This is a genomic window from Saccharomonospora cyanea NA-134 (assembly GCF_000244975.1).
GTDB classification, from domain to species: Bacteria; Actinomycetota; Actinomycetes; order Mycobacteriales; family Pseudonocardiaceae; genus Saccharomonospora; species Saccharomonospora cyanea.
This window is the reverse complement of record NZ_CM001440.1, coordinates 4,458,520-4,569,520: the sequence shown is the minus strand read 5'-3', so window position 1 is coordinate 4,569,520 and position 111,001 is coordinate 4,458,520. Positions and strand designations below refer to the sequence as shown.

Sequence of the window (111,001 nt, the reverse complement as noted above, 5' to 3'; positions counted from 1 at the left end):
GTCACGGGGCAGGCTGGGCGGACTCGGCGGGTGCGCAAGCTCGGCAAACGCATCTCCGAAGCTCGGCGGCTGCGCGGTCTGGTCCGTGATCCCGACTTGCAGGCGGTCGAGCTGGAACGGCGGGGCCGCAAGACGCTGGCGGGGTTGTGGTTCTTCCTCGCCCTCGGACTCGTCTACACCACCGAAGGCGTCCACGCCTTCCTCTCCGAGGGCACTACCCCGGCTGATCCGTTGTGGTGGGCGGCGTGGACGGTGGAGCCGATGTTCGCCGGGCTGCTGATCACCCTGCTGAACTTTGAGTCGGTCATCCTGTCCCACGGCGTCGCCCCGGACCACCGGTGGTGGTCGAGGCTGAAGCACGTGCTGCTGGCCTCCACGCTGGCGATGAACGTCATCCCGCAGGTTGCGCCGCTGCTGCGTGGTGAGTGGGAGCGGTTCAATCTCGGCTCGTTGGCGGTGCACGCGATCATCCCGGTCATCGTCTACGGCATCGCCGAGGTCATCCCGGTCATCCAGGCTCGGCAACGCGAGATCGTCCTCGCCGTCTATGACCAGGCCGACCGGCACGAGACTCGCCACGCTGCGCCAGAGGAGCCGGAACGAGCTCAGCCCGAACCGACTGCACCGTCTGCCCCGGTTGAACCGGCCACGGAACCGGTGCTGTCGCCTGCGCCTCGGCCGGAGTCGGCACCGCCTCGCAAGGCCCCGTCTGTGCTGGGCAAGCTCCCCGGCTCGTTGCGGGAGACCGTGACCGCACTGGCGGCCTCGACACACCAACAGGGTCGCCCGGTGACCGCTGAGGACATCACACAACGGGTGGCGCTGCCGGAGGTGATGGTGACCGCGCTCGTGGAAGAGCTGAACACCACGGTCAACCACCACCCGGTTCCCGCCTGACCTGACTCTCTGTCCGCTCTCAGGGCGGGGCACACATCGAGTTCACGGCCGGTGTGCTGCCCCGCCCTTTCTCATGCCCATGGGGAGGGTTTGCGTCGTGCTGACGCTGGAAGACCGTCTTGCCGCTCGACTACGGGCGGCCGACTACAAAACCTGGCGCGACAAAGTCACCGCCGTGAACGGCTGCGCCCGGCCGATCCGGCTGCTCGGCTCCCACCAGCTCCGCGACGCCGACACCGGGGCGGTGGTGCACCACTACGGGGGCAGCATCTTCGCCCCGTGCGGCAACCGGCGTGAAACCGTGTGCCCGGCCTGCTCCGACCGCTACGCCGCCGACGCCTTCCACCTCATCCGTGCGGGCCTGTGCGGCGGCGACAAAGGCGTTCCCGAGGCCGTGACCGAGCATCCTCGGGTGTTCGTCACCCTCACCGCCCCCTCCTTCGGCAAGGTCCATACCCGGCGGGTGTCGCGTCGGGGTCGGGTGATGCCCTGCGGCTGCGGCCAGTCCCACCACCGCGAGGACGACCCCCGCCTCGGCACCCCCCTCGACCCCGGCGCTTACGACTACGAAGCCGCGGTGCTCTGGCAAGCCCACGCCGGAAAGCTCTGGCACCGCTTCACCGTGCGTTTGCGGCGTGAGCTCGCCGCCCGCGCCGGGCTACGGGTCCGGGACTTCGCCGACCATGCCCGGCTCTCGTACAGCAAGGTCGCCGAGTACCAACGGCGCGGGCTCGTGCACTTCCACGCCCTGGTCCGCGTCGACGGGTCGGACGGTCCCACCGACCGGGCTCCGTCCTGGGCCACCACGAGCATGCTTGCCGACGCCATCACCGCCGCGGCCGGGGGCGTGGTCGTGACCACCATCCGTCCAGACGGTTCCCGGCTGCCGCTGATGTGGGGTGATCAGCTCGACATCCGCCCCGTCGAACACAACGACGCCGAAGACAGTGAGGGGATCGGGGAACGGGCGTTGGCGGGCTATATCGCCAAGTACGCCACCAAAGGCACCGGCACCGTCGACGGCGCCGACCGCCCCCTCCGCTCCGAGCTCGACATCGACCACCTGCGCATCTCCGAGCACCACCGGCGCATGATCCGCACCTGCTGGGAGCTCGGCGGCCTGAAGGTCTACGCGGAGCTGAACCTACGCAGGTGGGCGCACATGCTCGGCTTCCGCGGCCACTTCCTCACCAAGAGTCGCGCCTACTCCACCACCTTCAAGCAGATTCGCGCCGACCGACGCGCCTTCCGCCTGGCCGAAGCCCTCGATCGGCTCGGCCTCGACCCCGAGGGCGTGCTGGTGGTCAACGACTGGGCGTTCACCGGCTCCGGCTACCGCAACGACGCCGAACGCGAACTCGCCCTCGGCATCGCCGAACGACTCCGCACCCAACGCCAACACAAATACCGAAAGGAGCACACCCGATGAGCACGAAACTCTGGACCATCCACGACCTCGCCGACTACCTCGGCGTCCCCATCAACACCCTCTACCAATGGCGCACCAAAGGCTACGGGCCCCAAGGCCGGCGCATCGGCAAGTACGTCCGCTACCGCCCCGAGGACGTCGAAACCTGGGTCGAACAGCAGGGGGAGTGCTGACGTGGCGGACATCGACGATCGTTGGCATCGGCGCGGTCCGGACGGCAAGCTCGAACGGACCGACCGCTACGGCGTGGGCGCGCGGTGGCTGGTGCGGTGGCGTGACCCCGAGGGTAGGCAGCGTAAGAAGAGCTTCAAGCGCAAGGCCGAGGCCGAGAACTTCGCTGCCAGCCTGGAACACGGTTTGCGTTCCGGCTCCTACATCGCCCCTGATGCGGGGCGCGTTCGAGTAGGTGAGTGGGCGCAACGGTGGCTTGATGCTCAGCGGCATCTCGCGCCGTCCACGGTCGAGCGGTACCGGGGCGTGGTTCAGACGCACATCGTGCCGCGCTGGGGCAATGTCTACCTGTCGTCGGTGACGCACGCGGACGTGCAGGCGTGGGTGTCTGGGCTCGTCGAGGACCTGGCAGCGACATCGGTGGCGAAGGTGCACCGGGTGTTCTCGCTGATGATGGCGTGGGCGGTGCGTGATGCTCGACTGGCGCGAAATCCTGCCGAGGGTGTGAAGCTGCCCCGGCCGGCACTTCCGGACCATCGGTATCTGGATCACGACCAGGTGGCGCGGCTTGCTGAGCGCTGTGGTGACCACGGCGTCGTCGTGCGCTTCCTCGCCTACACGGGCCTTCGCTGGGGTGAGCTGGCGGCGCTTCGGGTCGGTCGGGTGGACCTTCGGCGTCGGCGGGTGCAGGTGGTCGAGTCGGTCACCGAGGTCAACGGGTCGTTGGTGTGGGGTACGCCGAAGACGCACGAGCGGCGCTCGGTGCCGATTCCGCGGTTCCTCGTCGACCAGCTGCGGCCGAGGGTCGAGGGACGTCCAGACGATGCGCTGGTGTTCCCGTCGCCTCGGGGCGAGGTCCTGAGGGTCCGCAACTTTCGTCGGCGTGTGTTCGACGCTGCGGTCCGCGAGGTCGGGCCTGAGGGGTTCCACCCGCACGAGCTGCGGCACACCGCGGCGTCATTGGCGATCGCGTCTGGGGCTGATGTGAAGATCGTGCAACAGATGTTGGGGCACAAGACCGCGACGATGACGCTCGATCTCTACGGGCACCTGTTCCCGGACCGTTTGGACGAGATCGCCGACCGCATGGACCAGGCCGTGTGTGCCCCGAATGTGCCCCACGACTGACCTGGGGCCTTCGGGGCTCGGCCCTGACCTGGGCGCCCCCGGGAGGATTCGAACCTCCGACACCCGCTTTAGGAGAGCGGTGCTCTATCCCCTGAGCTACGAGGGCTGACGAGTCGTCGACTCTGCCTACACCTTAGCGGGTGGCTCTTCCAGCTTGTGAACGGGACCTTGACGGAACGCTGACCGCTCACTGTAATACCTCCACTACCTACCAGTAACCTGCTCGTGACTGGGCGCGCGACGCGCTCCGTCGGCTGCCGGAGGCGCTGTTGATCAAGGTGATGTTCGCCGACGACGAAGAGCTGGTCCGGTCGGGGCTTCGTGCCATGGTGGCCCCCGCTTCGGACATCGAGGTCGCAGGCGAGGCAGCGGACGGCAGAACCGCGGTGGAGGCCGTGCGGCGCTTCCACCCCGACGTGGCCCTTCTCGACATTCGCATGCGCACCCCTGACGACGGCATTCGAGCTTTGCGTGCGATCCAGACGTTGCCCAACCCGCCCGTGGTGGCGATGCTGACGACGTTCGACATCGACGAGTACGTGAGTCTGGCGTTGCGGTTCGGTGCGAACGGGTTCCTGCTGAAGGACATCGAACCCGCCGTTCTGGTGCGTGCCATCCGCGACCTCGCGCGGGGCGGTGCGGTGCTCGACCCGAGCGTGGCGGCGCGCATGGTCAACGCTCATCGCGACGGGCAGCGCGCGTCAGCGCCCGCGCGCGAGCTGATCGCCTCCTTGTCGGAGCGAGAACGCGAAGTGGTGACACTCATCGGACAGGGACTGTCCAACGCCGAGATCGGCGGACGGCTGCACCTGTCCGAGGCCACGGTGAAGGGATACGTCTCGGCTGTGCTGTCCAAGATCGGTGCGGCCAACCGGGTGCAGGCCGCCCTGCTCGCCTATCGAGGCGGCCTCGTGGACTGACCAGGCTCGTTAAGGACCTTCTCAGCCGACGGGGCCAGACTGGACCCATGCGCATTCTCGTTGTGGACGACGACCGGGCCGTACGGGAGTCGCTGCGGCGCTCGCTGGAGTTCAACGGCTACCAGGTGGACCTTGCCGGTGACGGCGCGCAGGCACTGGAGAAGGTGGCCACCGATCGTCCCGACGCCATGGTTCTCGACGTCATGATGCCGCGCCTCGACGGTTTGGAGGTCGCGCGGCGGCTGCGCGGGATCGGTGACGATCTGCCGATCCTCGTGCTCACCGCGCGGGACGCGGTGTCCGACCGCGTGGCCGGACTTGACGCCGGGGCCGACGACTACCTGCCGAAACCGTTCGCGCTGGAGGAACTGCTCGCCCGCCTGCGTGCCTTGTTGCGGAGGGCGGGCCAGGACGACGGGGAAGGTGAGAGCGAGGTCCTCACGTTCGCCGACCTCACTCTGAACCCGAACACCCGGGAGGTGACCCGAGGCGGACGGCAGATCAGCCTCACGCGCACCGAGTTCTCGCTACTCGAACTGTTCATGACACACCCGAAACACGTGCTGCCCCGCAGTCGCATCCTCGAGGAGGTGTGGGGCTACGACTTCCCGACCTCCGGTAACGCGCTCGAGGTCTATGTCGGGTACCTGCGGCGCAAGACCGAGGCGGGTGACGAGCCGCGGCTGATCCACACGGTGCGTGGCGTCGGCTACGTGCTGCGGGAGACACCACCGTGATGGTTCCCCAGGAAACAGGCACCGATCAGAAGCCCGTGCGCAGGCGGTTCTCCCTGAGAGCGCGCGTGTCGCTCCTGGCGGCTGTCTGCGTGGGCTGCACGGTGGCGTTGGTATCACTTGGCGCCTACGTCACCGTGCACCGCAACCTGTATGCGGAGTTCGACGAGAACCTGATCAACCGTGCGCAGGCGGCCGTGGAGAGCCCGTCGGTCCAGACTCGTCTGCAGTCCGTGCCGGGCGCGTTCCTGGTGAGCAGTGACATCCACATCGGTTTGCTCACGGCGCGTGGCGAACTCATCTACCCGCGTGCGGGCACACCGCCTCCGTGGGGCAGGAGTGAACTCGCCGTGGCCACCGGCTCCGACGCGTCGTCTCTCCGTACGGACGAGGCCACCGACATGCGCGTCATCGCGCTCCCCGCAGGCAACGGCGTCGCCATGGTGCTCGCGCAGTCGCTCGCGCCCACGAAACGAACCCTGGGCGAGTTGGCTCTGGTGCTGTTGTTCTTCGGTGGCGCGGGGATCCTGGTGGCCGCGGCCGCGGGCACGGCGGTGGCGCGAGCGGGTCTCCGGCCGGTGGAGCGGTTGACGTCGGCCACCGAGCGTGTCACTCGCACGATGGATCTGCGGCCGATACCCGTCAGCGGAGACGACGAGCTCGCTCGCCTGACCCAGAGTTTCAACACCATGCTGGACGCGGTGGCGGAATCACGGGATCGGCAGCGTCGCCTGGTCGCCGATGCTGGACACGAACTGCGAACACCGCTGACGTCGTTGCGGACGAATTTCGAGCTGCTCCTCGCGGCGAGCCGGGCGGGGGCGCCGGCGCTGTCCGAACGTGACCGCGCGGACATCGAAGCCGACATCCGGGGCCAACTGGACGAGGTGACCCAGCTGATCGGTGACCTCACCGAGTTGTCGCGCGAGGACAGCGCCACGGACGTCACCGAGCGCGTGGAGCTGGTCGAGGTGATCGAACGTGCGCTGGACCGGGCGCGGCGGCGGGCGGGAAGCATCGAATTCGACACCGCCCTCCAGCCGTGGGTGCTCACCGGCGACTCCCACGCTCTCGAACGCGCTGTGCTGAACCTCCTGGACAACGCCGTGAAGTTCTCGCCGCAGGGCTCGGTCGTCCACGTGGTGTTGCGCCCGCTCGGGGACGGCACAGCGGTGGTGGAGGTGGCCGACTCGGGTCCCGGCATCGCACCGGAGGACCTGCCCCGGGTTTTCGATCGCTTCTACCGGTCGTCGGAAGCGCGCACTCTGCCCGGGTCCGGCCTCGGCCTGGCGATCGTCAAGCAGGCCGCCGAGCGCCACGGCGGCACGGCATACGCCAACAACAAGCCCGACGGCGGGGCTCTCATGGCCATCAGGCTCCCCGGAATCCCAGGCTGACGCCTTGCGTGGTCACTCCACGTACGTGTGACAACCACCGAGAGTGTGCTAGTTGGCGTACGATTCTGTGTTAGTGGGCGTGGTCGCGGGACGGAGTCAACGGTGCTGGCGCGACAACGACAGGCGGTCATTCTTGAGGAGACCCGACGCACCGGTGCGGTTCGGGTGAGTGACCTCGTGAGCAGGCTGGGTGTCTCGGACATGACCATCCGGCGGGATCTCGACGTGCTCGCCGGCAGAGGGCTGGTCGAGAAGGTGTACGGCGGAGCCACCACGGTGACACGCCCTGACGGCGCCTGGCCGGACGTCTGCGCGGAAACCCGCGCACGGTACGAGGCCATCGCGGCCGAAGCGGCTCGCCGTGTCAGACCCGGCCAAGCCATCGGGCTGTCGTCCAGCGCGGTGACGAACGTCCTCGCCCGGGCGCTCGACTCCGTGCCGAACCTGACGGTGGTCACGAACTCCCTCACGGTCGCCGACATCGCTGCGGCCTCCACCCAGCCGGATCGGGTGGTGGTGCTTACCGGGGGAGTGCGCGGCGGATCGGACGTGCTCGTGGGCCCGCTCGCCGTGCAAAGCCTGCGCGGCCTGCACCTCGACATGGTGTTCCTCGGGGTGCACGGGATGTGTGGCCGGGCTGGGTTCACGGTCCCGAACCTCACCGAGAGCGAAGCCGATCGCGCACTGGTGGAGGCCGGCCGGAGTCTGGTCGTTCTCGCCGACCACACGCGATGGGCTGCGGTGGGTATCTCGACGGTGGCGTCGTTGTCCGAGGCGGACGTGCTGATCAGCGACGAGGGACTTGCCGAGAACGCGCGTGAGGTGCTGGCCGCCCACGTGGGTGAACTCGTGATCGTCCCCGTACGGAGCGGGGATCGACCATGAACAAGACAGTGCGTCGCCTCTCCGATGGCCGCCGGATCACCTACTACGACGAGGGAGAGCGGCCCCGCCCACGGACGGCGGTGGACACTCGGGAACTCCCCGAGGTCACCGCGGTGTCCGAGGTCCGCCGCGATCCGCTTACCGGAGAGTTGGTGGTCATCGCCGCTCATCGCCAGACCCGCACGTACAAACCGGCTGTCGACCTGTGCCCACTGTGTCCGAGCGTGCCGGGCAGCCCGACCGAGGTACCCGAAGCCGACTACGACGTGGTGGTGTTCGACAACCGGTTCCCGGCCTTCTCGGGTGGGACCGGACACGCCGACGTGGTGTGTTTCACCAGTGACCACCACAGTTCGTTCGCCGAACTCGAACCGCGCCGTGTGCGTACGGTGCTGGAGGCGCTGGCCGACCGTACGGCCGAGCTGTCGGTGCAGGAGGGCGTCGAACTGGTCTTCCCCTTCGAGAACCGCGGGGAGGAGATCGGTGTGACGCTGCACCATCCTCACGGCCAGATCTACGCCTATCCATTCGTGCCACCGCGGACGGAGCGCATGCTCGCCGCCGCACGCGCTCACCATGACGAACGGGGCACACCCCTGCTCGGCGACGTGCTGGCGTCGGAGAGGGCCGACCGACGACGCATTGTCGCGGAGGGGCGGCACTGGACGGCGTTCGTGCCGCCCGCGGCGAAGTGGCCGGTGCAGGTGCTCGTTGTGCCACACCGTCAAGTGCCCGACCTCGTCGAGCTGACCACTGCGGAGCGTGAGGACTTCGCCGCGGTCTACCTCTCGTTGTTGCGCGGCTGCGACGCTCTGTACCACCGGCCGTTGCCGTACGTGGCCGGGTGGCACCAGGCGCCCGTCCACCACGACCGTGACCTGGCATGGTTGCACCTCGAACTGTTCTCGGTGCGCAGGGCGGAGGACAAACTCAAGTACCTCGCGGGCTCGGAGTCCGGAATGGCCGTGTGGATCAACGACAGTACGCCGGAGCGGATCGCGGAGCGGCTGCGCGCCGCCCAGCGGCCAACTCGCACCACTCCCACAGGTTGAGTTCAGCCTGTTCTCAGGGGTTGCCCCCATCATGGAGACATGACCGAGAACGACCCCTCCGCACAGGACAGGCAGACTCCGGCGCCGGGTATGCCGGAGCAGCCCGACTCGGCACAGAACGACGCGTCGACCGAGCGTTGGAGCCCCGACCGGTCGACGGGCGACGACCGGGCGACGCACGAGTTCCAGCACCCTCCGCACCCGCACGTCGCGGGATACTCGCACGGCGGTTACGCGCCGTCGCCCTATCAGCAACCGAACTACGGCGCGTACCAGCAGCCCGGAGGGCCACAACCGCGACAGGACCGCCAGGGCATACCGGGCAAGCTCGTTGCGGGTGTCGCACTGCTCGCACTGCTCGTCGGAGGAGGAGCGGGGGCGGCCGGCGGCTATCTGGCCGCGGACACGACCACGGCGTCGTCCGCGTCCAGCGCCCTCGACCAGCCGCTCCCGGCCAGGCAGACCGGCAACGCTCCCGAGGGGAGCGTCGAATCCGTCGCCGCGAAGCTGAAGCCGAGTGTCGTGCAGCTCCAAGTGCAGGGGCTCGGTTCGGCCAACGAAGGGTCGGGCTTCGTCATCAGTGAGGACGGATACATCCTCACCAACAACCATGTGGTCGAAGCCGCGGCCCAGGGCGGGCGTATCACCGTGGTCTTCCACAACGGCGACGAAGCAGAGGCCCAGATCGTGGGGCGCGACCCGACGACCGACATCGCCGTCGTGCGAACCGAGGACGTCCGTGGCCTCACCACGGTGGAACTCGGGCGGTCGGACGACCTCCGGGTCGGTCAGTCCGTGGTTGCGATCGGATCGCCGTACGAGCTCGCCGGCACCGTGACCGCGGGCATCGTCAGCTCCCTGAACCGCCCGGTGACGGCGGGTGGACAGGGGGACCAGACCACGGTCATGGACGCCATCCAGACGGACGCGGCCATCAACCCCGGTAACTCGGGTGGTCCGCTCGCGAACATGCAGGGCCAGGTCATCGGGATCAACTCCGCCATCTACAGCCCCTCCCAGGGCGGCAACGTGGGTATCGGATTCGCGATCCCGATCGACCAGGCACGCAGGACCGCGGACGAGATCATCGAAAACGGCCACGCGACCCAGACCTACATCGGCGCCACCGTCGGTGACGCGCCGAACGGCGGCGCACGTATCGGCGACGTACAGGCGGGCAGCCCCGCCGACAAGGCGGGCATCGAGTCGAACGACGTGATCGTGAAGATGGGTGAGCGACGCATCGAGGACGCGAACACCCTGGTCGCCGCCATCCGGACGAGGGCGCCGGGAGAGAAGGTCACCTTCACGCTCGCCGACGGCAGAGACGTCGAGGTGACTCTGGGAGGCCAACCGGTGAGGGTGAACTAGGCGAGGACCTGCACGGTAGGGAGCGGACACGCCCGCGTGGTCGGGCGTGTCCGTGTGCTGTCCGGGCGCCACCAGCTCGGCCGGCATCTCGGCGGATACGATCTCGAGCGCAACAACAGCGCGCGTGCCGGCAACTCCGGGTGTGAACATCACAGCGGAACGCCCAAAGGGAGGCGGGGCCTTGGCTGCCGTGCCGGACAGCGGCGGGGGCAGCCAGCCGGAGCCGATCTCGGAACACGATGGTGAGCTGTGGCGTCGTGCGGCCCACGGTGACGAGGGCGCCTTCACCGAACTGTTCCACCGGCACGCCGAGGCCGTCTGGAACCACGCGTACCGCCTCAGCGGTTCGTGGGCGACGGCGGAGGACGTGACGTCCTCCACGTTCGTCACCGCCTGGCGCAAGTGCGCCGACGTCACGTTGGTCAACGACAGCGCCCGGCCGTGGCTGTACGCCGTGGCGGCGAACCTCGCGCGGACCCACGGGCGGGGAGAGCGAAGGCTGCTGCGGCTGCGCCGTGTGCTGCGTGCGGAGGTCGCCCACGACCACGCCGACGACGTGACCGACCGGCTGGCGGATGCGAGCAAGCTGCGGCGAGTGGTGGAGGCGGTGGGCACGTTGCCCAAGTCGCAGCGACGGGCGGCGGAGCTGTGCCTGCTCGGTGATCTGTCGTTCGCTGAGGCCGCCGCCGTACTCGGGATCGCCGAAGTAACCGTCCGGTCCCAGATCTCCCGTGCCCGTGCCCGTCTTCGCACCACCTTGGAGCAGTCATGAGCAATGACTTCGACCTGCCTGAGAATCGGCCGCTTCCGCCCCATGTCCGCGATCGCATGCTGTCGTCGGTGAGGCGGGAGATACACGAGGCGCCTACCCGGTCGATGCGCGCTCCGTTGAGCATCGCGGCCGCCGTAGCGGTGCTGGCCGGGGGAGCTTTCCTGGCCATCGGGGGTGAAGGTGAGCGACTGGTGTCCGCGGCTGGGGACCGTGAACTCGACCGCTGCTGGGCCGCAGTGGAGTATGCGAAGGAAACTGCCAAGTATCCGGACCGGAACATGTGGCAGGTGGTGGATCATCGGCCGTTGCACCTGACCCAGGTGACCGTTATTCGGGCGGACGAGCAGACGTTCTTCTGCGAGACGTCGATCAAGTCCGTGGCGTTGTCGGCGCCCATGACACCGGGGGACCAACAGGTGATCGGTGCCATGGTGACTCGCAGCGGCACTGTCGTCGGTTACGCCCCCGAGAGCGTGACCGCAGTGACCGTGTGGTCGGAACAGTTGGAAAGCGGCGACCCTCTGAGGACACACGGCGTGCAGGGCTATGGCCAGCACGACCATATGGCCGAGGTCCGGAACGGCGTCTTCGTGGCCGAACTCGCCCACCACGACATCAGGGGGATGGAGTTCACGATCACGGCGCACTCGCGGGACGAAGCAGGTACGGAAAGCAAGGCCGCCGGCCCGCCCATCTCGATCCCCGATCCGTTCTTGGATATGGGCTACTTCGAGCCCGAGGTCGATCCCGAGGAGTACGACAGCTGCCTGGAAGGACCGAGAGGCGGCGCGCACGGAATGGTGGTGGACGCGGCGACGTGGCGAGCCGGGGCGACACTCGAACACCACGTGGAGGCGAGCACCGAGGGGACCAAGTCGACGGATGCTCACGACGTGGAGTGGCGCGTCTTCGTCAACGACCGTGCGACAGCCGTATGCCGCATGTCGCCCGTGTGGCACTTCAGCGCGTACCCGACGCCTGACGAACTCACGTCGGCCGAGCAGCCGATCGCGACGGTGACCGGTGAGAACCACTTCCCCGCTTTCTCCGTCGTCGGAGTGACGACCGCTGACATCGCCAGCCTCGAACTGCGCCACGGGAACACCACCGAGACCGTGGCAGTTCGGGAGCGGACGTTCGCCGCAACGCTCGACACCACCGGCGATGCCCCCATCAACGCGTCCGGCGTCACCGTGGTCGCGTACGACGCCGGCGGCAACGTGGTCCACGAGGGGCGCCTGCCTGACATTCCGAAGCAGTGAACGGGAATTCCGTGACGGCCGTCTCAGCGCACCTCGTTGGGACGGCCTTCCCGCAGCGGCGCCAATCACCCTGGGTTTGCGAATGGCACTACGGTGGTGCACATGGAACGGGATGCACAGCGGTTGGGTCGGGCCCTCGTCGTGATCGTGGATGATCGGTTGGCCCAAGGCGAGCGAGAGGACAGTACGGGTCCACTCGTCACCGAGCTCCTGGAAGAAGCGAACTTCATCGTCGACGGCATCGTGGTGGTTCGCGCGGACACGGTGGAGATCCGCAACGCGTTGAACACGGCGGTGATCGGTGGTGTCGACCTGGTGATCACCGTCGGAGCCACGGGGGTGTCTCCCCGGGACGTCACGCCCGACGCCACCGCAGGCGTGCTCGACCGGCCGGTGCCGGGCATCGCCGAGGCACTGCGGTCCTCCGGGCTGGCGGCCGGCGCCATGGACGCGGGGATCTCGCGTGGCCTTGTGGGCATTTCGGGCAGCACACTGGTGGTGAACCTCGCCGGTTCCCGCACAGCCATCCGGGACGGCATGGCAACCCTTTCGGCCCTGGTGCGCCACGTCATCGATCAACTTTCGGGCCTCGATCAGACCTGAGAGCCCTACCAGTACACCAGGCGGCCATGGACGAGAAGAAACAGCGGAACAGCCCGGACCGACACGAGGGCAAGGCGCGGCGCAGAACCCTCGACGACGTGTTCGGCGACGTGCTTCCCGAAACCACTCGGGACGAGCGGGACACCTACCAGTCGGCCGGTCTGCCGGACGACTGGTACCGGGAGAACCGGCCACCACATCACGATCGCTGACGCTGAGCAGGCTGTACGCGGTCATCGCAGTGTCACCGTGACGGGCTTGCCGAGACCCGCGGCAGCGACGAGGGGAGCGTCCTCGTCGGCCACGGACACCAGCACGAGTGGTTCCTCGGGCTCGAGTGGTCCGCCGATCCGGCCGGATTCCTGCTCCGCCACGGTGACCACCGTGGCATTGGCCGCCAGCACCTCGGCCTGTTCCGCCTCTTCCCCCGGCACGACGACATCGACGCGGGTGCCAGGCCGCAACAGGTCGGTGACGCCTGCGTCGGCCAGCCGGAGCGGAACGGTGGTGAAACCAGGCGGCCCGCTGCGGTTGTCGGCGAGCCGCACATCGGTGAGTGGCTCGCCTGCGCGCGCGGCACCCACCAGCCGCCGGTGTACCGCCTGGCCGGGCTCAGTGAGCACACCGTCGGGGCGCGAGTCGGCGGCGACGTCGACGACCCGGACGTCGGTGGCCGACAGGGCGGATCCCGACGGAACGTCCCTCGCCGTCACGAGGGTGGGCAGCGTCGCCTCACTGCTCGCGCCGGGTGCGGCGGCCAGCGCGGCGGCGACAAGGAACAAGACGGCGGCGAGCGCGCGTCGTAGGAGTGTGAGTGGCTGCCCGCGAAGCCGGGCCCGCAGCCTGCGGTGCCGTTCACGTAGGCGCTTGTCGTCCATACCGCTTCCCCCTCGTCGGTCCCTGCCGTGAGCGCTGTGCGCGCCCACCGGGAACCGACGGTAGAAGCGGGCCCTCGCCACCGGAAGCGAGCGACTGCTGGGCTGTGGACAACTCCCTCCCTGTGGACAACCGGCTCACGCGGGTTGCGTCAAGGAGCCGCGGCTACGTCGTCAGGACGCCGCGGCGGTGGAAGTCGTGCTGGAGCTGGACGAAGCGGAATCCGACTTCGTGGACCCGTTCGAGGAGCCGCCGGACGAGCTGCTGTCGGAGGAACTCGACGACGACTTCGAAGGCTTCGAGGCTGCCGACGTCTTCGAGTCCGACCGGGAATCCGTGCGGTAGAACCCGCTGCCCTTGAAGATCACGCCGACGGACCCGTAGAGCTTGCGCAGCGGCCCCTGGCACTCGGGACAGTCCGTCAGGCTCGCGTCGGAGAACGACTGGACCACCTCGAACTGGTGGTCGCACTCCTTACAGGCGTATTGATAGGTCGGCACAGGGTCTCCTTCGAGGCTACGGCACTCTGACTTGGCACTCGGTGGCCGAGAGTGCTAACGCAATTCTGCTCGATCGTGTTCCCCGAGCGCAATCGAGGTTCGGCTCACACCTCGCGGCGTCCGGCCAGCTCGATCAGTCCCCGATTCGGTGTGAGGGCGGCGTGCATGCGCACGTCGTGAGGTTCGGCGGGCAGTCGATCGACGAGTTCTGTGTCGCGGATCACGGCTATGAAGCGGGTCTCGCGAGCGGCGAGCACGAGCGAGCGGTCGTAGTAACCGCCTCCCTTGCCCAGTCGTACCCCGACGTGGTCGACCGCCAGCGCGGGAACGAGCACGACGTCCGCCTCGGCCACGGCGTGCGGGCCGAGCCGGGGCCCTGTCGGCTCCAGCACCGGCGGGAACTCCCCCGTGGCCAGCGACGACATCCCGGAGTACTCCGCCCAGTCCAGCGGCCCTCGCCTGGAGGGGATGACGGGAAGCAGCACCCTGCTGCCCCGGTCGTGCAGGACGTCGAGCAGTTCCACCGAGCCCGGTTCGGTGCCGAAGGGCACGTAACAGCACACGGTCGCGCCCGGCAGTTCGGCGAAGGCCCGGGCGAGCTTCGCGGTTTCGGCGTCGTGCTGTTCCCGCGGGACCGCGGCACGCCCGGCGCGCAGCCGTTTCCGCCACGCCGCCTTGACACTCGCCGAGGGGTTGTCGTTGTCGGTGGGTTCCACGGGACCAGGCTAGGCTTTGCGCCCATGACGGGCGCCACGATTGAGACCACGTTCCGGACCGCCATCGTGCCGGCTGCAGGGCTCGGCACGAGATTCCTCCCGACCACGAAGGCTGTTCCGAAGGAGCTGCTTCCGGTCGTCGACACGCCGGGGATCGAGCTCGTCGCGAGCGAGGCCGCCGAGGCTGGTGCGCAACGCATGGTGATCGTCACGTCCCCCGACAAGAAATCGGTCGTGGACTACTTCTCCGGCAAGCCCGAGTTGGAGGCGACGCTCGAACGCAAGGGCAAGACCGAGCAGTTGGAGAAGGTGCGCAGGGCCGGCGAGCTGCTGGACGTCGAGGTGGCGATCCAGGAGGAGGCACTCGGTCTCGGCCACGCCGTCGCGCAGGCCGAACCGAACCTGGACGACGCCGACACCGCCGTGGCGGTCCTGCTGCCCGACGACCTCGTGCTGCCCACCGGGGTGCTGTCCAAGATGGCCGAGGTGCGGGCGCGGCACGGCGGCAGCGTCCTCTGCGCGTTCGACATCCCGAAGGAGCAGATCTCCCCCTACGGCGTGTTCGACGTCTCCGACACGGACGACGCCGACGTGAAGCGGGTCCACGGGATGGTGGAGAAGCCCGCGCCCGAGGACGCGCCGTCCACGTACGCCGCGGCGGGCCGCTACCTGCTCGATCGGGCGATCTTCGACGCGCTCAGGCGCATCGAGCCCGGCTCCGGCGGAGAGTTGCAGTTGACCGACGCCGTAGCGCTGCTGATCTCCGAAGGGCACCCCGTGCACGTCGTCGTCCACCACGGCGGGCGACACGACCTCGGCAACCCCGGTGGTTTCCTGCGCGCGGCCGTCGACTTCGCCCTTGACAATCCCGACTACGGCCCCTCGCTGCGCGAGTGGCTGCTCGAACGGATCGGTACCGCCCACTGATGACTGACACCGAGTCGATCGTCGTCACGCATCCCAGAGCCGAACTGCGGTCGGTCGAGGACCATCTCGCGCTGCTGCTGAAGGCGGCGGTGCGGCCCCGTCCCGTGCGGATGGCGATCTCCGAGGCACAGGGGCTGCTCTGTGCCGAGGAGGTGGTCGCCGAGCAGGCGCTGCCCGGCTTCGACCAGGCGGCCGTGGACGGTTACGCCGTGCGCAGCGTCGACGTCCGCGCGGCCAACGACGAACCCGTGGAGATGCCGGTGGTCGGGGAGATTCCGGCCGGTTCCCGGCAGCCGAGGCGGCTCCAGCCGGGGCAGGCCGTGCGCGTGGACACCGGTGCGCCGCTGCCGACGCTCGCCGACGCCGTCGTCCCGAGCTCGTACACCGACGGAGGCACCGCGAAGGTGACGGTGCGCCGTGCCGTCCCCTCGCACGGTTACGTGCGGAGGACGGGGGAGGACGTCCAGACCGGCGACGTCGCCGTGCGCAAGGGCGACACGATCGGAGCGGCGCAGGTGGGGCTGCTCGCCGCCGTGGGCCGGTCGAAGGTGCTCGTGCACCCGCGACCCAGAGTGTCGATCATCTCCGTGGGCGACGAGCTCGTCGACATCGACCGCACCCCGGCCGTCGGGCAGGTCTACGACGTCAACTCCTACGCCCTTGCGGCGGCCGCGCGGGACGCGGGTGCGGAGGTGAGCCGGGTCGGCATCGTCCCGCTCGACGCGAAGCGGCTGCGGGAGACGGTCGAGGGCAGACTGTTGATGTCCGAGGTCATCGTCGTGGCCGGGGGCGCGGGCGGGAGCATCGGTGACGAGGTCCAGGCCGCGCTCGCCGACCTCGGCGACATCGACACCACGCGCGTGGCCATGCACCCGGGCTCCACACAGGCGTTCGGGAAGCTCGGGCCGGACGCGGTGCCCACCTTCCTCATCCCGGCCAACCCGATGAGCGCGCTCGTTGTGTTCGAGGTGATGGTGCGCCCGCTCATCCGGGCGGCTCGCGGCACCCGCCACCCGCATCGCAGGACGGTGGAGGCGCGACTGCTGTCGCCGATCACGTCGACGAAGGGGCGGCGTGGCTACCTGCGCGGGCAGTTGCTGCGCGACGAGAGCAACGGCGAGTACCTGGTTCAGCCGCTCGGCACCGGCGGCTCCCATCTGCTCACGTCGCTGGCCGAGGCCAACTGCCTGATCAACGTGGACGAGGACCTGACGGACGTCGCCGCGGGGGAGCAGGTCAGGGTGGCCTTCCTCGCCCCGCGCGCCTAGCGGGGTGAGCCATGTCGGCCGGGTACGGCGCATCCCACGTCGCGGAGCCCCGACGGCTCGGCTGGCCCGTGAGGTTGGGACCACTGGTCGTGCCCGCGGGCACTGTCCGCCTACGCCCCCTGCGACTGCGGGACGGCTCCGACTGGAGCCGGATCCGGCTCCGCGACCAGGAGTACCTCGAACGCTGGGAACCCAACCAGCCCGGTACCTGGCGCGAGCGCAACGCCGCCTCCGCCTGGCCGTCCCAGTGGTCCACGCTGCGACGTCTCGCCAAACAAGGGCAGTGTTTCCCCTTCGCGATCACGGTGGACGACGTGTTCGCCGGTCAGCTCACGATCGGCAACGTCATCCGGGCGGCACTGCGGTCGGCGTGGATCGGCTACTGGGTGTCGTCCGAGCTCGCCGGGGGCGGTGTGGCCACGGCGGCGGTCGCGTTGGCCACCGACCACGCGTTCACGGAGGGGCGCCTGCACCGCCTCGAAGCCACGGTCCGTCCCGAGAACGTGGCGAGCCTGCGAGTGCTCGGCAAGGCGGGCTACCGCAGGGAGGGACTCTTCCGTCGCTACCTGGAGGTGCAGGGGGAGTGGCGGGATCACCTCTGCTACGCCCTCACCGCCGAGGAAACCGGTGACGGAGTCGTCGCGCTGCTCGTCGCATCCGGTGGGGCTAGCATGCCTGAGCAGCGCTGACCGACATGTGAAACGAACCTCGTTCAACCAGGTGAGTCGGAAAACCACCCGGCGAGTCTCCGCGTTTTCTGTTACTCCTGTGACTAGCGTGACGAGAGTCGGAGTGAGTGCGCAGCGAGAGCCGCGAGGCCGGACGCGCCCATCACGACGGCGCGCAGTACAGGTCGGGGGAGGTGACGGGAATGCCCAGCTCGTTGATCATTGTGGGGCTCGCTGCGGCATGGCTTGCCGTCCTCGTTCCCATGGTCGCGCGCAAGCGGCAGGTCATCACGCAGACCAACGACGCGGCTCTGGCCGCGCGGGTCGTGCGCAGCGGGAGTGCGCGCGACACCTCGAGCGGCGAGTCCGAACGGGGGGACGTCGGCTCGATGGTCGGTGAGGACCCGGAGGCCGCGGACGACGACCCGAGGGGTGCGTACGAGGACCCCGAGGATGTCGGCGGCGATGACGCGCATGGTGGCGAGGACGACGCTTACGGTGAAGGCCGCCGTGGTGATGGCGGTGAGACCGACGAGTTCTCCGTGGGGCGGGGCGCGGTGACCGAGGGACGTCCTCTGCGGCGTTACCGTCCCGGGCGTGGGGGTTTCGATCCCGAAGCCGCCGCGCTCGCGGCCAGGGCGAAGTACGCGTTCCGTCAGCGCGTCGTCGTGGTGCTGCTGCTGACCGTGGTGTCCACAGCGGTCGTGGCGGGCTTCGTGCTTCCCGTGGTGTGGTGGGTGCACGGCGCCGCCGATCTCACTCTCGTGGCCTACCTCGTCTACCTGCGCAGGCAGGTCCGCATCGAGGAGGAGATCCGGCAGCGCAGGCTCGCCCGCTTGCGTGCCGCCTCACGGCGTACGCCCCGGAGGGCGGATCCGCTCGAGGACATCGAGGTGCTGCCCAACGAACCCGGCGACGTGGTGGGAGCCGAGCGCAAGCCCATGCCGACCACCCGGGTCCGCAGGCAGGCGGTGGTGGTCGACCTGGAGGACGAGGACCCGGCGTTCCACGAGCTCGACGACCCGGGGCGGTATTCGTACCGGCGGGCCGCGGGCGAATAGGGACCCCCTGCTCGGTGGGTGTGGCAGGGTTGCTATGCTCACCGAGCAACCGAAAAGGGGCTGTAGCGCAGTTGGTAGCGCGTCTCGTTCGCATCGAGAAGGTCAGGGGTTCGATTCCCCTCAGCTCCACCGGATCGCTCCTTGTATGAGCGAGTTTCTTCGAAGCCCTGGTTGGCGGTTCATGTCGACCAGGGCTTTTTCGTGTCCGCTGAGGTTCGACCAGTACTTTCCGGGGTTTGGTCCGTACCGGATCGATGGCGCCGATGAGATGCTCGGCGACGGCCACCGCAGCGCGCGTCCCGAGCTCGACCCACAGGTCAGAGTTCTGAAACCAGCTCGGTGAGCAGCTCGCGGACGCGCCGGTCGATCTCGTCGCGGATACGGCGCACCCGGTCGGCGGGGAGGCCTGCGGGGTCGTCGAGCTGCCAGTCGAGGTAGCGCTTGCCGGGGAAGACGGGGCAGGCGTCCCCACAGCCCATGGTGATGACGACGTCGGCGGCTCGGACGGCGTCCGTGGTCAGGGGTTTGGGGAACTCCTTGGACAGGTCGAGACCGAGTTCGGCCATCACCTGCACGACGGCGGGATTGAGGGTGTCGGCGGGGGACGAGCCTGCCGAGCGGACGGTGACGCGGCCTCGCGCGTGGTGGTCCAGAAGGGCGGCGGCCATCTGTGAGCGGCCGGCATTGTGCACGCAGACGAACAGGACTTCAGGGGTTGTCACGGGATGCTCTCCGGGGTGGTGGATCGGGCGAAGCGGGGGCGCAGCCGCAGGGACACGTAGACCAGGGCGACCAGGACCGGCACTTCGATCAACGGTCCGACGACCCCGGCGAGAGCCTGGCCGCTGGTGGCGCCGAAGGTGGCGATCGCCACGGCGATGGCGAGTTCGAAGTTGTTCCCGGCCGCGGTGAACGCGAGCGTGGTGGTGCGCTGGTAGGACAGGCTGAGGGCCTTGCCGAGGGCGTAGGCCCCGGCCCACATCGCCGCGAAGTAGACCAGCAGCGGCAGCGCGATCCGGGCGACGTCGAGCGGCCGGGTGGTGATCTGCTCGCCCTGCAGAGCGAACAGGATCACGATGGTGAACAGCAGACCGTACAGTGCGAGCGGCCCGACTCTGGGCAGGAACCGGGTTTCGTACCAGGCGCGGCCCTTCGCGCGTTCGCCGAGGCGGCGGGACAGGTATCCGGCCGCCAGTGGAATGCCCAGGAAGATCAGGACGTTCTTCGCGATCTCCCATCCGGACACGGCGAGGTCGGTGACCTCGAGGCCGAGCCAGCCGGGCAGTACGGACAGGTAGAACCAGCCGAGCACGCCGAACATCACGACCTGGAACACGGAGTTCAGCGCCACCAACACGGCGGCGGCTTCCCGGTCGCCGCAGGCCAGGTCGTTCCAGATGATCACCATGGCGATGCAGCGGGCGAGCCCTACGATGATCAACCCGGTGCGGTACTCGGGCAGGTCGGGCAGCAGCAGCCAGGCCAGCGCGAACATCAGTGCTGGGCCGATGAGCCAGTTCAGCAGCAACGACGGCCACAGCAGCCGCCGGTCGCGGGTGACGGAGCCGAGCCGGTCGTATCGGACCTTGGCCAGCACCGGGTACATCATCACCAACAGACCCAGCGCGATCGGTAGGGAGATGCCGTCGACAGCGACGGCGTCGAGCCCCTCGTCGAGGCCGGGAACCCACCGGCCGGCCAGCAGGCCGACGACCATGGCGGCGGCGATCCACACCGGCAGGAACCGGTCGAGCGTCGAGAGCTTGCCGGTAGGCCCTTCCGAGGCGCTCTCGGTCGCGGGGGACGGAGCCGAGCCGGTCGTCATGCCGGGACCCTCCGCCCGCCGGGCACCAGCACGGCCGACAGGCGGGCCAGCACCTCCGGGTGCACCCGGTAGTACACCCAGGTCCCCCGGCGTTCACCAGTGATCAGCCCGGACTCACGCAGCACCTTGAGGTGGTGTGAGATCGTCGGCGCGGTCAGGTCGAACGCGTCGGTCAGATCGCACACGCATGCCTCACCGCCGACGTGGGAGGCGATCAGCGACAACAGCCGCAGCCGCACCGGGTCGGCCATCGCCTTGAACAGCCGGGACAGCTCCACCGCCTGTTCTTCGGTCAACGGTTGCTGAGCCAGGGGCGAGCAGCAGGCGTCCATCGCGGCCAACGGCAGTTGCTTCGGCATGCGTCTATCTTGACAGGCTTCTAATCAGCGGCCAAGCTGAGTCTCGTCACTGATTAGACAAGCTTCTATTCAAGGAGGATGTCGAGATGTCCCGGGTACAACTCGCGCTTCGAGTCGGGGATCTGCAGGGATCGATCGAGTTCTATTCGAAGCTGTTCGACACCGAGCCGGCCAAGCGGAGGGAGGGCTACGCCAACTTCGCCATCGCCGAGCCGCCCCTCAAGCTCGTGCTGTTGGAGGGTGAGCCAGGACAGGCCACCGTCATGGACCACCTCGGTGTGGAGGTCGACTCCACCGACGAGGTCGACGCCACCGGCCGTCGCCTGACCGGCGAGGGGCTGGACACCCTGACCGAGGACGACACCACGTGCTGCTACGCGCTGCAGGACAAGGTCTGGGTCCACGGCCCCGGTCGGGAGCCCTGGGAGGTCTACACCGTCAAGGGTGACTCGCGGACCTTCGGCGCCGCGCCGAATGCGGAGACCGTCGAGGCAGGAAAGACGGGGCAGCCGGAAGGTTGTTGCGCCTGACGGTGTCGTCGGCGGGCCCCGGTGGCCCGCCGACCGGCCGAAGCGTCGACCACGACCGTCGCGACACAACTCGCGGAACCCGCGTTTCGCGCCGGGTTCTCCGAGTCGCCTCGTTCGTCTTCGACGAATTTCGCCGGGCGGACGGCAATGATTACCGGCTCGACCGAGTCGTTCACGAAACTCTGCTCCGGACGAGAGTCGAGTGTGTGCCCGGTCACCACCGGAAGTCGTACGGTGCGCGTTCACCGTATGCAACGAGTCGTCCGCGCTGAAGCGGCCGTTCGTGGCGTATTTCACGCGCTCACCCATATGGGTGGCCGATATCACGGCCAAACCGCCCCATGGTGATGTTCGCGGTCTTGCCTAAGGAAGCGTCGAGATGTTTCGTTGAGCTTAACGAATCGGTCATCGACCAACGGCCCAGGAGGCGGGTGTGCCAATTCACGAACGGCTCGAAAGCGTCTACGCCGAAGTACTCGCGCGCAATCCCGGCGAGACGGAGTTCCACCAGGCCGTGCGTGAGGTCCTCGAGAGCATCGGCCCAGCCGTGGGCAAGCACCCGCAGTACGCCGATGCGAAGATCGTCTCGCGCATCTGTGAGCCCGAGCGGCAGATCATCTTCCGGGTCCCGTGGGAGGACGATCGCGGGGAGATCCACATCAACCGTGGGTTCCGGATGGAGTTCAACAGCGCCCTCGGGCCCTACAAGGGCGGGCTGCGCTTCCACCCGTCGGTGTACCTGGGCATCGTGAAGTTCCTCGGCTTCGAGCAGATCTTCAAGAACGCCCTCACCGGGTTGCCCATCGGCGGAGGCAAGGGCGGCTCGGACTTCGACCCGAAGGGCAGGTCCGACCGCGAGATCATGCGCTTCTGCCAGAGCTTCATGACGGAACTGCACCGCCACATCGGCGAGTACACCGACGTCCCGGCGGGTGACATCGGGGTCGGCAGCCGGGAGATCGGCTACCTGTTCGGTCAGTACAAGCGCATCACCAACCGCTACGAGTCGGGCGTGCTGACCGGCAAGGGTCTGATCTACGGCGGCGCGCGCGTGCGCACCGAGGCCACCGGGTACGGCACCGCGTTCTTCGTCAACGAGATGCTCGCCGCGCGGGGTGACAGCTTCGAGGGCAAGACCGCTGTCGTGTCGGGCTCCGGCAACGTCGCCATCTACGCGATCGAGAAGGTCCACCAGCTCGGCGGCCGGGTGGTCGCGTGCTCCGACTCCAGCGGGTACGTGGTGGACGAGAAGGGCATCGACGTCGAGATGCTCAAGGAGATCAAGGAGGTCCGCCGGGAGCGGATCTCCGCGTACGCCGACGCGGTCCCGCACGCCCGTTACGTGGAGGGACACCAGGTGTGGGACGTGCCGTGCGACGTCGCCATGCCGTGTGCGACCCAGAACGAGATCACCGGCAAGGAGGCCGAGCGCCTCGTCCGCAACGGCTGCACCGTCGTGGCGGAGGGCGCCAACATGCCGACCACGCCCGAGGGGGTGCGCCTGTTCCAGGAGGCCGGTGTCGCGTTCGGGCCGGGCAAGGCGGCCAACGCGGGTGGTGTGGCCACCTCGGCGCTGGAGATGCAGCAGAACGCCTCGCGCGACTCGTGGACCTTCGAGTACACGGAGGACCGGCTCGAGGACATCATGCGCGACATCCACACGCGCTGCCTGGAGACGGCCGACGAGTACGGCATGCCCGGCAACTACGTGGCCGGTGCCAACATCGCGGCCTACACCCGGGTGGCCGACGCGATGCTCTCGCTCGGTCTGGTCTGAGGCCCGCCCGTCACCCGCGCGGCAGGTTGGCGGCGACCTCGCTCGCGAGCCGCTGCGCGGGCCCGCATGGGTCCTGCCCGCCGTCCTGGGTGTAGAACACCTCGACCTCCTCGGCTCGGGTGTCGCTGATGCGGCGCTGCATCCAGCGGATCGAGCAGTAATCCTCGGAGTCGGTCACGGCGTGCGCGTCGATGCCGTCCAACGACAACTCCCGGCTGTCCTCCTCTGGTGGAAGGCCGGGAACGCCCGGTGAGATGCGTACCCGCACGGTCCGGCTGCCGCTCCACTCGCACCCGTGCAGGCCGTCGGCGGTCGCCGTGGCGGGGCCGAGGACCTCGCGGACCGTCCCGCCGTCCAGCAGGAGGCAGGTGTCGAGGCCGAGGGCGCTGTGGGAGGGAAGAGTCAGCAGCACGTCGTCGGTGCGAAGTCGCCGCAGCGCCTCGTCGAGCGCCGCTTTCGGGATCTGACAGGAGGCCGACGACGCGTCGCTGACGGTGACGGTGAGCTTCGGGTCGTCGGTGAGTTGCACGGCGGCCTCGCAGCCGCCCGTCAGGTGGGTGAGCTGGACGGCGCGGCCCTCGGCGTCGCGTTCGGCGGTCCCGTTCTGGAACCGCTCCCCGAGGGAGAGCGTGACGCTGCCGGACTCGGTGCCCTCGTACCGGCACTTGTGCAGGTGGATCGGGTCGTCCTCGGGGACGAGCAGTCCCATCGACGGCACTTGGGCCTTCGCGAGCACCGCACACGGGTCGACGCGGCGCAGCCGGTCGGAGGCGAGGGCCTCGTCCGCGCTCACCGACGGCGAGGCCGCCTCAGCGGGATCTGCGGGATTCTCGGTGTCGCTACCGGTCATGACGTTGACCGACACCACCACGAGCACCGCTGCCAGCGCCGTGGCGAACGCCACGACCGGAACCGTGAACGCTCGCCGCCGTCGCCCCGGCCCCGCCGGGGTACCCGGCGCGGGCGGAGGTGGTGGCGCCGCCGCGACGGTCCGCAGCAGGTGCTCCTGCCGGGCGATGAGCGCGTGCACGGCGGTGGGCCACGGAGCAGTCGGCGACGAGGCGGGACCGAGGTGGTCGACGATCTGCTGCGGGGTGGGCCTGCGAGCCGGGTCCTTGGCCAGGCAGGGCTCCACGAACTCCCGGACTTCCGGGGGCAGCCGGCTCAGGTCGGGGTCGGTGTGGGCGACGTTGTACAACGTCTGCGGCGTGGAGGTACCCGCGAAGGGCCGCAGGCCGGTGGCTGCCGTGAGCAGCAGCGAACCGAGCGAGAACACGTCGCTGGCCGGGGTGATGTCGCCGCCGACCGCCTGCTCCGGCGACATGAACGCCGGAGAGCCGATGAGTGCGTTGGTGGCCGTGAGGTCCGAACCGTCCGCGGCGCGGGCGATGCCGAAGTCGATGACGCGCGGGCCGTCGTGGGTGAGCAGCACGTTGCCGGGTTTGAGATCCCGATGCACCAGCCCCGCCCGGTGGATGTCGGCCAGCGCCACGGACAGGGTGACGGCGAGGTGGCGCAGGGCGGCGACGTCGAGCGGCCCGGCGCTGTCGATCACGTGGGCGAGCGACGGCCCCGGAACGTACAGCGAGGCGAGCCAGGGGGTGTCGGATTCCGTGTCGGCGTCCAGGACGGCTGCCGTGTAGGCGCCGGAGACCAACCGGGACGCGGACACCTCCCGGCGGAACCGGTCGCGGAACACCGGGTCGTGCGACAGCGAGGAGAACACCAGCTTCACGGCCGCGAACCGTCCGTCGGGGCCCACGGCCAACAGTGCGCGCCCCATGCCGCCCTCACCGAGCACGGCCAGTGTCCGGTAGCGACCCACGCTTCGCGGGTCGTCTGGGCTGAGCGGTTTCACGGTTGTGGCAACCTCGCGAGAACGAGCTCCGCGGCGGAGCGGGTGGCGGCGCAGACCTCCTCGACGGGCAGCCCCGTCGCGGTGGCGCGGTAGCGCAGGGTCACGACCTCGGTGAACGACTCGTCGGACGGCAGGTGCGCCCAGCTGACCGCGCACGACGGGCTGCCCCTCTGCGGGTCGCGTTGCAGGTAGACGGTGTGCTCACCCAGGCTCGCCTTCTCCCAGTCGTCCGGGAGTTTCGCCGGGTCGACCTGCTTGGCGAGTTCGACGTCGAGCGTGCCCGAAACCTCCCACTCGCACCCGTGCAGTCCGTCGGGGACGACCGTCGGCGTCACGGTGAAGATCTCCGAGATCTCGGCCTGTTCGATCAACTCGCACGGATCGACGGTCGCGAGCGAACCGGGAACGGGATCGCGTTCCGGGCCTCCTGCGCCGAGCCGGTCGAGCGCGGTGGACAGTAGGTCGTGCACCGTCGTGCAGGGCGCCTCGACGACCTGTCCCACCCCCGGGCCGACATCGACGCTGACGGCCAGGTCGGGGTGTTCGGGCAACACGGCGGCGGCCTCGCACCGCCCCTCGCCCGTGTCGTCGACCACGAGGGCGAGTCCGTCGACGTCGGTGGCCTTCACCTCGTCACCGGGTGTCGGTTCCACGGGCACGGCATCACCGAGCGCCAGATCGAACCAGCGACCGTCGTCGTGTTCGTACGTGCACCGCGACAGGTGCACCGCCGGGCGCGGTGTGAGGCCATCCTCGTCCGCGAGGACCCTGCAGGGATCGACGGCGCGGAGCCGGTCGAGGCCCAGCGGATGGTCGTCGGCCTGCTGCGGTTCCGGCGTCACGGAGCCGTTGCCCGGAAGCGGCGTGGGTGCCGGGTCCCCCGCCGAGGCCTGCCCCGTTTCCGTGCGGTCGCCTCCGGAGAGCGCGACGGTGGCTGTGACCGCCACGACGCCGACCACCGCGAGCGCGGCGACCCCGGCGAGCACGGTACGACGTCGTTTCGGCGTCACCGAAGCCGGTCCGGCGGTGAGGACGTGACCCGCCTGCGCTTCCTGCGCGCTGATCAGCTCGTGCACGAGGTGTGGCCAGGGCGCGGTACCGGGGGCGGCCGTGCCGATCGTGACGAGGTGGTCGAGCAGCTCGTGCGGAGTGGGCCGCCGCGCGGGCTCCTTGTCCAGGCACGCGGCGACGACCTCGCGCATCGGATCGGGTATCCCTGTGAGGTCGGGTTCGACGTGCACGACGTTGTAGAGCGCCTGGGCGACCGACGAACCGGTGAAGGGGCTACGGCCGGTCGCGGCGAACACGAGAACGGACCCCAGGGAGAACAGGTCGGTGGCCGCGGTCGGTGAGTGCCCGTGAGCCTGCTCCGGTGACATGAACTCCGGCGAACCGATCACCGACCCGGTGCCTGTCAGCTCGACGTCGTCCTCCGCCGCCCGTGCGATGCCGAAGTCGATGACGCGCGGACCGTCGTGCGTGAGCAGCACGTTGCCGGGTTTGAGGTCGCGGTGGACGAGCCCGGCGCGGTGAATGTCGGCCAGCGCGGTGGCGAGCCCCACGGCGAGGCGGTGCAGGGACGGAGCCGGCAGCGGCCCGATGTCGGCCACCACCTGCCGCAGGGACGGCCCCGGCACGTACAGCGTCGCGAGCCACGGGGTCGGGCTGTCGGGGTCGGCGGCCAGCACGGGAGCGGTGTAGGCGCCGGACACGAGGCGGCACGCCTCGATCTCCCGCCGGAACCGCTCGCGGAAGACGGCGTCACGGGCGAACGAGGCATGCACGAGCTTGACGGCCGCGGGTCTGCCGTCGGGCCCCGCCGCCAGCAGCACGCGGCCCATCCCGCCCTCGCCGAGCGAGGCGAGAACACGGTAGGGGCCGACGTGCTGGGGATCGTGCTGCGCGAGCGGCTTCACGACCGCTCGTGGGTTCAGGCGACGCCGACGGCTTTACGCACCGCCGACAGCACCCGGCTCGCGCGTTCCCTGGCCCGCTCGGCACCGCGGGAGAGCACCTCGTCCAGCTCGCTACCCGGTTCCATGTACGCGTTGTAGCGCTCGCGCATGGGGGCGAGTTCGGTGTTCAGCACCTCGAACAGCACGTTCTTCAGCTCGCCCCAGCCCATGCCGCCCTCCTCGAGGCGCTTGCGGGTGTCGGCGACGACGTCCGCGGCCGACGGCGGCGCGAACTGCCGCAGGATCTGGAACGGCGCCGAGCTGTCGGGGTCCTTCGGGGCCTCCACCGGTGTGCTGTCGGTGGGAATGCGGCGCACCAGCTTCTTGAGCTTGTTCTCGGGAAGGAACAGCGGAATCGTGTTGTCGTACGACTTGCTCATCTTGCGGCCGTCGAGCCCGGGCAGGATGTCACCGGTGCCGCTCTCCGGGATGAACCCCTGAGGGATCTTGAAGCTGTACTCGTCGCCGAAGAGGTGGTTGAAGCTGCCCGCGATGTCGGCGGCGTACTCGACGTGCTGTGACTGGTCCTTCCCGACCGGCACCACGTCGGTCTCCATGATCAGGATGTCGGCGGCCATGAGGACCGGGTAGTTGTACAGCCCCATGTTGACGCCGGTGTCGGGATCATCGCCCGTCTCGGCGTTGCGGTCGCGAGCGGCCTTGTAGGCGTGGGCGCGGTTCATGAGCCCCTTGCCGGTGACGCACGAGAGCACCCAGCTCAGTTCGAAGATCTCGGGAACGTCCGACTGCACGTAGAACGTCGTCCGATTCGGGTCGAGCCCCGCGGCAAGCCAGGAGGCGGCCACCGAACGCGAGTAGTGCCTGAGCTCCTCGGCGTCGCGGATGGTCGTCAGCGCGTGGTAGTCGGCGATGAAGTAGAGCGAGTCGTACTGTTCGGCCAACCGCAGCGCCGGACGGATCGCACCCACGAGGTTGCCCAGGTGGACCTCTCCGGTTGGTTTGATGCCGGTCAAGGAGACCTTGCCTGCGGGTTCTGACATGCGGACCATCCTAGCGAGCTGCCCGTCACACCAGTTCGAGCCCGCCGTCCACCGTGAGGACCTGACCCGTGAGCCAGGTGGCGTCAGGGTCGGCCAACCGCACGACCCACGTGGCCACGTCCTCGGGGGTACCGCGCCTGCCCAGGGGAATGCGTGCGGTCTCCTGGCGCTTGATGCCCTCGATCGTGTCGGTGTCCAGGCCGGACGCGGCGAGCGCCTCGCTCTCGGTGGGGCCGGGCGCCACCGCGTTGACGCGGATCCCGCTGGACGCCAGTTCGAGCGCCCAGCTGCGGGTGAGGTGTTCGAGCGCCGCCTTGGACGCCCCGTAGTACGCCGCGTCGGGAGCCGGTCGGTGCCCGAGCACGCTCGACACGTTGACGATGGCTCCGCGCGTGCTCCGCAGGGAGGGCAGCGCTGCCTTCGTGAGGAATCCGGGCGCGAGCACGTTGGTGGAGAGGAGCTCGTCGACCGCCGCCGGGTCGAGGGCGGCGAGCGGCATCGCGGCGAAGACACCGGCGTTGTTCACGACGACGTCGAGGCGTCCCCAGCGGCTGCGGGCGTCCTCGACCACGGCCTCGGCCGCCTGCGGGTCGCGGAGGTCGGCGGGATGCGTGGCGATCGACGGATGCAGACCGGCCGTGCCGGCCAGTGCGGGTGCTCTTCTGCCGACGCCCAGCACGTGCGCGCCAGCCCTCGCGAAGGCCGCGGCGCCTGCGCGACCGATCCCGGAACCGGCCCCGGTCACCACGACGACCCGGCCGTCGAACGACGGTTCGATGTTCATGGCGCGAACGTAGGGGCTGACACCGATGTCAAGGTCAAGTCGGCGACTAGGCTCGCCCCGTGACTCACATGACGCCGGAGGAGTTCCGCGCCCACGGCAAGCAGGTCGTCGACTGGATCGCCGACTACCTGGCGTCCGTGGAGGAACATCCGGTGCGGGCGCAGGTGTCCCCGGGCGAGGTGCGCGCCGCGCTGCCCGAGCACCCTCCCGAACAGGGGGAGCCGTTCGACGCCGTGCTGGCCGACCTCGACCGCGTCGTGCTCCCGGGGATCACGCACTGGCAGCACCCGAGCTTCTTCGCCTACTTCCCGGCGAACACCAGCGGCCCGGCCGTGCTCGGGGATTTGTTGTCGTCGGGACTCGGGGTGCAGGGAATGCTGTGGGCCACCAGCCCGGCCTGCACGGAGCTGGAGACCGTCGTCGTGGACTGGCTGGCCGAGCTGCTCGACCTGCCGGCACGTTTCCGCACCGACGAGCGCGGTGGCGGGGTCATCCAGGACTCGGCGTCCGGCGCCGCCGTCGTCGCGGTGCTCGCCGCGCGGCAGCGCGCGGGTGAGGGCAGGCACCGGATGTACGTGTCGTCGCAGACGCACTCGTCGCTGGAGAAGGCCGCGCGCGTCACCGGTGTCGGCGCGGAGAACGTGCGGGTGGTGGACGTGGACCCGGAAACCCTCGCCATGGATCCCGAACACCTCGACCGGCTGATCACCGAGGACCTCGCGGCGGGCTTCGTGCCCATGCTGGTCTGCGCGACGATCGGCACGACGTCGACCACGGCGGTCGACCCCGTTCGCCGCATCGGGGAGGTCTGTCGCGACCACGGTGTCTGGCTGCACGTCGACGCGGCGTACGCGGGAGTGGCGGCCGTGTGCCCGGAGTTCCGGTGGTGCAACGACGGGGTCGCCGAGTACGCGGACTCCTACGTCACCGACCCACACAAGTGGCTGCTCACCAACTTCGACTGCTCCGTGCTGTGGCTGGGCGACCGGACACCGATGGTGGAGGCGTTGTCGATCCTGCCCGAGTACCTCCGCAACGCCGCCAGCAGCTCCGGCGAAGTGATCGACTATCGGGACTGGCAGGTGCCGCTCGGCCGCCGCTTCCGGGCGTTGAAGCTGTGGTCGGTGATCCGGTGGTACGGCGCCGAGGGCCTGCGCGCCCATGTCCGCCGATGTGTCGAACTCGCCGACGGGTTCGCGGAGTCGGTGGCGGGCGATCCGCGGTTCGAGCTGGACCCGCACCACCCGTTCGGGCTCGTCTGCTTCCGTCCACTGTGGCCGGAGATGTCGGTGGCGGAGTCCGACGCCGCCACGACGGAGCTCATGGAACGTCTCAACGACTCGGGCGAGTTGTTCCTGAGCCACACCAGGGTGCGTGGCCACGTGGTGCTGCGCCTGGCGGTCGGCTCCCCGGCCACCGAGGAGAAGCACGTCGAGGCCGCGTGGCGCCGGATCGCCGCGGAGTACGACGCCGTACGTGACAAGCCCCGACAACAGCGGTAGACCACCCACATCTGGCAACCGTGTCCGCAGTTCGTGTACGGGTGTTGGCGGTTGGGGGACGGGTCCTTGTAGCTGGTGTTCGCGCCGTAGGCTGCGGACACGCGTGCGGCGAGGGGCCGCGGGGATGGGCCCGCGGCCCCTCGCCGGGCGGTTCTTCAGTTCACCCAGGGAACCTGGGGTGAGCGGTGGAAGTCGACCTCCCGCTCCTCCCAGCGCGGTGCCTGCTTGCCCAGCCGTTCGCTGAACGAGGTCCAGTCGCGTGCCTCCTGCGGCGACCAGCCGATCTCCGCCACGGCGGCGAGCCTCGGGAACGCCATGTACTCGATGTGGTCCAACGAGCGCAGCGTCTCCGACCACAGCGGAGCCTCGACGCCCAGCACGGCGTCCTCACCGACACCGGTGACGTGTGCGCCGGGGTTCCACTCGTAGGAGTCGCGGACCTCGATGTACCCCGCCCAGGACAGGCCGAGCGTCGTGTCCTCGTCGTACTTCATGTCCAGGTACACCTTGTTGGCCGGCGACATGATCACCTGATGGCCTCGGGCCACCGCGTCGGCGAGGTCGGCGTGGTTCGTGGTGGTGCCCCAGTACTGGGCCACCGTGTCGGTGGTGGGCTCGGCCCGTACGATCTCGTTCCACCCGAAAGGCCGCTTGCCGTACTTCTCCACGAGCGGCACCACGCGCTGCATGAACACGCGGTAGTCCTCGGGCGGGGTCACGTGTGCCTCGTCACCGCCGATGTGCAGGTACGGACCGGGGGTCAGCTCCGAGACCTCCCGGATGACGTCCTCCACGAACTCGTACGTGAGTTCCTTGTCGATGCACAGCGAGCTGTATCCCACGGCTATGTCGGTGCGCGGCGGAGGCGCGATGCCGTCACAGTTCAGCTCCGCGTACGTCGACAGCGCCGCGTTGGTGTGGCCCGGCATGTCGATCTCCGGGACGACGGTGATGTAGCGCTCGGCGGCGTAGGCGACGATGTCGCTGTACTCCTCCTTGGTGAGGAACCCGCCGCCGACACCGTCGACGCCCGTGCCGGGTCCGCCGCCCACGGTGGTGAGCTTCGGCCAGCTCTCGATCTCGATGCGCCAGCCCTGGTCGTCGGTCAGGTGCAGGTGCAGGTGGTTGATCTTGTAGCGGGCGAGTTCGTCGATGTAGGACTTGATTTCGTCGGGCGTGTGGAAGTGGCGGGCGATGTCGAGCATCGCGCCCCGGTAGTCGAACCGCGGGTGGTCGACGACGGTGCCGCCGGGCACCGTCCACGCCACGTTGCGCCGGGAGTCCGCTTCGATGTCGGCGGGCAGCAGTTGCCGCAGCGTCTGCGTGCCCGCGAACAGGCCGGCGGCCGTGTTGGCGCGGATCGTGACCCCGCGTTTCGTGACTTCCAGCCGGTAGCCTTCGCTGCCGAGTTCCTCGCCCACGTCGTCGATCAGGAGCGCGATGCCGCCACCGCGTCCGTGTGCGGGCACCACCGGCAGGGCGTAGCCGGTGGCGGGGCGCAGCGAGTCGGCGAGGAGCCTGCCGACCTCGCGGGCCTCGGCCGAGTGCGGTTCCGTGCGGATGAGGGTCCACGGGCGGAGCCGGTAGTCCGCGTCGCCGTCGGGTGCCACCTCCACCGGCGCCGGAATGATGTCGGTGAGCGAGGACTGCGCCGACTTCGCCGGTGGGGCCGCGCCGGTGACGGCCGGGTCCGCCGTGGCGTTCGTCGCAGTCGACACCGAGAGCGCGGCGGCGAACGCCACGGCGGCGGTGAGGACTGCCCTGGTTCTGCGTCTGCGCACGAGCACCTCCGATGAGTGAGGGGTGCCTTACAGGTTCAGACCAATGATTGGTCCAGACAACCACCGATCGGGTGAGTGGGGTGGCGCATCGCTCGCCGTCCGCACGCTCGCCGCGAGCGCTCCGACGACCTCAGGTTGCCGGTCGCAGTGCGCTCCGCAGGCGGTCGAGCACACCCGGGTCCTCGATGGTGGACGGCACCACGACGTCCCGGCCGTCGGCGAGGCCCCGCATCGTGGCTCGCAGGATCTTCCCCGACCGTGTCTTCGGTAGTGCGTCGACGACGGCGACGTCCCGGAACGCCGCCACCGGCCCGATCTCCGCCCGGACGGCCGCCACGAGCTCGTCCCTGAGCTGCTCCTCCGGGATGTCGGCGCCCGCCTTGAGCACCACGAAGCCGCGTGGCACCTGGCCCTTGAGGGCGTCTCGCACACCGATCACCGCGCACTCCGCCACGGCCGGGTGCGCGGCCAGCACCGCCTCCATCGCCCCCGTCGACAGCCGGTGCCCCGCCACGTTGATCACGTCGTCCGTGCGGCCCATGACGAACAGGTAGCCGTCGGCGTCGAGGTAGCCGGAGTCGCCGGTGAGGTAGTGGCCCTCGTACCGGGACAGGTAGGACTCGACGAAGCGGTCGTCGTCGCCCCACAGCGTCGGCAGCGAACCGGGCGGAAGCGGCAGCTTCACGGTGATCGCGCCCTCCACGCCCGCGGCCTGCTCCTGCCCGGACTGGTTCAGCACGCGGACGTCCCATCCCGGCATGGGCACGGTCGCCGAGCCGGGTTTGACGGGCATCGCTTCCAGCCCGCGGGGGTTGGCCGCGATGGGCCAGCCCGTCTCGGTCTGCCACCAGTGATCGATCACGGGTACTCCGAGTCGTTCGCTCGCCCAGTGGTACGTCTGCGGATCCAACCGCTCACCGGCGAGGAACAGGGTGCGGAGCTTCCCGAGGTCGTAGCGGGCGATCTCGGCTCCCTCGGGGTCGACGCGTTTGACGGCCCTCAGAGCGGTGGGTGCGGTGAACAGGGCCTTCACGCCGTGTTCCGCCGCGACACGCCAGAACGCACCGGCGTCGGGGGTGCCGACGGGTTTGCCCTCGTACAGCACGGTGGTGGCGCCCACCAGCAGGGGCGCGTACACGATGTACGAGTGGCCGACCACCCAGCCCACGTCGGAGGCCGTCCACCACACGTCACCGGGGCCGATGTCGTACACGGCCGCCATCGACCAGGCCAGCGCGACCGCGTGCCCGCCGTTGTCACGCACCACGCCCTTCGGCCTCCCGGTCGTGCCGGAGGTGTAGAGCACGTAGAGCGGGTCGGTGGCGGCCACCGGGACCGGGGCGGCGGGCTGCGCCGACGCCACCAGGTCGTTCCAGTCGAGCTCGCCGTCCCGCAGGTCGGCGCGCGCGGCGTCGCGCTGGAGCACCACGACGTGGTCCGGCCGTCGCGCACCGTCGTCGTGGACGAGGTTCAGGGCCTCGCGCACGATCGGCACGTACTCCACGATCCGGGACGGCTCGATTCCGCAGGAGGCGGTGAGGACGACCTTCGGCGCGGCGTCGGAGATGCGCGCGGCCAGCTCCCTGGGCGCGAACCCGCCGAACACCACGGAGTGCACGGCTCCGAGCCTGGCGCAGGCCAGCATCGCCACCACCGCCTCGGGCACCATCGGCAGGTAGACGACCACGCGATCGCCCTTGCCGACGCCGAGCGAGCGCAGCGCGCCCGCGAGGGTCGCCACCTCGTCGCGCAGGCGCCGGTAGCTGTAGTGCGCGCTCGACCCGGTGACGGGGGAGTCCCAGACGAGGGCGTCCTGCTCGCCCCGGCCCGCGTCGACGTGGCGGTCGAGCGCGTTGGCGGCCGTGTTGAGTTCCCCGTCGGGGAACCAGCGGTACAGCGGTGCCCGGGTCTCGTCGAGTGCGATGGTGGGGGTGCGTGTCCAGTCGACGGCTCGCGCGGCCTCCAGCCAGAACGCCTCCGGGTCCTCCAGACTGCGCCGGTACTGCTCTCGGTACGCGCCCGTGCCCACCATGCGGCTCCTCCTTGAGCGTCGAGGTCGTCTGCGACGACGGTAGGGCTGGTGGGCGCGGCACACCAGGGTGTGGCCGTGGATCGCCTGGTCGTCGTGGCACCCGACCGGGTGGTGAGGACGCGGCTGGTACCGCTCGGTGACGGTCGACTGCGAAGGGCGGGCCCCGCCCACCGTAAGCTCGGGTGCGAAAGACAGGCATACTGTGCCTTCGGACTATGCCGGGCGACGCGGCGAAGGAGCGAGGGGTGGAATCGATCGCGAGCGCGTTGCTCTCGTTCGCCTATCAGCTGTTCCAGCCGGGGTTCTGGCCCGGAGACTGGGCATGGGCGACGAGCATGGCCGGTGCGCTGATCGGGTTGTTCCCGGTGGGAACGGCCGTGGCCGTCGCGTTGATGCGCAAGTTCACCGGCAACCGCTACCACGGCGGTGCCCTGGCCGCGCTGGCTGTACTCGGCGTCGTCGGCGTGCTGCTGATCCCGTGGTTCCTCGCCACGGGTGTGGCCAGCGTGTTCCGGGCGAACTTCCGCGGTGACAGCGCCGGACTCTCGGGGGCGGAGGTCGCCGCGCTCCAGCAGGACTACGGCGTCGGGCCGCAGGACGAGTACCTGGGCGGCGGCCAGAACGTCTACGAGACGTTGTTCTACCCCTCCGACGGTGTCTTCTCCTACGGCCTCGACCTCATCGGCCTCGTCGGTCTGCCCGTGCTGATCCTGCTGGCCGTGATGCTGATGGGCCGCATCGCACTGCGGCGGGGCCCGAAGTGGCCGGGCAGGCTGCTGTGGGTGCCGTTCGTGGTGTTCGTGTTCGTGTGCGCCGGGGTGGAGGCCAACACGGCCGTGCACCTGTGGCTCGGGTTCCTGCCCGTCACCGTCCTCGGCGTCATCCCGGTGGCCATCGTGGGGCCGCCGAGCTGGTCGACGATCGAGAACTCCGACCGCCGCCCCGACTCGACGCCCGCCAAGCAGGAGCCGCCGCAGCAACCCGTGCACGTCCAGACCCGGGAGCCGGAGACGCCACCGCCACCGCCTCCACCTGCCAAGCAGTACGCGCCCACCTCGGTGGCCCCGGCGCCGGAACCGCCCGCGGAACTCGCGGCGGTACCCGGCCCGGTGCCCACCCCGCCCGGCAGCTCCCAGCAGGGAAGCAACCGGTTCCGGCGCGTGCGCCGGCTGGGGCACGGGGGGTTCGGCACCGTGTGGCAGGCCGTGGACACGCAGCTCGGCCGCACGGTCGCGCTCAAGATCGCCCATGCGCCGGACACCGACACCGAGGAACGCATGCAGCGCGAGGCTCGCGCGCTGGCGGCCCTCAGCCACCCCAACTGCGTCCGCGTCTACGACCTCGTGGAGGAACCCGACGGGCTCGCCCTCGTGATGGAGTACCTGGAGGGGCAGCCGCTCGCCGAGATCGTCGACAACGGCGGCCCGCTGGACGACGTGGCCGCGGGGCGGTTGTGGGCGACCATGGCCAGCGCGTTGGCGGCGGCGCACAGCAAGGGGGTGCTGCATCGCGACATCAAGCCGTCCAACATCATCGTCGACCCGCAGGGCGTGGCACACCTCATCGACTTCGGGATCGCGCGCAGCAGGGGCGACTCGAAGTTGACGGCCACCGGCATGATGGTCGGCACCCCCGACTACGTGGCACCCGAGGCGGCGGCGGGCGCGCCCGCGAGCCCGGCTTCCGACGCGTGGCAGCTCGCGGCCACCGTCAGCTACGCGCTGACGGGCCAGCCTCCTCGCGGTACCAGGGAGACCCCGATGGCGGCGCTCATGGCGGCCGCCCGAGCCGAGGCGCCCACGCACCTGCCGAGGCAGAGCGTCCACGGGCGGTTGCTCGCCGCCTCGCTGGACCCGCAGCCGCGCAACCGGCCCACTCTCAACGTCGTCTACCGCGAGGTGGAGGGCTGGTTGTCACGGGCGGGTACGTCGCCCGACGGTCCTGTCACGAAGCTCGTGCCGCGCCAGCAGTGACGACTGGTGGGCCCGGAGTTCTGGGCCCACCACGGCAGCGGCCACCACGAGCTTGACGTTCCAGGTTTCGAACCGGCCGGTGGTCACCGCCACGAGGGCAACCACAGCTCCGCCTGCCACCGGCCGTAGGTGATCGGGTCCCCGACCAGGATGGGCCACAGCCACACGAAGTTCGCGACCACCAGCCCCACGTAGAGCGACAGCAGAAGCAGGCCGGTGCCCCGCCGTTCGTAACCGCTGCGGGCGCTGCCGAGTATCTGCCCGAGCACCAGCGTGAGTCCGAGAGCCAGGAACGGTGCGAGCGGGGTGGCGTAGAAGAAGTACATCTGCCGGTCGAGGTTGAGAAACCACGGCAGCAGGCCGGCGAAGTAGCCCACCAGCACGGACGCGTACCGCCAGTCGCCACGGAAAACCGACCGCCAGAGACCCCATGCCAGCACGGGGAGCGAGAGCCACCACATCGCGGGCGTGCCGATGAGCATCGTGGCGCTCACGCACTTCGACTCGCCGCAGCCGGTGACGCTTTCACCCGACTCGTAGTAGTAGAGCATCGGACGCAGCCCCATCGGCCACGTCCACGGTTTCGACTCCCACGGGTGGGGATCGTCCTCGGGCGTGGTGAGGTTGCTGTGGAAGTCCAGCACGTTCACGGTGTAGAGGAACAGCGAACGCAGGGCGTCCGGCACGAACGCGAACGGCCCGCCGCCGGCGCCGGAGATCTCCACGTAGTGCCGGTCGGTGGCGGTCTCGCTGGCGAACCAGGCCCACCAGCTCCCCAGGTACACCAGCACGGAGATCACGCCGATGCCCCAGACGGCGGGGAGCAGGTCCTGCCGGAGCGTCCCGGCCCACGGCCTGCGCACGCCGGCCGCCTTGCGCGCGGCGACGTCGAAGGCCAGGCACAGCAGACCGAACGCGATCACCCAGTAGGCGCCTGACCACTTCACGGCCGTGGCGAGCCCGAGCAGCACTCCGGTGCCGAACCGCCACCAGCGGAAGCCGAGCCTCGGCCCGTACGGCGAGGCGTCGACCCAGCCCTCGCGCACGGCGACCGCCAACCGCCGGCGCACCTGATCGCGGTCGCACAGCAGGCAGGCGAACGCGCCGAGCACGAACAGCGCGATGAAGATGTCGAGCATCCCCATCCGCGACTGGAGGTGCAGCACCCCGTCGCAGATCACCAGGACACCGGCCACCGCGCCGAGCAGTGTGGAGCGGGTCAGCCTGCGCGCGACGCGGACGGTGATCAGGACGATCAACGCCCCGGCCACGGCCGCGCTGAACCGCCAGCCCCAGCCGTTGTACCCGAAAAGCCACTCACCGACGGCGATGAGCTGTTTCGCCAGCGGCGGGTGCACCACCAACTCGTAGCCGTAGTTGTCCTCGTACCCGCCGTTGCGCAGCATCTGCCACGCCTGCGGCACGTAGTGTTTCTCGTCGAACACCGGGGTGCCCTTGTCGGTGGGCACTCCGAGATCGACAAGCCGCACGAACGCGCCGATCGCGGTCAGCACGACCGTGACGATCAGCGCGCGGATCCGGTCGCCGGGCATCGGCCTGCCGAGGAGGGTGGCTTCGCGGTCACTCGGGGGCTCAAGGATCTGTGGCGCTCGGCCCACGCCGCCCGCCGACGAACGGGTGAGGAGTGCGGTCACGGGGCTCGATCCTACGGGCTAGCCTCTGGCGGTGTGACTCTCATCCTGGCCGCGACTCCGCTCGGTGATTCCCGTGACGCCTCTCCCCGGTTGGCCGAGGTGCTGGCCGAGGCGGACGTGGTGGCGGCCGAGGACACCCGGCGGTTCAGGGCTCTCGCGACCGCGCTCGGAGTGACGCCCCGGGGTCGGGTCGTGAGTTTCTACGAGGACGTCGAGTCCGCGCGGCTGCCGAAGTTGCTGGAGGCGCTGCGTGGTGGGTTGACGGTGGTGCTCGTCACCGACGCCGGGATGCCGAGCGTGTCCGACCCCGGTTACCGGCTCGTCGCGGCGTGTGTGGCCGACGGCGTGCGGGTGACCTGCGTGCCGGGTCCCTCCGCGGTGACGACGGCGCTGGCGGTGTCGGGGCTGCCACCGGACCGCTTCTGCTTCGACGGTTTCGTGCCTCGCAAGGCGGGGGAGCGGGCGCGTTGGTTGCGCGAGCTGGCGAACCAGCCACGCACGGTGGTGTTCTTCGAGTCGCCGCACCGGTTGGCCGCGACGTTGGCGGAGGCCGCCGACACGCTCGGCGCCGACCGCAGGGCCGTCGTGTGCCGGGAGTTGACGAAGACGTACGAGGAAGTACGGCGTGGTGGACTCGGTGAGCTCGCCGAGTGGGCGGCCGACGGCGTGCGCGGCGAGATCACGGTGGTGCTGGAGGGCGCCGCGCCGAGGGCGGTCGATCTCGGGGACCTGGTCGCGGAGGTGCGGTCACGTGTGGAGGCTGGCGAGCGGCTGAAGTCGGCGGCGAGCGAGGTGGCGCAGGCGGCCGGGATGTCGAGGAAGGAACTCTACGACGCCGTGTTGAGGGAGCGGGGTTGAGCCGTGGCGTGGGTCGTTCTCGTCGTCTCCGGTGTGCTGGAGACCGTGTGGGCCGCCGCGCTGGAGGCGTCGCGCGGGTTCTCGCGGCTGTGGCCGTCGTTGTTGTTCCTGGTGGCACTGGCGGCGAGCATGGCCGGACTGGCGTACGCGCTGCGGACCATCCCGGTCGGTACGGGGTACGCGGTGTGGGTGGGAATCGGCGCGGTCGGCACCGCCGTGTACGGCATGGTGGCGCTGGAGGAACCCGCGAGTGTGGTGAGGCTGCTGTGCCTGGCCATGATCATCGGTGGTGTGGTGGGGCTGCGGTTCGCGGGGTGACGACCGACCGTGGCGCCGCCGCCGGGTGAACGTTTCCCCAGCGACGTTCCCGGCTACGTCGAGGGTGTGGTGCGGGCGAGCGAGACGACGCGGATCGGCCCTGTCACCGGCGCGGGCTCGCCGAGCCGCACCGACGAGCGGTTCGGCATCCACGCCACCGACCTCGGTGTTCTCTGGGACGGCGGCGACGGTCGGGTCCTGGTGGCGTTCGGTGACACCTACGGCCGCGGTTGGGGCGGCAGCGGTCCCGGGCCGGAGCACGCCGACTGGCGCCGCAACGTGCTGGCCTACTCCACCAACCGGGACCTCGACGCGGGGCTGCGACTCGACGGCGTGGTGGCGCGGCCCGACGGCAGCGCGGCACAGGTGCTGCCCTCGGGCGGGGGTCGCGAGGTCACGGTGATCCCGAACAGCGGAATCGCCGTGGACGGTGCGCATTACCTGCACTACATGTCGGTGCGCGAGTGGATCCGGCCGGGCGTGTGGCGGACGAACCACGCCGGCATCGCCGTGTCCCGTGACGATGGGAGGACGTGGGAGAAGCCACGTGGCGCCCGCTGGCCGAACCGGTGGGGCGACAACCGGTTCCAGCTCGGCGCGTTCGCGTTCGCGGAGGGGCGCGTGTACCTGCTGGGCACCACCAACGGCCGATACGGCGACGCCTACCTCGCCAGGGCGGACGTGGCCGCGCTGCCCGACACGCGCGCGTTCGAGTACTGGACGGGATCGGGTTGGAGCAGGCGGGCCCGGGCGGCGGCCGCGGTGGTGGAGGGCCCGGTGGGGGAGATGTCGCTGGGTTTCCACCGAACGCTCGGCCGGTGGCTGCTCATGCACCTCGACGAGGCGCGCCGTGGCATCGTGCTCCGCTCGGCGGAGCGGCTCACCGGCCCGTGGACACCGGGTGAGGTGGTGGTCTCGGGCGGCGAGCACCCGGCCGTCTACGGCGGCTACCTGCACCCGTGGTCGCTCGACGGCCCGGACCTGTACTACCTGGTGTCGCAGTGGGGTCCGTACAACGTCTACCTCACCCGGACCCGGCTGGTGCTCGACTGATCCGCTCGATCTCTACACGAGCACGTCGGCGAGGGTGAACGGGTAGACCAGCGCATGCCTGCCGATGCCGCCTTCTCCGGTGTGTTCGTGTAGCCCGAGGCGGGGGTGGAACCACCCGGCGCGGCCCGGGACGCCGTTGTGCCACGCCGACCACAGCACGACGTCGTCGTCGGCCCACCTGTCGGGACGGAAGCGGTGCAACCACTGGGCCGCCTCGGCGTACACGAGCACGCGCCGGATCACGGCCTCCTGCCGCAACGTTCTGATCCACGTGCGGACGAACCGGTCGTCGACTCCCTCGGCTCGGGCGTCCAGGGTGGGCGCGAGCGTGCCCGGGGTGAACGCGCCGAGGGGTTTGCCGACGCGCACGACGTGCCGTGCCTGGTCCTGCGGGGCGCCGGGGCGGCCGAGATGCCGGATACCGGCGTGGACGCCGGCGTGCAGAGCTTCGGTCAGCCGTGCGGCCGCGTCCCGGTCCACCCAGTTCGAGTTGTCCGTGATGCTGACCGACGCGAACGTCACCGCGCGGCTCGCTCCCAGCGCCCGCCAGTCGGGGCACGGCGCGTGCGGGGCGAGGCTGATCCCCCACGCCTCGCCCCGCGTCCCGTGCCTGGTCATGGCGGCAGGCTAGTCGCGGCGGGAGCTTCTCGCCGTCCACCACGCCGGGAGCCGGCTCACGCGTTCTCCCTGCGGAAGGTGCTCGCGCCCCACCACACGGCGAGTACGGTCAGCACCGCCAGCACCAGGCTGCCGGTGAGCAGGCCGTCCGTCGTGAAGTCGCCCCGGAAACCGGCGCGCTCGGCCTCGACGATGTGGCTGAACGGGTTGATGCGCGACAGTGTGTACAGCCAGCCCGGTGCGAGGCCCGCGGTGATGGGCAGCAGGATGCCGGACAACAGCAGCACGGGAAGCAGAACGGCGTTCAGCAGAGCCGGGAACGCCTCCTCACTCTTCAGCGTCATCGCCAGCGCGTACGACGACGACGCCATCGTGACGGCGAGCAGGGCCGCGATCACCAGGCTGAGCAGGATGCCGCCGACCGGGGCGCGCAGGCCGAACACGACCACCGCCAGAGTGATGAGGATGAGTGCCTGGACCAGTGCCTGGAGCACGTTGTTCAGCACCTTCCCCAGCAGCAGGGCGACCCTGCTCACCGGAGTCACCCGCAGTCGCTCGACGACGCCGCTGCGGTACTCGGCGAGCAGCCCGAACCCGACGAACGAGGTACCGAACAACGCGATCATCACGATCAGCGCGGGGGTGAAGATGGTCCAGACGTCACCGGGCGGGAAGCCCGGCGTGTTGGCGACGACCTTCTCCATCAGTGGGCCGAACAGCACCAGGTACAGCACCGGCTGCATGATCTGGATGATCAGCCAGGCCGGGTTGCGCACGGACAGGGCGAAGTCCCTGCGGAAGATCAGCCAGGTGTCACGCCACATCGGAGACCTCCTCGGGGCCGGGCGGGGCTGTGTGGGCCTCGCGCAGGCTGCGGCCCGTCATGGTGAGGAACACGTCGTCGAGCGTGGGCCGCTGTACCTGCATGGAGGTCATCGCCACGCCCCGGGCGTCGAACGCGCGCAGCAGTTCGGGCAGCACCACGTCCCCGCGCGGCACCCGGAACCGCACGAGGTCGCCGGTCACGCTCACCTCGTGCGCGCCGTCGATCTTGCCGACCAGCGACGCGGCCTCGGCGGCCTGCTCGCCGGTGTGGTCGAAGCCGATCTCCACCCGGTCGCCCGAGACGCGGGCCTTGAGCTCGTCGGGAGTGCCCTCGGCGACGATCCGGCCTCCGTCGATGACGAGGATGCGGTCGCACAGGGCGTCCGCCTCGTCGAGGTAGTGGGTCGTGAGGAACACCGTCACGCCCTGCTCGGCGTGCAGGTGGTCGATGTGGTCCCACAGGTTCGCCCGGCTCTGCGGGTCGAGCCCGGTGGTGGGCTCGTCGAGAAAGACCAGCGGGGGGTTGTGGATGAGCCCGAGTGCGATGTCCAGCCTGCGTCGCTGTCCCCCTGACAGCGTCTTGGTGAGCCGGCCGTCCAGACCGGACAGGTCGAGCTGCTCGGCCAGCGCGGCGGCGCGGCGGGCGGTGTCGGCCTTCGACAGCCCGTACAGCCTGCCCTGCAGTTCGAGCTCCTCGTTCACCCTGCACTCGGGCAGTGTGCCTCCGCCTTGGGCGACGTAGCCGATGCGCTTGCGCACTCCGAGCGGGTCTCGCAGCAGGTCGCATCCCGCCACCTCGGCCTCGCCCGCCGTCGGGCGCAGCAGCGTGGTGAGCATGCGCAGTGTGGTCGTCTTCCCGGCTCCGTTGGGGCCGAGGAAGCCGACGAGTTCCCCCTGGTCGACGTCGATGTCGACGCCCCGGACGGCGTCGACCGTGCGGCCCCTGGCGGAGAACCGCCGGGCAAGGCCGCGTGCCTTGATCATGCGTACCCCTTCCGTAGTCAAATTTGACTACCCGTGGACGCGGGTACTCTCTCGCAGGACCTGACATTAGTCAAATTTGATTACTTCGGTGGGTCGGGACTTCCGAACGAGTGACCCGCGTCGTCGGCCATCACGTACTCGCCCGCTCGGAGACGGCTCAACAGGTCCTCCGTCCACCCGATGTCGGTCTCCACGTGTGCGCGCCAGAGCCGGTAGAGGGCGCTGACGTGCTGGGGTTGCCCCCAGTCGGTGCCATGGTCGAGAGCGACGTCGAGGTTCGCGAGCCCGCCCGTGAGCTGGGTGAGGCGGTACTCCAGAAGGCTGATCGCGCGGTCCCTGGTCAGGGTCGGAAGGAACGCCACCGCCGCGGCGAACGCGTAGTTGGCGCTGGGATCCCGGCGGACCTCGGCCAGCATCTTCGCCAGTTGCTGGTCGAAGTAACGCTCGCCGTCCGCGGTCAGCTCGTAGGTCACCTTGTCGGGCCGGCCCTCGTCGCCGGTGTCCACGCGGGCGAGGAGGTTCTCCGAGTTCATCTTCTTCAGCGCGTGGTAGATCGACCCCGGCTGCACGTTGGCCCACGTGTCGGCCGACCAGGACAACAACTCGCGGCGCACGACGTAGCCGTGCGCGCGACCGTGCATGCGCACCACGCCGAGCACCAGTAACCGGACAGCCGACATGTCGCGACGCCTCCACTTCCACACGTGTCCCTCGCGCACGAAACGCCGGAGGAGGTCCGTAGGCTAACCAGGTATGAGCACCCCAGTGTTGACCGCGGTGGCCTGGCCCTATGCCAACGGCCCCCGCCACATCGGCCACGTGTCCGGCTTCGGCGTCCCGTCCGACGTCTTCTCCCGCTACCAGCGAATGGCCGGCAACAGGGTGCTCATGGTGTCGGGTACCGACGAACACGGCACGCCGATCCAGGTGCAGGCCGACAAGGAGGGGCTGACCCCGCAGCAGGCCGCCGACAAGTACACCCGCCAGATCACCGAGGACCTGCGCGGCCTCGGGCTGTCCTACGACCTCTTCACGCGCACCAGCACCGGCAACCACGCCGAGGTCACGCAGCAGATCTTCCTCGCGCTGCACCGCAACGGCTACGTCATCCCCAAGACCACGACGGGCGCCATCAGCCCGTCGACGGGTCGCACGCTGCCCGACCGCTACATCGAGGGCACGTGTCCCATCTGCGGCTACGACGGCGCGCGCGGCGACCAGTGCGACAACTGCGGCAACCAGCTCGACGCCGCCGAGCTGCGCAACCCGCGCTCGCGCATCAACGGCGAGAAGCCGAAGTTCGTCGAGACCGAACACCTGTTCCTCGACCTGCCCGCGTTCACCGAGACGCTGGGCAAGTGGCTGTCCACCAAGACCGACTGGCGGCCCAACGTCCTCAACTTCACCCGCAACCTCGTCGACGACATGCGGCCCCGGCCCATCACCCGCGACCTCGACTGGGGCGTGCGGATCCCTCTCGACGGCTGGCGCGACCAGCCGCTCAAGCGGTTCTACGTCTGGTTCGACGCGGTGATCGGCTACTTCTCCGCGAGCGTCGAGTGGGCCCGTCGTACCGGCGACGCGAACGCGTGGCAGCAGTGGTGGAACAACCCCGACGCCCGCAGCTACTACTTCATGGGCAAGGACAACATCACGTTCCACGCCCAGATCTGGCCCGCGCTGCTGCTCGGCCACAACGGCGAGGGGGACAAGGGCGGCGAACCGGGCCCGTACGGGACGCTGCGGCTGCCCGACGAGATCGTGTCGAGCGAGTTCCTCACCATGAGCGGCTCGAAGTTCTCCACCTCGCGCGGCACGGTGATCTACGTGCACGACTTCCTGCGAGAGTTCGGCCCCGACACGCTGCGGTACTTCATCAGCGTCGCGGGACCTGAGACGCAGGACACCGACTTCACGTGGGACGAGTTCACCCGCCGCGTCAACTTCGAACTCGCCAACGAGTGGGGCAACCTCGTCAACCGTTCGATCTCGATGGCGCACAAGAACAACGGCGGTGTCCCGAGGCCGAACACCCCGACCCAGGCCGACGAGGACCTCAAGGCGCAGGCCCGCGCGGCGTTCGACACGGTGGGCGCGCACCTGAGCCGGTCGCGCTTCCGGCAGGCCGCCCAGGAGGCCATGCGCGTGGTGTCGGCGGCCAACAAGTACCTGTCCGACCAGCAGCCGTGGAAGCTGAAGGACGACCCGGAGCGTCGTGACACGGTGCTGCACACGGCGCTGCAGGTGGTGTCGGACGCGAACACGCTGCTCACGCCGTTCCTGCCGCACGCGGCGCAGAAGGTGCACGAGGCGCTGGGCGGCACCGGGGTGTGGGCGGCGCAGCCGGAGCTGAAGGAGGTCGCCGACCTCGACGTGCCCGACCGGGTGAACCCCATCCTGACCGGCGGCTACGACGCCGAGCAGGCTCGCTGGGAATCCAGGCCGATCGAGGTGGGCAGGCCGCTGGCCAAACCGACCCCGCTGTTCGCCAAGATCGACCCGAAGCTGGCCGAGACGGGGCCGGAATGGGCCCCGATCCAGGTGAACGGATGAGTCGTCGGGAACCGCCGCCGGTACCGGAGCGGCTTCCGGTACCGGCGGTCGACTCGCACACCCACCTCGACGCGTGCGGCGCGACGACACCCGAACAGGTGCGGGCGGCGCTCGACCGGGCGTCGGCGGCCGGGATCGCCGCCGTCGTCACCGTCGCCGACGACCTCGCCTCGGCGCGTTGGGTCGCCGAGGCGTCGGCGTGGGACGACCGGCTCCACGGCGCCGTCGCCCTGCACCCGACCCGCACGAAGGACTTCACAGCCGAGCAGAGGGCCGAACTGGAGCGTCTCGCGGCGGCCGAGCACGTGGTCGCCGTGGGCGAGACGGGCCTGGACTACTACTGGGACTACTCGCCGCCGGAGGCCCAGCAGGAGGCGTTCCGCTGGCACATCGACCTCGCCAAGCGCGTGGGCAAGCCGCTCATGATCCACGATCGTGAGGCGCACGACGACGTGCTGTCGATCCTGGAGGCCGAGGGCGCTCCGGAGACGGTGGTCTTCCACTGCTTCTCCGGGGACGCCGACGTGGCGAGGCGGTGTGTCGACGCGGGCTACGTGCTGTCGTTCGCGGGCACGGTGACGTTTCGCAACGCGCACGCGCTGCGGGAGGCGGCCCGGCTGGTGCCCGACGAGCAGCTGCTGGTCGAGACCGACGCCCCGTTCCTCACCCCGCACCCGTTCCGCGGCAGGCCCAACGAGCCCTACTGCGCGGCGTACACGGTGGCGGGGCTCGCCGAGCTGCGGGACCAGCCTGTGGAGGCCGTGGCCGAGGCAGCGCGGCGTAACGCGGAGAGGGTATTCGGCTTCCGGATCTCTCACCCGAACGGCCCTGTGAGTTCACCGAGCGTGCCGTGAGGAAGATCACTAGTTGCCCCGGGGGTATTTGCGCAACCCCCCGGCACTCGTTATGGTCCCGTGACCGTGTCGGGTGGTGATCCGATGGGACCCACGGACCGCCACCCGCCTGGCCCACAGTCACGTCGGTGTACGTCGGGGAGAGCGTCCTGCGGGGCGCGATAGGGCGGCGCTGACTGCGGGAGTCGGTGTACTTACGTGAAGGGATCGACCCTGTGACTGATAGAGACGGGCATACGGCTGCCTCCACGGCCCTGCTCGACTGGCCGAGCGAAGCCGAGAACCTCGACTTCTCGCCCGAGCCGGAAGTCACACCCCACGACGTGCTGACCGCTCTCGGTCCCGACGCCGAGACCCTCATGGCGGAAGCGGGCGTCGACGTCGACGAGCTCATCAGGCTCATCAACGCCGAGACCACGATGCTTCCGCCGATCGTGTTGCCGACGGAGAAGGCGGACGAACCTCAGGAGCCGGCCGAGCCGGACGCCGAGGACGGTTTCGTCGGCGCCGTCAAGACGTGGAAGAAGCGCTTCCTGCGGGGCACCGTCCTCGCGGTCATGATCACCCTCACCGGCGGTGGTGCCGCGGCGCTCGCGATGAACAAGAGCGTCACGGTCGACGTCGACGGCGAGAAGCAGACCATCCGCAGCTACGGCGACACCGTCGGCGAGGTGTTGGAGGACGCCGGGATCAGCGTCGGCGCGCACGACGCCCTCTCGCCCTCCCCGCAGGCGCCGGTCGGTGACGGCGGGGTCATCAAGCTCGAACGCGGCCGTCAGCTCACCCTCGTGGTCGACGGTGAGTCCCGCGAGTCCTGGGTCCGGGCCACCACGGTGCGCGAGGCGCTGAGCCAGCTCGGGCTGGACCACCTGAACACCGGCGGCACCTGGTTCTCCGCGCCGCTGTCGGGTGAGGTGCCGCTCGACGGCATGCGCCTGGAGGTCAAGACCGAGAAGACCGTGACCCTCTACGACGGTGGCGAGAAGCCCCGTGAGGTCACCACCAACGCCGTCACCGCGGAGGAGCTGCTCGCCGAGCTGAACCTCGGCCTCGGCAAGCAGGACAAGATCGAAGAGGGCGCGGAGTTCAAGCTCACCGACGGCGCCGAGGTGCACGTCAGCCGCACCGGCGTGTCGGTGGTGAAGAAGACCGAGGTCATCGAGCCCGAGGTCGAGACCATCTACGACGACACCCTGGAGAAGGGCAAGGAGGTCGTCGAGGACGAGGGCAAGGCGGGCGAGAAGCTCGTCACCTACCGCGTGACGAAGAAGAACGGCAAGGTGATCGACAGCGAGGAGCTGTCGGTCGAGGTCGTCAAGAAGGCCGAGAAGAAGATCGTCCGGGTAGGGACCAAGGAGCCGGACGTCCCGCCCATCAGCGACGGGGCCGTCTGGGACGCGCTCGCGCAGTGCGAGTCGACCGGGAACTGGTCCATCAACACCGGCAACGGCTACTACGGCGGCCTCCAGTTCAACAAGCAGACCTGGGACGCCTACGGCGGCACCCAGTACGCGGCGTACCCACACCAGGCCACGCGCGAGCAGCAGATCGCGATCGCCACCAAGCTGCGGGACTCCCGTGGCGGCTACGGTGCCTGGCCGCACTGCTCCTCACAGCTCGGGCTGCCGCAGTAGAGCCCGCGGACCCGCTGTCCGGCGAGGACTTTAGGCTGGCCCGGTGAGCGACACACCGGGCCTGCTGGGAGCCGCCGAGATCCGCCGGTTGGCCTCGGCGCTGGGGCTGCGGCCGACGAAGAAGCTGGGCCAGAACTTCGTGCACGACGCCAACACCGTGCGTCGCATCGTGCACCTCGCCGACGTGGCGCCGGGGGACCCGGTGCTCGAGGTCGGCCCCGGCCTCGGTTCCCTGACTCTCGGGTTGTTGGACGCCGGTGCCCGTGTGCTGGCGGTGGAGATCGATCCCGTGCTGGCCGCGAGACTGCCCACCACCGTCGCCGAGCACGCGCCCGACGGTGCCGCGCGGCTCACCGTGCTCGAACGCGACGCCCTGCGGCTGCGCGCGGACGAGTTGCCCACCGCGCCCGCGGCGCTGGTGGCGAACCTGCCGTACAACGTGGCCGTGCCCGTCGTGCTGCACCTGCTCGCCGAGCTGCCGTCGCTGCGCCACGCGCTCGTCATGGTCCAGACCGAGGTGGCCGATCGCATGGCCGCGTCACCCGGCAGCCGCGTCTACGGCGTCCCCAGCGTGAAACTCGCGTGGTACGGGCGGGCGCGCAAGGTCGCGGCGGTGTCCCGGTCGGTGTTCTGGCCGGTGCCGAACGTCGACTCGTCGCTGGTCGCGTTCGAGCGGTCGAGTCCACCCGAGGACGTCGAGCGCGACACCGTGTTCGAGCTCGTCGACACCGCCTTCGCGCAACGCCGCAAGACCCTGCGTGCCGCCCTGGCCTCGTGGGCGGGGTCGGCCGACCGTGCCGCCGAGATTCTCACTCGCGCGGGCATCGATCCCGCCACCCGAGGTGAACGACTCACGGTCGAGATGTTCGCCGAACTCGCCCGGGTTGCGGCGAGAGTGTGATCTCGCCCAGCCACGCTTGCCAACCGCGTGGTGGGTTCGATGTACTGTGGGGGCATCCATCCCGAGCGACCGAGAGACCTGGCTCCGAGACGTCGCAGCAACCGCCCCGATGGGGAAGGTGCTACCGCCAGGACCGATGGAGGACCTGTGTACCGCACGCCGCTCCTGACGCAGCGTCGAGTCGTCGATCAAGGCCGTCGCACGGTGTGTGCTTGTTGTAGCCACACCGTTTCCCGCTGAGCGCCCTTCCTTTCGACCAACGTCGGTTCTTAGCCGTCTGCCTACTTTCGGACGTCCTGTGCTGGACGCCCGTTTTCGAGCTGCCTGGAGCTTTGGTGATCACCGTCGAGAACGTCAGTAAGTCGTTCACCTCCGCCGACTCCCCCGTGGTCGCGCTGCGCGATGTCAACCTCACAGTGAACGCGGGTTCACTCTTCGGCATCGTCGGACCGGCGCAGGCCGGTAAGACGACGCTGGCACGCTGCGTCGCGCTGCGGGAGCGGCCCGACAGGGGCACGGTGCGCTACGACGGCATGGACACCAGCAGGCTCGCGGGCCGCAAGCTGTGGGGCGCGCAACGGCAGGTCGCGGTGGTGGACCCCGCGTTGCGGCCGGAGCGCACCGTCGCGGGCAACATCGCCGCCCCGCTGGAGCGGATGGGCGTGGACCCCGACCGCAGGCGCAGCCGGGTCGGAACGTTGCTCGACGTCATCGGGCTCTCGCGGGCGGGCGCACGGCTGCCGTCGGAACTCACCGCGGGGCAGCAGCGTCGCGTGGCCCTCGCACGGGCACTGGCCACGGCGCCGTCGGTGTTGCTGGCCGACGACCCCACCCACGGTGTCGGTGGCGAGGAGTCCGCCGCGGTGTTGTCCGTCCTCGACCGGGCCAGGGCCGAACTGGGCGCCACCGTCATCGTCACCTCCCGGGACGCCGACATCGCCCGCCGGGTCTGCGACGAGGTCGCGCTGCTCGACCGGGGCAGGGTCGTCGAGTCCGGCACGCTGCTGAGCCTCCTCGGCAAGCCCGGAAGCCCGATCGCGGAGGCCCTGCTGCCCCGGGTCGACACCCCGAGGACACACCTGTCCGCCTACGACCGCGCCGTGGACGTCGTCCTCGTCGGTTTCGCCGCCGTGGGAGCCCTGCTGCCCGAGGCCGCTGCCCGCTTCGAAGTCGACTTCACCACCATCGGTGGCGGCCTGACCCGGCTCGGTGACACTCCGGTGGCTCGCTTCCGCCTCGGCGTGGAGGGCCAGCGGGCCGACGCCGCACTGGCGTGGATCGCCGAACGCGGCGCGCACGTGAGTACGCCGATGTACGGCCTGCGCGACGTCGCCGCCTGAACCAGCGGTTCCGGGCGGCCAAGTAGGCTGGTGGGCGTGCTTGCCGTCGTACCGCCGCCCGTGACCGTGCGAGTGCCGTCGAAGATCAACCTGCATCTGTCGGTCGGTGATCTGCGCGACGACGGCTACCACGATCTCACGACCGTGTTCCACGCGTTGTCGCTGACCGACGAGGTCACGGTGTTCGCGAGCCCCGAGGCCGGGATCGAGGTCTCCGGCGAGGGGGCCAGGCTGGTGCCCACCGACGACGGCAACCTGGCTGTGCGCGCGGTCCGCGCGCTGGCCGAACACGTCGGCAAACCGGACGAGGCCAACCGGGTACGCGTGGTGATCCGCAAGGGTATCCCCGTGGCCGGAGGCATGGCGGGCGGCAGCGCCGACGCCGCCGCCGCGCTGCTCGCGTGCTCCACGCTGTGGAACCTCGACCTGCACCGCGACGAGCTGGCGGAGGTGGCCGCGACGCTCGGCAGTGACGTACCGTTCGCCCTGTACGGCGGCACGGCCCTGGGCACCGGTCGGGGTGAGCAGCTCGTGCCGGTGCTGTCGCGGCACACCTTCCACTGGGTGCTCGCGTTCGACCAGCGAGGGCTGTCGACCCCGAAGGTGTACGGGGAGCTCGACCGCCTCCGCCAGGCAGGCGACCCGCCGAGGGTCGGCTCACCGGAGGCGTTGCTGGAGGCGCTGGCCTCCGGCGATCCACGCCGCCTCGCCCTGCTGCTCGGCAATGACCTCCAGGCGGCGGCCGTGTCACTGCGGCCGGGTCTGCGCCGCACGTTGCGTGCCGGGGTGAGCGCGGGCGCGCTCGCCGGCGTGGTCTCCGGGTCCGGCCCGACGTGCGCGTTCCTGTGCTCCGACGGCGACTCGGCACTCAAGGTGGCCGCCGAACTCGCGGGCGCGGGAGTGTGCCGCACGGTGCGCGTGGCACACGGACCCGTGCCGGGCGCCCGCGTGTGCGACGAGTGACGCGAAACGACGGAAGGACGTAACAGGCGGATGGCCAACCTGGTCAACCTCGAGTCGGTCAGCAAGTCCTACGGCGAGCGGATGCTGCTCGACGCCGTGTCCCTCGGCGTCGGGGAGGGGGAGCGGATCGGCGTCGTCGGACTCAACGGCGGCGGCAAGACCACCCTGTTGGAAGTGCTGGCCGGACTCACCCCGCCCGACTCGGGCCGGGTGAGCCACACCCGTGACCTGCGTATGCGGGTCGTGACCCAACGCACCGAGCTGGCCGAGGGCAGCACGGTCGGTGGTGTGGTGCTGGCCGACTACGCCGCCGAGCACGAGTGGGCCTCCGACGCTCGGGTTCGCTCGATCGTGGACGGGCTCGGCATCTCCGCCATCGGCCTCGACACGCCCACGGACACGCTGTCCGGTGGGGAACGCCGCAGGGTCGCACTGGCCGCCGCGCTCGTGGCCGAACTCGACCTCGTGGTGCTCGACGAGCCCACCAACCACCTCGACGTCGAGGGTGTGCGGTGGCTGGCCGACCACCTGCTGGCGCGCAGGACCGCGCTCGTCGTCGTCACCCACGACCGCTGGTTCCTCGACACCGTGTGCGGGCGGACGTGGGAGGTCACCGGCGGGAAGGTGGAGCAGTACGAGGGCGGGTACGCGGACTGGGTGTTCGCTCGCGCCGAGCGGGCTCGACTCTCCGCGGCCGCGGAGGAGAAGCGCCGTAACCTCGCCCGCAAGGAACTCGCGTGGCTGCAACGCGGCGCGAAGGCCCGCACGTCCAAGCCGCGGTACCGCGTCGAGGCCGCCGAGGCCCTGATCTCCGGCGTGCCCGAGCCGAGGGACTCGGTGGAGCTGTTGACGTTCGCCAAACGTCGACTGGGCAAGACCGTGCTGGAGCTGGAGGACGTCACGCTCTCGACGGGCGAGCGCACGTTGCTCGACGACGTCACCTGGCGCATCGGCCCCGGAGACCGGATCGGCATCGTCGGAGTGAACGGGTCGGGCAAGACCACGCTGCTGCGGTTGCTGGCGGGGGAGACCGGACCGGAGACGGGCAGGCGGATCGAGGGCAAGACGGTGCACCTGGCCCACCTGAAGCAGGAACTCGACGACCTGCCCGGGGACCTGAGAGTCCTCGAAGCCGTCGAGAAGGTCGCCTCCCGGGTCACGCTGGGCAAGTACGAACTGTCCGCCTCCCAGCTCGCCGAGCGTCTCGGGTTCGGCCGTGCCCGGCAGTGGACGCCCGTCGAGGACCTGTCCGGTGGCGAGCGACGCCGGTTGCAGCTCGTGCGGCTGCTCATGGCCGAGCCCAACGTGCTACTGCTCGACGAGCCCACCAACGACCTCGACATCGACACCCTCCAGCAGTTGGAGGACCTGCTCGACTCGTGGCCGGGCACGCTCGTGGTGGTGTCGCACGACCGTTACCTCGTCGAGCGTGTGTGCGACAGCGTCGTGGCGCTCTTCGGCGACGGTCGCATCACCCACCTGCCCGGAGGGATCGACGAGTACCTGGAAACCAGGGCCGAGCGCGCACGTAAGCGCGATGCTCGCGGCACCGGGCAGTCGGCGAAGGCCGAACCGGAGCCCGGCGCGGAGCCGCGACTGAGCGCGGCCGAGTGGCGTGCCGCGACGAAGGAACTGGCCAAACTGGAACGAAAACTGGACGCCGTGCAGGCGCGGGAAGCGCGACTGCACGAGGCGCTGGCCGCGGCCGCGACCGAGCCCGACCGGCTGATGGAGCTGAACAGCGAGCTCAAGGCCGTGCTGGCGGAGAAGGAAGACCTCGAACAGCGGTGGCTGGAGACATCCGAGGCGCTGGAGTGAAACCGGGCGAGGTTAAAGTTTACTCATGAGTCGGTTCGTGGAGACGATGGTCACCACCGCGCACGCGGGTGGCCGGGAGCGGGGGATGGTCACCGGGGAACCCCGGGAGCCCGTTCGGAGAACGTGGTTCGAGGTGCACCAGCGTGCTCGCCGCGTCGCCGGAGGCCTCGTCGAGGCTGGGCTCGAACCCGGTGGTGCGGTCGCGGTGCTGGCCGGCTCTCCCGAGCTCATCGCGCCGACGGTGCAGGGTGTGTGGCTCGCGGGCGGCAGCGTCACGATGCTGCACCAGCCCACCGCGCGCACCGACCTCGCGAGGTGGGCCGAGGACACGCTCCGGGTGTTGCGGATGATCGGTTCGTCCCTCGTCGCGCTCGGCGAGCCGTTCGACGGCCTCGCGCCGGTTCTCGACGAACACGGCATCGCCTACCGCTCGATCGGTGCTCTGCTCGAAGCCGAGCCACTGGCCGAACCCGTCCCGACGGGAGAGGACGCGCTGGCGCTCCTGCAGCTCACCAGTGGGTCCACAGCGGACCCGAAGGCCGTGAAGATCACGCACGGCAACCTGTTCTCCAACGTCACCGCGATGGTGCAGCGTGCGGAGTTCGACTTCGACACCGACGTCATGGTGTCGTGGCTCCCGTTGTTCCACGACATGGGCATGGTCGGCTTCCTGACCGTGCCCATGACGTTCGGCGTGGAGCTCGTCAAGATCACTCCGGTCGACTTCCTCAGCGGTCCGCTCGTGTGGCCGGAACTGATCAGCAAGTACCGCGGGACCACCACGGCAGCGCCGAACTTCGCGTACGCCATCGTGGGCCGCAGGCTAGCCAAGGTCGACGACGACAACGCGTACGACCTGTCGAGCCTGCGTATCGCTCTCAACGGCGCCGAGCCGATCGACCCCACCGCCGTTCGCACGTTCACCGACGCGGGCAAGCGGTTCGGCATGCCGGCCGAATGCGTGTTCCCGGCGTACGGCCTCGCCGAGGCCACGCTCGCGGTGTCGTTCGCCCCGCTGTTCACCGGCCTCACCGTGGACGTCATCGAGGCGCGGCCGCTGGAGGACGACGACCGTGCGGTGGCCGTTCCGGAGGGCGATCCTCGGCGCGGCACCGACGAGGTTCGGCAGTTCGCCGTGCTCGGCCGTCCGTTGCCCGGTCTGGAGGCCCGGATCGTCGGCGAGGTTGGCGCGGTGCGCGCGGAGCGCGAAGTCGGGGAGATCCAGCTTCGCGGCGAAGCGGTGTCGCCGGGATACCTCACCGTGGACGGTCCGCTCGACACGAGGGACGCCGACGGCTGGTTTCCCACCGGTGACGTCGGGTACCTCGTGGACGGACAGATCGTCATCTGCGGCAGGAAGAAAGACGTCATCATCCTCGGCGGGCGCAACGTGTACCCCACCGACATCGAACGCGCGGCGAGTTCCGTGGACGGGGTCAGAGCGGGCAACGCCGTGGCGGTACGCATCGACGCGGGAACGCGCCGGGAGCGGTTCGCCGTCGTGCTCGAATCCACTGTGGCCGGTGACGTCGATGCCGAGCACGCGCTGGCGAAGGAGGTCGCGGCGCGGGTCCGCGACGCCGTGGACGCTCGTCCCTACGCGGTCGTGGTGCTGCCGAAGGGCAGTCTCCCCAAGACCCCGTCGGGCAAGGTGAAGCGCGCGGCCACCGCGACGCAGTACCGGGAACTCATCGACTCCCGGGCCTGACCGTCTCAGACCAACTTGCGCCACAGCGGCACGCGGGCGTGGCTGTGGTCGAGGGCGGGTGCGAGGTAGGGCGTCGACATCGCGGCGGATTCCCGCGCCGCGAGCGCCGCCTCCACCAGCCGCAGGAACGAGTCCACCGCGGCGGGGTCGTAGCCGACCGTCCGGCGGGCGAACGGGCACAGCGTGAACGCGACCTTGTGCACGTCCGCCGCCGTCACGGTGTCGCGACCCTCCAGTGTGGCCGCGACGCGGCTGAGGAAGGCGTCGACCTGCATGCGGTTGTAACCGCGGGTGCCCCACGGCGCGGGCGGGAACCAAGCCTTGTCGACGTCCTCGGCGGTGATGTCCATCAGTGTTCGTGGACCTTCGCCGTGACGACCGCCCGCCGCGGACCTCGGAACGCGGCGAGTTGCCGTTCCACTGCGTCGAGGAACTCGTCCACCTGTTGTTCGTCGTATCCGCGGCGTCCCAGCAGCGGTCGTCCGAACTGGACGTGGTGGACCTCGGCGGCGGTGAGGTCGTCCCGGCCCGCCAACGTCTTCGCGATGCGGCTGAGGAAGGCGTCGACCTCCGCCTTGGCGTAGCCGCGGCGACCGAACGGCGCGTTGTCGAACTGGATTGCGTTGACGTCGTCTGCGGTGAACGACATGGGACCTTCTCTCGGGCTCGAACGTCGTCGCTGTGCGCAACGACCTAGCCACGAGGAGTGGTCCCGGAAACCTGTCGGGGCGGAGTATGACTCTCCCGGGTGGCGGTCAGCACCCGGCCAGGTGACGGAAAGTCCGGTGTGGACTCTTGATCAGCGGCTGTGGAAAGCGTTCTGCGCGGCTGTCAGCCCCTTGCCGACCAGGGTTTCGACCGCGTCGGCGCAGAGGTCGATGTTCAGCGCCAGTTCGCGCCGCTCGGTGGTGGAGAAGTCCTTGAGCACGTAGTCGGCCGGGTCCATGCGACCCGGGGGGCGGTCGATGCCGAAACGGACCCGGAAGTAGTCCTGCGTGCCAAGGGATTTGGTGATGGAGCGAAGCCCGTTGTGGCCCCCTGCGCCACCGCCGAACTTCAGCCGCACCGATCCGTACGGCAGGTCCAGCTCGTCGTGGATCACCACGACGCCCTCGGGGCCGATCTTGAAGAAGCGCGTCGTACCCGCGACGGGACCGCCCGAGAGGTTCATGAACGACCGGGGCTTGGCCAGCACGACCCGGCGTCCCGCGAGGCGGCCCTCGCACACCTCCGCGCCGCCCTTGTGTGCCTTGAACCGGCCGCCGATGCGGTCGGCGAGCTCGTCCAGGACGAGGAAGCCGACGTTGTGCCGGTTGCCCGCGTAACGCGGTCCGGGATTGCCGAGGCCGACGAGCAACACCTGCTCGCCGGCCCCTGGCAGATCGTGGGTCACGGTCATGTCCTCGCGGGAAGACTCACGCGTTCTCGGGGGTCTCCGGCTTGTCCTCGACCACGCCCGCGCCCTCGACGTCCACCGTGGCCTCCATGGCGGCCTCGCTCGGAGCCTCGGCCACGACGACGACGAGCGCCTCGGGGTCGGTCACCAGCGTCGAGCCCTGCGGCAGCGAAACCTGCGAGGCGGCGATCTGCGTACCGGCCGCGGCGCCGTCGATCGACACCTCCAGCTGCTCCGGCAGGTGCGTCGCCTCGGCCTCGACCTGGACGGTGTCCAGCTCCTGCGTCACCAGGGTGCCGGGGGCCGACTGGCCGGTCAGGACGACCGGGACGTCGACGGTCACCTTCTCGCCGCGCTGGACGACGAGGAGGTCGACGTGCTCGATGTAGTTCTTCAGCGGATGGAAGGTCACGGTCTTCGTGAGCGCGAGCTGCGTGGCGTCCGCACCGTCGGTGCCCTTGACGTCCAGCGTGATGACCGCGTTCTGACCGTTCTCGCGGATCACGCGGGCGAACTCGATGGCAGGCAGTGCCAGGTGCCGCGGGTCGACGCCGTGGCCGTAGAGCACCGCGGGAATCTTGCCTGCGCGACGGGTGCGGCGCGCGGCGCCCTTGCCGAACTCGGTGCGCGGTTCGACCGTGAGACGTACCTCGGACACGGGGATGCACTCCTTGTGGTGGAATCGAGATCGTTGCTTGTCGGCTGTCCGGCGGCGAGTCCACGACGTGCGCGCACGAGGGCCCTCGAAGCCGCCGCGTCGATCACGTCGGGCGCCGGCGACCTCTCGCGGCACCCACCTCGCCGAGACAACCGCTACAGTCTAGGCCAACCGATCCGACCCGTTCACAGCACCCGGCGGTTACCGACGGTGGGCGGAAAAGCCCGAAGGCCACCGCCCGGGAGACGGTGGCCTTCGGTGGAAGCGACGGGACGTCGGTCGGCTCACGCGCTGCCGTCGAAGAGGCTCGTCACGGAGCCGTCCTCGAAGACCTCCTGGATGGCGCGGGCGAGCAGCGGCGCGATCGACAGCACCGTGAGCTTCGCGAAGCGCTTCTCCTCCGGGATCGGCAGCGTGTTGGTGACGACGACCTCCCTGACCGGCGCCTTCGCGAGGCGTTCGGTGGCCGGGTCGGACAGGATGCCGTGGGTGGAGGCGATCACGACATCCGCCGCGCCCTCCTCCTTGAGCGCGTCGGCGGCCTTGGTGATCGTGCCGCCGGTGTCGATCATGTCGTCGATCAGCACGCACAGCTTGCCCTTCACGTCACCGACGACGCGGTTGGCCACGGCCTGGTTGGGCTTGTCGGGGTCGCGAGTCTTGTGGATGAACGCGATCGGCCGGTCACCGAGCTGCTGTGCCCACTTCTCCGCCAACCGCACGCGGCCCGAGTCCGGCGACACGACGGCGATGTTCTCGTGGCCGTAGTTCTCGTTGATGTACTTCGCGAGCACGTTCTGCCCGTGCAGGTGGTCGACGGGGCCGTCGAAGAAACCCTGGATCTGCGCGGTGTGCAGGTCCACCGTCAGGATGCGGTCGGCGCCCGCCGTCTTGAACAGGTCGGCGACGAGCCGCGCCGAGATGGGTTCGCGGCCCTTGTGCTTCTTGTCCTGCCGCGAGTACGGGTAGAACGGCACGATCGCGGTGATGCGCTTGGCGCTTCCGCGCTTGAGCGCGTCCACCATGATGAGCTGTTCCATGATCCACTCGTTGATCGGCGGGGAGAAGCTCTGGAGGACGAACGCGTCCGTGCCGCGGACGGACTCCTGGAAGCGGACGTAGATCTCGCCGTTGGCGAAACTGTGCAGCGTCTGCGGGGTGATCGTCACGTTGAGGTGCTTCGCGACCTCTTCGGCGAGTTCGACGTGCGAACGGCCGGCGAAGAGCATGAGGTTCTTCTTCGGCGTGCCGGATTTCGGGCTCATTCTGGCGACTTCCCGTCGGTTTCGGTTTCCTGCTGTGCGGCGAGCGCCTTCTCCGCTGCCTCCGCCGCGGGTGTGCCGGGCCTGCGCCTGACCACCCAGCCTTCGATGTTGCGTTGTGGTGCCCCCGACACGGCGAGCGCACCCGGAGGAACGTTGCGACGAATCACCGTCCCAGCACCACTGTATGCGCCGTCCCCCACTGTGACCGGCGCGATGAACATCGTGTCCGAGCCGGTGCGGACGTACGAGCCCACCACGGTGTGGTGCTTTTCGACCCCGTCGTAGTTGACGAACACACTGGACGCACCGATGTTGCTGTACTCGCCGATGGTCGCGTCGCCGACGTAGGTGAGGTGCGGCACCTTGGTGCCGCGGCCGATCTCGGCCTTCTTCGTCTCGACGAACGTGCCGATCTTGCCGCCCTCACCGAGCTTCGTCCCGGGCCGCAGGTAGGCGAACGGGCCCACCTCCGCGCCCTCCCCGAGGAGCGCGCCGCTGCCGTGGGTGCGTACGACCCTGGCGCGGGGTCCCACGGTGACGTCGGTGAGCGTCGTGTCGGGGCCCACCTCCGCGCCCTCGCCGACCGTCGTGCGGCCGTGGAGCTGCACGTTCGGCCTCAACACCACGTCGGGGGCGAGTTCGACGTCCGCGTCGAGCCACGTGGTGGCCGGATCGACGACCGTGACCCCGGCGCGCTGCCAGCGCCGCACGATGCGCCGGTTCAGCTCCGCGCCGAGCGTCGAGAGCTGCACCCGGTCGTTGACGCCCTCGGTGAGCCACGGGTCGCCCACCTCGAGCGCGCCGACGCCGCGGCCGTCGCCGCGTGCGATTCCGAGCACGTCGGTCAGGTACAGCTCACCCTGCGCGTTGTCCGTCGAAAGCCGTGACAACGCGTCGACGAGTACCGCCGTGTCGAAGGCGTAGACACCCGAGTTGATCTCGGTGATCGCGCGCTGGTCGGGGTCGGCGTCCTTGTGCTCGACGATGCCGGTCACCTCTCCCGCGTCGTCACGCACGATCCGCCCGTAGCCGGTGGGGTCGTCCACGACCGCGGTCAGCACCGTGACCGCGTTGCCGCGTTCGCGGTGTTCGGTGAGCAGCGCCGACAGCGTGTCGGTGTCCAGCAGCGGGACGTCGCCGTAGGTCACCAGCACGGTGCCCGACGCCGCCGACGGCAACGCGGCGAGCGCACACGACACGGCGTGGCCGGTGCCCTTCTGGTTCTCCTGCACGGCACACGTGACGGGGCGGCCCAGCACGTTCTCCACGTGGGCGAGGTGGTCGCGGACCGCCTCCCTGCCGTGCCCCACCACCACGACGAGCTGGTCGGGGTCGAGTCCGGCCGCCGCGCGGACCGCGTGTTCGACCAGCGGTCGCCCCGCGATCGGATGCAGGACCTTCGGGAGCTTGGACCTCATGCGGGTGCCCTCACCCGCGGCGAGAATGACGGTGCTCAGCGGGCCGGTCACGGCACTCCTCGGGGATGGAAGGGGATGTCCGACGGCCCACGATCCTACGGGTGGCCTCCTGCCTGCGCCGTGGGGTCGGTCCCCTGTGAGTGGGTGGCGCCACGTTCGACCGAGCCGTCCTCACCCGCCGGGCTCGACGCGATCTGGTTGCCGCCCCGGCGCTTCGCCTGGTACATCGCGGCGTCGGCGCGCGACAACACCTCCTCGGCGCTCTCCTGCGCGCGCAGGCACACCTGGCCCACCGAGAGCGTGACGCCGTGGGACAGGTGCCGGGGTAGCGACGCCACGGCCTTCACCGCTCGCGTCAGCGCCTGGGTCGCCGCGGACATCGACGCCTTCGGAAGCAGGATCACGAACTCGTCACCGCCGTAGCGCGCCACGATGTCGTCGGCGCGGAGGGCGTCGCGCAGCGTGCTCGCCACCACGCGCAGTACCGCGTCGCCCTCGGCGTGCGAGTGCTGGTCGTTGACGTCCTTGAACCCGTCGAGGTCCACCAGCGCCACCGAGAGCGGCTCGGAGGACGTCGAGGTGGCGAAGGCGCGCAGGCGCTCGTCGAGTGCCCGGCGGTTGGGCAGGCTGGTGAGCGGATCCTGCATGGCCTGCTGCGTGATCGCGCCGTGTTCCGCCGACAGGCGCTCGTGCTCCCTGCGCGTGTTGAGCGTGGCGATCTGCGACTCGCGCATGGACCACAGCTCGTCCTCCAGCGCCGTGGCGTAGTCGAGAAGCAGACGCATGGGGTCCTCGTCCGGCGAGGGGGCGTCGCTCTGCCGTTCCGTGTCGTCCGCGAGGCCGCCGCTGAGCGTGGTGAGCTCCCGGAGGAGGTTCAGGCGCATCGACGGCTGCGACGTGTCCTCGGCCTCGGTGTGGCGTGCTTCCAGCAACGTCCGCATCGCCTCGGCTTCGCGGCCGTCGGCGACCAGGCAGCGTGCGAGGGCGATGGTCACCAGCAACTGTTCGTGCGGATAGCCCGTTTCGCCGGTGAGCTTGCGAAGTCGCTCGACGTGCGCCGCGGCCGGGGCCGCCAGTGCCAGCGACGCCGCCAGGACGCCCACCTGCTCCACGGCGGGCACCCCGGGTTTGCGCGGGAACAACGACTCGGCGAACGACGCCTCCACCGCGATCGTCATGGACGCCGCCGTGCGGAACTTCTCACCCGCCTCCTCGGTGCGGCCGACGCGTTCCAGACGCAGCCCCCAGCCCAGCAGCATCTTCACGCGGTTCATCAACTGCAGCGTGATCTCGTGCGGGCCCGCGCTGTCCCGGATGGCCTGATGGGCGCGGGTGATGACCTCCTCCGCCGCCTCGTACACGCCGAGCTGGTTCAACACGATCCAGCAGTCGTTGAGCGCGGACGCCAGCAGCCGGTCCCACGCGCGCCTGCCGAGGTGCACCTCGGGTGCGGGAACGTCGTCGAGCAGCGCCAGTGCGCGCGCGATCTCGGTGAGCGCGGCGTCCTCCTGCTCCCTGAGCACCAGCAGCCTGCCCCGCAGGGCGTGCGCGTCGGCGCGCAGGAGCGCGAGCCCGTGCCGCCGGGTGTGCGTGAGCATCTCGTCGAGCAGCGGCTCCGCCTCGTCCGCGAGGCCGCGGGTCACGAGGCGCGCGAGTCCGGCCGCTCTGAGCAGGTGGGCCACCAGCGTCGGCTCGCCGCGACGGCGGGTCTCCTCGAGGAGTTCGTCGAGGGTCTCGGTGACGCGGAGCTGTTCGGCGTGGTCCGTGCGCTGGACGGCAGCGATGAGTTCACGGGCACGGCCCAGTACCCAGGCGTCGGACATGTCTCCCAACGCCGGATGCCGCTCGCCGTCCACGTTGCCCCCGTGCAGCCGCCCCCACCCCCTTCAGGCATCTCCTGGCACGTCAGGAGCCACCTTCGCTCCGCCGCCAGGACTCGAACCTGGACTGTCAGAACCAAAATCTGAAGTGCTGCCAATTACACTACGGCGGATCGCGCCTGGTCAGGATAGCCAGTGCGGAATCGGGTACTCACCGAGGGGCGTCCAAGCGACGTTTCGCCTCTCCCGACACGAGGAAACCTCCTGTACCGTAACTTACGGAAACGTAGGTAAGGGTCACCTTGCCGATTCTCGTGGAAAGAAGTGAAGCGTATGACGGCCACTCTCGACGAATCCGCGGCGAAACCCGCGCGAGGCCCCAAACCCATCCTCGACGGCAAGCGCTCCGCGGGCGTGCAGTTCTCGGTCTACTTCGGTGTCATCGCCCCGCTGGCCGCGCTCGTCGCCGCCGTCCCCTTCGCCTGGGGATGGGGCTTGACGTGGGTCGACGTCGGGCTGTTCGTTCTCTTCTACGCCATCACGGGACTCGGGATCACCGTGGCGTTCCACCGCCACTTCACCCATGGTTCCTTCAAGGCCAAGCCATGGCTGCGGGTGGTCATGGCCATCGCGGGCAGCATGGCCCTGCAGGGCCCGGTCATCACGTGGGTCGCCGACCACAGGCGGCACCACGCGTTCTCCGACAAGGAGGGCGACCCGCACTCGCCGTGGCTGTTCGGCACCTCCCCGATGGCCATCGCGAAGGGTTTCTGGCACGCCCACATGGGCTGGCTGTTCGAGCGGGACCGCAGCAACGCCGAGCGGTTCGCGCCCGACCTGCTCAAGGACAAGGCCATCAGCCGCGTCGACCGCCTGTTCTGGCTGTGGACGCTGCTGAGCTTCGCGCTTCCCGCTCTGCTCGGCGGCCTCATCACGTGGTCGTGGTGGGGTGCCGTCACCGCCTTCTTCTGGGCCGGACTGGTGCGCGCGTGCGTGCTGCACCACGTGACCTGGTCGGTGAACTCGATCTGCCACATGATCGGTGAACGGCCGTTCGCGGCACGGGACCGGTCGGCCAACTTCTGGCCGCTCGCGATCTTCTCGTTCGGCGAGTCGTGGCACAACCTGCACCACGCGGACCCGACGTCCGCCCGGCACGGCGTCAAGCGCGGCCAGATCGACATCTCCGCGCGGCTGATCTGGCTCTTCGAGAAGTTCGGCTGGGCCTACAACGTGCGCTGGCCGACTCCCACCCGCCTGGCGAAGCTCGCGGTCGAAGGCAAGTAGTCGCCGCAGCGGGAAGCACCTCCCGTCCTGCTGAGCCGTCTCGCGGTCACCGGGCTAGGCTGCCTCGGTGGCCGCGAGACGACGAGCGAAACGAGACGTGGTCACCGGGGTCGGTTCGGACCGCCCGGTGACTCGCGTCCGCATGACCGGAGCCGAACGCAGGCAGCAGTTGCTCGACGTCGCGCGGTCGTTGTTCGCGGAGAAGGGCTTCGACGGGACGTCGGTGGAGGAGATCGCCCACCGGGCCCACGTGTCGAAGCCGGTGGTGTACGAGCACTTCGGGGGCAAGGAAGGCATCTACGCCGTCGTGGTCGACCGCGAGACCAGGGTGCTGCTCGACCGCATGGTCTCGACGCTGCACGGCGGTCATCCCCGCGAGTTGCTGGAGCAGGCGGCAGCCGCGCTCCTCCAGTACGTCGACGACTGCCACGACGGGTTCCGCATCCTCGTACGCGACTCGCCGGTGGCGAGTTCCACGGGTACGTTCTCCACGCTGCTCAACGACATCGCCAGCCAGGTGGAGTACATCCTGGCGCAGGAGTTCGACGCGCGTGGCTACGACGACAAGCTCGCGCCGCTGTACGCGCAGGCGCTGGTCGGCATGGTGGCGCTCACGGGCCAGTGGTGGCTCGACGCGCGCAAGCCCAAGCGCGACGAGGTGGCGGCCCACCTGGTGAACCTGGCCTGGAACGGCCTCTCCAACCTCGAACACAAGCCCAAACTGCGGCTCAAGCGTTCCTGACGGGACGCCCCGTCTCGTGTCCGCAGGCTGCGTACGCGTGTCCGTACTTCCCGCACGGCTGCTAGGGGCGTTGCGGTGTCACGCGCAGCACGGCGTCGTCCTCGCCGTCCGACGTCGTGACGTACACGGCGCCGTCGGGCGCCGAGCGCACCCCGCGCAGACGGCCGAACCGCTCGTCGAACTCCTGGGGCAACACCACCTCTCGCACCTGTTCGCCCGCGTCGTCGAGCACGAACAGCAGCATCTTCTGCCCCCGCAGCGCAACCACCGCGAGTGCCCCGTTCAGCCGCCCCCACTGCGGGCCCGACACGAACGCCGCCCCCGACGGCGCTTCCGTGGACGACTCACCCGACGTCCACAGCGGTGGCACCGCGTCCGGGAACCGCTGGAGGTCGGTCATCGGGACGTCCTCGTCGTAGTCCTCGGTGTTGGAGCCGCCGCGTGACGGGTCCCAGCCGTAGTTGCGGCCGGGGCGGATGCGGTTGACCTCGTCGAACCCGGTGGGACCGTGCTCCGTCGTGTACACCACTCCCGTGCCGGGTCGCACCGCCACGCCCTGCACGTTGCGGTGGCCGTAGGTGTAGACGCGCCGCTCGTCGGCGTCGCGGGAGGAGGCGAACGGGTTGCCGGGCACTCCCCGGCCGGTGTGCAGGTCGACGCGCAGCACCTTGCCGCCGAGGCTGGCGCGGTTCTGCGGGATCGAGGGGTCGTTCGCGGCGTCGCCCGTGCCGACGAGCAGGCTGCCGTCGGCGGCGAGCGTGGGACGGCAACCGGAGTGTCTGCCGCTGTCGTTGACCGGCAGTCCGGTGACGAGGTTCCGCACGTGGGCGGCGCTGCGACGGTCCTCCGCCAGGCGCCACGTGACCAGCCGGACGTCGACGGCCCTGCCGTCGCGCTGGTGGGTCTGGCAGGTGGTGAACAGCCGGGACGAGGCGAAGTCGGGGTGCACGACCAGCCCCATCAACCCGCCCTCGCCCTCCGCGTGCACCGACGACAGGTCGGCCTCGACCCCGTGTGCGCCCGCGTCGTCGACCAGCACGAGCCGCCCGGGACGTTCGGTGACCAGTAGCGCCCCGTCGGGCAGGAAGCCGACGTCCCACGGGTGTTCGAGGCCCTCGGCGACCTGTTCCACCCGCAACGTCATCCCGTCCGGTGCCGCCCGGGAGGTGGTGTGGTCTCCCGAGGCGTCGCTTCGGGGGTCGACTCCGCAGGCCGCGAGGACCGTGCCCGCGACGGTGAGCAGGACGAGGCAGGTGAGGCGGAGGGCGGGGACGCGCATGGGGTCAGTCTGCCCCGGTGCGCGTTCGATCGCCGTCCGAGCGGGACCCGTACCCTGGAAAGGCGAAAGCCCCGTGTACCCCGTCACCTCGGGCAGGGGTGTGTCTCGTGTCGAGGGGAAGAACACGTCCGTGACCGAATCGCCCAAAGGCTCGCCGTCCGGGTCGCTCTCCGGGCTGCTGTCCGCCCTGCTGTCCGATCCCGCCGTGCGTGGTGTCGTGGAACGTGCGGGGGCCCCACTACTGGATCTGGACGGTCCCGGCGCCGTTCACCAGGTCGTGGTGGCCGCGCTCGCCGCCGAGCAGGGCGCGGACCGGCCCGTCCTGGCCGTCACCCCCACGGGGCGGCAGGCTGAGGAGCTGACCGCCGCGCTCGTCAGCCTGCTCGGTGCGGAGGCGGTCGCCGACTTCCCCTCCTGGGAGACGTTGCCGCACGAGCGCCTGTCGCCGAGGGCCGACACGGTCGGCAGGCGGCTGGAGGTGCTCCGCAGGCTCGCGCGCCCGGACCACGGCGGCCTGCGCGTGGTGGTGGCCACCGTGCGCAGTCTGATCCAGCCCATGGCGCCCGGCCTCGGCGACCTGAGCCCCGTTGAGTTCCGGGTGGGGGAGGAAAGCGACTTCGAGGGCGTGCTCGACCGGCTGGTCGAACTCGCCTACACCCGTGTCGACATGGTGGAGAAGCGCGGCGAGTTCGCCGTGCGCGGTGGGATCCTCGACGTGTTCGGCCCGACGGCGGAGCACCCGCACCGTATCGAGTTCTGGGGTGACGAGGTCAGCGAGATCCGCGCGTTCGCGGTGTCCGACCAGCGGTCGCTGCCCGGTGAGGTGTCCGAGGTGGTCGCACCGCCGTGCCGGGAGGTGCTGCTGACCCCGGACGTCAAGGCCCGCGCGGCGGAACTGGCCCGTGTCCACGAGGCCGACGCACAACTGTCGGAGATGCTCACCAAGCTCGCCGACGGTATCCCGTGCGAGGGCATGGAGGCCCTCATCCCGGTGTTGTGTGAGGGCGAGCTCCAACTGCTCACCGACGCCATGCCGGAGGGCACCCACGTCGTGCTCACCGCCCCGGAGAAGATCCGCGCCAGGGCGGCCGACCTCGTGCGTACCGGTCAGGAGTTCCTCGAAGCGTCGTGGACGAGCGCGGCCGACGGCGGCAGGGCGCCGATCGACCTCGGTGCCTCCGCCTACCGCGACCTCGACGAGGTGCGGCTCCATGCCACGGACACGAAGCGGTGCTGGTGGACGCTGTCACAGCTCACGAGCGAGCACGAGGCCCATCACGTGGCCGTCGAGGCCGCGCCCGCGTACCGCGGTGAACTCGACCGGGTGGCGAGCGACCTGCGTGCCCACACGGCCGCCGGTGGGGCCGCCGTGGTGGTGGTCGCGGGTCCCGGTACGGCGAAGCGCGCCGTCGAACAGCTTTCCGGCGCCGAGGTTCCCGCGACACTGGCCACGGACGGTCTGACCGCCGAGCCCAAGCCCGGCGTGGTGACGGTGACCTGTGGCGGTATCACCGACGGGTTCGTGGCGTCGGGCAGCGCGCTCGTCGTGTTGAGCGAGGCCGACATCACCGGCCGCGGTGCCACGGCCGGACGGGCGCGGGTGGACCTGAACACCAAGATGCCGTCGCGGCGGCGTAACGCCGTCGACCCGCTCGCGCTGAAGTCGGGCGACTACGTGGTTCACGAGCAGCACGGCATCGGCCGGTTCGTCGAGATGGTGCGGCGCACGGTCGGCGGTGCCACGCGCGAGTACCTCGTGCTGGAGTACGCGCCGTCGAAGCGCGGCCACCCCGGCGACCGGCTGTTCGTGCCGACGGACCAGCTCGACGAGGTGTCGCGCTACGTCGGCGGTGAGCTGCCCACACTGAACAAGCTCGGCGGCTCCGACTGGAAGAAGACCAAGGCCAAGGCCCGCAAGGCGGTCAAGGAGATCGCCGCCGAACTCGTGCAGCTCTACGCGGCCCGGCAGGCCGCGCCCGGTCACTCCTTCGGCGCGGACTCCCCGTGGCAGCGGGAACTGGAGGACGCCTTCCCGTTCACCGAGACGGCCGACCAGCTCGCCGCCATCGACGAGGTCAAGCGGGACATGGAGCGCGGCGTGCCGATGGACCGGGTGATCTGCGGTGACGTCGGCTACGGCAAGACCGAGATCGCCGTGCGGGCGGCGTTCAAGGCCGTGCAGGACGGCAAGCAGGTCGTGGTGCTGGTGCCCACCACGCTGCTCGCCCAGCAGCACCTGACGACGTTCTCCGAGCGCATGCGCTCGTTCCCCGTGACCATCAAGGGTCTGTCACGGTTCACCGACCCGAGTGAGGCGGAGCAGGTACTGAACGGTCTCGCCGACGGTGAGGTGGACATCGTCATCGGCACCCACCGGCTGTTGCAGTCCGGGGTCCGGTACAAGGACCTCGGGCTCGTGATCGTCGACGAGGAGCAGCGGTTCGGTGTCGAGCACAAGGAGCACATCAAGGCACTGCGCACCCACGTGGACGTGCTGACGATGTCGGCGACCCCGATCCCGCGCACGCTGGAGATGAGCATGGCGGGCATCAGGGAGATGTCCACCATCCTCACCCCGCCCGAGGACCGGCACCCGATCCTCACCTACGTCGGCGCGTACGACGACAAGCAGGTGGCGGCGGCCATCCGCAGGGAGCTGCTGCGCGACGGTCAGGTGTTCTACGTGCACAACCGGGTGTCGTCCATCGAGAAGGCGGCCCGGCGGATCCGGGAACTCGTCCCGGAGGCGCGCGTGGTGACCGCGCACGGCCAGATGAACGAGCACCGGCTCGAACAGATCATCCAGGGCTTCTGGGAACGCGAGTACGACGTGCTGGTGTGCACCACGATCGTGGAGACCGGGCTGGACATCTCGAACGCGAACACGCTGATCGTGGAGCGGGGGGACCTGCTCGGGCTCGCGCAGCTGCACCAGTTGCGTGGCCGCGTTGGACGGGGTCGCGAGCGCGGATACGCCTACTTCCTGTACCCGCCGGAGAAGCCGTTGACCGAGACCGCCCACGACCGGCTGGCCACCATCGCCCAGAACACGGAGCTGGGCGCGGGTATGGCCGTGGCCATGAAGGACCTGGAGATCCGGGGCGCGGGCAACATCCTCGGAGCCGAGCAGTCCGGCCACATCGCGGGAGTCGGGTTCGACCTCTACGTGCGGCTCGTGGGCGAGGCCGTGGACGTGTTCCGCAAGCACGCGGGCGCGGGCGCGGCCGAGGAGGAGCCCGCTCCGACGGAGGTGCGGGTGGACCTGCCGGTGGACGCGCACATCCCGCACGACTACGTACCGGGCGAGCGGCTGAGGCTCGAGGCGTACCGCAAGATCGCGGCGGCGGCCGACACGGCCGAGCTCGACGCGGTGAGGGAGGAGCTGCTCGACCGTTACGGACGCCTGCCCGCGCCGGTGGAGCGGCTGCTCGCGGTGGCCGCGTTCCGGCAGGTGTGCCGCGAGGCGGGCGTCACCGAGGTCACGGTGCAGGGCAACAACATCCGTTTCGCGCCGATGAAGCTGGCGGAGTCGCAGACGGTGCGGTTGAAGCGGTTGTACCCGAAGGCGGTGTTCAAGGCCGTGACGAGCACGGTGTCGGTGCCCCGGCCCACCGAAGGGCCCGCGGGCGGCCGTATCGGCGCACCGGTGTTGCGGGACGAGGCCCTGCTCGACTGGTGCACCACGTTCGTCCGGTCGCTGACGAAGCAGCCTGCCGCCGTCGGGGCGTGAGACGGCGTGAGACGAGGACACGCGTGGGTGGTCACGTGGTCTTGCGGTGCCGTGTGGGGTGTGTGAGAAAGTACGCGCTGTGATTCGGACCATCCGCCGGCACTCCGGCCGCTCCAGCACCCTCCGGCGCTCCCTCGGCCTCGCCCTGACCCTCGTCACCGCGCTCGTGCTCACCGCGTGTGGCTCGGGACCGAGCACGGTGAACGCCGCCGCCGTCGTCGGGGAGCGCACCATCGCGCTCGACGACGTGCAGGCCGAGATCCAGTGGCTGCTCGACAACGCGCCGCAGGCCCAGCAGGCCCAGCAGCAACGCAAGGTCGACCAGATCAGCCGGGAGATCGTGCGCAGCAGGGTCGTGCACGAGCTGCTCACGGTCGCGCGGCAGCGGGAGAACCTGCGCGTCGACGAGACCGAGGTGGACGCTCTCGTGGAGGGCAGCGGTGGTCTGGAGGCCGCGGCCAGGAACATCGCCGTGGAACCCTCGCGAGTGCGTACGGTGGCGCGTGACCAGTTGCTGCTGGAGGACCTCGGCGCGGCGTACCAGGACCGGGTGACCGTTCACTACGTCGGCGCGATGGTCACGGGGTCGAGCGTCGAGGCCACCGACTCCGAGACCGCCCGCGAACTGGGCAGGCGCATCGCGGCCGACCCCGCCGACGTCGAGGCGATCGTGCGGGAGTCCGGCCACCAGGTGGTCGACCAGCGGATGTCGCTGTCGGAGGCGTTGGTCCAGGATCCGGAGCTCGCGATCAGCGCGGTGTTCGGTGCCGAGGAGGGGTCCGTCGTCGTGATCCAGCCCAGCCAGCAGCAGGTGGGTTGGCTCGTGGCCCTGATCAAGGAACGCACCGTGGGGGAGGGCACCGGGCAGCCCGCCGCGCAGCAGGTCGACCCTCGTCTCCTGTACTGGGTGGGGCTGCGGCAGCTCCAGCCGATCGCCGACGAGCTCGGAGTGGAGGTCAACCCGCGCTTCGGCGTCTGGGACAGCGCGGGTCTCGCCCTGGCGCCCAGCGAGGACGAGGTGACCGGCTACCAGTGGGAGTCCCGTACTGTGCAGCCATGACGTCGTTTCCGACCACGGCGGCCACGGTGGTGCTGGTGTCGCCTGCGGTACCGGAAGTCCTGCCTGCCGCGGCGTGGCCCGCGTTGAGAGCTGCCGAGGCGGTCTACGCGGCAGCCGATCTGCCGGAGGCGACCCGGGTGGCGCTCGACGCCAAGGCCGCGCCGCGTCCGGAGGAACTCGTGCGCACCCCGAGGGTCGTGCTGGTGGCCACGAGCGCCGACGAGCCGGGCGCGGCTGAACTCGTCCGCCGTGGGGCGACGGTCGTCGAGACCCCCGTGCCGCCACTCGTGCGGGCCGCCGAGGTCATGGATCGCCTGCGCTCTCCGGGCGGCTGCCCCTGGGACGCCGCGCAGACTCACGAGTCGCTGTTGCAGTACCTCGTGGAGGAGACCTACGAGCTCCTCGACGCCATCGAGGAGGGCGACCGCGCGGCGATGCGCGAGGAACTCGGTGACGTGCTGCTGCAGGTGTTGTTCCACGCGCGTGTCGCCGCCGAGCACGGCACCGACCCCTTCGACATCGACGTGGTCGCAGACGAACTCGTCACCAAACTCGTCAACCGGCATCCGCACGTGTTCACCGGCGCGGAGACGGTGCACACCCCGGAACACCAGCAGCAGCGCTGGGAGCAGCTCAAACAGGCCGAGAAACAGCGCGCCTCCATCGTCGACGGCGTGCCCCTCGGTCAGCCCGCGACGGCGCTGGCCGGCAAGCTCGGCCAGCGGACGGGGCGCCGTGGGCTGCCGTTCGACCTGTTTCCGTCGGGCAGCGACGAGGGCTCGAAGCTGTTCCGCGTCGCCGCCGCCGCACGGAGGGCCGGGGTGGATCCCGAGGGAGCACTTCGAGCCACGGCGAAGGACTTCGCGGCGAAGGTCCGCGCCGCCGAGCAGACCGCCCGTGAGCACGGGATGGACCCCACCGCGCTCGACGCCGACGGCTGGCGCCGGTTCTGGCCGCAGGGCTGAGTGGACCCCGACCGATCCCCAGCCGATCCAGGCCGGCTAGTCCTCGCGGTTCAACGCCAGGCGCGCCGAAACCTGCCCGAGCGCGTCCTGGTACTCGGGGATCGGGTTCATCGCGGTGGCCATGCGGAGTTGGGCCAGTGCCTCCACCAGCCTGCCGAGCCGCTGCAACGTCCTGCCGAGGACGAACCGCGCGTAGTGGTCGGACGGATCGAGTTCCACGACCCGGCTCAGCGCGCGTTCGGCGCGGCCCAGTTGCGCCGAGTGGAAGTACGCCCGGCCTGCGAGCAGTTGCACGCTCGGTTTGTCGGCGTCGGAGTCGAGCAGCGGCCGCAGGACCTTGAGCGCTTCGAGCGGGCGCCGGCGCACCAGCTCCTCGGCTCGGCGGAACGCCGCCAGCCGTTCGTGCCCGGAGGGGGTTCCGGCCACGTGTGGTGAGGGTGCTTCGTCAGCCATCGTCCATCGACGGTACTCGGATGCGAGCGCTCTGCCGACTCTCTCTTTCGTCTCGAAACGGTCTTCATCAGGTTGCTTCTACTGACAACCGACCGCGCCGCCGTCAATGCTCGGATGTCTTTTTCACCCGAATGGAGAGGTGCATCCCGTGGACGTGTTCGACCATCCCGACCTGCGGGATCCGGACTGGGCGCGCACGGCGGAGCGTAATGCGCGGCGGGAGGCGCGCCGGGCTCGCAGGCGGTCGGCGCTGGCTCGTCGGCCGCGCCGCCCGCGAAGCCCTCACCGGAAGGCGTGGGCGGGGGCCGTGGTGGTGTGTCTGCTGGCCGCGGGCGGCATCTACCTCGTCGACACACTGCGTCCCGCGTCGCCTCCGGGGACACATGCCGATCAGCCGGCGAGTGGCGGTGTCGACCTGGAACGGCCGTTTCTGGAGACCCCGGCGCAGGACTGGCCGGACGGGGCCGACGGGATCGTTCCCCCGAAGGCCACGGCGGTCGGCGAGTTCACGGCCGAGCAGGTGGCCGACGCGTACGAGGCGGTGAAGCAGGCACTCGTCACCTCCCGCCTCGACGAACGAATGCTGGAGGAGGGCGACACAGAGGCGTACCTGGCGTTGCTCGCGCCCAGTGCGCGCGCCTGGGCCGAGAAGCGGTTCGAGGGTGAGACGTGGCCCTTCAGCGTCGCCACGCGTCTCGACCCGTCGGTGTCGCTGTTGCCCGTGGAACCGAAGGTGAAGGGGGAGATGACCGCCGAAGCGGGCGCCAACCCCGGGGAGCTGATCATCCGTACGCGGTACACCTTCGCCTACGCCTTCGACGCCCCCGACCCGGATCAGACAGTGGTTCCGCTCGACATCGTGGCGGCCTACCGGGCCGATACCGAGTTCGCGGTACGCCAGGGCGAGGGCTGGTACGAGCGTGACCAGGGACTTTCGCTCGAAACGGCCGAGGTACTCGCCTACTCGATCGCGTGCGGTCCGCTCGCGGACGAAGGGCTGCTCGCGCCCGCCTACACCGAGGCCGACAGGCCGGGCCCGCCGGGCGGCAGGCGCCCACCCGAGTACTTCGACCCCGAGCGGCCGATACCGCAGGAGGCGAACACGTGCGGCGGCGATCCGGCGGGGCAGTGAAACCGGGAAACACCGATGTGGTGGACTTGCACGTCATGAGCGACGAAGTCCCGAGGTATCTCGGCCTCGCGCCGTACCTGTACTACACCGACGCCACCGAGGCCGTGGAGTGGCTGACGCGGGTGTTCGGCTTCCGCGAGAAGGTGCGTTACGTCGACTCCGCGGGTGAGGTGTTCCAGGCGACGTTGCTGGCGGGCGACGCGGAGGTGCAGGTGACCGCCGTCGACTCCACCTACTGGGAAGCCAAGGGGGTCGACGGGCCGGTCGGGCAGCTCAACGTCGTGTACGTGGACGACGTCGACGCCCAGTACGAGCGGGTGCGGGAGGCGGTTGGCGAATCTGTGGAGCTCACCACTCCACAGGACCAGCCCTACGGTGCGCGGCTGTTCACGGTGCAGGACGTCGGCGGCAACAGCTGGACGTTCTGGCAGCGTGTCTCCGACACCGTCGACCTGCCCGTCGGCTGGCAGGAGATCCGTGCCGACGACACTTCGGAAGGGCGGACCGGTGCGAACGGTGCCGCTCTCGGAGACGGGTCGCGGAACAACTCCGACCTGGGTTGACGGCCCTGGGGGCGTCGACCTGACTCCGTCGTGGCGCCGTGGACGGCTAGGCTGAAAACCGTCGGCCGTGCCCCGACGGCGTGGTGCGTCCGTGAGGGCCATGCAGTGGCGACAACCGGATGAGGAGCTGAGTGTGGCGGTTATCGAGCAGGTAGGCGCGCGGGAGATCCTGGACTCGCGTGGCAACCCCACGGTCGAGGTCGAGGTCGCCCTCGACGACGGCACGCTGGCGAGGGCCGCGGTGCCCTCGGGCGCTTCGACGGGTGAGCACGAGGCCGTGGAGCTGCGTGACGGTGACACGAAGCGCTACAACGGCAAGGGCGTCGAACGTGCGGTCGCGGCCGTGTGCGACGAGATCGGCCCCAGCCTCGTGGGCGTGGAGGCCGTCGAACAGCGCATCGTCGACCAGAAGCTGCTCGACCTCGACGGCACTCCCGACAAGAGCAGGCTCGGCGCGAACGCGATCCTCGGTGTGTCGCTGGCCGTGGCCAAGGCGGCGGCCGACTCCGCCGAGCTGGAGCTGTTCCGCTACCTCGGCGGTCCGAACGCGCACGTGCTGCCCGTGCCGATGATGAACATCCTGAACGGTGGTGCGCACGCCGACACCGACGTGGACATCCAGGAGTTCATGATCGCGCCGATCGGCGCTGAGTCGTTCCGCGAGGCGCTGCGCTGGGGTGCCGAGACCTACCACGCGCTGAAGTCGGTGCTGAAGAGCAAGGGCCTGGCCACCGGGCTGGGCGACGAGGGCGGGTTCGCCCCGAGCCTGCCCAACAACCGCGAGGCGCTCGACCTGATCCTCACCGCCATCGAGAAGGCCGGGTACCGGCCGGGCCAGGACATCGCGCTGGCTCTCGACGTCGCCGCGACGGAGTTCTTCTCCGACGGCACCTACACCTTCGAGGGCAGCAAGCGCAGCGCCGCGGACATGGCCGCCTACTACACCGAGCTGGTCGACGCCTACCCGCTCGTGTCGATCGAGGACCCGCTGTCGGAGGACGACTGGGACGGCTGGGTGCAGCTGACCTCGGAGCTCGGCCGGCGCGTGCAGCTCGTCGGTGACGACCTGTTCGTCACCAACCCCGACCGGCTCGAGGAGGGCATCTCCCGAGGCGCGGCCAACGCGCTGCTGGTGAAGGTGAACCAGATCGGCACCCTGTCCGAGACTCTCGACGCGGTCCAGCTCGCGACGTCCTGCGGCTACAAGTCGATGATGAGCCACCGTTCCGGCGAGACCGAGGACACCACGATCGCCGACCTCGCCGTCGCGACCGGTGTCGGCCAGATCAAGACGGGCGCGCCCGCCCGCAGCGAGCGCGTCGCCAAGTACAACCAGCTCCTGCGGATCGAGGAGACGCTCGCCGACGCGGCGCGTTACGCGGGTGAGCTCGCCTTCCCGAGGTTCAACCCGGAGGGCTGATCGGCGTGGCCGAGCGGGGCAGGTCCCGGAGCAGGCGAGGGGGAGGCAAGGGAGTTCGTTCCGTCCCCCGCCGCCCGCGCCGGACGAGCAGGGAACGCCGGGTGGCTCGACTGCGGCGCCTCGGGGCGGGCCGGGTGGCCGACGCCGCCAAGGCGCTCGGTCTGTCCACCACTCGGCGAGCCGCGCTCGTGGCCATCGTGGTGTGTGCATTGGCCTTCACCATCGCCGTCCCGCTGCGCACGTACCTGTCGCAGCGGGCGGACGTGGCCGCGCAGGAGCGTGAGGTCGCGGAGCTGGAGGCCGAGGTCGACCGGCTCGAGAAACGGCGTGCCGAACTGCGGGACCCCGCGCAGGTGGAGGCGGAGGCACGGCGCAGGCTGCGCTACGTGATGCCGGGGGAGACGCCGTACATCGTGCAGTTCCCCGACAGCCGGGCCCGGCAGGGCTCCGCTGCCGACGACCGGCCCGCCGAGCCCGAGCCCTGGTACGAGATGTTGTGGAACAGTGTGACGGAGAGGTGAGTCCCATCGAGTTCGAGCCGGTGACCGACACCGACCGCGAGGTCATCAGGCAACAGTTGGGCAGGCCGCCTCGGGCGTTGCGCGCGATCGCGGCCCGTTGCCCCAGCGGCCACCCCTCCGTTGTGCAGACCAGCCCTCGCCTCGAGGACGGCACGCCGTTTCCCACCCTGTACTACCTGACGTGCCCCACGCTGACGTCGATGGTGGGCAGGCTGGAGGCGTCCGGGATCATGCGCGGGATGACCGCGCGGCTGGCCGAGGACGCCGAACTCGCCGAGGCGTACCGGCAGGCGCACGAGTCGTACCTCTCGCAACGCGACGCGATCGAGCCGCTGGGCCACCAGGTGACCGCGGGAGGTATGCCGACGCGTGTCAAGTGCCTGCACGTCCACCTCGCGCACACGCTTGCTTGCGGTATTGGTGTGAACCCCTTCGGTGACGAGACTCTCCGCTTGTTGCGCGAGGAAGGGTGGCCGCTCGGTGATTGTGCGCAGTCGCGTTAGTCCATCCGGGGTAATCCGCGTTTGATCTACTCCCGAGGGGGTGAAACGTCCACAGGGTTTGCGGCAGGCTGTGCCCCGGAACGACTCGTGTGGTCGGCGGGAGGGTTCGATCTTGGGTGCTGGCGGAGGGACAGGCGCGGCCGGGCGTGCCGGCGTCAGGCGCAAGGCCACGATCGCGGTGCTCAGCGGTTCTCTGGCCGTACTTCCCGCCCTCGTCGTCAGCGACAGCACCGCGCGGTGGCTCGGCCTCACGGAGGACCGGACCGCGTCCACACCGCTCGCGGGTGGCAGACCCTCCGAGCTGAACCCGACGTCGGTGGACGGCAGCCTGCCCGAAGCGGTGACGCCCGAGGAACTGCGGGTGCACGACGAGCCGGTGAAGAGCTCCCTCGGCATCCCGGAGTCGGTGCTCGACGCCTACCGAAGCGCCGCCGCGCGCATCACCGCCGAGTACCCGGGATGCAACCTCGACTGGGCGTTGCTCGCCAGCATCGGCCGTATCGAGTCCAACCACGCCCGAGGCGGATACGTCGACACGGCCGGTGACACGCTCGAACCCATTCTCGGTCCGGTGCTCGACGGCAAGGGCAACGTGGCCGCGATCGCCGACACCGACGGTGGCCGGTACGACGGTGACACGACGTGGGACCGCGCGGTCGGCCCGATGCAGTTCATCCCGTCCACCTGGAGGCACTACGCCGCCGACGGCAACGGCGACGGTGTCACCGACCCCAACAACGTCCACGACGCCGCGCTCGCGGCCGGACGCTACCTCTGCTCCGGTGGGTTCGACCTGTCGGACTCCCAGCAGTTGCGTACCGCCGTCTACCGCTACAACAACTCGTGGGCGTACGTGGACACGGTGATCCGCTGGGCCAAGGCCTACCGCAACGGTGTGATGGCGCTGCCCGACAGCGAGCTGCCCGCGGCCGTGCCGGAGACCCTGCTCGCCCACGGTGCGGGACAGAGCCACGACGTGTCCTCGGGGGCTCAGCCACCGTCAGGCGGTCGCGAGCCGTCCGAGCCACCGAAGCCGTCCGGACCGTCCGCGCCGTCGCCGGGCGGTTCCGAGACGGTGCCCGAAGAGTCGACCGATCCGGGAACGCCGGACGAGAACGACGGCTCCACGCCGCCGAAAACTGAGCCGACGAACCCCCCGGCCACGGAACCGACGGACCCGGAGGACCCACCGACCGAGCCGGAGGATCCGCCGACCACGGATCCGACTGATCCGACCGAGCCGCCGACCGAGCCGGAGGATCCGACGACCACGGATCCGACTGATCCGACCGACCCACCGACCGACCCGGAGGACCCGCCGACAACGGAACCGGGCGACTGCGATCCGGATGGTGACGAAGGGAAAACCGGCGACGGCGAGAGCACGCCCACGGAGTCGCCGGAGCCCAGCACGGAGCCGACCTCGTCCACCGGGACGACCACGGACTCCGCCTCGTCCACCGGGGAGACCGCCGATCCCACGGACGAGGCGGACCCGACCGACCCGCCGTGCGAGGACGAGGAGAGTCCGGAAGACGGCACGGCCGGGGCGGAGCAGACATCGGCCACGAAGGAACAGGGCGCGGACGAGGACTAGGGTTGCTGGCATGCCACGGGTAGCTGCCATCGACTGCGGAACCAACTCCATCCGCCTGCTCGTCGCCGAGTTGACGCACCGCCACGACGGGAGCGTCGACCTTCGGGACCTGCACCGCGAGATGCGTATCGTGCGGCTCGGTCAGGGTGTCGACGCCACCGGCAGGCTCGCCCCCGAGGCGCTGGAACGGACCCGGGAGGCGCTCAAGGCGTACGCGGTCGCGGCGCGGCGCAAGGGAGTCGAGCGGCTACGCATGGTGGCGACCTCGGCCACCCGCGACGCGAGCAACCGCGACGAGTTCTTCTCGATGACGAAGCAGTTGCTCGGCACCGAGGCCGAAGTGATCACCGGAGACGAGGAGGCCCGGCTGTCGTTCGCCGGTGCGGTGGGGGAACAGGACGCCGACGACGGGCCGTTCCTGGTCGTGGACGTCGGCGGAGGCTCCACCGAGTTGGTGCTCGGCACGTGGGACGGCCGTGAAGCCGACGTGTGGGCGGCGCGGTCGGTGAACATCGGTTGCGTGCGGCTCACCGAGCGCACCCTGCGGTCGGACCCACCCACGGCCGAGCAGATCGCCGAGGCCGAGGAGCTCGTCGCGCGCACGCTGGAGCCCGCGTTCGAGGCCGTGGACGTGTCGAAGGCGAACCGGTGGATCGGCGTCGCGGGCACCGTCACGACACTGTCGGCGATCGCTCAGAACCTGCCCGAGTACGACTCCGAGCGCACCCACCTGTCGACGCTCGCCCGCGCGGACCTGGAAGTCGTGGTGGCCGGTCTGCTGGTCTCCGACCACGCCACGCGCGCGGCGAACCCCGTCATCCATCCCGGCAGGGTGGACGTCATCGGCGGCGGTGGGCTGATCGTGCGCGTGCTCGCCGAGCAGATCGCCCAGCGAGGCGGCCCCGCCGACCCGCTGGTGGTGAGCGAACACGACATCCTCGACGGCATCGCGCTCTCCCTGGCCTGACCCCAACGTCGTGTCCGCAGGCTGCGCACGCGTGTTCGCACTTCCCGTCCGCCGGGAACCGCTTCCGGCTCCAGCCGTTCCCGGCGGGACTCCGGCCGCTCACGCGACCGCCCACCCGTGAAGGTTCGGACACGTACCTCACGTGCCCCGTCGGGTGGGCTAACTCGATGACGTGCTCGGCGGGGTGACGTGAGCTGGTCCAGTCCCTTCCTTGCCTGACCGAACGAGAAGGTAGGGTTGGTGATGTCGAGGGACGGCTGTGGGCCGTCTCGACGGGTGGTGCACAGTCGCAAAGCCCACCCGTGGTCGTGCCGGGGCCGACGGCGCCCCCGGCGGAATTCGAGTCCCGCAGGAGAGCAGCGTGCGCGTGTCCATGGTGCCCAGCGCTTCGGCCTGCCCGCCATAACGCTCCGCCCGGGACGTGAGCGGCTCGTGCCGCCGTCCCAGTTGTCTGCGTCCTCACGTTTTCCGGCCCGCTCGTGTGGGCCGATTCGTGCGGAGCGCCGATCCGGTGTTCCGCGCCTCTCTCCGTTCCTTCCCCGCACGCCCGGCCTGCCCGTGGACGTGCCCGAGCACGACAGGTACCGCTTCTGTGTCTTCTTCCGCGTCTTCCTCCGTGGAAATCCCCGTTTCCCGCCGTCGCGGCGTGCTTCCCGACTGGTGGAACCAGCCGAAGGTCTGGCGTACCGAGGTGCTGGCCGGTCTGGTCGTCGCGCTGGCGCTGATCCCCGAGGCGATCTCGTTCTCGATCATCGCCGGTGTGGACCCGGCGGTCGGGTTGTTCGCCTCGTTCACGATGGCGGTGGTCATCTCGGTCGTCGGAGGTCGCCGCGCGATGATCTCCGCCGCCACCGGGGCGATCGCGCTGGTCATCGCCCCGCTCAACCACGAGTACGGCCTCGGTTACCTGGTCGCCGCCGTGATCCTGGCCGGCGTCATCCAGGTCGCGCTCGGGGCGCTGGGCGTGGCCAGGCTGATGCGCTTCGTGCCCCGGTCGGTGATGGTCGGCTTCGTCAACGCCCTCGCCATCCTGATCTTCCTGGCCCAGGTGCCCGAGCTGCACGACGTGCCGTGGCCCGTCTACCCGCTGGTCGTCGGCGGCCTGGTCGTCATGGTGCTCTTTCCGAAGCTCACCACCGTGATCCCCGCACCGCTGGTGTCCATCGTGGCGCTGACCGCCATCACGGTCGGGGCCGGGATCGCCGTCCCCACCGTGGGCGACAAGGGTGAGTTGCCGTCGTCACTGCCGGTGCCCGGCCTGCCGGACGTGCCGTTCACCCTGGAAACCCTGACCATCATCGCGCCCTACGCCTTCGCGATGGCCCTGGTCGGGCTGATGGAGTCCCTGATGACGGCCAAACTCGTCGACGACATCACCGACACCCACTCCTCCAAGACCCGCGAGTCCATCGGGCAGGGCATCGCCAACGTCGTCACCGGCTTCTTCGGCGGCATGGGCGGCTGCGCCATGATCGGCCAAACCATGATCAACGTGAAGGTGTCCGGCGCCCGCACCCGCCTGTCCACCTTCCTCGCGGGCGTGTTCCTGATGATGCTGTGCATCGCCTTCGGCCCGGTCGTCTCCGACATCCCCATGGCCGCACTCGTCGCCGTCATGATCATGGTGTCCTTCGCGACCTTCGACTGGCACTCCATCGCCCCGAAGACCCTGAAGCGGATGCCCGCCGGAGAGATCACCGTCATGGCCATCACCGTGGTCTGCGTCGTGGTCACCGACAACCTCGCCATCGGCGTCGTCGTCGGCTCCGTCACCGCGGTCATCCTGTTCGCCAAGCGGGTCGCCCACCTCGCCGAAGTCACCGCCGTCACCGACCCCGACGGCACCAGCGTCATCTACACCGTCACCGGCGAGCTGTTCTTCGCCTCCTCCAACGACCTGGTCACCCAGTTCGACTACGCAGGTGATCCGGACAAGGTCGTCATCGATCTCAGTGCCGCTCACATCTGGGACGCCTCCTCCGTCGCCGCGCTGGACGCCATCGAGACCAAGTACCAACAGCGTGGCAAGACCGTCGAGATCGTCGGACTCAACGACCCGAGCGCCCAGCTTCACGGCAAACTCAGCGGCGAACTCGCCGGCAGCCACTGACCGACCGGGACAGGATCCGAGGCATTGGATCGGGTGACCGCACACGACGCTCGGCTGGTTCCAGCCGTCTCGTCGTGTGCGGTCGGGTGCCGTGGGCACGTCATGGCTCGACCGGTCAACCGGTGAAGGACTCGGGGCCGAAGCGAGCCCACGCGATGAACGCGGCGAGCGCGAGATAGACCAGGTTCAGCATCACGAGCCCGGATTCACCGCGCCGGCCGTGGGTGATCATCGCGCCGATCATCAGCACGACCCAGCAGGCGGCGGTCACCGGCACCAGGACCGGTGCGATGCCGAGCGCCGCGGGCAGGATCAAGCCCGCAGCGGCCAGTAGTTCGAGGACACCGAGGGTCTTGACGAAACCGGCGCCCGCGTTTTCCGTCCATCCGCCGCCGTGGACCGCGGCCAGCTTCTCCTTGGGCACGAACGTCTTGCTGATGCCGCCGGTGAGAGCCACCGCGGCCAGCAGTCCGGCCGCGATCCACACAACGAGGTTCATCATTCACTCCCAGATCGAGGATTGCCGTACCCCCTAGACGCCACGGCGTCGCCGCCTGTGACATCCCCGATCACGCCGACCTGGATTCGCGTGCGGGTACGACTGCTCACCGCTAGCGGCCGACAGCACCACCGGCGGTTCCGGCCAGGGCGTACGGCGGCTGCGCGTCGGACCTCAGCGGGAGGGGCCGTGGGTGCCGGAGTTCCTCTCCTCGGGGCCAGTGCCGGTGGTGGGCGGGTTCCGGTGTCCGGCAGGGGTGACGGCCCAGCTGGCGAGAAGTCTGAGCCGGTCTTCGTCGGGGGTGCCCGGTTCCGCCGTGTAGATGGTCAGCGAGTGCGCCTCCTGGGCGGAGATGGGCAGGTCCAGCGGCTGGTACGTGAGTTCCAGGGGGCCTGCGTCAGGGTGCTGGAAGCGTTTGACGCCGCCGTGGTGGATGCGCACGTCGTGGGCGGCCCAGCGAGTGCGGAACTCGGTGCTGATCGTGGACAACTCTCCGACGAGCTCGCGTAGTGCCTTGTCACGCGGGTACCGCCCGGCTTCGGCGCGCAGCAGGGCGACGGTGATGTCGGCGGCGCTGTTCCAGTCGGCGACGAAGTGGTGGGCGCCGGGGTCGAGGAAGTAGTAGCGGGCGAAGTTGGGGCGGCCGCGTTCGTCCGTGGTCTGGCTGTCGAACATCGGCGCGAACAGGGCGCGGGCGAGTGCGTTCGTGGCCACGATGTCCAGACGGCCGTTGGTGACGAACGCCGCGGACAGCGTCATGGAGTCGAGCAGCCACTGGACGCGGGGAGGGACGTCGACGGCCTTGCGGCGGCGGGGCGTGCGGCCGGGAGGCTGCGCCGCCCTCGCCAGGTCGAACAGGTAGGTGCGTTCGTCCTCGTCCAGTCGTAGCGCGCGGGCGACCGCGCCGAGGACGTCCTCGGACACGCCACTGATGTGGCCCTTCTCCAGCCGCGTGTACCACTCGGTGCTCACGCCCGCGAGGACCGCGACCTCCTCGCGCCGCAGCCCCGGAACCCGGCGTCGGCCGCTGGTGGGCAGACCGACCTGCTCCGGGGTGATCCGGGCACGCCGGGTGGCGAGGAAGTCCCGGATCTCGGAGCGGTTGTCGGGTCGCTGGTTCACGCTCTCCACGGTAGGCGGCGGACCGCGGGCGAGGGGGGTGGAGCTGCTACCCCCATGAACGCGACCTTCCACGCCCGCGACGAAGCCGGTTGTGTGGTGGGGAGACGACTCCGGCGACGAATCGGAGCGGAGTCGAAAGCACAGGCGACACGAGCACGAGGAGATCCACACAGTGCGTGGAGTAGTGATGCACACGGCCGGTGACGTCCGGGTGGAGGAGCGCGAGGACCCGAGAATCGTCGAGCCCACCGACGCCGTCGTCCGGCTGACCGCGACCTGTGTCTGCGGGTCGGATCTGTGGCCCTACCGCGGGGTCGAGCCCGTTGACCACCAGGTCATGGGACACGAGTACGTGGGTGTGGTCGAGGAAGTCGGCTCCGAGGTGAGAAGCGTCAAGGTCGGGGACTTCGTCGTCGGGTCGTTCGTGATCTCCGACAACACCTGCGAGATCTGCCGTTCGGGCTACCAGTCCGGCTGCGTGCACCGGGAGTTCGTGGCGCAGACGATCGGCACCCAGGCGGAGAAGGCCCGCATCCCCTACGCGGACGGCACCCTGGTGCCCACGCCGGGGCAGCCGGACGAGGAACTGATCCCATCGCTGCTGGCCGCCTCCGACGTGCTCGGCACCGGCTGGTTCGGAGCCGTCGCAGCGGAGGCAGGTCCCGGCAAGACGGTCGCGGTCGTCGGTGACGGCGCCGTCGGGCTGATGGCCGTCCTCGCCGCCAAGCAGTTGGGCGCGGAGCGGATCATCGCGATGTCCCGCCACCCCGAGAGGCAGAAGCTGGCCCGGTTCTACGGCGCGAGCGACATCGTCGCCGAGCGCGGTGACGAGGGCGTGGCGAGGATCAGGGAACTCACCGGAGGGCTCGGGGCGCATTCGGTGATCGAGGCCGTCGGAACCCAAGAGGCGACCATGCAGGCGGTCGGCGCGACTCGCCCGGGCGGGCACATGGGTTTCGTCGGCGTCAACCACGACGTCTCGATCCCCGGGATCGACCTGTTCTTCGCCAACATCCACGTGCACGGCGGCCCCGCCCCCGTGCGGCGCTTCCTGCCGGAGTTGATCCGGCTCATCTGGGACCGCAGGATCGACCCGGGCAAGGTCTTCGACCTCACCTTGCCCCTGGAACAAGCCGCGGAGGGCTACAAGGCGATGGACGAGCGGCGCGCCACCAAGGTGCTGCTCACCCTCTGACGCCCGCCAGGGCCGGTGAAGCGGCGGCTCCTCTGACGATCGTCCAACGGGGTCCTCGCCTTCACCGGCCGGGCGTCGGGAAACGCGGGCAGAAACCGCGGTGGCAGGTAACCGCCGTCCCGCCATTCACGCGGCTCGGTCGCATACTCTCCGATCTGCCAGTCGAAATTCCGCCGGATCGACATCGACGTCGACATCGACGTCGACATCGACGTCGCCGAGGAGCGTGGCCACCGCGTCCACCGGAACGGCGTAGCCGCCGAGCATCGGATCGTCTCGGTCGGCGTTCACCGGTTCGCGTACCTCGGCGGCCGTCAGCTCCGGCAGCTCGAACTCGTAGGCGAGTCCTTCGGTCTGCCTGTCGAAGGCTTCCAGCACCCACATACCCATCCCGGTTCCGCCAGTTCCCGGTATGCCCGCACCCGTCTGCGACAAAGGTGCTGCCCGGGGTTTCGGCCGCTGTCGTGGCGCCGGGTTCGGGAAAACGGGACACGGGAGGGGCGAAGACACGAAAAGACGCAATTCCCGGAGGAATCTGCGGCATTCTACGAGGACGGCATGCGTGATCGGGCCAGCCGTTCTTGAGGAGATGCCATGAACACGAGCGGAACACGTCGGTGGTGGCGAGGGGCGTGCGTGGTCGCGCTGCTGCTGAGTGTCGTACTGGCCGGCTGTAGTCGTAAGAACGACAGGGATTCGGACGGTGGCCCCAACATCGATGCCGGTATCGACGTCGGCGTGGGCCCGGACATCGACGTGGGCCCCGACGTCAACGTCGACGGGGGAGCGGAGGAGTCGACGCCTGTCTACACTCCGCCGCCACCCACCACTTCGACCCCTGACCCCACCGAGGAGGCTTTCCAGGCGGTTTCGGTGGGCAGTTGCCTTCCCGTCCACATGACGGGACACGGGAGCGAGTGGAGCCACTCGATGCCGCCCGATCCGGTGTCCTGCAGTTCCAGTTACGGTGGGTTGGTCCAGGTCACGGGGGTCGTCGGCAGTAGTGCCGAGTGCGGTACGGGAACCGGTCACACCTCGTGGAGCTACTACGGCGACTCGGGGGAAACGACGCTCTGCCTGGAACGGGTGTGGGTGCCGCGGTACTGCATTCTCGCGGAGGGCGACGGCAACGGCGGCGTTTCCTCCCTCGGCACGTTCACCGCCGTGGACTGCGACGCGGACCGTATCCCGCAGGAGTACGACTACGTCCTTGTCGTCTCGGCCGTCTACCAAGCCCCTGCGAACGCCAACGCCGACCACTGTCGGCAGAGTGCGTACGATTCCCGCCAGTACTGGTCCCTGCTGGTCAACGAGGACGCCACCCTGGTGTGTTTCACCACCACCGGCTGACGTGGCGAAGACGTCGTTCGATCGACGTGCTCGCGCATCGGGATCACCGCGTGCTCAGACCGGTCTTGAGCACGTCGCGGTGCTCCGGAAGCCCGGCGGCGCGGTCGTGGGACAGGGAATTTCCTGCTTCGGTCCCACGACCGCGCCTGCCTGAAGCGTCGAGTACTACCGGTTCGAGCTGTTCACGATGAACTCCGCCAGGTCACGCGACTGCTGGACGCGCGAGGGCTCGTGGACGTACATCATGTGGCCCGCCGGGTAGTAGGCCGTGTCGATGTTGGCCCGCAGTTCCTCCGGAACCCGGAGCTGGGCGATGACGTGTTCCGCCGCGTAGTGCGGCGTGGCACCGTCGTAGTAGCCGAACGCGACGTGCACCTTCAGGTGCGGGTTGGCGCGCATGGCGGCCGACAGGTCGTCCACCACGGAGATCGGCCGACCCTCGAAGTCCGAATAGGACCATTCGCGGTTGACGTCGAGCGACAGGATCTCGTACGGAAGGTCGTTGGCGTAGCCGAGTTCGCTGCGCACGTAGTGGTTGAACGCCGCCGAGTACGCGCCGATGATGCGGGAGACCGACGCGTCGTCGCTCATGCGCTCGCGCCCGCCGTCGGGCTCCCACGTCGTGAACCGGCCGTCCATGCGGCCCGTCGTCAGACCCTTCTCGCGCAGCAGTTCGGTGAAGAACCGCACGTGCTCGATACGGAGGTCCACCCGGTCTACATAGGACTCGGAAAGTCCGGTGAGGCGAGCGAGGCGGGAGACCACGTCGGCGCGTTCGTCGGCCGACAGCCGCGCGCCGCGCGACAGCGCCCACGGCAGGTCACGCGAGGCGAACTCCTCCGCCTCGGCCAGCACCTCGTCCAACGGCCGGTCGCCGTGCTTGCCGTGGTAGTGCGCGATGGCCGCGTACGTCGGCACATACAGCGAATAGGGCAGGTCGTTGCCCTCGTGGAACATCACCGTGCCCATGTCCAGCACGGACGAGATCAGCAGCAGCCCGTTGAGGTAGAGCCCGTGCCGCTGCTGGAGGTGGGAGGCCAACGCGGCGGCGCGCACGGTGCCGTACGACTCGCCCGCCACGAACTTCGGGGAGAGCCACCGCTCGTTACGCGACGTCCACAGCCGGATCACCTCGCCGACGGCCTCCACGTCGGGGGTGAAGCCGTGGTAGTCCTTCGGCTTCTCGCCCTCGACGGCGCGCGAGTACCCCGTGGAAACCGGGTCGATGAACACGAGATCGCTGTGGGCGAGCAACGTCTCGGCGTTGTCCGCCAGCCGGTACGGCGGCGGCTCCGGGCTGTCGACGTCACCCGACACCACGCGGCGCGGCCCGAACAGGCCCAGGTGCAGCCAGATGCTCGACGAGCCGGGGCCCCCGTTGAACGCGAACGTCACCGGCCGTGAACCTGGGTCGGCCCCGTCGAGCGTGTACGACGTGAGGAACACCTCGGCCTTCGGCTTGTGCCCGTCGAAGGCGCCGTCCTTGAGCACTTCCTTGCGGAGCACGATGCGGCCCGTGCTGGCGGTGTAGGCGAGTTCCCGTTCGGGAAGCGACAGGGTGTGGTGGGTGGTGACCACGTCGTCGCGCGGTTCGGCGGGCTTGGAGTCCTTGGCGTCCGAGGAGGCTTGCGAGTCCTCGCTGATCTTGTCTGGCATGCGACCAACGTATGTCACGGGACAATGGTGCGGTGAGTGTCTCGTGGAAGTCGTTGGACCAGCTCGATGCCGCCGTCAGCGAGTGCCGTGCGTGTCCCCGCCTCGTGGAGTGGCGCGAGCACGTGGCGAGAACGAAACGCGCCGCGTTCGTCGACCAGACCTACTGGGGCCGTCCCGTGCCCGGTTTCGGACCCGACGACGCGGCCCTGGCCATCGTGGGACTCGCTCCGGCCGCGCACGGCGGAAACCGCACGGGCCGCATGTTCACCGGCGACCGCTCCGGAGACGTTCTCTACCAGGCGCTCTACGACGTCGGACTCGCCTCGCAGCCCACGGCGACGCACCGCGACGACGGCCTCACGCTGCGGGGCACCCGAATCACGGCACCCGTGCACTGCGCGCCGCCCGCGAACAAACCGACACCCGCCGAACGCGACACGTGCCGCCACTGGCTGGCCGACGAACTCGCCCTGCTGCGTCCGACGCTGAAGGCGGTGGTCGTGCTGGGGGCGTTCGGCTGGCAGGCGTTGCCGCCCGTGCTCGCCGAAGCCGGGTGGACGATCCCGCGGCCGAGGCCGAAGTTCGGCCACGACGTCCGTGTCACCCTCGACGGCCCCACTCCACTGCACCTGCTCGGCTGCTACCACGTGTCGCAGCAGAACACGTTCACCGGCAAGCTGACGCCGGCCATGCTGCGGTCGGTGTTGGAGCAGGCGAAGGAACTGGCGGGGATGGGATGAGGTCGAGGAAGGAGTGAGGATGTCCAACGAGTCCGTCGTGCCTCCGGTGCATCCGGGGGAGGTCCTGGCCGAGGAGTACCTGGAGCCGCTCGGTGTCACCCAACACCGGCTGGCCGTCGCGATCGGGGTTCCTCCCCGGCGTATCAACGAGATCGTGCACGGCAAGCGTGGAATCTCGGCCGACACCGCGTTGCGGCTGGCGCGCTTTTTCGGGACGTCCGAGCGGTTCTGGCTCAACCTCCAGTCGCGATACGACCTGGAGCGTGAGAAGAGCGCGCTCGCGGACACGCTGGCCCGCATCCAGCCACTGTCGGCCTGATACGGCGCAGCTTGCTGCGGTCGGTGCTGTCGAAAAGTCGCGTCACTGGCTGGGCTCGTCCGAGACGTCGGGGGTGCGGCGGAAGCCGTAGTGGCGCTTCACCTCGGCGACGTGGACCTCGAACTCCTCGTACCACCGTCTCCTGCCGGTCTCGCGGGCGAGCGTGTGTTCGGCGTGCTGTCGCCACGCCGCGATCGAGGCCTCGTCGCGCCAGTACGACACGGTGATTCCCAGCCCGTCACGTACGGAGTCGACGCCGAGGAAACCGGGTTGTTGCGCGGCGAGCTGCACCATCCGCTCGGCCGTGTCGCCGTAGCCGTCGTCGTCCCCGCTGAGCCGGGAGGTGAAGACGACCGCGTAGTACGGGGGGTCCGGGAACACCCGGCTCGTCGGCTGCATGCGGTAGGTATAGCAGCGGTGGCCGACAGTCGGCGTGAACGTGGCGGGAACAGGGACGCGCAGCTGGGAACCGGTCGCTGCTCCTGGCCCCCTCAGCCGGTCGCCCATCGACGTCAACTGAATCGTTTGGGTAGCGTGGCGACGCTGGTCACAGCCAAGGAGGGGTAGCTAACACCTTCCATACAGCGGTGCAACCATGGAGTCATGGCAGTCAAGTCGGAACCGACGCGGATCCTGATCCTCGGTGGCGGATACGTCGGCCTGTACACGGCCCTCGGGTTGCAGAAGAAGCTGCGGGCCAACGAGGCGTCCGTGACCGTCGTCGACCCGCAGCCGCACATGACCTACCAGCCCTTCCTCCCGGAGGCGGCTGCCGGCTCCATCGAGCCACGTCACGTGGTCGTGCCGCTGCGCAGGGTGCTCCGGCGCTGCCACATCCTCACCGCGCGCGTGACCTCCATCGAGCACGACAACAAGACCGTCACGGTGGAGGCGCCCGACGGCCACGTCGAGCAGCTCAACTACGACGTCCTCGTGGTGGCTCTCGGCTCGGTGGCCCGTTTGCTGCCGATTCCGGGCCTGGCCGAGCACGGCATCGCCTTCAAGACCATCGGTGAGGCCATCTACCTGCGCAACCACGTCCTCACGAAGCTGGACGAGGCCGCAAGCACCCTCGACCCCGAGCTGCGTAAGCGGCTGCTGACGTTCACCGTCGTCGGTGGCGGGTTCGCGGGCATCGAGGCGCTGGCCGAGCTGGAGGACATGACCCGCGACGCCTGCCGCTACTACCAGAACCTCGAACCGGAGGACATCCGGTGGGTGCTCGTGGAGGCGGCGGGACGCATCCTGCCCGAGGTGCGCGAGACCCTCGGCGTCTGGACTGCCGAGCAGCTGGAGAAGCGCGGCATCGAGGTCTACCTGTCGACGGCCGCGAAGTCGTTCGAGAACGGCCACGTCGTGCTCTCCGACGGCACGGAGTTCGACAGCGACACGATCATCTGGACGGCTGGGGTGAAGGCGAACCCGGTGCTCGCCAACTCCGACCTGCCCACGGACAAGCGGGGCAGGTTGCAGGCGACGGCAGCGTTGCAGGTGGTGGGCCACCCGGACGTCTGGACGGCCGGTGACGTCGCCGCCGTGCCCGACCTGTCGCGCACCGAGAGCGATCCCACGGCGACCTGCCCTCCCAACGCCCAGCACGCGGTGCGTCAGGCCCGGCACATGGCCAAGAACATCATCCGCGTCATCCGGGGCGGCACGCCGGTGGACTACTACCACAAGAACCTCGGCGCAGTGGCCGGTCTCGGCCTCCACAAGGGTGTCGCCGACGCCATGAAGCTGAAGATCAAGGGCTTCCCGGCGTGGCTGTTCCACCGTGCCTACCACGTCAAGGCGATGCCGACCTTCAACCGCAAGGTGCGCATCATGCTCGACTGGGCGCTGGGTGGCCTGTTCAAGCGCGAGACCGTCGCGCTCGGGCAGATCAACAACCCGAAGGAAGAGTTCGCCAGGGCGTCGCGCTCGTAGGTTGCTGCGGGGGCATAAGGTAGGTCCTGCCCCCGTAGCCCAACCGGCAGAGGCAGTCGACTTAAAATCGACTCAGTGCGGGTTCGAGTCCCGTCGGGGGCACCAAACGCGCTGGTCAGAGTCTTTCCGGCAGGACGGCCCGCGGTCACTTCCCCGGGTTACCCCCGGAATTGGGTCGGTGGTCACTCAACCTGAACGACTCCAACGCCTCCGCCGCACGAGGCGACGTCACCCCGCGACCGAGGTACACGTTCTGCGTCATGGACGCCTTGGCGTGACCAAGCTGGTCGGCGATCTCACGCCCGGTGAGTTCCGTCGTCGAGGGTCGTCGCCGCAACCTTCCTTGCTGGTCCTTCGGCGCGGTGCTGGCGCCCTGGCATCTGCTCCGCATCGTTTGCCACCACACGAACCGGGACATACTCCCCCGCTGAGGGAGCCGAATCGCCGACCGAGGGAGGTCCCGTGCCCGCTCGCCCGCACGCCGTCGCTTTCGACGTACTCGAAACCCTGTTGGACCTGGACCCGCTCCGCGCGCGGCTGGAGGAGATCGGCCAACCTGCGCAGTTGTTGCGGCCGTGGTTCATGCGTTTCCAGCGCGACGCCATGGCGTTGACCCTCAGCGGCGATTTCGCGTCGTTCGAGTCGGTGGCGCGGCAGGCGTTGCGCACCGACACCGAAAACACCGCCACCGAGGAGGACCTCGACTACGTACTGGAGGGGTTCGGCCGGCTACCCGCACACCCCGATGCCGACCCCGCGCTACGTCTGCTTTCCGAAGCCGGGTTGCGGGTCGGCTGCTTGACCGTCGGTAGCTCGGAGAACACGGCACGGTTCCTGGAACAAGCGGGACTGGCGCGTCACGTGGACCGCGTCATCACCGCGGAGCAGGCTGGTATCTGGAAACCCGCCCCATCCATCTACCGGGTGGCAGCCAGGGAACTCGGCACCTCACCGGAGAGCATGGCGCTGGTCGCAGTGCACGCCTGGGACTGCCACGGAGCCAAACGGGCGGGTTGCCTCGCTGGTTGGTGCGAGCGGTTGGAAGGCCGCTACGGCGATGTCTTCACCGCGCCCGACGTGAGCGGTGCCGATCTTGTGCAGGTCGCTGAACTGCTGCTACGACTCCCCTCTGAGTGAGGCCCGTCCAAGGGGCTCCGTCCCGCGCTCGGGGAAGGGACCGCTACCGCACACCGGTGAGGTGGCGGGGTCACGTCCGCCGCAGCCACCGGTTCCACCGACGGGGCGTCCCTCGCGACGGATCGGTGTCCGGATCGCGGACCGCGGCGGTGAGGGCGGTGGCGTACAGGCTCCACGCGAGGTACGGGGCGAGCAGGCTGGCGGCCACCGGATCGCGGGGCGCGGCAGTGGCGGTCTCCGCGGCGATCGCGCCGTCGAGCGCCACGACGAGCGCGAGGGAGAGTGGGCGGTTGCGCGCGGCGAAGAACGCCGCGGGCCAGGCGGCGTTCAGGGCGAGTTGCCCGAGATGCAGACCCAGCGCCGCCCGCCCGGCGTGCCGGGTCCACAGCCGCCACCCGGCGACGCCGATGACGGTGTACAGCGCGGTCCAGACCGGCCCGAACACCCCCGTAGGCGGAGCCCAGCGTGGTTTGTCCAGCCGCTGGTAGACGTCCGGTGCCTTGGCCGTGCCGAGCGAGCCGAGCGTGGCCGCGGCCAGGGCCGAGCCCGCGGCGAAGACCAGACCGCTCGCGGATCGCTGCATGGTTCGAAACTACCGCCGCTTCGGCGACCGGGCAGCGCGGCGAGACTCGGGTGGCATGCGGGCCGCAACCCGACACGCTCGGACTTCGGTGACCGGGCCTGGGAGCGTGAGCATCGTCGTCGCTCGCTACGCCGCGCACGCTGTCTGCCCGTTTCGGACCCCGGGTGTGTTTCGCTCGGGCACAATACCCACGGTGTCGACGCGTTCCAGCGCGTGTCGGACACGAGTGGCGGACCGTTCGAGTAGAGGACCTGCGATGACCTACCCGCCCCACCCCGGGCCAGCTTTTCACGGGCAGTACTCCGGTGGATCAGCTCCCCACAACGTCGGGCAGTACCCGGCCGCGGGGCCACCCGGTGCGTACGGGAGTTTCGCGCCTCCACCGCCACCGCCACCGCCACCCAGCGGGGGTAAGGCCGGGGTGTGGGCCGGTGTGGGCATCGCCGTCGTGGCTCTGGTGACCTTCGTCATCACGGCATTCGTCGCGCCAGGCTTCCTCGTCGGCGACGACTCCGAATCCGAGCGAGCCACGGAGGCTCACACCACTGTTCAGCGCACGGCACAGGACCTCGGCTACAGCATCAAGGATGCGTTGAAGGCAGGTCAGTCGAACGCTGTGACACCGTTGCTGTGCCCCGACGCCACAGAATCGCTCATGACGTTCGCCGAAGGTCTCCGGCAACCGCAACCCCACTTCTCCGGTTACGCGAGGGAAGACGGCGGTACAGCGACAGTGGACATACGTCTCTTCGGCGATGCGGTGGGGAGGCCCGACATCAACGGCGAGGTGACTGCGATCGCCGATCTCGAGAAGCAGAGCAGCGGGTGGTGCTGGCGGGATCTGCAGCACAGCGTCGGCTATCTGGACGAGCTCCGTGGTGTCCTGAACTCGGGTGACGTCGCCGCTCTCCACTCCATGCAGTGCCCAACGAGCGCTGTGGGCGCGTTCTCGGACCCATTCGCCGAGGCGGTCGCCCTCGCCAACCATTGGACGATACAGAACCCGGACTACGCGTCGTCGACCATGCCGGGCGCCGACTTCGTCAGTGTCGGTGGCACGTTGGAGATCGGCATTCACTCCCTCGGCGGGGACTTCTGCATCCAGAGCGCCACTCTGCGCTGACACGCCGACGAGCCCAGCTCCCCCGCGTCCTCGGGGAGAGCTGGGCTCGGCTCACGCGTACTCGTGCGCCGACCTCACCCCGCGACCGGGGCAGGAGGCGGTGTGGTGGGTTTGCTCACGGGCTGTCGCGAACTCACGACGCCGCGCAGTGAAAGGCCGTTCGTCTCCGGCAGGAGCAACACCGGCACCGTTGCGATCGCCGCCGCGCCCATGAGGTAGAACGCGGGCCACATCGTGTTGCCGGTGGAGTCGACCAGCGAGCCGACGATGTACGGCGCCGTGCCCGCGAAGGCCGCGGTCGAGACGTTGTAGCCGATCGAGAAGGCGCCGTAACGCACCTGCGTGGGGAACATCGCCGGCAGCGTGGACGCCACCACGGCCAGGAACAACACCAGGCACGCGCCGATCATGGCGAGTCCGCCCGCCAGCATCAGACCGTTGACGCCGGTGTCCGTCTTGCTGTTCCCCATCAGCGTGAACGCCGGGATCGGCAGCGCGAGGAAACCCGCGCAGCAGGCGATGAGGAGCGGCTTGCGGCCGATCCGGTCGGACAGCGCACCGATCGGCACGATCACGATCAACATCACCAGGATGACGCCCATGATGATCAGCAACGGAACGTTTCCTTCGAGTCCGAGCTGGTCCTTCAGGTACGTCTCGATGTAGCCGAGGAGGATCCAGTCGCCGACGTTCAGCAGGATGACCAGGCCGATCAGGTGCAGGATCGACTTCCAGTTGGTGGTGAGCAGCTCCTTGAGCGGCGACTTCGCCACCTTGTGCTCGACAGCGAGGTCCTTGAACAGGGGAGTGTCCTCGACCTTCGTCCGCAGCCAGAGACCCACCAGGCCGAGCGGCCCCGCGATCAGGAAGGGGATACGCCAACCCCACTCCTGCATGGCCGCGTCGCCGAGAACGATCGTGCACAGCGTCACCGTGCCGGCACCGAGGAAGAAGCCCACGAGGGTGCCGAACTCCAGCCAGCTACCGAAGAAGCCACGGCGCTTGGGTGGCGCGTACTCGGCGATGAACGTTGCCGCGCCCCCGTACTCGCCGCCCGCGGAGAAGCCTTGCAGACCGCGCAGAAGGATGACGAGGATCGCCGCCCAGATACCGATCTCGTTCCAGGTCGGCAGTAACCCGATCGTGAACGTCGAACCCGACATGAGGAGGACCGTCAAAGCCAGCACCCGTTGCCTGCCCAGCTTGTCGCCGAGCGGGCCGAGCACGAAGCTGCCGAACGGCCGGATCACGAAGGTCACCGCCAGCAGCGCGAAGGTCGCCAGTGCGCCCTCCGACGTGCTTCCGGCGTTGAAGAACGCCTGGCCGAGGATCGCCGGCATGAAGCCGAAGACGCCGAAGTCGTACCACTCGATGCAGTTCCCCATCGCCGAGCCGGCGACGGCCTTGCGGACGGCCTTCGGCTCCGGCGTGCTCTCAGTATGTGGCTCTTGCGTTTCAGGTGCCGTCATGAATCCTCCCCGACCAGACGGTTGTGTCCGGACAGTCTCCGTAAAGGTCCAGCCCTTCGCCACCGTTCGATGCGAAATGTCTGGAATCGACGAGGTTTTGCAGTGCCTGTGTCGCCGCACTGCCTCGAACGGAGTAGCAGAAGTGATGTCACTCTCATGAAGCGGGAACGGCGTCGTGTCCGGCCGCGTGGTCCAGTCGGCGATGTGAATGTTGTCACGGGAATCCGGAAGGTGGCAGCCTGCTCGTGTTGTGTTCGTTCCCCGCCGGACGCGCGATCACTCCCGGGGCACGACTCTCGTCCAGGGTGAATGTCCTTAGTAGACCAACAAGGTCCGGGTGGGACGGTGAACTCGGACCTCGGTGCCCGCACGGCGGGAGAGCCGGGTGAGGGGTTCCCGGTCGCAGCGTGGGGATGGCCGTGGCGACCAGGCTGATTCGCCGTTCCCGGAGCACCGCGAGACGAGTGGGCGACACTGCGTCACCGGAGCCGTCGACGATGGTGTGAGCGGTGCCGGGCACCGCGCGCTGACGGCACGTCACCGCGCGGGCGCGGGCTCACGACGGCGCACGGGAGTTTTCGCGCTCACGTGTGGGGCGTTCGCCTACCGGGTAGGGGAAGAGGGACACAACCCGCGACGACCCGCTCGGGAGGTCTGCCCCATGACGAGCAGTGACCAACGCATCGCCATCGTGACCGGAGCGGCTCGCGGTATCGGGAGAGGCATCGCCGAACGGCTGGCGCGAGACGGCCTCGCTGTCGCCGTGGCCGACCTCGACTCCATGCGAGAGGAGGCGGAGAGCGTCGCACAGGGCATCGAGCAGGCGGGTGGGCGGTCAACCGCGCTCACGGTCGACGTCAGCGATCCCGAACAGGTCAACGCGCTGGTGCGGGGCACCGTCGAGCGGTTCGGCAAGTTGGACGTCTTCGTCGCCAACGCCGGGATCGCGAGGGTCAACCCACTGCTCGACATGACGCTCGACGAGCTCGACACGCTCGTCCGGGTGAACCTCTACGGCGTGTTCAACTCCTACCAGGCCGCCGCTCGGCAGATGATCGAGCAGGGCACCGGCGGCAAGATCATCGGCGCCGCCTCGATCGCCGCGCACAAGGGCTTCGAAATGCTCGGCGGCTATTCCGTCACCAAGTGGGGCGTGCGCGGACTCACGCAGGTCGCGGCACAGGAGTGGGCCAAACACGGCATCACCGTGAACGCGTACTGTCCCGGCATCGTCGGCACGGCGATGTGGGAGCTCATCGACGAGAAGATGACCGAGCAGTCCGGTGAGGAACGCGGCACGGCTCTCAAACGGTTCTCCGAGTCGATCGCGCTGGGCCGGGTGGAGGAGCCGCGGGACGTGGCGTCGTTCGTGTCCTACCTGGCTTCGCGTGACTCCGACTACATGACCGGACAGTCGGTGATGATCGACGGAGGCATCATCTACAACTGAGGTGTCGAGGACGCCGGCACTGGGCGGATCGTCGTTGCTGAAGGGACCACCCGGGGTCGCCCGGGTGGCCCCTTCCGGTGTCAGGTGGACGCGCGCGCGGCGGCCCGCACCCGCGTGCCGATCTCGGTGACGTCGTCGTCGGTCATCGCGGTGGACAACGCGAGCAGCCCGTTGGTGCCCGCGAGCACCCCCTCGCGGTACAGGGCCCACCACGTCACGGTGGGGTCGTCGACGAGCAAGCGGATCAGCGATCCGAACCCGCTGACCGGAAGCCCCGAGTCGGCCAGCTCCTGCCGGAGCCGATCGCCCAAAGCGTTGAGCCGGTCTACTTCGGACTTTCCATAGAGACGTAGTGCGGTGGCACCGGCGCGCATGCTCACCGGGTTCGCGCTGAAGGTTCCGCCCCAGCTCACGACTCCGTCGCCGAGCGGGTCGAACGCCTTCATCACGTCCACGGAACCGCCGACCGCGCCGACGGGGAAGCCGCCACCGATCACCTTGCCGAGTGTGGTCAGATCGGCCGCCACACCGTAGCGCTGTCGGAGCCCGCCGACACCCAGCCGGAACGTGATCACCTCGTCGACGACCAGCAAACTGCCGTACTCACGGGTGCGGGCCCTGACGTGGTCCACGAAGTCACGTGGCACCGGCCGCAGTCCCGCCCTGTTCGGCATGAGGTCGATCAGCACCGCGGCGACCTCGTGGCCGTGCTGCCGCATGGCGGCGTCGAACGCCGCGCCGTCCGCCTGCGGCAGGATCACCGACTGCTCCTCCACCGCCCCCGGAACACCGGTGGCGGAAGCCGCGACCACACCGTCGTAGGTCCCGTGGTAGCTGGCCTCGAACCGGATGATTCGCGACCTTTCGGTCACAGCTCTGGCGACCCGGACGGCCATCATCACCGCCTCGGTGCCCGAGTTGCAGAACCGCCAGCGCGTGAGTCCGGTGCGGTCCCGCAACAGCTCCGCGAGTTCGATCTCCGACTCGGTGGGAAGCCCGAACGCCGAGCCCCTGGCCAGCGTCTCCGTCGCGACCTCGACGATCTCGCGACGTGCGTGTCCGTGCAGAAGCGAGGTGTAGTTGTTGTTGCAGTCGTACACCCGATGGCCCTGCGCGTCGGTGACCACGCACCCCTCACCGGCCACGGCATAAGGGGGGTGCGGGGGCACGAACACGGTGCTGCGGGTGTTGCCGCCGGGCAGCACGGCCCTCGCCCGCTCGGGCAACTCGTCAGGCGCGATCCGCATGGTGCCTCACTCTCCGCTTCCGACGCGAGTGCTGGACTGGGAACGGCTGCCGAGCCGACGCCGCAGGACGAAGGCCACCAGCACGACGGCCACGCTGGCGAGGCTGGCGTAGAGCTGTGGTGCGAGAGCGGACTGGAACGCCATGGCGACGAGCACCGCGACGATCGCACCGATCACCACGATGGTGAGCCACGGGAACAACCACATCTTCAGCGACAGTGACGTGCCCTCGCGTTCGAGTCGCCTGCGCAGCCGGAGTTGCGAGAACCCGATCAGCAGGTACACGAGCAGCATGATCGCGCCCGAGGCGTTGACGAGGAACGCGAACAACCCGTCCGGCGAGAAGATCGCGGCGCCGACGGCGACGTAGCCGACCACGCCTCCGGCGAGGATCGCCCGCAGCGGCACCCGGCGCTTCGACAGCCCACTGAACATCGTGGGCGCGTCCCCGCGGACCGACAGTCCGAACAGTACTCGGGACGCGACGTACACGCCGGAGTTCATGCAGCTCAGCACCGCGATGACGACGATGATGTTCATGATGTCGCCCGCGGCGGGGATGCTCATCTCGTCCATGGCGGCGACGAACGGGGACTGGCCGGACACGATCTTCTGCCACGGCACGACGGCCACGATGACCAGCACCGCGCCGACGTAGAAGGTGAGCACCCGGACGATCACGGAGCGCGTCATCTGAGCCACGCTCTTGGCGGGTTCGTCCGACTCCGCCGCCGCGATGGTGGCGATCTCGGCGCCGCAGATGGCGAAGATGACCGTGGGAACGCCCGCGAACACGGCCGCCAGCCCCATCGCGAAGAACCCGCCGCCGCTGGTGAGGTTGCCGAACGTGGGGCCCGCGTCGGATGTCCAGCCGAAGGCGTAGCCCAGGCCGAGAGCGATGAACACGATGATCGCGGCGACCTTGATGGAGGCGAACCAGAACTCGAACTCGCCGTACGAGCGGACGGCGAAGCAGTTGACCACGGTCATCGTGATCACGAGAGCCAGCGCGATGAGCCACATGGGCGCCGGGACCCAACGCTGGAGCAGCTCGGCGCCCGCGACGGCCTCGACCGCCACCACGATCACCCAGAAGTACCAGTACAGCCATCCGGCGGTGAAGCCGCCGAGATCGCCGAGCCCGGCGCGCACGTACTCGGTGAAGGAGCTGCGCCCGGGAAGGGCGACGGCCATCTCACCGATCATCCGCATCACGAACAGCACGATCAGACCGGCGAGCGCGTAGGTGACCGTGGCCGCCGGACCGATGTTGGCGATCGCCGTGCTGCTGCCGACGAACAGGCCCGCGCCGATGATGCCGCCGAGCGAGATCATCGTGACGTGGCGTTGGCGTAGACCCTTGCCCAGTTGCGGGCCTTGCTCCGACTCCGGAGCGACAGTCTCGGTGGACATCGTGGGGACTCCTGTTCTCAAGCGCCGATCGTGCGGCTCTGTTCGCGGCAGAAGCCGGGGAGGTACCAGGGGCCGAGTCCGCCCTTGCCCGTGGAGCCGCTGGCCTTCCACCCGCAGAACGACTGGATGCCCGGCCAGGCGCCGGTGGTGGCGCCCTCCCTGCGGTTGACGTAGACGACACCGGCTTCGATCTCGTCCAGGAACCGGTCCTGCTCGGCGGTGTCGGCGGTGAAGATGCCCGCCGACAGGCCGTAGTCGACGGCGTTGGCCTCGGCGATGGCGTCGTCGAAACCGTCGACGGCGGTGACGGTCAGAAACGGCGCGAACAACTCGTCCCTGGTGAGCGCGTGGCCGCGTGGAAGGTCGGTCACGATGACAGGGGCGAAGAAGTTCCCGTCCAGTCCGGCCACCCGGCCGCCGGTGCGGACCGTGCCCTCGCGGGCCGCGGTGTCGAGGGCCGCGTCGATGCGCGCCGCGATGGCGCCGTCGATGACCGGGCCGAGGTTCGTCACGGGGTCCAGCGCGTCGCCGACGACGAGTCGTTCCGCCCGGCTCACCAGTTTGTCCACAAGCTCGTCGTGGACGGCGCGGTCGACGACGACCCGCCTGCACGCGCTGCACTTCTGCCCGGAAAGGCCGAAGGCCGAACGCACGATCCCCTCGGCGGCGGCGTCCAGGTCGGCGGACGCGGTGACGATCGCGGGGTTCTGGCCGCCCATCTCCGCCAGCACCGGCCGCGCCCACGCACCCTGGCCGAGCGTGCGAACCAGGCTCCAGCCGACGGCGGCGGAACCGGTGAACGCGATCCCGTCGACCGAGGAGGCGGCGATGGCCTGCCCCGTGTCAGCGCCGCCGTGGACGACGTTGAGCACCCCCTCGGGCAGTGCTCGCCCGAGAATCTCGGCGGCGAGCGCGGTCGAGAACGGGGTCTTGTCGGACGGCTTGAGGACCACGGTGTTGCCGGTCACGAGCGCCGCCGCGGCCATGTTGACCGACAGCGCGACGGGGAAGTTGAACGGTGCGATCACCCCGAACACGCCGTAGGGCCGCAGGACGTCGGTGTTGCGCTCGCCGGACTGCGAACGCATCGGAGTGACCAGGCCGTCATGACGCTCCAGCTCGGAGCAGTACTGCTCGACGAGATCGATCGCCTCCTGCGCTTCGGCGAGTGCCTCCACGCGGGTCTTGCCGGTCTCGGCCGAGATCACGCCCGCGATCTCGCACGCCCGCTCGGCGAACTCCGGCTTCGCCGCGCGCAGCAGCGCGACGCGCTCGGTGTAGGGAAGGTTTCGCCACTCACGGGCCGCGGACCGCGCGGCGTCCACCGCCTCGTCCACTACCCGCTTCGTCGCAGTCCGGGCGAGTGCCACCACGTTTCCGGGCCGGGAGGGATCGGTGCGTTCGAAGATGTCGCCGTCCGTGACCGGCTTGCCCGCGACCAGGTGGGGCAGCGGTTCGCGGACGCCCTCGCGAGCGGCGCGGAGAGCCTGCTCGAACTGCTGGTCGAGCTTCTCGTCGCCGAGCGAGGTCGAGGAGTAGTTGAGTCCGGTGGCCATGAGGTGCGGGCTCCTTTCGTCAGTGGCTTCGTCAGTGGCTGAGGTCGTTGATCCGGGCAGCGCTCCAGCCGGGGTCCGTGGAGAACGTGGTCGACCTGCCGTCGACGACGGTCTCGGCCGCCATCCGCGCGATCGCGGGGGAGAGCTGGATGCCCGAGCCGCCCGCGCCGAGCGCGCAGACGACCTCGGGTGCGTCGGGATGCGGGCCGACGATCGGGCGGTGGTCGGGGCTCATGGGGTAGATGCCGTTCCAGCTACGGCCCACGGCGAGACCGTCGCAGTCGGCCATGCGCACGGCCATGAGCGTGCTGACCCGTTCGACGAAGTCCTGCGAGACCTGCCCGAGGGGGACGTCGGGCGACACGGAGCCGTGGATGACCTCGTCGGTGTGCAGGCCGGCGATCATCTGGTCGGCTCGTTCCGACCGGAAGTACACGCCGTCGGTGCCGGAACCCGGCACGTAGTCCATGACGAACGGCAGCAGGGGCGACATCGGGCGCTCCAGCTCGATCGTCACCGCCCCGTGGAGTTGTGGCCGCAACGGAACGGGAGCCCCGAGCAGTTCACCGACCACTCCGGCCCAGCCACCGGCCGCGTTGACGACGATGTCGGCGTGGACGGCACCGCTGTCCGTGGTGAGGACACGCTCGCCCTGGGGGCCGACGTCCGCGGCGCGCACGGCGCTGTTGGTGAGGACGCGCCCGCCCGCCTGTTGCACCAGCCGGGCCAGCAGCACGCAGCACTCGTACCCGTCGACGTGGCCGTCGGACGGTCCGAACAGGGCGCCCGCTCGGTCGTCCAGCACCAACTGGGGCCAGCGGCTGGCGATCTCGCCGGGGGTGAGCACGACCGCGTCGTGCACACCGAACTCGGCCTGGATGGCGACGCTGGCCGCGAACCGCTCCAGGTCGGCCTCGTCATGGGTCAACCGCAGGTAGCCGCCGTGGACGAAGCCGAGACCGTGGTCGCGTTCGAGGGCGGTGAAACGGGCGTGGCCGAACGCCCGAACCTCGATGTCCGCGGTGTCGAGGTACTGGGTCTCCACCATCCCCACGGACCGGCCGGAGGAACCCTCGCCGGGGTGCTTGGCCTCCAGCACCGTCACGTCTCCGACACCCAGTCGCAACAGTTCCAGAGCGGTCGAGAGACCGATTATCCCGCCGCCGATGACGGCGACTCGTACGTCGTTCATGGATTCTTCTTTCACGTCGGGTCTGCCCGTCTCTTCGACGGGAACGACCGCGTGTTCGTATTCAGGAAGAAGTCTGCTGTCGGCTTTTCGGAAAAGCCCACCGAATTGGGTGTGTGGCGATTTTCCCGACATTCGGGAATCGCCGTGTGGTCCGCCGGCTTCGCGGAAGGCCCCTCGTCGGTCCGGGGTGGATGCCCGGTCGGCGGAGGCGCGGGCTCGCCGGTTGCGCTAAAACATACAGCGCTGTTGTTTAAGTGTCAACGGGTGGCTTGTGTTCGGTTCGGCTCGTGTTTACGCAGGTGGTGGCCGTGCTGTGCCGGTCGTGGATCAGGCGGCGCGGAGAACGACCGACCAGCCGTAGCCGCAGGGGAAGCGGCGGATCGCGTCGACGGCCGTGTCGCCGCGGGTCCTCGGCGAGAGCCGGAGCCCCGTGGTCAGATCCGCGACCCCGGAAGCGATCACCCGGTCCTCGGCGTTGACCAGTACCGCCGGAGCGCCGAGGGAGTGCAATTGAGTGGCGGTCGCCGTCTCGAAACTCCGAACGGCGATGTCCGCGGCGACCACGCCGACGAAGGAATCGCTTTCCAACACCGGAACGGACGCGGTGATCGTCAGGTCGTCGGTTCCCCAGGAATCGATGAACGGCCCCGCGATGTGAGGTGTGCCGGTTCGGCGCGGCTCGGTGAACCACGGTGCGGTGTTGTAGTCGTAGAACGCGTCGGACGCCGGGTTGAGGGTGTGCCGCTTCTGCCTGACCACGTCGCCGTGTCGTACCCACCAGGCCATCCACGACCGGTGCGGCACCACGTGCCCGACCTCGGCGCCGAACCCGATGCCGGACAGCGGAATGTGGTGCGGCCGCGCGAGTACGTCGCCGCACAGCGGCTCCAGGGCGGCCCGGATCGTCTCGCCCATGTCCGCGTCCGCGCCGTGCCGGATCACGTGCGTGACAGTGGACCGCAGCGGTTCCAGGTCGGCGAACAACCTGTCGAGAGAACCCGCCACGACGTCGGCGAACCGTTGCGCCCGAGTGTCCGCCGACAGCGCAGCAGGCAGCTCACTCATCGCGACGGCTCCCCTCCTTCGGTCGTCATGCCGAGGCGAAGGTCCAGAAGGCGGTCTCTCGTGGCGATGACCGCTTCGTGTGTCAGTTGGCGGGCCTGCTCGGCGAAGCCATCCCGGATACATTCGGAGATTGCGCCGAACTGTACAGAAGCGGCCTTACGAACACCAGAGTCGCCGTAGACGAGCGTGAGCAGTGCGGCGTACTCCACCTGCAGCGTGATGGCCGCTCCGCTGAGCCGCGCCGACTGCGCCGCCGCCGCGAGGCCGATGTGGAACCGGGCATCCGCGCGGCGGGCGGCCACCTCGTCCTCGGCGAGGTTCACCTGTGCCGCCGTGGCGGCCAGCATCGTCACGTCCTGATCGGACGCCCGTTCGGCGGCGAGGTGGGCCGCGGTCGCCGACACGGCGCACCGCCAGTCGGCCAGGTCACGGAGGTCCAACGGGGAGAGCCGGAGAAGCTGGGTGACGGCATGCTCGATGTGCAACCGTTCGGGCACCCTGACGAAACTGCCACCGCCACGACCACGGCGGGTCTCCACGATGCCCTCGTCGCGCAGCACACCGAGCGCTTCCCGCAGCGTCACCGGCGAGATGTTGAGCTGGGCGGCCAGTTCGGCTTCAGGCGGGAGCTGTTCCCCCTCCGCCAGCACGCCCAGCGCGATGGCGCTGCGTAGCCGGTCGAGAACGGCCTCGGTCCGTCCGGACGATTCCAGCGGAGCGAACAGGACCTTCCTGGTGAGGGTCGACAACTGGTCGCCTGACACGATTCCCCGCACTCGTCGGACCGGTGCATGTGAAGGCCGGTACGGCCTCGCCCGAAAGTAGCACAGCGCTGTGTACTCGAACGTTTCCGTCGCACGCGACCGGGTAGAGATCGGGAACGCGGATTCCGAGGGCCGGCTTCGAGGAGGGCGTGCCATGACGAGCTGAGACCGGCGCGGCGCCGTGGTCACCGGTGCCTGATGCGGTGTCCTCAGGACCTCTCCACACGACCGGCACCGGACGGTCGTACTGCCCGCCGCGAGAAGTCGACAACAGACCGCAGGAACGCGCCGTTGCCGTCACAACTCCCATCTCGACCACCTGCCCGGATGCCGGTGGTGATCGACGGAGCGGCCATGGACGACTGAGGTGATCGATACGAACGGCCGCGTGCACGACCCGGGTGGCGTCGAACGTATCGTCACCTTGTCCGACGGTGTGTTCGCCATCGCCCTCACACTGCTCGCGTTGCCGCTCGTGGACGCTGACATCCGCGCCGACAACGTGAGTGAGAGCCTGATCGCCCTCGTTCCGCAGTTGCTGGTGTTCGCGCTGAGCTTCGTCGTCATCGGCCGGTACTGGCGAGTGCATCACCGGGTGTTCGCGCGCATCGAGCGGGCCGACGGCACGTTGGTGGGGCTGAGCCTGCTGTTCCTGTTCTGGGTGGCTTTGCTCCCGTTTCCCACCGCTGTGCTGGGCGAGCACGGCGACACCGCCGCCGCTGTGGTGCTCTACGCCGCCACGATCATCCTCACCGGGCTCAGCTCGACCGCCTTGTGGTGGTATGCGGCGGTGGGGCGGGCCCGGCTACGCGCCGGCGCCCGCCCGTTGATCCGCGAGGACACCGATCCCGAAGACGTTCGGCGGAGCCTCGGCAGAGGCGTCGCGGTCATCGTCGGGTTCACCCCGTCGCTTCCACTGGCGTTCGCCGATCCGACCCTGGCGGAGTTGTCGTGGCTGCTCGTGATCCCGCTGAGCCCCGTCATCGACCGAATGGCCCGGCGACGACGCTACTTCTGGCCGTAGCCGCGCAGCCGGTCGACGACGTGTTCGATCTCGGACCGGGGAAGCAGCCGAGGCGAACCGACCGAGCGAGCTGCCAGCCACACCTGGCACACCCACTCCAGTTGCTGTGCCCGCGAGTACGCCGCCGCCAGGTCGGTGCCATAGGTGACCGTGCCGTGGTTGCCGAGCAGGCAGCCACGGCGCCCGTCCAGAGCGGTCAGCATGTTCTCCGCGAGTTCCCGGGTCCCGTAGGTGGCGTACGGTGCGACGCGGACACTGGCGCCGATGGCGGCGACCATGTAGTGCACGGCCGGTACCTCGTCGACCAACGTCGACACCGCGACGGCATGAGTGGAGTGGGTGTGTACCACCGCGGTGACGTCCGCGCCGTCGGGGTCCTTGGCCTCACGGTAGACGGCGAGGTGCATGGGCATCTCACTCGTCGGCCGGAGATCGCCCTCCACGGGCGAGCCGTCGAGCCGCAGCACCGGCACATCCTCGGGCCGCAGGGACTCGTAGTCGACACCCGTCGGCGTGACCGCCACGAGGTCGCCTTCCCGCACGGAGATGTTGCCCGACGTCCCGACCACCAGTCCGTCGCTGACCATCCTGCGGGCGTAATCGCACACCGCTTCGCGGTGTTCGGCAAGCAGCATCTATCGGCTCCACTGTTGACGTGCCGAGGCCAGCGAGTCGAGGTAGTCGACGTACCCCTGCTCGTAGACCTCGGCGACCTGCGGTTGCACCTTCACCGTGCGCGAGTTGGCCGCCCAGACGTCCACGTCGAACGGCTCGGACAGCGCTTCGGCGGCCACCAGCACAGCGCCTCGCGCTCCGACACCGGGATCGCCGGGAATGACCACATCTCTACCGAGCACGTCGGCGAAGATCTGGGTCCACTCCGCCGAGCGCACACCGCCGCCGTTGGCGTACAGCGTGCCGGTGAGCCCCGCCGACTCGAAGCAGTGACGGGCGGCGTAGGCGATCGACTCGCACAGCGCCCGCACCAGGTCAGCGCGTGTCGTCTCCAGGGAGAGTCCGGTGAACTGCGCGCGTGCGGCGGCGTCGACGAACGGGGCCCGCTCACCCGAGCTCGACAGGAACGGCAGTGCTCGTACGCCGCCTGCCCCCGGTGTGCTCGCGGCCAGCAGTTCGCCGATCGTGGCCACTTCGATGCCGAGCATGCGGCATGCCCAGTCGAGCCCCGCGGTACCGACCATCGCGGGCATCCCGCGCAGGTAGCGGCCCTCGTCGGGAGTGCACAACAGCATGCCGGCGGGCTCGCCCTCCGGATCGAACTCGGGACTCGTGCTGAGCACCTGGCAGGCGAGAGTGGTTCCCGCGGTGAGGATGCCGTCTCCGGGCCTGCGCACACCCGCGCCGATGGCACAGGCGGGCAGGTCGAACGGTCCCCCGGTGACCGGCAGCCCTTCCGGCAGCCCCAGCAGCTCCGAGCCCGCGCGGTTCAGCCGGAACACGGTGTGGGGCTTGGCGGGCTCGGCCAGCAGTGACTTCCGGTGACTCAGCCCGCACGCGGCGATGGCGTCGTCGTCGTACTGCCGGGTGCGCGGGTCGACGAACGGCAGCGAGGCGTCCGAGATGTCCACCGCGACCTCACCGGTCAACCGCTGGAGCACCGCGTCGACGCAGTAACCCGCCACGGCCGCCCGGTCGAGCGAGGACGGTTCGTGCTCGTCGAGGTACGCCAGGATTGGCCCCGCGCACCCGGGGAACATGCCCGAGCCCGTGCGGCGGAACACCTCGCGCGTGACGCCCGTGCGTTGCCATTCGGTCAGTAGGGCGTTGGCCCTGCCGTCCAGCCACGAGATCGCGGGACGAACGCAGAACCCGTCGGCGTCGCGCAACCACACCCCGTCGCCCTGACCCGTGAGGGCCAGAGCGTCCACAGGGCCGTCGAGCTGTGCGGTGACCTCCCGCACCACGGACGCCACTGTCCCCAGTACCTGCTCGAAGTCCTGTTCCACCGCCCCGCCGGGCAGGTGCCGCACCTGGGACGGTGCGGACGCCTGCGCGACGGAGACGCCGGTGTGGTCGAAGACCACGGCCTTCGTCAGTGAAGTGCCGATGTCGACGCCGATGATCCGAAGCATGGCTACCTCGTCAGCACGTCCGGGTTGGCGACGTTGGCCAGCGCCTCGCCGCGAACGTACCGTCCGACCTCGGCCGCCACGATCGCCGCGGCGCGGTCGGCTGTCTGCTTGCTGGCGCCCGCCAGATGCGGCGTCGCGATGACGTTGGGCGCCTCCCGCAACGCCCAGTCGGCAGGCGGCGGCTCCACGTCGTAGACGTCGAGAGCCAGGGCTCCCAGCCGGCCGGAGCGCAGCGCGTCGGCGAGGGGCGCGTAGTCGAGGAGGCCACCGCGAGCCGAGTTGACCAGCACCGCGCCGTGGGGCATCAGGGCGAGCTTCTCGGCGTCGATGAGATTGCGGGTCTCCTCGGTGAGCCGGGCGTGCAGGCTGACCGCGAAGCTACGCCGCAGCAGGTCGTCCAGCTCCACGAGCTCGGCACCGGCCGCCTCGACGGCGGCACGGTCGGCGTACGGATCGGAGACCAGTACCTTCGCACCGAAGGCGACCAGAACCTTCGTCACGCGCGCGCCGATGGCTCCGTAGCCGACGAGGCCCACGGTGGTGCCTTCGAGCTCCACCCCCGCGTTGGGGTAGGCGTAGTAGTCACCGCGCCACGTTCCCGCCAGCAGTTCGGCCGACGACGTCGAGATTCGGCGCATGGCCGCCAGCAGCAGGCCCACCGCGAACTCGGCGGCCGCCGCAGCGTTGCGCCCCGGGGCGAAGGTGACGGCCACACCCGCCTCCGTGGCCGCGGCCAGGTCGACGTTCACGGGACCACCCCGGCACACCGACACGAGCTTCAGCCGCGGGGCCGCCGCGAACACCTTTCGCGTGAACGGCGCCATCTGTGTCACGGCGATCTCCGCACCGTCCAGCGCCTCGATCACCTGGTCCTCGGTACCGCTGGCCTCGTTCACCTCGGCGACCGGGCCGAAAGGCTCGATCGGCCAGGGGAGCGACAGCTCCCGGAACTCGGCGTCGGTCCCCGTGCCGGACAGCTCCGCCTGCACAGCGGCCTTCAACAGGTCGTTGCCGACGAACTCGTCGCCAGCGCTGAGAATCCGCATTCCCATTCCTCCTCGAACGCGCCGTCAGCAGGCGGCCTGGGTCTCGTAGTCGGTGATGCAGGCGACCTTGGCCGCGCTGGCCGACGCCGGGTCGAAGGTGTAGCCGACCCACTCACCCGTGATCTTCTTCGCCAGTTCGGGGCCGATGACCCGCGCACCGAAGGTGATGATCTGGCAGTTGTTGGACTTGATCGACCTCTCGGCCGAGTAGGAGTCGTGTGCGACTGTAGCCCGGATGCCGGGCACCTTGTTGGCAGAGATGGCCATTCCGATGCCGGTCCCGCAGACCAGGATGGCCCTGTCGGCCTCGCCCTTCGCGACCTTCTCCGCCGCGGCGATACCGAAGTGCGGATAGGCGGTGTCGTCGGTTGCGCTGTCGGCTCCGAGGTCGATGACCTCGCTCACGCGCTCATCCGCGTTCAACTGGTCGCGCACAGCGTTCTTCAACTCGACTCCGGCGTTGTCCGCCGCCACCACGACGCGCATCAGTTCTCCTTCTCCAGTTCGTCGCCGATGGCCGACACCAGCAGCGCGAACGATGTCGCGCCGGGGTCGGCGTAACCCTTGCTGCGCTGCGCCAGCCGCGCCGCCCGGCCCTTGGTAGGCAGGAGGTCGGCCGTGTCGGCCGCGGCCTGGGCCGCACGCTTCGCCGCCGCGCTCCACGCCTGCGCCACGCCCGCGTCGGTCTTCGCCTGCTCGCGCAGTGCGGCGCGGAACGGTTCGATGGCGTCGAGCATCGTTTTGTCGCCAGGCTGCGCCTTACCGAGCTCGACGAACGCGGCCACGGCACGGTCGACCGCGTCGGCGACCGTCATGGCGGTCACGTCACCGCTCAGTCCGGCACCCGTCTCGGCGAGCAGAACGCCGTACAGCGCGCCGGACGCTCCGCCCGCCGCGTCGGCGAACGCCGTGCCCGCCGCCAGCAGCGCGGCGGACAGGCCGGCTCCCGACGACTCGGCCTGTCGCGCGGCGGCGACGGCCGCTCGCATACCGCGGGTCATGCCGAGCCCGTGGTCACCGTCGGCGGCCACGGCATCGAGCCTGCCGAGCTCGTCCTCGTTGTCCTCGATGCGCACCATCGCCGCCGTGAGCAGACGATCGACCAACCCGGCGGTCTCCGTGGCGTCCGGCCGTGCCAACGAGTCGTCGACCGTTGCCACGGGCGAGACCGGCTCCAGCTGCGCACCGGCGCTGCGGTACGCGGGCGTGTCGCACGGTGCGGCGTAGAGGGGGGCGAGGTCGTCGTCCAACGCGAGCACGGTCAGCGACACCCCGGCCATGTCGAGCGACGTGACGAACTCGCCGACCTCGGTGTGCAGCGGATTGAGACCTTCGGCCGCGAGCCGTTCGTGCACACGCTTGTAGAGCACGAACATGTCCTCGTACTTCGTGGTACCGAGGCCGTTGAGCAGCACCGCGACACGGCCGTCACCGCCGTTCGGCAGCTCGGGCAACAGACCGTTCACGAGTTCGTCGGCCACACCCACGGCGTCGAGCCTCGACACCGTCCGCACCCCAGGCTCACCGTGGATGCCGAGACCGAGTTCCATCTCCGCCTCGTTCACGGTGAACAACGGCTCGGCGGCCCCTGGAAGCGTGCAGCCGTCGAAAGCCACACCGAACGTGCGCGTGCTGGCGTTCGCCCGTGTCGCGAGCTCGTACACAGCGTCGAGGTCGTCGCCTCGTTCGGCCGCCGCGCCCGCCACCTTGAAGACCATGAAGTCACCGGCCACACCGCGGCGCCGTTCCGGCTCGTCGGCGGGGCCGCTCGCGACGTCGTCGGTCACCAGCACCGTGCGGGAGTCGATGCCCTCGGCCGCCAGCCTGCGAGCGGCGAGCCCGAAGTGGAGCACATCGCCCTGGTAGTTGCCGTACGAGAAGAGCACTCCCGCACCACCTTCGGCCGCGCGCGCGGTGCGGTACACCTGCTCGGCGCTGGGACTCGTGAAGACGTCTCCCACCACGGCGCCCGTGGCCAGTCCCCTTCCGACGAGACCGGCGAACGCCGGGTAGTGCCCGCACCCTCCACCGATGACCACGGCGACCTTGCCGCGCTCCGGCGCATGGCTCGCGACCACGCCGTAGGCGTCCGGCACCTTGCGCACCGTGCGCCCGTAGGCGCCGGCGAAGCCGTCGAGCCAGTCGCGTTTGAACGTCTCGGCGCGGCCGAGGGTCCGTGACTTCCGCTGGGTCATGCCGTCCTCCCCACGGTGTCGTTCCTGGTGCCGATCGAGAGCCGTTCGAGCAGGAGGCGGCGCACGGCGTCGTTGCTGTCAGCCACCGCGCTGGCGAGCTCCAGAGCGTCAGGCTTGGGCGGGTAGACCTTGTTGGGCAGCGCGATGACGGTGAGGCCGGCCGCCGCCGCGGCACGGATGCCGTTGCTGGAGTCCTCGACGCCGAGGCACTCCTCGCCCTGCCGACCCAGTCGCGACGCTGCCTCCAGGTAGACGTCGGGGCTCGGCTTGCCGCGAGGCACCTCCGCGCTGGACACCGTGGCGGTGAACTCGTCGGTCAGTCCGTAGGTCGCGAGAACGGCGTCGATGACGTTGCGCGGCGCGGACGACGCGAGCGCGATCGGAACCTCGGCGCTGACGTCGGTGACCATGGCGTCGGCGCCCGGCAGCAGTGGCGCCCTGCCGTCGGCGATCGCCGCGATCATGCCGTCGACGACCGCGCGCTCCACCTCCTCCGGGCTCTCGGGGGAGCCGCTTCGCTTCGCGAGGTAGGTGGCCCACTCGGGCGCGCTCATGCCCTGCACCGTGGACGTGTCCTCCGCCGTCCACTCGACGTCGTATCTCGCCGCGTAGGCGACCCAGTTCTCCTCCCACAGGTGTTCGCTGTCGACCAGGACACCGTCCATGTCGAACACCACCGCGGCGAGTGCCATCGAATCACAGCCCCTTTCACACGCTTGCTGTTAAGTTAACACCGCGATCCGGGAAATGTAACTCCCCGAAGCAGGCGAACCGCCGTCCCCGAACGCCACATGAGCGTGTGACCAGCCGTGGTGCCGGTGTCGGTCCGTGCGGACGGGAGAGGAGAACCGTTGCCGGAAGTGACACACTTTCCACCATGAGCAGTGATAAGTCCGGGACCACACGCAGTCGACAGGTCCGGCAGCAGCGCATCGCCGACTTCGTCATCGACCACGGCTCGGCGGCGCTAACCGACCTGGTGGAGCTGACGGGCGTCAGCCACATGACCGTCCACAGGGACATCGACGACCTGGCCCGTCGTGGTGTGCTCCGCAAGTTCCGGGGCGGGGTCTCCGCACTGCCGTCCACCGTGTTCGAGAGCAACGCGGAGTACCGGCTCGGCGCCCACGTCGAGGCCAAGGCGGCCATCGCGCGCCGGGCGGTGACCCTGGTCGAACCCGGAATGTCGATCATGCTGGACGACTCCACGACCGCGTTGGCGCTGGCCAGGCTGCTGCCCGACCTCGCGCCGCTGACCGTGGCGACCAACTACCTGCGTGCCGTCGACGTGTTGAAGGACGTCGACGACATCAGGCTCATCTGCATCGGGGGCGACTACTCGCGTACGCACGACTCGTTCCTCGGCATGCCGTGCCTGGAGACCGTCGAGCGCATCACGGTGGACGTGGCATTCCTGTCCACCTCCGCCATGAACGCGCACATGACGTTCCACCAGGAGCCCGAGATCGTGCTGGTGAAGCGGGCGATGCTCGCGTCGGCCGAGACGAAGGTGCTGCTCATGGACTCCAGCAAGATGCCCCGGGCCGCGCTGCACCGGTTGGCGCCGGTCGATCACTACGACCGGTTGGTCGTGGACTCGGCGGTGGGGGACACGCTGGTGAAGGATCTGCGGGAGCGCGTCGAGGTCGACGTCGCGCCACTGTGACCCGCCGGCGTCCCAGCCGGTGGGCAGGTCATCGACTGGAACGGTCAAGTGTCCGAGAAACCGGTCGTAACATCTTGCGCGTTAACTTAACGGCGTTCATGATGCTTTCCGTCTGAGTACGGAGGCGTTCATGGTTTCAACGACGACACCACGGTCGAAGGGTCAGGGTGGCCTGGCCCGGCTGCTGGACCGGTGGGGGCTTCCCGCGCCCCTCTTCCTCGGTTACGTCGGTCTGCTGTTGTTCATGATCGGCGACGGCGTCGAATCAGGCTTCATCACGCCGTTCATCGCCGACAACGGCGCGGGTACCGAGGTCCGCGCGTCCTACGTCATCACGGTGTACGGCGTGGCGGTCATGCTCGCGTCGTGGCTCTCCGGTGCCCTGTCCGAGCTGTGGGGCCCGCGCCGCGTGATGTTCGTCGGCCTCGCGGTGTGGCTGGTCTTCGACGCGTTGTTCCTCGCCGTGGCCGTGGCCGGTGAGAACTACGCGCTGATGCTGGTCTTCTACGGCCTTCGCGGGTTCGGCTACCCGATGTTCGCCTTCGGCTTCCTCGTCTGGATCACCGCCGTCGCACCGGTGGCCAGACTCGGTGCCGCCGTCGGTTGGTTCTACTTCGCGTTCACCGGTGGGCTCCCGACACTGGGTTCGCTGGTCGCGAGCTTCACCAACCCGATCCTCGGCCAGTACGGCACCCTGTGGCTGTCCGTCGGCATCCTCGGCCTGGGCGGTCTGGTCTGCCTGTTCGGTGTGCGGGAGCGCACCGGCTACCAGCGGCTCGCGCCGCCGGAGGTCAAGCCCGTGCAGAGCCTGATGTCGAGTATGTCGATCGCCTGGAAGAAGCCGAGGGTCGGTGTCGGCATGGTCGTGCGGATCATCAACACCGCGCCGGAGTTCGGCATGCTGGTGTTCTTCCCGACGATCTTCGCGCACCAGATCGGGTTCGGCATGAGCCGTTGGTTGCTGCTGGTCTCCGTGATCTACGGGACCAACATCTTCTTCAACCTCATCTTCGGCGTGCTGAGCGACAAGATCGGTTGGCAGACCACGATCTTCTGGTTCGGGGCCATCGGTTGTGCCATCTCGATCCTGTTGCTGTACTTCGTGCCTCTGCACCTTGGCGCCGACTACTACTGGGTCGCGCTCCTCGTCGGTGCGCTCTACGGCGCCACGTTGGCGGGCTTCGTTCCGATCTCGGCGTTGCTGCCCTCGCTCGCGCCGGAGAACAAGGGCGGTGCGATGGCCCTGCTGAACCTGGGTGCGGGCGCGGCCACGTTCGTGGGGCCCGCCATCGTCAGCCTGTTCCTCGGGCCGGTCGGAGCGGCGGGCGTGGTCATCATCTTCGCGGCGCTCTACGTGGTGGCCGCTGTGCTCACGCGCTTCCTCACCCTCCCCGAGACCGCGAAGGAGGCGGCCGAGAAGGACGTCAGCCTCACCGAGGTCGCGGAAGGTAAGCCCGTGCCGAACTGAGCTCCGCTCTCGAACGCGAAGGCCGCGGTGACATCGGACGGTGATGTCACCGCGGCCTTTCGTTTCCCGGGGGCCGTTCTTCCGGCTGCTTGACCGCCGCCGTTCGCCGGCGGTTGAATGGCGGCGTGTCCGTGACGAGGCGTGTGCGTCGGCGTCGTGGGCACCGATTCTCTGGGGAGGGCGCCGTGGCCGCACAGATCACCGCGGGTCGTATCTGACCTTCCGCGCACCGCCCCTTCGGCCGTGGCGATTCCTCGTCACGCCTTTCCTGCTGCCTGTTCTCAAGGCCGGTCGTCGTCTCGTGACGGGTGCGGTGCGTCCGAAACAGCCCACTGTGTTCACACGTACTCCGCATGTCCGAAAGAGCGTGATGACCGACTTCAACACAGCTGTGATCGAGGAGTTCCGCGCCGGCGAAGGAAGGGTCGGCGGGCCGTTCGAGAACGCTCGTCTCCTGCTGCTCACCACGACCGGCGCCCGCAGCGGCAAGCCGCACACGGTGCCGCTCGGGTTCCTGCACGACGGCCAGGGACGCATGCTCGTGATCGCTTCCGCGGCGGGCTCGGCTCGCCATCCGGCCTGGTACCACAATCTCCGTGCCAACCCGAGGGCCACCGTGGAGACCGGCACGTCAACGTTCGAGGCTGATGCCGAAATCCTCCCCGAGCGGGAGCGCGCCGAGGCGTTCGCCCGTGCCGTCGAGGCCGACCCGGGCTGGGCGGAG

General features: G+C 69.6%; 103 protein-coding genes, 4 tRNA genes and 1 riboswitch (2 of these 108 running past the window's edge). Of the genes, 60 read left to right on the top strand and 47 right to left on the bottom strand.

The annotated features are described in order from the left end of the window. From SACCYDRAFT_RS21315 to SACCYDRAFT_RS21300, 4 genes are all read left to right on the top strand, one after another. Window positions 1-897, top strand: the 3' portion of a protein-coding gene (locus tag SACCYDRAFT_RS21315) for a hypothetical protein (RefSeq protein ID WP_043536767.1). The gene continues 24 nt to the left of window position 1, outside the view; the window shows 897 of its 921 coding nt (coding positions 25-921); its start codon lies off the left edge, out of view; it ends in the stop codon at window positions 895-897. A gap of 97 nt (window positions 898-994) precedes the next feature. Continuing rightward, window positions 995-2,326: a replication initiator gene (locus tag SACCYDRAFT_RS21310; RefSeq protein WP_005459343.1), complete on the top strand. Its 1,332-nt coding sequence runs from the start codon at window positions 995-997 to the stop codon at window positions 2,324-2,326. Next, entirely contained in the window at window positions 2,323-2,499 is a 177-nt protein-coding gene (locus SACCYDRAFT_RS21305; RefSeq protein WP_005459342.1) for a helix-turn-helix transcriptional regulator, read from the top strand. Before SACCYDRAFT_RS21310 ends, SACCYDRAFT_RS21305 begins: the two co-directional genes overlap by 4 nt. A gap of 1 nt (window position 2,500) precedes the next feature. Beyond that, complete coding sequence (locus SACCYDRAFT_RS21300) at window positions 2,501-3,625, top strand: tyrosine-type recombinase/integrase (RefSeq protein ID WP_005459336.1); 1,125 nt, start codon at window positions 2,501-2,503, stop codon at window positions 3,623-3,625. A 33-nt stretch (window positions 3,626-3,658) separates the two neighbouring features. Here SACCYDRAFT_RS21300 and SACCYDRAFT_RS21295 read toward each other — a convergent pair. Further along, window positions 3,659-3,731 (bottom strand) — tRNA-Arg (locus SACCYDRAFT_RS21295). A 163-nt stretch (window positions 3,732-3,894) separates the two neighbouring features. Between SACCYDRAFT_RS21295 and SACCYDRAFT_RS21290 the strand changes: the two genes are divergently transcribed. The 10 genes from SACCYDRAFT_RS21290 to SACCYDRAFT_RS21245 all read left to right on the top strand — a co-directional run bounded on the left by SACCYDRAFT_RS21290 (window position 3,895) and on the right by SACCYDRAFT_RS21245 (window position 12,833). Further along, on the top strand, window positions 3,895-4,545 hold the full coding sequence (locus SACCYDRAFT_RS21290) for a response regulator (protein ID WP_005459328.1): 651 nt from the start codon (window positions 3,895-3,897) through the stop codon (window positions 4,543-4,545). Between the two features lie 47 nt (window positions 4,546-4,592). Continuing rightward, window positions 4,593-5,282: a response regulator transcription factor gene (locus SACCYDRAFT_RS21285; RefSeq protein WP_005459324.1), complete on the top strand. Its 690-nt coding sequence runs from the start codon at window positions 4,593-4,595 to the stop codon at window positions 5,280-5,282. Next, entirely contained in the window at window positions 5,282-6,676 is a 1,395-nt protein-coding gene (locus tag SACCYDRAFT_RS21280) for a sensor histidine kinase (RefSeq protein WP_005459322.1), read from the top strand. Before SACCYDRAFT_RS21285 ends, SACCYDRAFT_RS21280 begins: the two co-directional genes overlap by 1 nt. 102 nt (window positions 6,677-6,778) lie before the next feature. Beyond that, complete coding sequence (locus tag SACCYDRAFT_RS21275; protein ID WP_005459320.1) at window positions 6,779-7,561, top strand: DeoR/GlpR family DNA-binding transcription regulator; 783 nt, start codon at window positions 6,779-6,781, stop codon at window positions 7,559-7,561. After that, on the top strand, window positions 7,558-8,613 hold the full coding sequence (gene galT, locus SACCYDRAFT_RS21270) for a galactose-1-phosphate uridylyltransferase (protein WP_005459317.1): 1,056 nt from the start codon (window positions 7,558-7,560) through the stop codon (window positions 8,611-8,613). Before SACCYDRAFT_RS21275 ends, galT begins: the two co-directional genes overlap by 4 nt. Before the next feature lie 39 nt (window positions 8,614-8,652). Beyond that, complete coding sequence (locus tag SACCYDRAFT_RS21265) at window positions 8,653-9,984, top strand: S1C family serine protease (protein WP_005459315.1); 1,332 nt, start codon at window positions 8,653-8,655, stop codon at window positions 9,982-9,984. A gap of 181 nt (window positions 9,985-10,165) precedes the next feature. Further along, complete coding sequence (locus SACCYDRAFT_RS21260) at window positions 10,166-10,756, top strand: RNA polymerase sigma factor (RefSeq protein WP_005459313.1); 591 nt, start codon at window positions 10,166-10,168, stop codon at window positions 10,754-10,756. After that, window positions 10,753-12,018 (top strand): hypothetical protein, encoded by a 1,266-nt coding sequence (locus SACCYDRAFT_RS21255; RefSeq protein WP_005459311.1) that lies wholly within the window; start codon window positions 10,753-10,755, stop codon window positions 12,016-12,018. Before SACCYDRAFT_RS21260 ends, SACCYDRAFT_RS21255 begins: the two co-directional genes overlap by 4 nt. Window positions 12,019-12,120: 102 nt before the next feature. After that, window positions 12,121-12,621, top strand: coding sequence for a MogA/MoaB family molybdenum cofactor biosynthesis protein (locus tag SACCYDRAFT_RS21250; RefSeq protein ID WP_005459309.1), 501 nt, complete (start codon window positions 12,121-12,123; stop codon window positions 12,619-12,621). 26 nt (window positions 12,622-12,647) lie between these two features. Beyond that, a complete protein-coding gene (locus SACCYDRAFT_RS21245) occupies window positions 12,648-12,833 on the top strand; it encodes a hypothetical protein (protein WP_005459308.1) in 186 nt (61 codons plus the stop codon). A 21-nt stretch (window positions 12,834-12,854) separates the two neighbouring features. Here SACCYDRAFT_RS21245 and SACCYDRAFT_RS21240 read toward each other — a convergent pair whose 3' ends face one another. The 3 genes from SACCYDRAFT_RS21240 to SACCYDRAFT_RS21235 form a co-directional block, all read right to left on the bottom strand. Beyond that, entirely contained in the window at window positions 12,855-13,499 is a 645-nt protein-coding gene (locus SACCYDRAFT_RS21240) for an SAF domain-containing protein (RefSeq protein ID WP_005459305.1), read from the bottom strand. A 171-nt stretch (window positions 13,500-13,670) separates the two neighbouring features. Further along, window positions 13,671-13,997, bottom strand: a complete 327-nt coding sequence (locus SACCYDRAFT_RS26100) for an FmdB family zinc ribbon protein (RefSeq protein WP_083844786.1) — start codon at window positions 13,995-13,997, stop codon at window positions 13,671-13,673. Window positions 13,998-14,101: 104 nt separating this feature from the next. Continuing rightward, window positions 14,102-14,713 (bottom strand): 5-formyltetrahydrofolate cyclo-ligase, encoded by a 612-nt coding sequence (locus tag SACCYDRAFT_RS21235; protein ID WP_005459303.1) that lies wholly within the window; start codon window positions 14,711-14,713, stop codon window positions 14,102-14,104. 24 nt (window positions 14,714-14,737) lie between these two features. Here SACCYDRAFT_RS21235 and SACCYDRAFT_RS21230 point away from each other — a divergent pair, with 24 nt between their 5' ends. The 5 genes from SACCYDRAFT_RS21230 (at window position 14,738) to SACCYDRAFT_RS21210 (ending at window position 18,766) form a co-directional block, all read left to right on the top strand. Then, window positions 14,738-15,640: a UTP--glucose-1-phosphate uridylyltransferase gene (locus SACCYDRAFT_RS21230; RefSeq protein ID WP_005459302.1), complete on the top strand. Its 903-nt coding sequence runs from the start codon at window positions 14,738-14,740 to the stop codon at window positions 15,638-15,640. Then, a complete protein-coding gene (gene glp / locus SACCYDRAFT_RS21225) occupies window positions 15,640-16,908 on the top strand; it encodes a molybdotransferase-like divisome protein Glp (protein ID WP_005459301.1) in 1,269 nt (422 codons plus the stop codon). The genes SACCYDRAFT_RS21230 and glp overlap by 1 nt, the downstream gene beginning before the upstream one ends. 11 nt (window positions 16,909-16,919) lie before the next feature. Then, complete coding sequence (locus SACCYDRAFT_RS21220) at window positions 16,920-17,597, top strand: GNAT family N-acetyltransferase (RefSeq protein WP_005459298.1); 678 nt, start codon at window positions 16,920-16,922, stop codon at window positions 17,595-17,597. Window positions 17,598-17,779: 182 nt separating this feature from the next. Further along, complete coding sequence (sepX, locus tag SACCYDRAFT_RS21215; RefSeq protein WP_005459296.1) at window positions 17,780-18,637, top strand: divisome protein SepX/GlpR; 858 nt, start codon at window positions 17,780-17,782, stop codon at window positions 18,635-18,637. A gap of 56 nt (window positions 18,638-18,693) precedes the next feature. Then, window positions 18,694-18,766: transfer RNA gene (locus SACCYDRAFT_RS21210), tRNA-Ala, on the top strand. A 188-nt stretch (window positions 18,767-18,954) separates the two neighbouring features. Here the strand turns inward: SACCYDRAFT_RS21210 and SACCYDRAFT_RS21205 are convergent. The 3 genes from SACCYDRAFT_RS21205 to SACCYDRAFT_RS21195 are packed head-to-tail and all read right to left on the bottom strand — an operon-like array spanning window position 18,955 to window position 20,821. Then, complete coding sequence (locus SACCYDRAFT_RS21205; RefSeq protein WP_005459291.1) at window positions 18,955-19,359, bottom strand: arsenate reductase ArsC; 405 nt, start codon at window positions 19,357-19,359, stop codon at window positions 18,955-18,957. Continuing rightward, window positions 19,356-20,462, bottom strand: a complete 1,107-nt coding sequence (arsB, locus tag SACCYDRAFT_RS21200) for an ACR3 family arsenite efflux transporter (protein WP_005459289.1) — start codon at window positions 20,460-20,462, stop codon at window positions 19,356-19,358. Before arsB ends, SACCYDRAFT_RS21205 begins: the two co-directional genes overlap by 4 nt. After that, a complete protein-coding gene (locus tag SACCYDRAFT_RS21195; RefSeq protein WP_005459288.1) occupies window positions 20,459-20,821 on the bottom strand; it encodes an ArsR/SmtB family transcription factor in 363 nt (120 codons plus the stop codon). The genes arsB and SACCYDRAFT_RS21195 overlap by 4 nt, the downstream gene beginning before the upstream one ends. 86 nt (window positions 20,822-20,907) lie before the next feature. On the opposite strand from SACCYDRAFT_RS21195, the gene SACCYDRAFT_RS21190 reads away from it, so the two are divergent. Both SACCYDRAFT_RS21190 and gdhA read left to right on the top strand, forming a co-directional pair. Next, window positions 20,908-21,351 carry an ArsI/CadI family heavy metal resistance metalloenzyme gene (locus SACCYDRAFT_RS21190; protein WP_005459286.1) on the top strand — a complete coding sequence of 148 codons (444 nt, stop codon included), beginning with the start codon at window positions 20,908-20,910 and terminating at the stop codon, window positions 21,349-21,351. A gap of 433 nt (window positions 21,352-21,784) precedes the next feature. Next, window positions 21,785-23,128 (top strand): NADP-specific glutamate dehydrogenase, encoded by a 1,344-nt coding sequence (gene gdhA, locus SACCYDRAFT_RS21185; protein WP_005459285.1) that lies wholly within the window; start codon window positions 21,785-21,787, stop codon window positions 23,126-23,128. A 10-nt stretch (window positions 23,129-23,138) separates the two neighbouring features. Here gdhA and SACCYDRAFT_RS21180 read toward each other — a convergent pair whose 3' ends face one another. The 4 genes from SACCYDRAFT_RS21180 to SACCYDRAFT_RS21165 are packed head-to-tail and all read right to left on the bottom strand — an operon-like array spanning window position 23,139 to window position 28,726. Next, entirely contained in the window at window positions 23,139-24,986 is a 1,848-nt protein-coding gene (locus SACCYDRAFT_RS21180) for a serine/threonine-protein kinase (RefSeq protein ID WP_005459282.1), read from the bottom strand. After that, window positions 24,983-26,902, bottom strand: coding sequence for a serine/threonine-protein kinase (locus SACCYDRAFT_RS21175; RefSeq protein ID WP_005459281.1), 1,920 nt, complete (start codon window positions 26,900-26,902; stop codon window positions 24,983-24,985). Before SACCYDRAFT_RS21175 ends, SACCYDRAFT_RS21180 begins: the two co-directional genes overlap by 4 nt. Before the next feature lie 14 nt (window positions 26,903-26,916). Beyond that, a complete protein-coding gene (locus SACCYDRAFT_RS21170; protein ID WP_005459279.1) occupies window positions 26,917-27,942 on the bottom strand; it encodes a tryptophan--tRNA ligase in 1,026 nt (341 codons plus the stop codon). 25 nt (window positions 27,943-27,967) lie between these two features. Next, the gene (locus tag SACCYDRAFT_RS21165; RefSeq protein WP_005459277.1) at window positions 27,968-28,726 is read right to left on the bottom strand and encodes an SDR family NAD(P)-dependent oxidoreductase; all 759 of its coding nucleotides are present in this window, start codon (window positions 28,724-28,726) and stop codon (window positions 27,968-27,970) included. Between the two features lie 68 nt (window positions 28,727-28,794). Between SACCYDRAFT_RS21165 and SACCYDRAFT_RS21160 the strand changes: the two genes are divergently transcribed. Continuing rightward, on the top strand, window positions 28,795-30,228 hold the full coding sequence (locus tag SACCYDRAFT_RS21160; protein WP_005459275.1) for an aminotransferase class I/II-fold pyridoxal phosphate-dependent enzyme: 1,434 nt from the start codon (window positions 28,795-28,797) through the stop codon (window positions 30,226-30,228). Between the two features lie 155 nt (window positions 30,229-30,383). Here SACCYDRAFT_RS21160 and SACCYDRAFT_RS21155 read toward each other — a convergent pair whose 3' ends face one another. Together SACCYDRAFT_RS21155 and SACCYDRAFT_RS21150 are read right to left on the bottom strand one after the other, a co-directional pair. Then, complete coding sequence (locus SACCYDRAFT_RS21155) at window positions 30,384-32,009, bottom strand: beta-N-acetylhexosaminidase (RefSeq protein WP_005459273.1); 1,626 nt, start codon at window positions 32,007-32,009, stop codon at window positions 30,384-30,386. A 130-nt stretch (window positions 32,010-32,139) separates the two neighbouring features. After that, a complete protein-coding gene (locus SACCYDRAFT_RS21150) occupies window positions 32,140-34,041 on the bottom strand; it encodes a propionyl-CoA synthetase (RefSeq protein ID WP_005459271.1) in 1,902 nt (633 codons plus the stop codon). Between the two features lie 245 nt (window positions 34,042-34,286). Between SACCYDRAFT_RS21150 and SACCYDRAFT_RS21145 the strand changes: the two genes are divergently transcribed. After that, window positions 34,287-36,014 (top strand): serine/threonine-protein kinase, encoded by a 1,728-nt coding sequence (locus SACCYDRAFT_RS21145; RefSeq protein WP_005459269.1) that lies wholly within the window; start codon window positions 34,287-34,289, stop codon window positions 36,012-36,014. An 83-nt stretch (window positions 36,015-36,097) separates the two neighbouring features. On the opposite strand, the gene SACCYDRAFT_RS21140 is transcribed toward SACCYDRAFT_RS21145, so the two are convergent. Next, complete coding sequence (locus tag SACCYDRAFT_RS21140; protein ID WP_005459267.1) at window positions 36,098-37,669, bottom strand: dolichyl-phosphate-mannose--protein mannosyltransferase; 1,572 nt, start codon at window positions 37,667-37,669, stop codon at window positions 36,098-36,100. Between the two features lie 33 nt (window positions 37,670-37,702). Between SACCYDRAFT_RS21140 and rsmI the strand changes: the two genes are divergently transcribed. From rsmI to SACCYDRAFT_RS21125, 3 genes are all read left to right on the top strand, one after another. Beyond that, window positions 37,703-38,527, top strand: a complete 825-nt coding sequence (gene rsmI, locus SACCYDRAFT_RS21135; protein ID WP_005459265.1) for a 16S rRNA (cytidine(1402)-2'-O)-methyltransferase — start codon at window positions 37,703-37,705, stop codon at window positions 38,525-38,527. Window positions 38,528-38,530: 3 nt separating this feature from the next. Continuing rightward, window positions 38,531-38,845: a DMT family transporter gene (locus SACCYDRAFT_RS21130; RefSeq protein WP_005459264.1), complete on the top strand. Its 315-nt coding sequence runs from the start codon at window positions 38,531-38,533 to the stop codon at window positions 38,843-38,845. 66 nt (window positions 38,846-38,911) lie between these two features. Then, window positions 38,912-39,898 (top strand): DUF4185 domain-containing protein, encoded by a 987-nt coding sequence (locus tag SACCYDRAFT_RS21125; protein ID WP_043537455.1) that lies wholly within the window; start codon window positions 38,912-38,914, stop codon window positions 39,896-39,898. A gap of 12 nt (window positions 39,899-39,910) precedes the next feature. Here SACCYDRAFT_RS21125 and SACCYDRAFT_RS21120 read toward each other — a convergent pair whose 3' ends face one another. The 4 genes from SACCYDRAFT_RS21120 to SACCYDRAFT_RS21105 form a co-directional block, all read right to left on the bottom strand. Further along, window positions 39,911-40,516 carry a glycoside hydrolase family 25 domain-containing protein gene (locus SACCYDRAFT_RS21120; RefSeq protein WP_005459262.1) on the bottom strand — a complete coding sequence of 202 codons (606 nt, stop codon included), beginning with the start codon at window positions 40,514-40,516 and terminating at the stop codon, window positions 39,911-39,913. A 56-nt stretch (window positions 40,517-40,572) separates the two neighbouring features. Further along, window positions 40,573-41,340, bottom strand: coding sequence for an ABC transporter permease (locus SACCYDRAFT_RS21115; RefSeq protein WP_005459261.1), 768 nt, complete (start codon window positions 41,338-41,340; stop codon window positions 40,573-40,575). Continuing rightward, window positions 41,330-42,325: a daunorubicin resistance protein DrrA family ABC transporter ATP-binding protein gene (locus tag SACCYDRAFT_RS21110; RefSeq protein WP_005459258.1), complete on the bottom strand. Its 996-nt coding sequence runs from the start codon at window positions 42,323-42,325 to the stop codon at window positions 41,330-41,332. The genes SACCYDRAFT_RS21115 and SACCYDRAFT_RS21110 overlap by 11 nt, the downstream gene beginning before the upstream one ends. Before the next feature lie 80 nt (window positions 42,326-42,405). Beyond that, window positions 42,406-43,005: a PadR family transcriptional regulator gene (locus SACCYDRAFT_RS21105; protein ID WP_005459257.1), complete on the bottom strand. Its 600-nt coding sequence runs from the start codon at window positions 43,003-43,005 to the stop codon at window positions 42,406-42,408. A gap of 73 nt (window positions 43,006-43,078) precedes the next feature. On the opposite strand from SACCYDRAFT_RS21105, the gene metG reads away from it, so the two are divergent. The 8 genes from metG to SACCYDRAFT_RS21065 all read left to right on the top strand — a co-directional run bounded on the left by metG (window position 43,079) and on the right by SACCYDRAFT_RS21065 (window position 54,096). Then, window positions 43,079-44,878, top strand: coding sequence for a methionine--tRNA ligase (gene metG, locus SACCYDRAFT_RS21100; RefSeq protein ID WP_005459256.1), 1,800 nt, complete (start codon window positions 43,079-43,081; stop codon window positions 44,876-44,878). Continuing rightward, entirely contained in the window at window positions 44,875-45,732 is an 858-nt protein-coding gene (locus SACCYDRAFT_RS21095) for a TatD family hydrolase (protein WP_005459255.1), read from the top strand. The genes metG and SACCYDRAFT_RS21095 overlap by 4 nt, the downstream gene beginning before the upstream one ends. A 215-nt stretch (window positions 45,733-45,947) precedes the next feature. Continuing rightward, on the top strand, window positions 45,948-47,366 hold the full coding sequence (locus tag SACCYDRAFT_RS21090; RefSeq protein ID WP_005459254.1) for a resuscitation-promoting factor: 1,419 nt from the start codon (window positions 45,948-45,950) through the stop codon (window positions 47,364-47,366). Window positions 47,367-47,409: 43 nt separating this feature from the next. Beyond that, entirely contained in the window at window positions 47,410-48,267 is an 858-nt protein-coding gene (gene rsmA, locus SACCYDRAFT_RS21085; protein WP_005459253.1) for a 16S rRNA (adenine(1518)-N(6)/adenine(1519)-N(6))-dimethyltransferase RsmA, read from the top strand. Between the two features lie 53 nt (window positions 48,268-48,320). Continuing rightward, window positions 48,321-48,410, top strand: a riboswitch (SAM riboswitch). Between the two features lie 192 nt (window positions 48,411-48,602). Continuing rightward, window positions 48,603-49,607, top strand: coding sequence for a methionine ABC transporter ATP-binding protein (locus SACCYDRAFT_RS21080; RefSeq protein WP_005459252.1), 1,005 nt, complete (start codon window positions 48,603-48,605; stop codon window positions 49,605-49,607). Window positions 49,608-49,643: 36 nt separating this feature from the next. Continuing rightward, window positions 49,644-50,570: a 4-(cytidine 5'-diphospho)-2-C-methyl-D-erythritol kinase gene (locus SACCYDRAFT_RS21075; RefSeq protein WP_005459251.1), complete on the top strand. Its 927-nt coding sequence runs from the start codon at window positions 49,644-49,646 to the stop codon at window positions 50,568-50,570. Between the two features lie 30 nt (window positions 50,571-50,600). After that, on the top strand, window positions 50,601-52,388 hold the full coding sequence (locus SACCYDRAFT_RS21070; RefSeq protein WP_005459250.1) for an ABC-F family ATP-binding cassette domain-containing protein: 1,788 nt from the start codon (window positions 50,601-50,603) through the stop codon (window positions 52,386-52,388). A 25-nt stretch (window positions 52,389-52,413) separates the two neighbouring features. After that, window positions 52,414-54,096, top strand: a complete 1,683-nt coding sequence (locus tag SACCYDRAFT_RS21065) for a fatty acyl-AMP ligase (RefSeq protein WP_005459249.1) — start codon at window positions 52,414-52,416, stop codon at window positions 54,094-54,096. 5 nt (window positions 54,097-54,101) lie between these two features. Here the strand turns inward: SACCYDRAFT_RS21065 and SACCYDRAFT_RS21060 are convergent, their stop codons facing one another. From SACCYDRAFT_RS21060 to SACCYDRAFT_RS21025, 8 genes are all read right to left on the bottom strand, one after another. Next, the gene (locus tag SACCYDRAFT_RS21060) at window positions 54,102-54,446 is read right to left on the bottom strand and encodes a DivIVA domain-containing protein (protein WP_005459248.1); all 345 of its coding nucleotides are present in this window, start codon (window positions 54,444-54,446) and stop codon (window positions 54,102-54,104) included. Continuing rightward, on the bottom strand, window positions 54,446-54,745 hold the full coding sequence (locus SACCYDRAFT_RS21055) for a DivIVA domain-containing protein (protein WP_005459246.1): 300 nt from the start codon (window positions 54,743-54,745) through the stop codon (window positions 54,446-54,448). The genes SACCYDRAFT_RS21060 and SACCYDRAFT_RS21055 overlap by 1 nt, the downstream gene beginning before the upstream one ends. Window positions 54,746-54,895: 150 nt before the next feature. Then, on the bottom strand, window positions 54,896-55,489 hold the full coding sequence (gene pth, locus SACCYDRAFT_RS21050; RefSeq protein ID WP_005459244.1) for an aminoacyl-tRNA hydrolase: 594 nt from the start codon (window positions 55,487-55,489) through the stop codon (window positions 54,896-54,898). A gap of 22 nt (window positions 55,490-55,511) precedes the next feature. Beyond that, window positions 55,512-56,150: a 50S ribosomal protein L25/general stress protein Ctc gene (locus tag SACCYDRAFT_RS21045; protein ID WP_005459242.1), complete on the bottom strand. Its 639-nt coding sequence runs from the start codon at window positions 56,148-56,150 to the stop codon at window positions 55,512-55,514. A 284-nt stretch (window positions 56,151-56,434) separates the two neighbouring features. After that, window positions 56,435-57,415 (bottom strand): ribose-phosphate diphosphokinase, encoded by a 981-nt coding sequence (locus SACCYDRAFT_RS21040; RefSeq protein WP_005459240.1) that lies wholly within the window; start codon window positions 57,413-57,415, stop codon window positions 56,435-56,437. Beyond that, a complete protein-coding gene (gene glmU, locus SACCYDRAFT_RS21035; RefSeq protein ID WP_005459238.1) occupies window positions 57,412-58,884 on the bottom strand; it encodes a bifunctional UDP-N-acetylglucosamine diphosphorylase/glucosamine-1-phosphate N-acetyltransferase GlmU in 1,473 nt (490 codons plus the stop codon). Before glmU ends, SACCYDRAFT_RS21040 begins: the two co-directional genes overlap by 4 nt. Window positions 58,885-58,928: 44 nt before the next feature. After that, a complete protein-coding gene (locus SACCYDRAFT_RS21030) occupies window positions 58,929-60,656 on the bottom strand; it encodes a GGDEF domain-containing protein (protein WP_198284948.1) in 1,728 nt (575 codons plus the stop codon). A gap of 98 nt (window positions 60,657-60,754) precedes the next feature. Next, window positions 60,755-60,826, bottom strand: a tRNA-Gln gene (locus SACCYDRAFT_RS21025). Between the two features lie 160 nt (window positions 60,827-60,986). Here SACCYDRAFT_RS21025 and SACCYDRAFT_RS21020 point away from each other — a divergent pair. Together SACCYDRAFT_RS21020 and SACCYDRAFT_RS21015 are read left to right on the top strand one after the other, a co-directional pair. Further along, a complete protein-coding gene (locus SACCYDRAFT_RS21020) occupies window positions 60,987-61,940 on the top strand; it encodes an acyl-CoA desaturase (RefSeq protein WP_005459234.1) in 954 nt (317 codons plus the stop codon). Window positions 61,941-62,082: 142 nt separating this feature from the next. Further along, a complete protein-coding gene (locus SACCYDRAFT_RS21015; protein WP_052309217.1) occupies window positions 62,083-62,682 on the top strand; it encodes a TetR/AcrR family transcriptional regulator in 600 nt (199 codons plus the stop codon). 61 nt (window positions 62,683-62,743) lie between these two features. Here the strand turns inward: SACCYDRAFT_RS21015 and SACCYDRAFT_RS21010 are convergent, their stop codons facing one another. Continuing rightward, window positions 62,744-63,961, bottom strand: coding sequence for a PQQ-dependent sugar dehydrogenase (locus tag SACCYDRAFT_RS21010; protein ID WP_005459231.1), 1,218 nt, complete (start codon window positions 63,959-63,961; stop codon window positions 62,744-62,746). Between the two features lie 130 nt (window positions 63,962-64,091). Between SACCYDRAFT_RS21010 and mfd the strand changes: the two genes are divergently transcribed. From mfd to SACCYDRAFT_RS20995, 3 genes are all read left to right on the top strand, one after another. Next, on the top strand, window positions 64,092-67,691 hold the full coding sequence (gene mfd / locus SACCYDRAFT_RS21005) for a transcription-repair coupling factor (RefSeq protein WP_043537452.1): 3,600 nt from the start codon (window positions 64,092-64,094) through the stop codon (window positions 67,689-67,691). A gap of 79 nt (window positions 67,692-67,770) precedes the next feature. Then, window positions 67,771-68,751, top strand: coding sequence for a SurA N-terminal domain-containing protein (locus tag SACCYDRAFT_RS21000; RefSeq protein ID WP_005459229.1), 981 nt, complete (start codon window positions 67,771-67,773; stop codon window positions 68,749-68,751). Further along, window positions 68,748-69,716, top strand: a complete 969-nt coding sequence (locus tag SACCYDRAFT_RS20995) for a MazG family protein (protein WP_005459228.1) — start codon at window positions 68,748-68,750, stop codon at window positions 69,714-69,716. Before SACCYDRAFT_RS21000 ends, SACCYDRAFT_RS20995 begins: the two co-directional genes overlap by 4 nt. Window positions 69,717-69,752: 36 nt before the next feature. Here the strand turns inward: SACCYDRAFT_RS20995 and SACCYDRAFT_RS20990 are convergent, their stop codons facing one another. Further along, window positions 69,753-70,169 (bottom strand): tetratricopeptide repeat protein, encoded by a 417-nt coding sequence (locus SACCYDRAFT_RS20990; protein WP_005459225.1) that lies wholly within the window; start codon window positions 70,167-70,169, stop codon window positions 69,753-69,755. 148 nt (window positions 70,170-70,317) lie between these two features. Between SACCYDRAFT_RS20990 and SACCYDRAFT_RS20985 the strand changes: the two genes are divergently transcribed. The 8 genes from SACCYDRAFT_RS20985 to SACCYDRAFT_RS20950 all read left to right on the top strand — a co-directional run bounded on the left by SACCYDRAFT_RS20985 (window position 70,318) and on the right by SACCYDRAFT_RS20950 (window position 78,982). Next, window positions 70,318-71,301 carry a hypothetical protein gene (locus tag SACCYDRAFT_RS20985; RefSeq protein WP_005459224.1) on the top strand — a complete coding sequence of 328 codons (984 nt, stop codon included), beginning with the start codon at window positions 70,318-70,320 and terminating at the stop codon, window positions 71,299-71,301. A gap of 35 nt (window positions 71,302-71,336) precedes the next feature. After that, window positions 71,337-71,864, top strand: coding sequence for a VOC family protein (locus tag SACCYDRAFT_RS20980; protein ID WP_043537451.1), 528 nt, complete (start codon window positions 71,337-71,339; stop codon window positions 71,862-71,864). Between the two features lie 133 nt (window positions 71,865-71,997). After that, window positions 71,998-73,284 (top strand): phosphopyruvate hydratase, encoded by a 1,287-nt coding sequence (eno, locus tag SACCYDRAFT_RS20975; RefSeq protein WP_005459222.1) that lies wholly within the window; start codon window positions 71,998-72,000, stop codon window positions 73,282-73,284. 5 nt (window positions 73,285-73,289) lie between these two features. Continuing rightward, a complete protein-coding gene (locus SACCYDRAFT_RS20970; protein ID WP_005459221.1) occupies window positions 73,290-73,805 on the top strand; it encodes an FtsB family cell division protein in 516 nt (171 codons plus the stop codon). Then, the gene (locus SACCYDRAFT_RS20965) at window positions 73,802-74,308 is read left to right on the top strand and encodes a DUF501 domain-containing protein (protein ID WP_232283721.1); all 507 of its coding nucleotides are present in this window, start codon (window positions 73,802-73,804) and stop codon (window positions 74,306-74,308) included. The genes SACCYDRAFT_RS20970 and SACCYDRAFT_RS20965 overlap by 4 nt, the downstream gene beginning before the upstream one ends. Window positions 74,309-74,420: 112 nt before the next feature. Then, window positions 74,421-75,905 (top strand): lytic murein transglycosylase, encoded by a 1,485-nt coding sequence (locus SACCYDRAFT_RS20960; RefSeq protein ID WP_005459219.1) that lies wholly within the window; start codon window positions 74,421-74,423, stop codon window positions 75,903-75,905. Between the two features lie 10 nt (window positions 75,906-75,915). Then, window positions 75,916-76,872, top strand: a complete 957-nt coding sequence (locus SACCYDRAFT_RS20955; protein WP_005459218.1) for a Ppx/GppA phosphatase family protein — start codon at window positions 75,916-75,918, stop codon at window positions 76,870-76,872. A gap of 646 nt (window positions 76,873-77,518) precedes the next feature. After that, window positions 77,519-78,982 (top strand): SulP family inorganic anion transporter, encoded by a 1,464-nt coding sequence (locus SACCYDRAFT_RS20950; protein WP_005459217.1) that lies wholly within the window; start codon window positions 77,519-77,521, stop codon window positions 78,980-78,982. A gap of 115 nt (window positions 78,983-79,097) precedes the next feature. Here the strand turns inward: SACCYDRAFT_RS20950 and SACCYDRAFT_RS20945 are convergent, their stop codons facing one another. Both SACCYDRAFT_RS20945 and SACCYDRAFT_RS20940 read right to left on the bottom strand, forming a co-directional pair. After that, window positions 79,098-79,481: a DoxX family protein gene (locus SACCYDRAFT_RS20945; RefSeq protein WP_005459216.1), complete on the bottom strand. Its 384-nt coding sequence runs from the start codon at window positions 79,479-79,481 to the stop codon at window positions 79,098-79,100. A 174-nt stretch (window positions 79,482-79,655) separates the two neighbouring features. Next, window positions 79,656-80,612, bottom strand: a complete 957-nt coding sequence (locus SACCYDRAFT_RS20940) for a helix-turn-helix transcriptional regulator (RefSeq protein ID WP_005459215.1) — start codon at window positions 80,610-80,612, stop codon at window positions 79,656-79,658. 178 nt (window positions 80,613-80,790) lie between these two features. Here SACCYDRAFT_RS20940 and SACCYDRAFT_RS20935 point away from each other — a divergent pair, with 178 nt between their 5' ends. Beyond that, window positions 80,791-81,798 (top strand): zinc-dependent alcohol dehydrogenase family protein, encoded by a 1,008-nt coding sequence (locus tag SACCYDRAFT_RS20935; RefSeq protein WP_005459214.1) that lies wholly within the window; start codon window positions 80,791-80,793, stop codon window positions 81,796-81,798. Between the two features lie 126 nt (window positions 81,799-81,924). On the opposite strand, the gene SACCYDRAFT_RS20930 is transcribed toward SACCYDRAFT_RS20935, so the two are convergent. Next, complete coding sequence (locus tag SACCYDRAFT_RS20930) at window positions 81,925-82,188, bottom strand: DUF7683 domain-containing protein (RefSeq protein ID WP_005459213.1); 264 nt, start codon at window positions 82,186-82,188, stop codon at window positions 81,925-81,927. Window positions 82,189-82,392: 204 nt separating this feature from the next. On the opposite strand from SACCYDRAFT_RS20930, the gene SACCYDRAFT_RS27045 reads away from it, so the two are divergent. Then, window positions 82,393-83,148, top strand: a complete 756-nt coding sequence (locus SACCYDRAFT_RS27045; RefSeq protein WP_005459212.1) for a hypothetical protein — start codon at window positions 82,393-82,395, stop codon at window positions 83,146-83,148. A 165-nt stretch (window positions 83,149-83,313) separates the two neighbouring features. Here the strand turns inward: SACCYDRAFT_RS27045 and SACCYDRAFT_RS20920 are convergent, their stop codons facing one another. Then, on the bottom strand, window positions 83,314-84,804 hold the full coding sequence (locus SACCYDRAFT_RS20920) for a S10 family peptidase (protein ID WP_005459210.1): 1,491 nt from the start codon (window positions 84,802-84,804) through the stop codon (window positions 83,314-83,316). A gap of 32 nt (window positions 84,805-84,836) precedes the next feature. Between SACCYDRAFT_RS20920 and SACCYDRAFT_RS20915 the strand changes: the two genes are divergently transcribed. Both SACCYDRAFT_RS20915 and SACCYDRAFT_RS20910 read left to right on the top strand, forming a co-directional pair. Continuing rightward, a complete protein-coding gene (locus tag SACCYDRAFT_RS20915; RefSeq protein WP_043536757.1) occupies window positions 84,837-85,544 on the top strand; it encodes a uracil-DNA glycosylase in 708 nt (235 codons plus the stop codon). Between the two features lie 19 nt (window positions 85,545-85,563). Continuing rightward, entirely contained in the window at window positions 85,564-85,863 is a 300-nt protein-coding gene (locus tag SACCYDRAFT_RS20910) for a HigA family addiction module antitoxin (protein WP_005459206.1), read from the top strand. Between the two features lie 42 nt (window positions 85,864-85,905). Here the strand turns inward: SACCYDRAFT_RS20910 and SACCYDRAFT_RS20905 are convergent, their stop codons facing one another. Continuing rightward, window positions 85,906-86,262 carry an antibiotic biosynthesis monooxygenase family protein gene (locus SACCYDRAFT_RS20905; RefSeq protein WP_043536756.1) on the bottom strand — a complete coding sequence of 119 codons (357 nt, stop codon included), beginning with the start codon at window positions 86,260-86,262 and terminating at the stop codon, window positions 85,906-85,908. 204 nt (window positions 86,263-86,466) lie between these two features. Between SACCYDRAFT_RS20905 and SACCYDRAFT_RS20900 the strand changes: the two genes are divergently transcribed. The 3 genes from SACCYDRAFT_RS20900 (at window position 86,467) to SACCYDRAFT_RS20890 (ending at window position 88,926) form a co-directional block, all read left to right on the top strand. Next, window positions 86,467-87,789 carry an NAD(P)/FAD-dependent oxidoreductase gene (locus SACCYDRAFT_RS20900; protein ID WP_005459202.1) on the top strand — a complete coding sequence of 441 codons (1,323 nt, stop codon included), beginning with the start codon at window positions 86,467-86,469 and terminating at the stop codon, window positions 87,787-87,789. Between the two features lie 28 nt (window positions 87,790-87,817). Next, window positions 87,818-87,894, top strand: a tRNA-Leu gene (locus tag SACCYDRAFT_RS20895). Window positions 87,895-88,251: 357 nt separating this feature from the next. Beyond that, a complete protein-coding gene (locus tag SACCYDRAFT_RS20890) occupies window positions 88,252-88,926 on the top strand; it encodes a haloacid dehalogenase type II (protein ID WP_005459201.1) in 675 nt (224 codons plus the stop codon). A 70-nt stretch (window positions 88,927-88,996) separates the two neighbouring features. Here SACCYDRAFT_RS20890 and SACCYDRAFT_RS20885 read toward each other — a convergent pair whose 3' ends face one another. Further along, window positions 88,997-89,509, bottom strand: a complete 513-nt coding sequence (locus tag SACCYDRAFT_RS20885; protein ID WP_005459200.1) for a TspO/MBR family protein — start codon at window positions 89,507-89,509, stop codon at window positions 88,997-88,999. Between the two features lie 256 nt (window positions 89,510-89,765). On the opposite strand from SACCYDRAFT_RS20885, the gene SACCYDRAFT_RS20880 reads away from it, so the two are divergent. Next, window positions 89,766-90,632: a hypothetical protein gene (locus SACCYDRAFT_RS20880; protein ID WP_005459199.1), complete on the top strand. Its 867-nt coding sequence runs from the start codon at window positions 89,766-89,768 to the stop codon at window positions 90,630-90,632. Window positions 90,633-90,706: 74 nt separating this feature from the next. On the opposite strand, the gene SACCYDRAFT_RS20875 is transcribed toward SACCYDRAFT_RS20880, so the two are convergent. Continuing rightward, entirely contained in the window at window positions 90,707-92,101 is a 1,395-nt protein-coding gene (locus SACCYDRAFT_RS20875) for an MFS transporter (protein WP_005459198.1), read from the bottom strand. A 661-nt stretch (window positions 92,102-92,762) separates the two neighbouring features. Here SACCYDRAFT_RS20875 and SACCYDRAFT_RS20870 point away from each other — a divergent pair. After that, window positions 92,763-93,551: an acetoin reductase gene (locus SACCYDRAFT_RS20870; RefSeq protein WP_005459197.1), complete on the top strand. Its 789-nt coding sequence runs from the start codon at window positions 92,763-92,765 to the stop codon at window positions 93,549-93,551. Window positions 93,552-93,631: 80 nt separating this feature from the next. Here the strand turns inward: SACCYDRAFT_RS20870 and SACCYDRAFT_RS20865 are convergent, their stop codons facing one another. The 6 genes from SACCYDRAFT_RS20865 to SACCYDRAFT_RS20840 form a co-directional block, all read right to left on the bottom strand. Continuing rightward, entirely contained in the window at window positions 93,632-94,798 is a 1,167-nt protein-coding gene (locus SACCYDRAFT_RS20865) for an aspartate aminotransferase family protein (protein WP_005459195.1), read from the bottom strand. Window positions 94,799-94,804: 6 nt separating this feature from the next. Continuing rightward, the gene (locus SACCYDRAFT_RS20860) at window positions 94,805-96,211 is read right to left on the bottom strand and encodes an amino acid permease (RefSeq protein ID WP_005459194.1); all 1,407 of its coding nucleotides are present in this window, start codon (window positions 96,209-96,211) and stop codon (window positions 94,805-94,807) included. Between the two features lie 17 nt (window positions 96,212-96,228). Continuing rightward, a complete protein-coding gene (locus SACCYDRAFT_RS20855) occupies window positions 96,229-97,767 on the bottom strand; it encodes an aldehyde dehydrogenase family protein (protein WP_005459193.1) in 1,539 nt (512 codons plus the stop codon). A 31-nt stretch (window positions 97,768-97,798) separates the two neighbouring features. Then, window positions 97,799-98,959, bottom strand: coding sequence for an NAD(P)/FAD-dependent oxidoreductase (locus tag SACCYDRAFT_RS20850; protein WP_005459192.1), 1,161 nt, complete (start codon window positions 98,957-98,959; stop codon window positions 97,799-97,801). A 327-nt stretch (window positions 98,960-99,286) separates the two neighbouring features. After that, complete coding sequence (locus SACCYDRAFT_RS20845; RefSeq protein WP_005459191.1) at window positions 99,287-100,024, bottom strand: PDC sensor domain-containing protein; 738 nt, start codon at window positions 100,022-100,024, stop codon at window positions 99,287-99,289. After that, window positions 100,021-100,788 carry a FadR/GntR family transcriptional regulator gene (locus tag SACCYDRAFT_RS20840; RefSeq protein WP_005459189.1) on the bottom strand — a complete coding sequence of 256 codons (768 nt, stop codon included), beginning with the start codon at window positions 100,786-100,788 and terminating at the stop codon, window positions 100,021-100,023. The genes SACCYDRAFT_RS20845 and SACCYDRAFT_RS20840 overlap by 4 nt, the downstream gene beginning before the upstream one ends. Before the next feature lie 388 nt (window positions 100,789-101,176). On the opposite strand from SACCYDRAFT_RS20840, the gene SACCYDRAFT_RS20835 reads away from it, so the two are divergent. Continuing rightward, the gene (locus tag SACCYDRAFT_RS20835; protein ID WP_043537446.1) at window positions 101,177-101,812 is read left to right on the top strand and encodes a TMEM175 family protein; all 636 of its coding nucleotides are present in this window, start codon (window positions 101,177-101,179) and stop codon (window positions 101,810-101,812) included. On the opposite strand, the gene SACCYDRAFT_RS20830 is transcribed toward SACCYDRAFT_RS20835, so the two are convergent. From SACCYDRAFT_RS20830 to SACCYDRAFT_RS20805, 6 genes are read right to left on the bottom strand one after another with little or no spacing between them, the layout of a single operon-like run. Further along, complete coding sequence (locus SACCYDRAFT_RS20830; protein ID WP_005459187.1) at window positions 101,797-102,447, bottom strand: class II aldolase/adducin family protein; 651 nt, start codon at window positions 102,445-102,447, stop codon at window positions 101,797-101,799. The two genes, SACCYDRAFT_RS20835 and SACCYDRAFT_RS20830, sit on opposite strands and share 16 nt — an antisense overlap. Next, entirely contained in the window at window positions 102,448-103,902 is a 1,455-nt protein-coding gene (locus SACCYDRAFT_RS20825) for an FGGY-family carbohydrate kinase (RefSeq protein ID WP_005459186.1), read from the bottom strand. A gap of 2 nt (window positions 103,903-103,904) precedes the next feature. Next, entirely contained in the window at window positions 103,905-104,948 is a 1,044-nt protein-coding gene (locus tag SACCYDRAFT_RS20820) for a 2-hydroxyacid dehydrogenase (RefSeq protein ID WP_005459185.1), read from the bottom strand. 24 nt (window positions 104,949-104,972) lie between these two features. After that, a complete protein-coding gene (locus tag SACCYDRAFT_RS20815; RefSeq protein WP_005459184.1) occupies window positions 104,973-105,434 on the bottom strand; it encodes a ribose-5-phosphate isomerase in 462 nt (153 codons plus the stop codon). After that, window positions 105,434-107,143, bottom strand: coding sequence for a dihydroxyacetone kinase family protein (locus tag SACCYDRAFT_RS20810; RefSeq protein ID WP_005459183.1), 1,710 nt, complete (start codon window positions 107,141-107,143; stop codon window positions 105,434-105,436). Before SACCYDRAFT_RS20810 ends, SACCYDRAFT_RS20815 begins: the two co-directional genes overlap by 1 nt. Then, window positions 107,140-107,835, bottom strand: coding sequence for an HAD family hydrolase (locus SACCYDRAFT_RS20805; RefSeq protein ID WP_005459182.1), 696 nt, complete (start codon window positions 107,833-107,835; stop codon window positions 107,140-107,142). Before SACCYDRAFT_RS20805 ends, SACCYDRAFT_RS20810 begins: the two co-directional genes overlap by 4 nt. A gap of 185 nt (window positions 107,836-108,020) precedes the next feature. On the opposite strand from SACCYDRAFT_RS20805, the gene SACCYDRAFT_RS20800 reads away from it, so the two are divergent. The 3 genes from SACCYDRAFT_RS20800 to SACCYDRAFT_RS20790 all read left to right on the top strand — a co-directional run. Next, the gene (locus tag SACCYDRAFT_RS20800) at window positions 108,021-108,809 is read left to right on the top strand and encodes a DeoR/GlpR family DNA-binding transcription regulator (RefSeq protein ID WP_005459180.1); all 789 of its coding nucleotides are present in this window, start codon (window positions 108,021-108,023) and stop codon (window positions 108,807-108,809) included. A gap of 130 nt (window positions 108,810-108,939) precedes the next feature. Then, entirely contained in the window at window positions 108,940-110,277 is a 1,338-nt protein-coding gene (locus tag SACCYDRAFT_RS20795) for an MFS transporter (RefSeq protein WP_005459178.1), read from the top strand. 370 nt (window positions 110,278-110,647) lie between these two features. Further along, window positions 110,648-111,001, top strand: partial view of a nitroreductase/quinone reductase family protein gene (locus SACCYDRAFT_RS20790; protein ID WP_005459176.1) — the start only. It continues 480 nt past the right edge of the window; the window shows 354 of its 834 coding nt (coding positions 1-354); the start codon lies at window positions 110,648-110,650; the stop codon falls past the right edge of the window.

What these genes read in the sequence shown, in the direction of transcription:
- SACCYDRAFT_RS20910 (WP_005459206.1), top strand. Translation starts at nt 85,564, where the DNA reads ATGTCCAACGAGTCCGTCGTGCCTCCGGTGCATCCGGGGGAGGTCCTG.
- arsB (WP_005459289.1), bottom strand. Translation starts at nt 20,462, where the DNA reads ATGACGACCGGCTCGGCTCCGTCCCCCGCGACCGAGAGCGCCTCGGAA.
- SACCYDRAFT_RS21195 (WP_005459288.1), bottom strand. Translation starts at nt 20,821, where the DNA reads ATGCCGAAGCAACTGCCGTTGGCCGCGATGGACGCCTGCTGCTCGCCC.
- SACCYDRAFT_RS21040 (WP_005459240.1), bottom strand. Translation starts at nt 57,415, where the DNA reads ATGAGCCCGAAATCCGGCACGCCGAAGAAGAACCTCATGCTCTTCGCC.
- SACCYDRAFT_RS21095 (WP_005459255.1), top strand. Translation starts at nt 44,875, where the DNA reads ATGAGTCGTCGGGAACCGCCGCCGGTACCGGAGCGGCTTCCGGTACCG.
- SACCYDRAFT_RS21115 (WP_005459261.1), bottom strand. Translation starts at nt 41,340, where the DNA reads ATGTGGCGTGACACCTGGCTGATCTTCCGCAGGGACTTCGCCCTGTCC.
- SACCYDRAFT_RS21265 (WP_005459315.1), top strand. Translation starts at nt 8,653, where the DNA reads ATGACCGAGAACGACCCCTCCGCACAGGACAGGCAGACTCCGGCGCCG.
- sepX (WP_005459296.1), top strand. Translation starts at nt 17,780, where the DNA reads ATGCCCAGCTCGTTGATCATTGTGGGGCTCGCTGCGGCATGGCTTGCC.
- SACCYDRAFT_RS21030 (WP_198284948.1), bottom strand. Translation starts at nt 60,656, where the DNA reads ATGTCCGACGCCTGGGTACTGGGCCGTGCCCGTGAACTCATCGCTGCC.
- SACCYDRAFT_RS20870 (WP_005459197.1), top strand. Translation starts at nt 92,763, where the DNA reads ATGACGAGCAGTGACCAACGCATCGCCATCGTGACCGGAGCGGCTCGC.
- SACCYDRAFT_RS20855 (WP_005459193.1), bottom strand. Translation starts at nt 97,767, where the DNA reads ATGGCCACCGGACTCAACTACTCCTCGACCTCGCTCGGCGACGAGAAG.
- SACCYDRAFT_RS20805 (WP_005459182.1), bottom strand. Translation starts at nt 107,835, where the DNA reads ATGGCACTCGCCGCGGTGGTGTTCGACATGGACGGTGTCCTGGTCGAC.
- SACCYDRAFT_RS21305 (WP_005459342.1), top strand. Translation starts at nt 2,323, where the DNA reads ATGAGCACGAAACTCTGGACCATCCACGACCTCGCCGACTACCTCGGC.
- SACCYDRAFT_RS20825 (WP_005459186.1), bottom strand. Translation starts at nt 103,902, where the DNA reads ATGCTTCGGATCATCGGCGTCGACATCGGCACTTCACTGACGAAGGCC.
- SACCYDRAFT_RS20885 (WP_005459200.1), bottom strand. Translation starts at nt 89,509, where the DNA reads ATGCAGCGATCCGCGAGCGGTCTGGTCTTCGCCGCGGGCTCGGCCCTG.
- SACCYDRAFT_RS21010 (WP_005459231.1), bottom strand. Translation starts at nt 63,961, where the DNA reads ATGCGCGTCCCCGCCCTCCGCCTCACCTGCCTCGTCCTGCTCACCGTC.
- SACCYDRAFT_RS27045 (WP_005459212.1), top strand. Translation starts at nt 82,393, where the DNA reads ATGAACACGAGCGGAACACGTCGGTGGTGGCGAGGGGCGTGCGTGGTC.
- SACCYDRAFT_RS20795 (WP_005459178.1), top strand. Translation starts at nt 108,940, where the DNA reads ATGGTTTCAACGACGACACCACGGTCGAAGGGTCAGGGTGGCCTGGCC.
- SACCYDRAFT_RS20930 (WP_005459213.1), bottom strand. Translation starts at nt 82,188, where the DNA reads ATGGGTATGTGGGTGCTGGAAGCCTTCGACAGGCAGACCGAAGGACTC.
- SACCYDRAFT_RS20815 (WP_005459184.1), bottom strand. Translation starts at nt 105,434, where the DNA reads ATGCGCGTCGTGGTGGCGGCGGACAACGCCGGAGTCGAGTTGAAGAAC.
- galT (WP_005459317.1), top strand. Translation starts at nt 7,558, where the DNA reads ATGAACAAGACAGTGCGTCGCCTCTCCGATGGCCGCCGGATCACCTAC.
- SACCYDRAFT_RS21230 (WP_005459302.1), top strand. Translation starts at nt 14,738, where the DNA reads ATGACGGGCGCCACGATTGAGACCACGTTCCGGACCGCCATCGTGCCG.
- SACCYDRAFT_RS21285 (WP_005459324.1), top strand. Translation starts at nt 4,593, where the DNA reads ATGCGCATTCTCGTTGTGGACGACGACCGGGCCGTACGGGAGTCGCTG.
- SACCYDRAFT_RS20990 (WP_005459225.1), bottom strand. Translation starts at nt 70,169, where the DNA reads ATGGCTGACGAAGCACCCTCACCACACGTGGCCGGAACCCCCTCCGGG.
- SACCYDRAFT_RS20800 (WP_005459180.1), top strand. Translation starts at nt 108,021, where the DNA reads ATGAGCAGTGATAAGTCCGGGACCACACGCAGTCGACAGGTCCGGCAG.
- SACCYDRAFT_RS20935 (WP_005459214.1), top strand. Translation starts at nt 80,791, where the DNA reads ATGCACACGGCCGGTGACGTCCGGGTGGAGGAGCGCGAGGACCCGAGA.
- SACCYDRAFT_RS20820 (WP_005459185.1), bottom strand. Translation starts at nt 104,948, where the DNA reads ATGCGGATTCTCAGCGCTGGCGACGAGTTCGTCGGCAACGACCTGTTG.
- SACCYDRAFT_RS20945 (WP_005459216.1), bottom strand. Translation starts at nt 79,481, where the DNA reads ATGAACCTCGTTGTGTGGATCGCGGCCGGACTGCTGGCCGCGGTGGCT.
- SACCYDRAFT_RS21165 (WP_005459277.1), bottom strand. Translation starts at nt 28,726, where the DNA reads ATGAACATCGAACCGTCGTTCGACGGCCGGGTCGTCGTGGTGACCGGG.
- SACCYDRAFT_RS20810 (WP_005459183.1), bottom strand. Translation starts at nt 107,143, where the DNA reads ATGACCCAGCGGAAGTCACGGACCCTCGGCCGCGCCGAGACGTTCAAA.
- SACCYDRAFT_RS20880 (WP_005459199.1), top strand. Translation starts at nt 89,766, where the DNA reads ATGACCTACCCGCCCCACCCCGGGCCAGCTTTTCACGGGCAGTACTCC.
- SACCYDRAFT_RS21055 (WP_005459246.1), bottom strand. Translation starts at nt 54,745, where the DNA reads ATGTCGTTCACCGCAGACGACGTCAACGCAATCCAGTTCGACAACGCG.
- SACCYDRAFT_RS20995 (WP_005459228.1), top strand. Translation starts at nt 68,748, where the DNA reads ATGACGTCGTTTCCGACCACGGCGGCCACGGTGGTGCTGGTGTCGCCT.
- SACCYDRAFT_RS20865 (WP_005459195.1), bottom strand. Translation starts at nt 94,798, where the DNA reads ATGCGGATCGCGCCTGACGAGTTGCCCGAGCGGGCGAGGGCCGTGCTG.
- SACCYDRAFT_RS20955 (WP_005459218.1), top strand. Translation starts at nt 75,916, where the DNA reads ATGCCACGGGTAGCTGCCATCGACTGCGGAACCAACTCCATCCGCCTG.
- SACCYDRAFT_RS21255 (WP_005459311.1), top strand. Translation starts at nt 10,753, where the DNA reads ATGAGCAATGACTTCGACCTGCCTGAGAATCGGCCGCTTCCGCCCCAT.
- SACCYDRAFT_RS21160 (WP_005459275.1), top strand. Translation starts at nt 28,795, where the DNA reads ATGACGCCGGAGGAGTTCCGCGCCCACGGCAAGCAGGTCGTCGACTGG.
- SACCYDRAFT_RS21065 (WP_005459249.1), top strand. Translation starts at nt 52,414, where the DNA reads ATGAGTCGGTTCGTGGAGACGATGGTCACCACCGCGCACGCGGGTGGC.
- SACCYDRAFT_RS20830 (WP_005459187.1), bottom strand. Translation starts at nt 102,447, where the DNA reads ATGCTGCTTGCCGAACACCGCGAAGCGGTGTGCGATTACGCCCGCAGG.
- SACCYDRAFT_RS21190 (WP_005459286.1), top strand. Translation starts at nt 20,908, where the DNA reads ATGTCCCGGGTACAACTCGCGCTTCGAGTCGGGGATCTGCAGGGATCG.
- SACCYDRAFT_RS21020 (WP_005459234.1), top strand. Translation starts at nt 60,987, where the DNA reads ATGACGGCCACTCTCGACGAATCCGCGGCGAAACCCGCGCGAGGCCCC.
- SACCYDRAFT_RS21240 (WP_005459305.1), bottom strand. Translation starts at nt 13,499, where the DNA reads ATGGACGACAAGCGCCTACGTGAACGGCACCGCAGGCTGCGGGCCCGG.
- SACCYDRAFT_RS21250 (WP_005459309.1), top strand. Translation starts at nt 12,121, where the DNA reads ATGGAACGGGATGCACAGCGGTTGGGTCGGGCCCTCGTCGTGATCGTG.
- SACCYDRAFT_RS21105 (WP_005459257.1), bottom strand. Translation starts at nt 43,005, where the DNA reads ATGTCGGCTGTCCGGTTACTGGTGCTCGGCGTGGTGCGCATGCACGGT.
- SACCYDRAFT_RS20860 (WP_005459194.1), bottom strand. Translation starts at nt 96,211, where the DNA reads ATGTCCACCGAGACTGTCGCTCCGGAGTCGGAGCAAGGCCCGCAACTG.
- SACCYDRAFT_RS21060 (WP_005459248.1), bottom strand. Translation starts at nt 54,446, where the DNA reads ATGGACATCACCGCCGAGGACGTCGACAAGGCTTGGTTCCCGCCCGCG.
- metG (WP_005459256.1), top strand. Translation starts at nt 43,079, where the DNA reads ATGAGCACCCCAGTGTTGACCGCGGTGGCCTGGCCCTATGCCAACGGC.
- SACCYDRAFT_RS20980 (WP_043537451.1), top strand. Translation starts at nt 71,337, where the DNA reads ATGAGCGACGAAGTCCCGAGGTATCTCGGCCTCGCGCCGTACCTGTAC.
- SACCYDRAFT_RS20850 (WP_005459192.1), bottom strand. Translation starts at nt 98,959, where the DNA reads ATGAACGACGTACGAGTCGCCGTCATCGGCGGCGGGATAATCGGTCTC.
- SACCYDRAFT_RS21015 (WP_052309217.1), top strand. Translation starts at nt 62,083, where the DNA reads ATGACCGGAGCCGAACGCAGGCAGCAGTTGCTCGACGTCGCGCGGTCG.
- SACCYDRAFT_RS21150 (WP_005459271.1), bottom strand. Translation starts at nt 34,041, where the DNA reads ATGGTGGGCACGGGCGCGTACCGAGAGCAGTACCGGCGCAGTCTGGAG.
- SACCYDRAFT_RS20905 (WP_043536756.1), bottom strand. Translation starts at nt 86,262, where the DNA reads ATGCAGCCGACGAGCCGGGTGTTCCCGGACCCCCCGTACTACGCGGTC.
- glp (WP_005459301.1), top strand. Translation starts at nt 15,640, where the DNA reads ATGACTGACACCGAGTCGATCGTCGTCACGCATCCCAGAGCCGAACTG.
- SACCYDRAFT_RS20875 (WP_005459198.1), bottom strand. Translation starts at nt 92,101, where the DNA reads ATGACGGCACCTGAAACGCAAGAGCCACATACTGAGAGCACGCCGGAG.
- SACCYDRAFT_RS20900 (WP_005459202.1), top strand. Translation starts at nt 86,467, where the DNA reads ATGGCAGTCAAGTCGGAACCGACGCGGATCCTGATCCTCGGTGGCGGA.
- SACCYDRAFT_RS21070 (WP_005459250.1), top strand. Translation starts at nt 50,601, where the DNA reads ATGGCCAACCTGGTCAACCTCGAGTCGGTCAGCAAGTCCTACGGCGAG.
- SACCYDRAFT_RS21120 (WP_005459262.1), bottom strand. Translation starts at nt 40,516, where the DNA reads ATGACCAGGCACGGGACGCGGGGCGAGGCGTGGGGGATCAGCCTCGCC.
- SACCYDRAFT_RS21220 (WP_005459298.1), top strand. Translation starts at nt 16,920, where the DNA reads ATGTCGGCCGGGTACGGCGCATCCCACGTCGCGGAGCCCCGACGGCTC.
- SACCYDRAFT_RS21280 (WP_005459322.1), top strand. Translation starts at nt 5,282, where the DNA reads ATGGTTCCCCAGGAAACAGGCACCGATCAGAAGCCCGTGCGCAGGCGG.
- SACCYDRAFT_RS21245 (WP_005459308.1), top strand. Translation starts at nt 12,648, where the DNA reads ATGGACGAGAAGAAACAGCGGAACAGCCCGGACCGACACGAGGGCAAG.
- SACCYDRAFT_RS21170 (WP_005459279.1), bottom strand. Translation starts at nt 27,942, where the DNA reads ATGTCAGAACCCGCAGGCAAGGTCTCCTTGACCGGCATCAAACCAACC.
- SACCYDRAFT_RS20920 (WP_005459210.1), bottom strand. Translation starts at nt 84,804, where the DNA reads ATGCCAGACAAGATCAGCGAGGACTCGCAAGCCTCCTCGGACGCCAAG.
- SACCYDRAFT_RS21110 (WP_005459258.1), bottom strand. Translation starts at nt 42,325, where the DNA reads ATGATCAAGGCACGCGGCCTTGCCCGGCGGTTCTCCGCCAGGGGCCGC.
- SACCYDRAFT_RS20845 (WP_005459191.1), bottom strand. Translation starts at nt 100,024, where the DNA reads ATGAGTGAGCTGCCTGCTGCGCTGTCGGCGGACACTCGGGCGCAACGG.